This is a genomic window from Amorphus sp. MBR-141, assembly GCF_053628695.1.
The window spans coordinates 1-89,322 of the sequence record NZ_JBRJGW010000021.1 but is presented as its reverse complement, the minus strand read 5'-3'; the positions used below and the strand labels follow the sequence as shown (position 1 = coordinate 89,322).

General features: G+C 65.2%; 76 protein-coding genes, 1 tRNA gene and 8 pseudogenes. 48 read left to right on the top strand and 37 right to left on the bottom strand.

Annotation, left to right across the window (positions count from 1 at the left end; translation table 11 throughout):
* Positions 1-95 precede the first annotated feature (95 nt).
* Positions 96-536: a plasmid partitioning protein RepB C-terminal domain-containing protein gene (locus ACSSVZ_RS22775; RefSeq protein ID WP_453973084.1), complete on the bottom strand. Its 441-nt coding sequence runs from the start codon at positions 534-536 to the stop codon at positions 96-98.
* Between the two features lie 82 nt (positions 537-618).
* On the opposite strand from ACSSVZ_RS22775, the gene nusG reads away from it, so the two are divergent.
* A complete protein-coding gene (gene nusG / locus ACSSVZ_RS22770) occupies positions 619-1,161 on the top strand; it encodes a transcription termination/antitermination protein NusG (protein ID WP_453973082.1) in 543 nt (180 codons plus the stop codon).
* On the opposite strand, the gene ACSSVZ_RS22765 is transcribed toward nusG, so the two are convergent.
* On the bottom strand, positions 1,140-1,922 hold the full coding sequence (locus ACSSVZ_RS22765) for a YdcF family protein (RefSeq protein WP_453973080.1): 783 nt from the start codon (positions 1,920-1,922) through the stop codon (positions 1,140-1,142). The two genes, nusG and ACSSVZ_RS22765, sit on opposite strands and share 22 nt — an antisense overlap.
* 5 nt (positions 1,923-1,927) lie before the next feature.
* The gene (locus ACSSVZ_RS22760) at positions 1,928-3,049 is read right to left on the bottom strand and encodes a glycosyltransferase family 4 protein (RefSeq protein ID WP_453973079.1); all 1,122 of its coding nucleotides are present in this window, start codon (positions 3,047-3,049) and stop codon (positions 1,928-1,930) included.
* Positions 3,050-3,161: 112 nt separating this feature from the next.
* Here ACSSVZ_RS22760 and ACSSVZ_RS22755 point away from each other — a divergent pair.
* A pseudogene (locus ACSSVZ_RS22755) lies at positions 3,162-3,461 on the top strand (transposase domain-containing protein); the annotation flags it as partial.
* A complete protein-coding gene (locus ACSSVZ_RS22750) occupies positions 3,447-4,133 on the top strand; it encodes a UPF0149 family protein (protein ID WP_453973088.1) in 687 nt (228 codons plus the stop codon). The pseudogene ACSSVZ_RS22755 and the gene ACSSVZ_RS22750, both read left to right, overlap by 15 nt.
* Positions 4,134-4,418: 285 nt before the next feature.
* Here the strand turns inward: ACSSVZ_RS22750 and ACSSVZ_RS22745 are convergent.
* Positions 4,419-4,551, bottom strand: a pseudogene (locus tag ACSSVZ_RS22745) (IS110 family transposase); the annotation flags it as partial.
* On the opposite strand from ACSSVZ_RS22745, the pseudogene ACSSVZ_RS22740 reads away from it, so the two are divergent.
* Together ACSSVZ_RS22740 and ACSSVZ_RS22735 are read left to right on the top strand one after the other, a co-directional pair.
* A pseudogene (locus ACSSVZ_RS22740) lies at positions 4,520-4,976 on the top strand (ATP-binding protein). The pseudogenes ACSSVZ_RS22745 and ACSSVZ_RS22740 sit on opposite strands and share 32 nt — an antisense overlap.
* Before the next feature lie 351 nt (positions 4,977-5,327).
* Complete coding sequence (locus tag ACSSVZ_RS22735; protein ID WP_453973078.1) at positions 5,328-6,377, top strand: EpsG family protein; 1,050 nt, start codon at positions 5,328-5,330, stop codon at positions 6,375-6,377.
* Positions 6,378-6,396: 19 nt separating this feature from the next.
* Here the strand turns inward: ACSSVZ_RS22735 and rfbA (ACSSVZ_RS22730) are convergent.
* Positions 6,397-7,213 (bottom strand): annotated as a pseudogene (gene rfbA / locus ACSSVZ_RS22730) (glucose-1-phosphate thymidylyltransferase RfbA).
* Between the two features lie 38 nt (positions 7,214-7,251).
* A pseudogene (locus tag ACSSVZ_RS22725) lies at positions 7,252-7,507 on the bottom strand (IS630 family transposase); the annotation flags it as partial.
* Here ACSSVZ_RS22725 and ACSSVZ_RS22720 point away from each other — a divergent pair.
* Positions 7,498-7,890: a YdcF family protein gene (locus ACSSVZ_RS22720; protein WP_453973087.1), complete on the top strand. Its 393-nt coding sequence runs from the start codon at positions 7,498-7,500 to the stop codon at positions 7,888-7,890. The pseudogene ACSSVZ_RS22725 and the gene ACSSVZ_RS22720 overlap by 10 nt on opposite strands.
* Here ACSSVZ_RS22720 and ACSSVZ_RS22715 read toward each other — a convergent pair.
* From ACSSVZ_RS22715 to ACSSVZ_RS22695, 5 genes are all read right to left on the bottom strand, one after another.
* Positions 7,878-8,900 carry an NAD-dependent epimerase gene (locus ACSSVZ_RS22715; RefSeq protein WP_453973077.1) on the bottom strand — a complete coding sequence of 341 codons (1,023 nt, stop codon included), beginning with the start codon at positions 8,898-8,900 and terminating at the stop codon, positions 7,878-7,880. The genes ACSSVZ_RS22720 and ACSSVZ_RS22715 overlap by 13 nt on opposite strands.
* A 128-nt stretch (positions 8,901-9,028) precedes the next feature.
* The gene (locus tag ACSSVZ_RS22710) at positions 9,029-10,315 is read right to left on the bottom strand and encodes a nucleotide sugar dehydrogenase (protein WP_453973076.1); all 1,287 of its coding nucleotides are present in this window, start codon (positions 10,313-10,315) and stop codon (positions 9,029-9,031) included.
* 122 nt (positions 10,316-10,437) lie between these two features.
* Positions 10,438-10,623: a hypothetical protein gene (locus ACSSVZ_RS22705; protein ID WP_453973075.1), complete on the bottom strand. Its 186-nt coding sequence runs from the start codon at positions 10,621-10,623 to the stop codon at positions 10,438-10,440.
* Positions 10,624-10,710: 87 nt separating this feature from the next.
* Entirely contained in the window at positions 10,711-13,317 is a 2,607-nt protein-coding gene (locus ACSSVZ_RS22700; RefSeq protein ID WP_453973074.1) for a type IV secretory system conjugative DNA transfer family protein, read from the bottom strand.
* Positions 13,318-13,658: 341 nt separating this feature from the next.
* A complete protein-coding gene (locus ACSSVZ_RS22695; protein WP_453973073.1) occupies positions 13,659-14,243 on the bottom strand; it encodes a tyrosine-type recombinase/integrase in 585 nt (194 codons plus the stop codon).
* A gap of 342 nt (positions 14,244-14,585) precedes the next feature.
* On the opposite strand from ACSSVZ_RS22695, the gene ACSSVZ_RS22690 reads away from it, so the two are divergent.
* The 4 genes from ACSSVZ_RS22690 (at position 14,586) to ACSSVZ_RS22675 (ending at position 19,520) form a co-directional block, all read left to right on the top strand.
* Positions 14,586-14,975, top strand: coding sequence for a hypothetical protein (locus ACSSVZ_RS22690; protein ID WP_453973072.1), 390 nt, complete (start codon positions 14,586-14,588; stop codon positions 14,973-14,975).
* A gap of 70 nt (positions 14,976-15,045) precedes the next feature.
* Positions 15,046-15,513: a DUF2569 family protein gene (locus tag ACSSVZ_RS22685; RefSeq protein WP_453973071.1), complete on the top strand. Its 468-nt coding sequence runs from the start codon at positions 15,046-15,048 to the stop codon at positions 15,511-15,513.
* 329 nt (positions 15,514-15,842) lie between these two features.
* Positions 15,843-17,879 (top strand): inverse autotransporter beta domain-containing protein, encoded by a 2,037-nt coding sequence (locus ACSSVZ_RS22680; RefSeq protein WP_453973070.1) that lies wholly within the window; start codon positions 15,843-15,845, stop codon positions 17,877-17,879.
* A 681-nt stretch (positions 17,880-18,560) separates the two neighbouring features.
* Positions 18,561-19,520: an ArdC family protein gene (locus tag ACSSVZ_RS22675; protein ID WP_453973069.1), complete on the top strand. Its 960-nt coding sequence runs from the start codon at positions 18,561-18,563 to the stop codon at positions 19,518-19,520.
* 99 nt (positions 19,521-19,619) lie between these two features.
* On the opposite strand, the pseudogene ACSSVZ_RS22670 reads toward ACSSVZ_RS22675, so the two are convergent.
* From ACSSVZ_RS22670 to ACSSVZ_RS22660, 3 genes and pseudogenes are all read right to left on the bottom strand, one after another.
* Positions 19,620-20,000 (bottom strand): annotated as a pseudogene (locus tag ACSSVZ_RS22670) (nucleotidyl transferase AbiEii/AbiGii toxin family protein); the annotation flags it as partial.
* A 29-nt stretch (positions 20,001-20,029) separates the two neighbouring features.
* On the bottom strand, positions 20,030-20,212 hold the full coding sequence (locus ACSSVZ_RS22665; RefSeq protein WP_453973068.1) for a nucleotidyl transferase AbiEii/AbiGii toxin family protein: 183 nt from the start codon (positions 20,210-20,212) through the stop codon (positions 20,030-20,032).
* Complete coding sequence (locus tag ACSSVZ_RS22660) at positions 20,205-21,047, bottom strand: type IV toxin-antitoxin system AbiEi family antitoxin domain-containing protein (RefSeq protein WP_453973086.1); 843 nt, start codon at positions 21,045-21,047, stop codon at positions 20,205-20,207. The genes ACSSVZ_RS22665 and ACSSVZ_RS22660 overlap by 8 nt, the downstream gene beginning before the upstream one ends.
* A 665-nt stretch (positions 21,048-21,712) precedes the next feature.
* Between ACSSVZ_RS22660 and ACSSVZ_RS22655 the strand changes: the two genes are divergently transcribed.
* From ACSSVZ_RS22655 to ACSSVZ_RS22630, 6 genes are all read left to right on the top strand, one after another.
* Entirely contained in the window at positions 21,713-24,652 is a 2,940-nt protein-coding gene (locus tag ACSSVZ_RS22655) for a transporter substrate-binding domain-containing protein (RefSeq protein ID WP_453973067.1), read from the top strand.
* Positions 24,653-25,240: 588 nt separating this feature from the next.
* Positions 25,241-25,531, top strand: a complete 291-nt coding sequence (locus tag ACSSVZ_RS22650) for a DUF736 domain-containing protein (RefSeq protein WP_453973066.1) — start codon at positions 25,241-25,243, stop codon at positions 25,529-25,531.
* A gap of 326 nt (positions 25,532-25,857) precedes the next feature.
* Positions 25,858-27,048 (top strand): sensor domain-containing phosphodiesterase, encoded by a 1,191-nt coding sequence (locus ACSSVZ_RS22645; RefSeq protein ID WP_453973064.1) that lies wholly within the window; start codon positions 25,858-25,860, stop codon positions 27,046-27,048.
* Between the two features lie 456 nt (positions 27,049-27,504).
* Positions 27,505-28,176, top strand: a complete 672-nt coding sequence (locus tag ACSSVZ_RS22640) for a plasmid mobilization protein (RefSeq protein ID WP_453973063.1) — start codon at positions 27,505-27,507, stop codon at positions 28,174-28,176.
* A gap of 14 nt (positions 28,177-28,190) precedes the next feature.
* Positions 28,191-29,939 carry a relaxase/mobilization nuclease domain-containing protein gene (locus ACSSVZ_RS22635; RefSeq protein ID WP_453973062.1) on the top strand — a complete coding sequence of 583 codons (1,749 nt, stop codon included), beginning with the start codon at positions 28,191-28,193 and terminating at the stop codon, positions 29,937-29,939.
* 172 nt (positions 29,940-30,111) lie between these two features.
* Entirely contained in the window at positions 30,112-31,251 is a 1,140-nt protein-coding gene (locus ACSSVZ_RS22630) for a helix-turn-helix transcriptional regulator (protein ID WP_453973061.1), read from the top strand.
* 386 nt (positions 31,252-31,637) lie between these two features.
* Here ACSSVZ_RS22630 and ACSSVZ_RS22625 read toward each other — a convergent pair whose 3' ends face one another.
* The 3 genes from ACSSVZ_RS22625 to ACSSVZ_RS22615 form a co-directional block, all read right to left on the bottom strand.
* The gene (locus tag ACSSVZ_RS22625) at positions 31,638-32,015 is read right to left on the bottom strand and encodes a hypothetical protein (RefSeq protein ID WP_453973060.1); all 378 of its coding nucleotides are present in this window, start codon (positions 32,013-32,015) and stop codon (positions 31,638-31,640) included.
* Positions 32,016-32,027: 12 nt separating this feature from the next.
* A complete protein-coding gene (locus tag ACSSVZ_RS22620; protein ID WP_453973059.1) occupies positions 32,028-33,596 on the bottom strand; it encodes a type IV secretory system conjugative DNA transfer family protein in 1,569 nt (522 codons plus the stop codon).
* Between the two features lie 792 nt (positions 33,597-34,388).
* A complete protein-coding gene (locus tag ACSSVZ_RS22615) occupies positions 34,389-34,760 on the bottom strand; it encodes a hypothetical protein (RefSeq protein WP_453973058.1) in 372 nt (123 codons plus the stop codon).
* A gap of 1,202 nt (positions 34,761-35,962) precedes the next feature.
* On the opposite strand from ACSSVZ_RS22615, the gene ACSSVZ_RS22610 reads away from it, so the two are divergent.
* Genes ACSSVZ_RS22610 through ACSSVZ_RS22600 form a run of 3 tightly spaced genes read left to right on the top strand, consistent with a single transcriptional unit; the run spans position 35,963 to position 37,966 of the window.
* Positions 35,963-36,622: a nucleotide-binding protein gene (locus tag ACSSVZ_RS22610; RefSeq protein ID WP_453973056.1), complete on the top strand. Its 660-nt coding sequence runs from the start codon at positions 35,963-35,965 to the stop codon at positions 36,620-36,622.
* 2 nt (positions 36,623-36,624) lie between these two features.
* Positions 36,625-36,900, top strand: a complete 276-nt coding sequence (locus tag ACSSVZ_RS22605; RefSeq protein WP_453973055.1) for a hypothetical protein — start codon at positions 36,625-36,627, stop codon at positions 36,898-36,900.
* Positions 36,901-36,913: 13 nt separating this feature from the next.
* Complete coding sequence (locus ACSSVZ_RS22600) at positions 36,914-37,966, top strand: replication protein RepA (protein ID WP_453973054.1); 1,053 nt, start codon at positions 36,914-36,916, stop codon at positions 37,964-37,966.
* Positions 37,967-38,673: 707 nt separating this feature from the next.
* Here ACSSVZ_RS22600 and ACSSVZ_RS22595 read toward each other — a convergent pair.
* The 8 genes and pseudogenes from ACSSVZ_RS22595 to ACSSVZ_RS22560 all read right to left on the bottom strand — a co-directional run bounded on the left by ACSSVZ_RS22595 (position 38,674) and on the right by ACSSVZ_RS22560 (position 43,483).
* Entirely contained in the window at positions 38,674-38,898 is a 225-nt protein-coding gene (locus ACSSVZ_RS22595) for a hypothetical protein (RefSeq protein WP_453973053.1), read from the bottom strand.
* A gap of 594 nt (positions 38,899-39,492) precedes the next feature.
* A tRNA-Met gene (locus tag ACSSVZ_RS22590) sits at positions 39,493-39,567 on the bottom strand.
* A gap of 9 nt (positions 39,568-39,576) precedes the next feature.
* Positions 39,577-40,089 (bottom strand): hypothetical protein, encoded by a 513-nt coding sequence (locus ACSSVZ_RS22585; protein ID WP_453973052.1) that lies wholly within the window; start codon positions 40,087-40,089, stop codon positions 39,577-39,579.
* Between the two features lie 66 nt (positions 40,090-40,155).
* On the bottom strand, positions 40,156-41,124 hold the full coding sequence (locus ACSSVZ_RS22580; RefSeq protein ID WP_453973051.1) for a capsid protein: 969 nt from the start codon (positions 41,122-41,124) through the stop codon (positions 40,156-40,158).
* A 48-nt stretch (positions 41,125-41,172) separates the two neighbouring features.
* A complete protein-coding gene (locus ACSSVZ_RS22575; protein WP_453973050.1) occupies positions 41,173-41,568 on the bottom strand; it encodes a hypothetical protein in 396 nt (131 codons plus the stop codon).
* A 5-nt stretch (positions 41,569-41,573) separates the two neighbouring features.
* Positions 41,574-42,368, bottom strand: coding sequence for a phage protease (locus ACSSVZ_RS22570; protein WP_453973049.1), 795 nt, complete (start codon positions 42,366-42,368; stop codon positions 41,574-41,576).
* Positions 42,369-42,786: 418 nt separating this feature from the next.
* Positions 42,787-43,026, bottom strand: a pseudogene (locus ACSSVZ_RS22565) (ParB N-terminal domain-containing protein); the annotation flags it as partial.
* A 157-nt stretch (positions 43,027-43,183) separates the two neighbouring features.
* Positions 43,184-43,483, bottom strand: coding sequence for a helix-turn-helix domain-containing protein (locus ACSSVZ_RS22560; protein ID WP_453973048.1), 300 nt, complete (start codon positions 43,481-43,483; stop codon positions 43,184-43,186).
* A 67-nt stretch (positions 43,484-43,550) separates the two neighbouring features.
* Here ACSSVZ_RS22560 and ACSSVZ_RS22555 point away from each other — a divergent pair, with 67 nt between their 5' ends.
* From ACSSVZ_RS22555 to ACSSVZ_RS22540, 4 genes and pseudogenes are all read left to right on the top strand, one after another.
* A complete protein-coding gene (locus ACSSVZ_RS22555) occupies positions 43,551-44,114 on the top strand; it encodes a helix-turn-helix domain-containing protein (RefSeq protein ID WP_453973047.1) in 564 nt (187 codons plus the stop codon).
* A gap of 122 nt (positions 44,115-44,236) precedes the next feature.
* A complete protein-coding gene (locus ACSSVZ_RS22550; protein ID WP_453973046.1) occupies positions 44,237-44,467 on the top strand; it encodes a hypothetical protein in 231 nt (76 codons plus the stop codon).
* A gap of 53 nt (positions 44,468-44,520) precedes the next feature.
* Positions 44,521-45,191: pseudogene (locus ACSSVZ_RS22545) on the top strand (SOS response-associated peptidase).
* A 48-nt stretch (positions 45,192-45,239) separates the two neighbouring features.
* Entirely contained in the window at positions 45,240-47,747 is a 2,508-nt protein-coding gene (locus ACSSVZ_RS22540; RefSeq protein ID WP_453973045.1) for a hypothetical protein, read from the top strand.
* Positions 47,748-48,132: 385 nt separating this feature from the next.
* Here ACSSVZ_RS22540 and ACSSVZ_RS22535 read toward each other — a convergent pair whose 3' ends face one another.
* The 5 genes from ACSSVZ_RS22535 to ACSSVZ_RS22515 all read right to left on the bottom strand — a co-directional run bounded on the left by ACSSVZ_RS22535 (position 48,133) and on the right by ACSSVZ_RS22515 (position 53,827).
* Positions 48,133-49,659 carry a glycosyltransferase gene (locus ACSSVZ_RS22535; protein WP_453973044.1) on the bottom strand — a complete coding sequence of 509 codons (1,527 nt, stop codon included), beginning with the start codon at positions 49,657-49,659 and terminating at the stop codon, positions 48,133-48,135.
* A gap of 75 nt (positions 49,660-49,734) precedes the next feature.
* Positions 49,735-50,478, bottom strand: a complete 744-nt coding sequence (locus ACSSVZ_RS22530; RefSeq protein ID WP_453973042.1) for a carbonic anhydrase — start codon at positions 50,476-50,478, stop codon at positions 49,735-49,737.
* A gap of 256 nt (positions 50,479-50,734) precedes the next feature.
* Positions 50,735-52,171 carry a pyruvate kinase gene (gene pyk, locus ACSSVZ_RS22525; RefSeq protein WP_453973041.1) on the bottom strand — a complete coding sequence of 479 codons (1,437 nt, stop codon included), beginning with the start codon at positions 52,169-52,171 and terminating at the stop codon, positions 50,735-50,737.
* The gene (locus tag ACSSVZ_RS22520; RefSeq protein WP_453973040.1) at positions 52,168-52,623 is read right to left on the bottom strand and encodes a DUF1036 domain-containing protein; all 456 of its coding nucleotides are present in this window, start codon (positions 52,621-52,623) and stop codon (positions 52,168-52,170) included. The genes pyk and ACSSVZ_RS22520 overlap by 4 nt, the downstream gene beginning before the upstream one ends.
* Positions 52,624-52,891: 268 nt before the next feature.
* Positions 52,892-53,827 (bottom strand): DMT family transporter, encoded by a 936-nt coding sequence (locus tag ACSSVZ_RS22515; protein ID WP_453973039.1) that lies wholly within the window; start codon positions 53,825-53,827, stop codon positions 52,892-52,894.
* A 192-nt stretch (positions 53,828-54,019) separates the two neighbouring features.
* Between ACSSVZ_RS22515 and ACSSVZ_RS22510 the strand changes: the two genes are divergently transcribed.
* Both ACSSVZ_RS22510 and ACSSVZ_RS22505 read left to right on the top strand, forming a co-directional pair.
* Positions 54,020-54,325 (top strand): DUF1244 domain-containing protein, encoded by a 306-nt coding sequence (locus ACSSVZ_RS22510; RefSeq protein ID WP_453973038.1) that lies wholly within the window; start codon positions 54,020-54,022, stop codon positions 54,323-54,325.
* Positions 54,326-54,606: 281 nt separating this feature from the next.
* Positions 54,607-54,876: a DUF2312 domain-containing protein gene (locus ACSSVZ_RS22505; RefSeq protein ID WP_453973036.1), complete on the top strand. Its 270-nt coding sequence runs from the start codon at positions 54,607-54,609 to the stop codon at positions 54,874-54,876.
* A gap of 320 nt (positions 54,877-55,196) precedes the next feature.
* Here ACSSVZ_RS22505 and ACSSVZ_RS22500 read toward each other — a convergent pair whose 3' ends face one another.
* Both ACSSVZ_RS22500 and ACSSVZ_RS22495 read right to left on the bottom strand, forming a co-directional pair.
* Positions 55,197-56,930, bottom strand: coding sequence for a DUF882 domain-containing protein (locus ACSSVZ_RS22500; RefSeq protein ID WP_453973035.1), 1,734 nt, complete (start codon positions 56,928-56,930; stop codon positions 55,197-55,199).
* Positions 56,931-57,212: 282 nt separating this feature from the next.
* Complete coding sequence (locus ACSSVZ_RS22495; protein ID WP_453973034.1) at positions 57,213-58,862, bottom strand: L,D-transpeptidase family protein; 1,650 nt, start codon at positions 58,860-58,862, stop codon at positions 57,213-57,215.
* A gap of 215 nt (positions 58,863-59,077) precedes the next feature.
* On the opposite strand from ACSSVZ_RS22495, the gene ACSSVZ_RS22490 reads away from it, so the two are divergent.
* The 5 genes from ACSSVZ_RS22490 to pdeM all read left to right on the top strand — a co-directional run bounded on the left by ACSSVZ_RS22490 (position 59,078) and on the right by pdeM (position 66,028).
* On the top strand, positions 59,078-60,922 hold the full coding sequence (locus ACSSVZ_RS22490) for a M3 family oligoendopeptidase (RefSeq protein ID WP_453973033.1): 1,845 nt from the start codon (positions 59,078-59,080) through the stop codon (positions 60,920-60,922).
* A gap of 54 nt (positions 60,923-60,976) precedes the next feature.
* Entirely contained in the window at positions 60,977-61,138 is a 162-nt protein-coding gene (locus ACSSVZ_RS22485; protein ID WP_453973032.1) for a hypothetical protein, read from the top strand.
* Positions 61,139-61,286: 148 nt separating this feature from the next.
* Positions 61,287-62,678: an ABC1 kinase family protein gene (locus tag ACSSVZ_RS22480; protein ID WP_453973031.1), complete on the top strand. Its 1,392-nt coding sequence runs from the start codon at positions 61,287-61,289 to the stop codon at positions 62,676-62,678.
* 63 nt (positions 62,679-62,741) lie between these two features.
* Positions 62,742-65,315, top strand: a complete 2,574-nt coding sequence (locus tag ACSSVZ_RS22475; RefSeq protein WP_453973030.1) for a ligase-associated DNA damage response DEXH box helicase — start codon at positions 62,742-62,744, stop codon at positions 65,313-65,315.
* Complete coding sequence (pdeM, locus tag ACSSVZ_RS22470; RefSeq protein WP_453973029.1) at positions 65,312-66,028, top strand: ligase-associated DNA damage response endonuclease PdeM; 717 nt, start codon at positions 65,312-65,314, stop codon at positions 66,026-66,028. The genes ACSSVZ_RS22475 and pdeM overlap by 4 nt, the downstream gene beginning before the upstream one ends.
* Positions 66,029-66,058: 30 nt before the next feature.
* On the opposite strand, the gene ACSSVZ_RS22465 is transcribed toward pdeM, so the two are convergent.
* The 4 genes from ACSSVZ_RS22465 to nth form a co-directional block, all read right to left on the bottom strand.
* Positions 66,059-67,441 (bottom strand): alpha,alpha-trehalose-phosphate synthase (UDP-forming), encoded by a 1,383-nt coding sequence (locus ACSSVZ_RS22465; protein ID WP_453973028.1) that lies wholly within the window; start codon positions 67,439-67,441, stop codon positions 66,059-66,061.
* Between the two features lie 8 nt (positions 67,442-67,449).
* Positions 67,450-69,228, bottom strand: coding sequence for a glycoside hydrolase family 15 protein (locus ACSSVZ_RS22460; protein ID WP_453973027.1), 1,779 nt, complete (start codon positions 69,226-69,228; stop codon positions 67,450-67,452).
* The gene (otsB, locus tag ACSSVZ_RS22455) at positions 69,225-69,968 is read right to left on the bottom strand and encodes a trehalose-phosphatase (protein ID WP_453973025.1); all 744 of its coding nucleotides are present in this window, start codon (positions 69,966-69,968) and stop codon (positions 69,225-69,227) included. The genes ACSSVZ_RS22460 and otsB overlap by 4 nt, the downstream gene beginning before the upstream one ends.
* Before the next feature lie 217 nt (positions 69,969-70,185).
* On the bottom strand, positions 70,186-70,944 hold the full coding sequence (gene nth / locus ACSSVZ_RS22450) for an endonuclease III (RefSeq protein WP_453973023.1): 759 nt from the start codon (positions 70,942-70,944) through the stop codon (positions 70,186-70,188).
* A gap of 22 nt (positions 70,945-70,966) precedes the next feature.
* Between nth and ACSSVZ_RS22445 the strand changes: the two genes are divergently transcribed.
* The 4 genes from ACSSVZ_RS22445 (at position 70,967) to ACSSVZ_RS22430 (ending at position 75,166) form a co-directional block, all read left to right on the top strand.
* Positions 70,967-71,482, top strand: coding sequence for a DUF2244 domain-containing protein (locus tag ACSSVZ_RS22445; protein ID WP_453973021.1), 516 nt, complete (start codon positions 70,967-70,969; stop codon positions 71,480-71,482).
* Between the two features lie 77 nt (positions 71,483-71,559).
* Positions 71,560-72,462 (top strand): methylated-DNA--[protein]-cysteine S-methyltransferase, encoded by a 903-nt coding sequence (locus ACSSVZ_RS22440; RefSeq protein ID WP_453973019.1) that lies wholly within the window; start codon positions 71,560-71,562, stop codon positions 72,460-72,462.
* A 266-nt stretch (positions 72,463-72,728) separates the two neighbouring features.
* The gene (locus ACSSVZ_RS22435) at positions 72,729-74,015 is read left to right on the top strand and encodes a nucleotide sugar dehydrogenase (RefSeq protein WP_453973018.1); all 1,287 of its coding nucleotides are present in this window, start codon (positions 72,729-72,731) and stop codon (positions 74,013-74,015) included.
* Positions 74,016-74,143: 128 nt separating this feature from the next.
* Positions 74,144-75,166, top strand: a complete 1,023-nt coding sequence (locus ACSSVZ_RS22430; protein ID WP_453973017.1) for an NAD-dependent epimerase — start codon at positions 74,144-74,146, stop codon at positions 75,164-75,166.
* On the opposite strand, the gene ACSSVZ_RS22425 is transcribed toward ACSSVZ_RS22430, so the two are convergent.
* On the bottom strand, positions 75,154-75,972 hold the full coding sequence (locus tag ACSSVZ_RS22425) for a YdcF family protein (protein WP_453973016.1): 819 nt from the start codon (positions 75,970-75,972) through the stop codon (positions 75,154-75,156). The genes ACSSVZ_RS22430 and ACSSVZ_RS22425 overlap by 13 nt on opposite strands.
* 516 nt (positions 75,973-76,488) lie before the next feature.
* Between ACSSVZ_RS22425 and rfbB the strand changes: the two genes are divergently transcribed.
* The 14 genes from rfbB (at position 76,489) to ACSSVZ_RS22355 (ending at position 89,259) form a co-directional block, all read left to right on the top strand.
* The gene (gene rfbB, locus ACSSVZ_RS22420) at positions 76,489-77,577 is read left to right on the top strand and encodes a dTDP-glucose 4,6-dehydratase (protein WP_453973015.1); all 1,089 of its coding nucleotides are present in this window, start codon (positions 76,489-76,491) and stop codon (positions 77,575-77,577) included.
* Position 77,578: 1 nt separating this feature from the next.
* On the top strand, positions 77,579-78,133 hold the full coding sequence (rfbC, locus tag ACSSVZ_RS22415) for a dTDP-4-dehydrorhamnose 3,5-epimerase (RefSeq protein WP_453973014.1): 555 nt from the start codon (positions 77,579-77,581) through the stop codon (positions 78,131-78,133).
* A 14-nt stretch (positions 78,134-78,147) separates the two neighbouring features.
* A complete protein-coding gene (gene rfbD / locus ACSSVZ_RS22410; RefSeq protein WP_453973085.1) occupies positions 78,148-79,044 on the top strand; it encodes a dTDP-4-dehydrorhamnose reductase in 897 nt (298 codons plus the stop codon).
* The gene (gene rfbA / locus ACSSVZ_RS22405; RefSeq protein ID WP_453973013.1) at positions 79,041-79,910 is read left to right on the top strand and encodes a glucose-1-phosphate thymidylyltransferase RfbA; all 870 of its coding nucleotides are present in this window, start codon (positions 79,041-79,043) and stop codon (positions 79,908-79,910) included. Before rfbD ends, rfbA (ACSSVZ_RS22405) begins: the two co-directional genes overlap by 4 nt.
* Before the next feature lie 68 nt (positions 79,911-79,978).
* Positions 79,979-81,016 (top strand): UDP-glucuronic acid decarboxylase family protein, encoded by a 1,038-nt coding sequence (locus ACSSVZ_RS22400; protein WP_453973012.1) that lies wholly within the window; start codon positions 79,979-79,981, stop codon positions 81,014-81,016.
* 106 nt (positions 81,017-81,122) lie between these two features.
* Positions 81,123-81,794 carry a class I SAM-dependent methyltransferase gene (locus ACSSVZ_RS22395; protein ID WP_453973011.1) on the top strand — a complete coding sequence of 224 codons (672 nt, stop codon included), beginning with the start codon at positions 81,123-81,125 and terminating at the stop codon, positions 81,792-81,794.
* Positions 81,791-82,888: a glycosyltransferase family 4 protein gene (locus ACSSVZ_RS22390; RefSeq protein ID WP_453973010.1), complete on the top strand. Its 1,098-nt coding sequence runs from the start codon at positions 81,791-81,793 to the stop codon at positions 82,886-82,888. The genes ACSSVZ_RS22395 and ACSSVZ_RS22390 overlap by 4 nt, the downstream gene beginning before the upstream one ends.
* Positions 82,885-84,018 carry a DegT/DnrJ/EryC1/StrS family aminotransferase gene (locus ACSSVZ_RS22385; RefSeq protein WP_453973009.1) on the top strand — a complete coding sequence of 378 codons (1,134 nt, stop codon included), beginning with the start codon at positions 82,885-82,887 and terminating at the stop codon, positions 84,016-84,018. The genes ACSSVZ_RS22390 and ACSSVZ_RS22385 overlap by 4 nt, the downstream gene beginning before the upstream one ends.
* Positions 84,015-84,746: a dTDP-4-amino-4,6-dideoxyglucose formyltransferase gene (locus ACSSVZ_RS22380; RefSeq protein ID WP_453973008.1), complete on the top strand. Its 732-nt coding sequence runs from the start codon at positions 84,015-84,017 to the stop codon at positions 84,744-84,746. The genes ACSSVZ_RS22385 and ACSSVZ_RS22380 overlap by 4 nt, the downstream gene beginning before the upstream one ends.
* Positions 84,736-85,851, top strand: coding sequence for a glycosyltransferase family 4 protein (locus tag ACSSVZ_RS22375; RefSeq protein WP_453973007.1), 1,116 nt, complete (start codon positions 84,736-84,738; stop codon positions 85,849-85,851). The genes ACSSVZ_RS22380 and ACSSVZ_RS22375 overlap by 11 nt, the downstream gene beginning before the upstream one ends.
* On the top strand, positions 85,848-86,558 hold the full coding sequence (locus tag ACSSVZ_RS22370) for a class I SAM-dependent methyltransferase (protein ID WP_453973006.1): 711 nt from the start codon (positions 85,848-85,850) through the stop codon (positions 86,556-86,558). Before ACSSVZ_RS22375 ends, ACSSVZ_RS22370 begins: the two co-directional genes overlap by 4 nt.
* Positions 86,555-87,520, top strand: coding sequence for a glycosyltransferase family 2 protein (locus tag ACSSVZ_RS22365; RefSeq protein WP_453973005.1), 966 nt, complete (start codon positions 86,555-86,557; stop codon positions 87,518-87,520). The genes ACSSVZ_RS22370 and ACSSVZ_RS22365 overlap by 4 nt, the downstream gene beginning before the upstream one ends.
* The gene (locus ACSSVZ_RS22360; protein WP_453973004.1) at positions 87,520-88,584 is read left to right on the top strand and encodes a CgeB family protein; all 1,065 of its coding nucleotides are present in this window, start codon (positions 87,520-87,522) and stop codon (positions 88,582-88,584) included. The genes ACSSVZ_RS22365 and ACSSVZ_RS22360 overlap by 1 nt, the downstream gene beginning before the upstream one ends.
* A 9-nt stretch (positions 88,585-88,593) precedes the next feature.
* Positions 88,594-89,259, top strand: coding sequence for an SDR family oxidoreductase (locus ACSSVZ_RS22355; protein WP_453973003.1), 666 nt, complete (start codon positions 88,594-88,596; stop codon positions 89,257-89,259).
* Positions 89,260-89,322: the final 63 nt, after the last annotated feature.

Below are 89,322 nucleotides of genomic sequence, written 5' to 3'. Positions count from 1 at the left end.
TGGTCGGGCTACGCCCTCCCGACGTTCCCCGCTTGCAGCGTCAAGTGGCCTACTTTTGCGCCGCCCAATGGCCCGGTTTTGCTCCGCCGTTGACACTACTCAGCCGCCAGCCCGCCCGATGCCTCGTTCTGCGCCGCCGCCGGGTCCGCGGCCGCATCCGGCTCATCGATCCCGTCGCGCGCTTGCTCCTCCATTGCCTCTTCCATGCTGGTGGTGTTGATGACTAGCTCAAACTGTTCGAGGATCTCGGGCGTATTGCTGCCGAGCCAAGACCGGACTGCCTCATCGGCCACAAGCTTGGTCAGATAGCCCTTGGCGACAACGAGGTTGAGCAGTTCCGAGCCATGGCTTTCTTCGGCATCCTTGTACTTCTTCTGGAACTGGGTCATCTCGCGTTCGAGCTTGACGATCTGCTCCAGCGGATCGCCCTTGGGCTCTTCCGGCTTGGGCGGCTTGTAATCGGTGGGCTGCTCCGGCGGGGGCGCTTTCAGCAGGGCGTCGGCATGGGCGGCAGTGATGCTGTTCGCGGCAATCATCACATCACATCAGTCCGGCAAACCCGGCTTGCACGTGCTCGAATTTGAGCGATATATGGGGGGCGACGATAGAAGGGGCGCAATGACGGCACATGAGCGCGGCACAAGCTGGTTTCTGGCGCAGTTGAAACCGAACTGCGCCCGGATCGCGGACAAGCACCTCACGCGGCAGGGCTTCCAGACATTCCTGCCGCTCGAAGAGGAAACGCGGCAGCGTAACGGCAAGTTCGTCACCGCCGAGCGGCCGCTGTTTCCGGGCTATATCTTCGTCGCCTTCGACGCGGCTCGCGGCCTCTGGCGGAAGGTCAACTCGACCTACGGCATCACGCGGCTGGTCAGCTTCGGCAAAGAGCCAGCAGCGATCCCACTTGATCTGGTCTCGCAGATAATGCTGCGCTGTGACGCCGACGGCAAGCTGCTGCCCCCGAAGATGCTCAAGCCCGGCGATCAGGTCGCGCTGACCAAGGGGCCCTTCGCCAACTTCGTGGCCGAGGTCGAACAGATCGCGCCCGATCGCCGCGTCTGGGTCTTGATGGAGATCCTGGGCGGGCAGAAAAGGGTGGTCGTGAATGCCAGCCAATTGCGGACTGTAGAGCGGCGTGATCAGCGCCCGGTCAGACGGTAGGCAAGCTGTCCGACGTGCTCGCGGATCGCGGTGTTCAGGACAGACAGGTTTCCCGTGAGATTCCAGCCCATGCCGTCTGCAAAGCGTGATGTGCGATAATCGACCGGCCAGGCCACGATGCCGTCCCATCCTGCCGTCTCAAAGCTGCGCATGGCGCGCGGTATGTGGAAGGCGCTGGTGACCAGAACCCAGGTTTCATCCGGCTCAGGGTCGGCGAGGGCCAGGCTGAGACGGGCGTTTTCTGCGGTGTTGCGGGACTGCCCCTCGAGCAGCAAGCGATCTGTTGCCACGCCCTGCGCGTAAAAGAATTGCTCGGCCATGGAGGCTTCCGAAGTTGTGGCGCCGGCCAGGTCCCGGAGCGCGCCGCTGCCGCCAGTGAACAGCACCTGCGCTTCCGGAAACCGCCGCGCAAGCGCCAGCGTCTCCGTGAACCGCTCCCCGCCCTCCTTGAGCTGCATCTGGCCCCAATAGGCGCTGGCGCGCGCGTCCTCGCCACCGCCGAGCACGATTATGCCATCGACGGCCTCAAGGCTCGGGTTGGCTGGATAACGCCGCTCAATGGGCTGCAAGAGCAGATCGCCGAGGGGCAGGATGCTCAGCGCGACAAGCAGCGCCAATGTTAGGCTGCTGATCGCCAACGCGGTGCGCCGCCGCCCCGTGACAAGCGCCAGCACGATGCCAGCCAGCGCAATGACAATCCACGTGTCCGGGCGCAGCAGTGCACCGATGAGCTTGGACGCGATGAAGAAAACCGTATCCACTGAGACTACCTCTGCCCTTCGCCCACGACGGAGGCGAGCGCCGCACCATACGCTTTGACGATGAAGGCCTGATCATACTCACGCTCCATCTTCGCCCGCGCAGCCCGGCCCGTGGCCTCACGCTCTTTCGGTGTGAGGGCGAGAAAGCGCTCCATGGCCCGCGCCAGGCTGTCGGCACTGCGCACCTCGCAGAGAAAGCCGGAGACATCGCGATCAACCACCGCGCGGCAGCCGGGCACGTCGGTGGCAATGAGCGGTCGCGCCATGGCAGCCGCCTCGATCAGCGTGCGCGGCGCCCCCTCCCGGTAGGACGGCAACACTACGCAGGAGGAAGCGGCAATCGCCGGGCGCACGTCATCGGTGGTTCCGAGATACTCGACCACGCCCTCGGCCACCCAAGCCTCGACGGTCGCGCTGTCGATGGCGGTGCGGTTTTCTGAACCGGTTGCTCCCAGCAGCTGGAAACGTACGTTCGGCTGGGTGGCCTTGATCTGACGGGCCGCCTCGACGAATTCGACCACGCCCTTGTCGCGCAGAAGGCGTGCGATCATCAGAAACACAGGCGGCGCTTCAGGCGCAGGCATCTCTTTCGCCGCAAAGCGCGCCAGATCGATGCCGGAGCCTGGCAACAGGCGCGCTTGATCCGCGCGCACCAACTTGCGGTCGAGGAATAGATCCCGGTCGTCCTCGTTCTGGAAGAATACGATTGGCAGTTTGCCAAAGGCGCGTCGATAGAGCAGCTCGGCGATGGTCTGCAACAGCCCGCCCGAGAGAAAGGCCGTTCCCAGCCCTGTGACATTCGGAATGATGGGCACGCCGACCGCGCGCGCGGCACGGGCCCCGAAGATGTTGTTCTTGATCGTGTAGCTCAGGACGGCATAGGGCTCTTCCTCCCGGAAAATCCGCTTCAGCCTGCGCTGCAGCTGCAGGTCCTGGACCGGGTTCAGGCCCTTCACGCTCATCTCGAGTGGGCGAAAACGACAGCCGATCCGCTCGAGGTCGGGAACCGAGTCGTCGGGCGGTGCCAGCACAGTGACGCGATGCCCGTCAGTCAGGAGCGCCTCGACGACGGGTCGCCGAAAATTCCAGATGTTCCAGGCCGCGTTCACTGTCATCAGGATGTGCATGAAACTGCCATTGGCCACCTGGATCGCTTTTCGGCAACTGATACAGCAACGTTGCGGCAAAGGAAATTGCAGGCATGCAGCGGCAGCGCGCCCACCACGTAGCGGATCACATGCAGGTGCGATCCGCTACGTGGCCGGCGCTATGCGGCTACCTCCCGACGGCACGACCGAGATCGACAACAACGCGGCCGAGCGCGCCACCTGACCCGTATGCCTTGGAAGGAAGAACTGGCTGTTCGCAGGCTCCGACGCTGGCGGCGAGCGCGCTGCGGCAATCCTGTCGCTGATCGACACGGCGAGGCTGAACGGCCTCGATCGCGAGGCCTACTTGCGCGATGTTCTTGCACGCATCGCCGATCACCCCATCAACCGGATCTGCGAGCTTCTGCCCTGGAACATGGCCGATGCCGCAACTCCGCCGTACCCGAAGAAGCTCGATCAGCGCCTTGCCGCCCTGGCCGACGAGCATGAGGTCATGCTCCTGAGCGAGTTCGACGGCTTCCTTGCCGGGATCGTGGTCTGCCCCGACTTGGTGATGCCGGGCGAGTGGCTGCCGCTGATCTGGTGCGCCGACGACGAAGACGCAGAGCCCGTCTTCGACTCCATGGAAGACGTGGAGGAGACGGTCGGCCTGATCATGAAGTACTACAACGCCGTCTCGAACGACTTCCACCGTGGCAATGGCTATGGTCCCATCTTCGACGTCTACCGCCGCCATGACGAGGTGCTGTGGGAGCTCTGGTCGGAGGGTTTCGCCCAGGCCATGGCGGTTCGCCCCGATAGCTGGGGCATGATCCTCGAAGACGACGACGTGAACGCGCACACGGCTCTGTCGGCACTCGTCGCGCTCTCGGCGCTGGCACCTGGCGACGAGGAGGTGCCGGTCGAAGACCCCGACGCGCTCCAGGAGGTGGCGACCGAGCTGATCGCGCCCTGCGTCATCACGCTCAACATCTGGCGCCTCGAGAGCGGCCTCCGTGCGCCGATCACCGAACCCTCCATGAAGACGCACAAGGTTGGGCGAAACGAGCCGTGTCCCTGCGGATCCGGCAAGAAGTACAAGAAGTGCTGCGGTCTAAACTGATCAAGCCCCTATGGCCGGACGCGTGTGGACGCCCCCTCGAATGCAAGCATTTTTTGGGCCACGTTTGAGCTGCGGTCAGGTGCGGTCGTGTGTCCGGCCTCAATAATGCGGCTTTCAAACGCTGTGGGCCCGTATGGAGATATGCAGATCGGAACCATTTCGCTTGCCCGCGCTTGAAGGCGCTCGTCCGGAATGCCGGTTCGCCCGATCCGGTCTCGTGACCATTTGCCCTTACGCATCCTTTCGTCCTGCTTACATCTGCGACGGCAAACTGACGATTATGACCTATGCTGCCGCCATCGCCGGATCCCGATAATTATCGCCGTTACGCATCAACGCCCAGGCAATGCGCGCCATGCGGTTGGCCAAAGCCACTGCGTATCAGCATGCGAGGCGTTCGCTCCATCATCCGCGCCAAAGTCCAGCCCCAGGCCTGGGCCCTGGAACACGCAGAATGGCTGGCGCTCCTACTTGAGTCCGAGGCGACGCAACGCCGGCAAAAGCGCTTCGAAGCCCGGGCTTGGGCGGCCAGATTGCGTCACGACGCACAGGTCGAGGACACCGACTTCCGTGCCGTGCGCGGTCTCAACCGTGGCCTCTTTCTCCAGTTGGCCGGGTGCGACTTCATCCGCAAGCGGCAAGATCGTTGAGGACCGCTACGAGCGCCGGTCGACGATCGTCACCAGCCAGGTGCCGGTCGATCGCTGGTACGAGATCATCGGCAATCCGACCATCGCCGACGCCATTCTCGACCGGCTCGTCCACAACGCCTATCGCATCGAATTGTCCGGCGAGAGCCTGCGAAAACGATCTCCAAGGCCGACGGTCACGGCGGCATCTTGACCTGAACTCCGACACCGACCCATCATCGAAATCGACCCAGGATCATACCAGGAGATGGCCGGCTTCAAATCGGAACGGCGGCCGGAATGAAATCGGAACAGGTGGCAGGCTTCATTTTGGAATGCATGGCCGGTTTCGTCGGAATCCGTATAATGGCGCACTGGACTGCAAAAAGGGTGGCGTTCTCTTGCCCTGGAAGCGGTTCCAATCTACATGGGATACTGCAGTACTCCAAGCAAGGCATTTTGATCCTGCCGGTCGGCGCGCGCCCCTCTCCGGTGCAGGGTTTGTTCGTTAACCGCCTCTAGCCGGTGCTGATGTTTCTGGCATGGCACCGGAAATAGAACGACCATGCTTCCTTATTGGATCTTCTTTTTGGTGCCGGCAGCCTTAGCGATTGGAGAGCGTCCGACGGACTGGCGCACCCGCAGGCAGGGTTTCGGATGGCTGGTCTTTGGGCTATTTCTTTCGTCGATCATCGGACTCCGATTTCAAGTCGGCGGCGACTGGAACAGTTACTTGGCGCACCTCGAGCGCGCCTCCTACCAATCGCTATGGGAAGCTCTCGGCAGCAGCGATCCTGGCTATGTGCTCCTCAATTGGATTGCCGCTCAGCTTGGACTCGGTATTTCCTCTGTCAATTTCGTATGCGGCGTCCTCTTCGCCGTTGGCTTGATCGCTTTCGCCCGGAGACAGCCGCGACCTTGGCTCGCGATTACGGTCGCGATGCCCTATCTTGTCATCATCGTGGCCATGGGCTACACGCGGCAGGCGGTCGCGATCAGCTTCGTGATGGGCGGGTTGGTTTCCCTTTCCTCGGGCAGACTGCGTAGCTTCGTCATCTGGATGCTATTCGCTGCCATGTTTCACCGCACGGCAATCGTTCTCGTTCCGATCGGCGTCTTGGCGAGCAGTTCGCGCGGCAGAATCTGGAGCGCATTCTGGCTCGGCCTCGTGGGGGTAGGTTTGTTTTTTACCTTCCTTTCCGATGATGTCGATACACTTGTACAGGGATACATCGACGCTGAATACCAGTCGCAAGGAGCGTTCATCCGCTTGGCGATGAATATCCTTCCCGCCATAATCTTTCTTCTTCTCAGAAAAAGCTTCGTCGAAAATCTGGCGGAGCTTCGTCTCTGGACCTACCTCGCGCTGGCAGGTGTTCTTTTGTTTGCGTCATATTTCGTCGTGCCGTCTTCTACCGCGATAGATCGGATCGGGCTCTACGTTATTCCGATCCAAATGTTTGTGTTAAGCCGCCTGCCAGATATAATGAACGCCCATGTAAAAAGCCGAGTCTCGGTCGCGCTCATCGTCGTCTATTGCGGTCTGGTGCAGCTCGTCTGGCTCGTGTTTGCAAAGACAGCGTTTGCTTGGCTTCCCTATCGCATGAGTCTTTAGGGCTGACTGGGGCTGCCGTTCAGGAGCCAGCCAGGCCGGAGAGATAGTGGGCATAGTCGGTGGAGCCGAGGCGCGCGGCGAGCGCCTTAAGGGCGTCGCGTGAGATCCAGCCGTTGCCGTAGGCGATCTCCTCCGGACAGGCGATGCGCATGCCTTGGCGATGTTCCAGTGCGCGCACAAATTCCGCTGCCTCCATGAGCGCTTCTGGCGTCCCAGTGTCGAGCCAGGCATAGCCGCGCCTCATCAAGGCGACTGACAGGGCGCTGTCTTCCATGTAAGATCGGTTGACGTCCGTAATTTCGAACTCGCCGCGGGCTGAGGGGCGGATCTTTCGGGCAATGTACGGTCCGCGCCCGTCGAAGAGATAGAGGTGGTGACGGCCCAGTTCGAACGGGGATCCCCGGGCTTTTCCTCGATCGAGATCGGCCTGCCTACAGCATCGAGTTCGACCACCCCATAGCGTCTCGGATCACTCACATGGTATGCAAATATGGTGGCGCCTCGCAAATCGGCGATGGCGCCGCTCAGCAGCTCGGGAAGATCGTGACCGTAGAAGAGGTTGTCGCCGAGGATGAGGGCGCAAGGCCCTCCGTCGAGGAATCGTTTGCCAATTATCAGCGCCTGAGTGAGGCCGTTCGGTTTTGGTTGTTCAGCGTACTGAAGTTGGATGCCCCATTGTTCCCCGGTGCCGAGACGCTGCTCGAAACGTGGCAGGTCCTGGGGCGTCGAGATAATCAGGATCTCGCGCAAACCCGCCAGCATCAGGTGGTAAGCGGGTAGTAGATCATCGGCTTGTTGTAGACGGGGAGCAACTGCTTGGAGACCACCGATGTCATCGGATAGAGCTGCGTGCCGCTGCCGCTGGCCAGTATGATCCCCTTCGTCGTATTTCCCTTTCGCCCCAGCCATAGCGCGGCGCCATGTTGGTCTTGATCCAGGTCTCGTCGAGGAAGACGAGCCGCGTGGGATCGAGCGTGTGTTGACGAGAGCGCCATCGTCGCCGCCTGCCGGCGATGTCGGCACGGGCCTGTTCAAGCGCCAGAACCGTTTTTTTTGAAGCGCAGTCCCTCGCGCTGCAGGAACAGCCACACCGCGTTGTGCGACACCCTCACGCCGCGGGCTGCCAGCTCGGTCTAGCAGAAGAGGACGCTTCCCCGCACAACAGACAGCGAGGCGTTCTCCCGCTCTGACCTGGTACAACGCGCGCTTTGCGCACGACGCGCTCCGCCCGCAGCCGGGCCAGACCTGGCTGATCGTCACCTCGGCAATCCACATGCCGCGGACGATGGGGGCATTCCGTGCCAGCGGGTGGACCGGACTGGTTGCCTGGCCCGTCGACTATCGCAGCCGCGGAACCGAATGGCCGGGGATTATGCCGGACCTGTCGGCGGGACTCGGAAGACTTGATGACGCAGCCCACGAATGGGTCGGACTGATCGCCTACTACCTGCTTGGCCGGTCGACCTCGCTGTTCCCCGGACCAGAGCAGTCCAAGGCCGCTCAGGAGCCGTAGTAGTCGCGGTACCAGGCGACAAAGGCCGAGACCCCGTCCTTTACCGGCGTCGCCGGCCGATAGTCCACCGCCTTTTCCAGCTCGGACACGTCGGCGTAGGTATCGGGCACGTCGCCCGGCTGCAGCGGCAGCAAGTCCTTGATCGCCGTCTTGCCGACCGCTTCCTCGATCGCCTCGATGTAGGCGGAGAGCTTCACCGGCGCATTGTTGCCGATGTTGAAAATCCGGAACGGCGCGTTGGAGGAGCGCGGATCCGGATCCGCGGCATCCCAGGCCGGATCGGGCTCGGCCACCTGATCGCTCATCCGGATCACCCCCTCGACGATGTCGTCGACATAGGTGAAGTCGCGGGTGTGGTTGCCGTGATTGAAGACCGGGATCGGCTCCCCCGCGAGAATATTCTTCGTAAACATGAAGAGGGCCATGTCCGGGCGTCCCCACGGACCATAGACGGTGAAGAAGCGCAGCCCCGTCGTCGGCAACCGGTAGAGATGGCTGTAGGCATGCGCCATCAGCTCGTTGGCGCGCTTGGTGGCGGCATAGAACTGCAGCGGATGGTCGACGCCGTCGTGCTCGGAGAACGGCATCTTCGTGTTGGCGCCATAGACGCTGGAGGTCGACGCGTAGGTGAGGTGCGCCACCTCGGCGTGGCGGCAGGCCTCCAGGACGTTGGTGAAGGCGATCAGGTTCGATTCCACGTAGGCGTGCGGATTGACGAGGCTGTAGCGCACGCCGGCCTGGGCGGCGAGATGGATCACCCGGTCGAAACGATGCGTCTCGAAGCAGGCCTCCACGGCGGCGCGATCGGCGAGGTTTTCGCGCACGACGGCGTACTCGGCATGGGTCCGCGCGGCGGTTTCCGCCAGCACGGCCAGCCGCGCCTCCTTGATCGCCGGATCGTAGTAGTCGTTGACGACGTCGAACCCGACCACGCTGTCGCCGCGCTCCAGGAGCCGTTTGGCGGTGTGGAAGCCGACGAAGCCGGCGCTGCCAGTCACGAGTACCTTCATCGGATCCTGTCTGCTCGTGTGCGGGAGAAGCGTGCAGCGCGCAGCTGCGCTGCCGGCGCACCCACCGGGATCGACGACCCAGGCGGCGGTGTCAACGTTCTGTCACACAAAGCGGCGCGGGACGCCACTCATGGCCGCCAGAGGCGGACGCGGTCCGGCTTCGCCGCGCGGTCGAGACGCGCCTTGAGATCCATGATCACGCCGCCGTCTTCCGCCAGCAGACGCTCGACGAACGGCCAGCCGCGGTCGAGATAGGCCTCGTGCGGAACCGCCAGTATGACCGCGTCGGCGCGCCCGAGCGCAGCCTCCTCGACCAGCTCGAACCCGTATTCGTGACGGACTTCGGCTGCGTCGGCCATGCAGTCCGAGACGGTGACCTCCATCCCGAAGGCCTGCAGTTCGCGGATCACGTCGACGACCTTGGAATTGCGGATGTCCGGGACGTTCTCCTTGAACGTGATGCCGAGGACCGTGACGCGGCGGCCCGGCCGGCCGCCGCTGTTGATCAGCCGCACACCGGTGCGCGCGATGCGGGCGCCGACGTCGTCGTTGGTGCGGCGGCCGGCGAGGATCACCTCGGGATGCAGCCCGACCATCTGCGCCTTGTGGGTCAGATAGTAGGGATCGACGCTGATGCAGTGGCCGCCGACGAGGCCGGGCGTGAACCGCAGGAAATTCCACTTCGTGCCGGCCGCAGCCAGGACGTCGTAGGTGTCGATGTCCATCCGCCCGAAAATGTCGGACAGCTCGTTCATGAAGGCGATGTTCAGGTCGCGCTGGGCATTCTCGATGACCTTGGCCGCTTCGGCGACCCGGATCGACGGCGCGCGGTGGATGCCCGCCGTGACCACCGATCCATAGACGTCCGCGACGACATCGAGGGTGCGCGCATCCTGGCCCGCCACCACCTTCACGATGGTCTCCAGCCGGTGCTCGCGGTCGCCGGGGTTGATCCGTTCGGGGGAGTAGCCGACGGTGAAATCCGTCCCGCAGACGAGGCCCGATGCGCGTTCCAGAACGGGAACGCATTCCTCCTCGGTGGCGCCGGGATAGACGGTCGATTCGTAGACGACGATCGCACCGGGCGAGAGGGCCGCGCCGACGGTCGCACTGGCCGCCATGAGGGCCCCGATGTCGGGCCTGCGGGCGGCATCGATCGGTGTCGGCACGGTCACGATGAAGAAGTCGGCCCCCTTCAGCTCCTCCGGATCGCTGGAAAAGCGGATGCCGGCATCGATGAGAACGTGCTCGTCGACCTCCCGGGTATGGTCATGGCCGGAGCGGAGCTCCTCGACACGCCGCGCGCTGATGTCGAAGCCGACCACCGGAGCACCGGACTTCGCCAATGCAACCGCCACCGGCAGGCCCACATAGCCGAGGCCGATCACTCCGATCCGTCTGCTATGTTTTGTCATGCTTTCCCCCAAACCGGCGCTTCCTCAACGCGTACCACTCTTCTAAAGAAGCGGGTCTATCCAAGCTCGACCTTATTCAAATTCAGCGTCAGGTTCAGAAGACGGCGTCTTTGGCGATGAACTCAACGGCATTGTCGAAGGGCGAACATGACGATGTCGCCCGTATTGTGGACGTCCTCCCACTTGCGCCAGCGTAACCAATAGCCGATTCGGAGTTCGTTGCCTTTGTCCGTCGACGTGAGCCGGGCGATCGCCGCTTCGGTCTTCAATAGGTAAGGGTGGTAGGCGCGCCACGAGCCAGTCTTCATGCTTCTCGATTTAGTCCGAAACCAAGAGGTTTGGCCTGGCCAAATCTCAGTTGACAATCGCACCCAGGATTGTGAAACACGTAGCAGTCATTCGTCTTCGAGCGTGGATGCCTCCGGCCTTCTTCGGGGGCGGGGCTTCCGTCGCTTAGTGGTGGAGTTCCTCGCCGCGCTTTTGCCGTCGCGTTCAGGAGCTGTCAGCTGCTCTGTTTGGTCCTCTTGACTCGGCCCTGTTTGCTGGCATGCCGCCGAGGACGCCTCAGCGGAATCATGTGGCGCCTGAGGCGCTTTAGGCGGCTCGTCTGATACGGCGGACTGACCGAGGTTGGGTTTCAGTAGCTCATCATCAGATCCGCTCCTGTCCGACGCCGCCAATCCCCCGTTGCCGACATCAGTACTGTCGCTGGGCTCACGTGAGGTATCTGGTTGAGCTGGCTCGACGGGGTTGTCGATCTCGGCCTCCTGGTCGGAGGTGGCAAACTCGATTACCATCGTTCCTGACCCCGGGCCCTCCAATGGTGCAACCGGGTACTGCTCATGGAGATTGACGGCGATCTCCGCGAGTTGGCGCATGCGCTCGTCCTCATGGAACGCTTCAGGCAGGCGAACCTTGATAGGCGGGGTCGCCCGCGCGTAGACCATCGCGTGGTGCTTGAACGCCGGCCCCATCAGCTCGGCCGGCGGGACCAACGGCCTTGTTTCTTCGAAGACGGTCGTCTTATCGCCGGCGCGGCTCGAGACGTAGGTGGCCGTCTCCATGTCGTTGACCCCAAAAAAGATCTGCGTTCGGCAATTGCCGAGCATGCTTTCCCAGCGTGGATAGGTGACCTTCAGCTGAGGCAGGTCCTGGGCAATCAGCCACATGCGGATCTTGGCGCTTCGCGCGATCGCAATCTGATCTTCGATAAGGGGCATGTGGCCGAGCTGGGCCAACTCATCGAAAACGAAGAGGGCCGGGACCTGGTGGTCGACGCGCCAGTCGGGATGGTCTTCCTCGACCAAGTTTTCCGCTCTGGCCCAAGCGTTGAGGTGAACGCCCATGACGACCCTGAGGACGCTCGCGTAAGAGCGGATCCGGTCAGGTGGGACGACGAAGAACATACTCTTCGAAGGTCCGCGTTCGAGACGGTTGTATTCATCGTCCATGTAGAACACGTGATGATAGCCGAGGGGCCCGTAGCGTTCGCCGCGGGCGATCTGCGCCTCGCGTTCGCGGAGGTCCGACACGAACTGGTGGATGTCCCAGCCTGGGGACGTCGTGCTGGTCGCATTGGCGATCTGTTTGGAGCGCCAGGCATCGAGCTCCGCACGGGCGGACTGCAGGATGCTGTCGAACATGCGGTCGGCCATGACGTCGAACTGGTTGGCGAGCTCGACGAGCATCTCGTCATCGCTCTTGGCCAATTGCGTCCGCAACGCCTCGTGCTCCTCAGCGCTGGCATAGAGGAGGCGAACGACTTCCCGCATGGTGCGTCGTTCGGGCTCGAGTGTCCTGACGTACATGATGAGACCGCGCACGACGTCGCGCGCGGAATGGTCCCAGAAGCGCTTCTCGCCGCTGTCGGAGGGGGTGATCAGGAGATCGGCCACCACCCTTGCATCGTCCCAATCCTCGATGACGTCGAGGGGATTGAAGGCGTGGGTCTCGCCGTTGCGGTCGAAGGGCGCCCATTTGAACACGCCGCCCATGAGATCGCGCTGCAGGCCCGTGGCCCGGAAATTCTCGCCCTTGGGATCCAGACACAGGACCGGGCCGCCATAGGTCATCAGGGTCGGCAGGATGTAGCGCTGCCCCTTGCCGGCACCGGTCGAAGCGATCGTGAGAATGTGTCCTTCGCCTTGATGGAACAGAGGGACGGCAGGGGTGACGGCCGGCGGTTCTGCGATGCCGACTTCGATGGCATCGGGCGCACGCTTGCTTCCGACAAAAAGTCCTGCCGCCTCTAGGTCCATTCCCGCAGCGAACCGACTTCCGCCGCCCGCGTGCTGAATGCGCTCGTAGAGCTCGGGCGGACCGTGGGGAATGATGACGCGGCGGAGCATGTCTTCCGCATCCTCGATCCGGCCTTGCAGCAGGGCCCGTTCGTAGCCGCTGCCGAAATCGTATCCGCCCATCACGAATGTGCAGCCGAGATCATCGATCGCCTGGACGATATCGAGATGCGCCTGGGGTACGCCCGGCGCATCCAGCTGTGTCTCGGCGGCAGACGCAGTCAGCTGCCACCTGCTGTCCCCGATGCGAACGACGACGTAGGGATTGAAGATCGTGGTGGGGACCTCATTGCGCCTGGCCGCTTCTTTCCATGCCTCTTCAGCCAGTTGCGCTTCGGATTTCTCGGGGGCGGGCGCATTCGGCCGTCTTTTCTTGAGAAATTCGACGATGCGCCCGAACGCACGTCCAGCGACCCACCAGGCATCTCGCGCCTGGGGACTGCTCGTCGGCTCCTCGGCGCCATTCTCTTTGAGCGATTGCTTCCGAGCTATGCGCACGCGAAGGAGATACAGGCGGCGGGCCTGCAGCAGGGTCCAATAGGCGCCCGCCCAGGCGAGATAGAGGCCGATCGCCAGAAGCAGCACGGCGCCGAGGGAGTCCAAGTAGTCCGGGCGGACCACGGCGCCCAGAATGAAGAACACGAAAAGCGGCGCGATCGCCGCCCAATAGCGAAGCTTCCGTTTGATCGGCATGTCGACGACCACCCAATTACACCCTGCCGACCAGCTACGATGGCCGAGTCGAACCGCAACCACAAGGCGAGCCTGCCAATCGGGGGCGGCACGGCCGTGACCACGCGATGTCGATGCCAGCTGTGGCTGTCGCATGCCGAACGGCGGCTTCGATATTCCGGGGCGGCGGTGAGTAATCTATCCGGCAGCAATCACCTGCCCGAACATCAGCGTTGGCAATGTCCTGACTGTTCCAGCGGAACGCCGCTTCCCCGGCGTGTCGCAAACGCCGCTTTCTCTAACGATTTTACGGTGTTAAGAAGAGTGCGACCGAATGTTCAATTCTGTTGCAGCGGTCAACCCCTCTCAGCGCATTATTCGTCCCACATCTTGCGGGCCATCTTGCGTTCCTCCGCACCGACGGCATCGCCATAGATGGCCGTGGTCGAGAGCGACGCGTGACCCAGCCACTTCTGAAGTAGGTTGATCGGTACGCCGCGGCTGAGGGCGGCCACACCGAAGCCGTGGCGCAGGCCTTTGGCGGTCGCATGCGGGCCGACGATCCTTGCCTTCCGCATCACTGTCGTGACGTACCTGTGAGCCGTCGCCCGGTGCCACGGCCAGAGCCGCGCTTGTCGAAGCTCAGCGTCGCTTTGCAGGCTCTGGATGTCATGCACCCGCTGAAGGGCTGACAGAACCTTGGCTGACACGGGGACGGCCCGGTGGATGCCCTCCCGTCGCTTCTTGAGGCTACGGAAGATGATGATGCCGGCGGACATGTCGATGTGGTCCGGCGTCAGCTCCAGGGCTTCGGAAATCCGGCAGCCGGTCTCCTTCAGGACGAGACAGAAGGTGAAGACCGCACCGCCGTCGCGGGCTGCGGCCTTGATGAATGCCGCCCGCTCGCGGTCGCTCAGATATTTTCGGTGACCGGTCCCGTCATAGAGACTCCACTCCATATGGCCTCGCGCATAAACGAAGGCGCTACCCTCCCAAGCTGCTGTTCCCGTTGACTGAATCGTAGCAGCCCAAGCCGGGCGCGCGCGACCGAATTGAACATTCTGTCGCAGCTTTGGCGGGAGGGGGTGTGGCTGATGCGCCACGTTGGCCTTGGGACCCTGTCGGGATCGCTGCCTTCGGGGCCGGCAGAATGCTGCCGTCCCGCCAAGACAGACACCGACGGCTGTTCGCGCACAGGACGGCCATGCGGAAGAGGTGCGTCGGGCGCTCCGGAGGCTTGGGCTGCGGCCTGCTCTCCGTCCCGATCCTCGTCAGACGTTGCAAGCCTTTGGGGGAGCCGGATGACTGAAGCCACGAACACCGACGAGGCGGCCTACCTGACCTGGAAGACCCAGCAGGCCGGAACGCGGGTCGTCACCGGGGTGGCATCGGCACTCTGGGTCGCCGCCGTCTTCGGTTGGATCTTGCTCCTGCACAAGATCTCTCAAACCTCAGCCTTTGCGCTGCAGTACTCCGACCGGGTTCACCAACAGCTCGGCGAGTGGGGCGTTGCCGTGGGAGCGCTCACACTGATTGCGATCGTTGTGGGGATCATGGCCATTGCGGCCTTGGTGCGCTCCCGTCGGGCGAAGGACGCGCTCGTCGCGAGCCTGCGCAAGCGCCTGGCCGACCCTGCAGATGGGGCACAGCGGTCGACCATCGAGTCCCGACTGCGCGAGCTCGGCGCATGACGACCGACCGGACGTCCCGAACCGGGCCTCTGACGACGACGATCCATTCACCGACACCGTGGAGGAGCAAATGACCAACTGGAAACAGCTGAGCGAAGTCGACGCTAAGGCACACCGGCTTTATGGCGTGAAGGGATGGCTGCTGGTCATCCTGATCCTGATGGCGCTCGGCGCGCTGAACTCGCTGGTGACGCTGTTCACCTATTCGGAGATGCGCGCGCTCTACGGCGCCTATGCGCCGGTCTCCACGATCCTGAGCATCGTGTTCGGACTGATCTACGCATTGATCGCGCTCGCCGGCTTCCTGAAGGATAGCCGGTTTCCCGCCTACGTCAGCCAGATGCTCTACGTCACGATGGTGGTGGCCGTGATCAACTCGGTGGTCGCCGGCGTGCTGGCGCCGGTCCAGGCCGGCAAGATGAGTGCGATCGTCGGCGGCTTGATCGGGCTCGTCCAGGGCGGTTTGCTGATCTGGTACTTCAAGGCGTCCAAGCGGGTGAACGTCACCTACTTCCATCGCGTGCGGGCGGACGAGTAGCGGTCATTGTCCATTTGGTCAGATCACCGTGACCGACTAGCTGGCAGGGCGTCCGATTAGCAGGACGTCCTGCCTTGGCGATCGACCAAGCGGGGTTGGTCTGCTTTACTTGCGGCCCTCGATCGCAGTTGTCCACCTTTTCCCGAGCGCCGGTTTGTGGCCTGCGCCGGCCTTTCTTGCCACCTACCGTCTGGATGATCAGCAACCGGACCTGGTGAAAGCTCCCCCCCCCCCCAGATGAGGCGAGCCTGCTCTATTATCTTTGATTCAATGGTATGAATTATTTATTATTACTATAATCGCTAATAATTAAAAAGAATTAACTGCTATTGTTCATCCGTCAACGTCTCGCTTTCGGACTTCACAGCGCCCTGCTTCTGGCAATGCTGGGCGCCGTTCCGGCGATTGAGGCGACGGCGAGCGGGAGCGGCCGCAATGCGGGCTCCGGGAGCCTTGAGACCCTGCATCGCTCCGCAACGCAGGGCGAACAAGCGCGCGAATTCGGCGACTGGGAGCAGCGCCTTGCCCGCGAAGTGATCGCCACGGGGCAGATGCTGGAGGGGGATCCGCGTCTGGAAGATCTGGTGTCGCTCCTGGCCCAACGCGGCCGGGCGCTGTTTTCCCACGAAGGGCAGCTGACGCAGGAATGGGTGCGGCAGCAACTGCAGGAAGCGTTGCCGCAGATCGGCAACGATATGGCATCAGCGGCAATGAACGCCGCAACCCGTGAACTCGCCCGCGGCAGCGTTGGCCTCGCGAAGGGGTTCGCGCAGACCATGACCGGGCTGTCCGGCGACGGAAATCTCGACTCCGGTCTGAAGACGGCCGCCCTGCGCGGCGGCCTGGAAGGTCTCAAGGCGGGCGTTGCCGCAAGTGACGTGGTTGCACTGAACCGGATGGAGCTGGAATACAGCCTCAGCGAAGCCGGAGTTGACAGCTATTCCATCCTGACGATCCAGCCGATATGGAGCAGCCCCGATCTGCACCACAACGTCTTTGTTCAGGCCTCCTTTGCCAACAAGGACGTGGAAGACCTCGGGGCCAGTACAAGCGACCAACGCAACACGGCGAATGCCGGCGTGGCTTACCGCTACGTTACGCCGGACGAGCAGCATATGTTCGGTGCCAACGTGTTCTTCGACCACCAATGGCCCTATCATCACACCCGCATGTCGCTGGGCGTGGACTACAAGACCAGCTTCTACGGGGTGAGTTTCAACACATATTTTGGGCGGTCCGGCTGGCGCAGCCGGGGCGACGGCTACCAGGAAAAAGCGCTGGGCGGATCGGACATCGAAGTCTCCGGCCGCGTGCCGCAAATGCCGCAATGGGAGATCTTCGCAAAAGGCTATCACTCGAGCCAGGAAAAGACCGCCGTCATGAACCCCGACGGCGATGATATCTGGGGCTATCAGGTTGCGGCGGAATACGCGCCGATCAATGGGATAACGCTGCGCGCCTCGGCCACCAAAGACAATGAGATGTCGGATGTTGAAGGAGCGATCGCCCTGCGACTGACCTACCGATTCGGGCAAGGCTTCGAGGATTGGTGGGAGCAGCCCTCCTATAATCTCGCCACCGTCCTCGACCGGCGCTTCGACAAGGTGCGCCGGACCAACGAGATCCGCGTGCAGGTGCGCCAAGTCAGCGGCGCTTTGTCCGGCAACGTTCCGGCTGTCAGCATGCTCGGCCTGACGGGATGTCCCGAGGGAAATTTGTCCGTCCCCACAAACTCGGCTTGCGCCCGCCTCTTCGGCGATGATCCCACCGACATCAACGACGTCATGATCTATGCTGGGGATGTGCCGGGCACCACGACGGACTTCTTTGTCCGTAGATGCGATTTGGGTCAGGACTACGACCCCGTGGACGACCGCTGCGAAAGCGGAGGCGGGGATCCGAATACCAGAGACAAAATGCAATGGAAGGATAGCAATACAGTCTCTGACACGACGAATTTCGGAACGGGCACGGCCTGGACGAATGTGAATGCCACGGACGGACCGGGTAATACGGCAATGCTTGTGGCCGATGTTTCTGGTGCGCATCCAGCGGCGGAAGCCTGTAATACTTTGCCGGGCGGCGGCTGGTATCTTCCGGCGATTTCGGAGCTGGATGTGATCTATGCCAACTTGAATGCTACGGACGATCCTGACCATCCGCTGCCGACTGTGAATGGTGCAACAGATGATGACAACAGCGGCACAACTGGCCTATTGCGTAATAGCTTCGATATTAGCGGACAATATTACTGGTCATCCTCGGAGGGCACTAGCAGCGTCGCATGGCTGCAGAGATTCAGTGACGGTACCCAGAGCTATTACGGTAAGGCGACTAACCGCAACATTCGGTGTGCCCGCCGGTAAGCTATCCTCGTCGTCGCTAAGACTATTACGCAAGATGTGTGCTGTCATACAGCACCTTTCTCTCATTCCGCTTCACGCAGTTCGGCAAGGACCCCCCCTTTGGCCGCGTGCGCACGGCCAAGTGCCGTTCCTTTGAAGTGTCTTGGAATCGCGGCAAACGGGCAGGTCTCGTTGCAAAGCGCCCCAGCTTTCTTTTCCACCGCACGTCTAACCGGTTGTGATCCGGCGTTTGCGCGAAGCCATGGCGCCCAGGGAGATCCCGGGGTCCGCATTCCCGTTCGGGTCGGCGGATGATGTCCGCCACGCCGGTGACCCGTGATGCTTTATGGGCGGGGCCGAAAACGTCCCGGCTGCAATTCCTGACAGTCTCCTGACAGGGGGTCCGGCTGCGGGTGCGGCCGAATGGTCGGGGTGGCGTGTCAGGCACTCCGGCGGCGGATGTCTTTGTCTCCCCGGTCCGTCCTCCGTCTCTCCGGTCAAGACGCCCGCATGTCTTTCGGCCTTGCCCCCAGATGGCAGCTCTGACCGGGGCCGCCGCCCGGTCGCAACGGCTGCGCCGTCCTCCTCTCACGTTGCGGTCCTTCGGATGCGCCGGCCGGCTCTGAGGCCCCGGTTTGTACGAGGCCATCGCAAGGCCGTTCGAAAGGCGGGCGGCCAGAGAGACCCAAGGAGGACAGACCGATGACAAAGACGACCAAACCCCGCACCGACGTGCACGCCACCATCACCAACACGATCGTGGCCGCGATCGAAGCCGGAACCGAGGCCTGGCAGATGCCCTGGCATCGCGCAGGCGGAGCCCTCTCCCGTCCGGTGAACATCGCCACCGGGAAACCCTACCGCGGCATCAACATCCTCGCCCTGTGGGTGGCAGCCCAGACACGCGGCTTCTCCCGGCCCGAATGGGGCACCTACCGCCAGTGGACCGCCAAGGGCGCCCAGGTGCGCAAGGGTGAGAAAGGCACCACGACGGTGTTCTACAAGGACCTCACCGTCGAGCCCGACGATGCCGCCAACCAGCTTGACACCACATCCCCCGAGCGCCGATGCGTGGCCCGCGCCAACATCGTCTTCAACGCCGACCAGGTGGACGGATGGGAGCCGGCCCCGGCTGAAGTGCCCTCAGTTGAGACAAACTTCACGCCGGTCGCAGACGCCGAGGCCTTCGTCGCGGCCACCGGTGCCGACATCCGTCACGGAGGCGAGGCAGCCTTCTACCGGCCCGCGAGCGATCACATCCAGATGCCGCCGAAGGAGGCCTTCCGCGGCAGCCCGACCAGCACGCCCGCCGAGGCCTACTACTCCACCCTCTGTCACGAGCTGGTGCACTGGAGTGGTGTCCCCCACCGTCTGGACCGGATCCTCAAGACCCGCTTCGGCAGCGAAGCCTATGCCGCCGAGGAGCTCGTCGCCGAGCTCGGAGCCGCCTTTCTCTGCGCAGACCTCGAGATCAGTCTGGACCCCCGTCCCGATCACGCAGCCTACGTCGCCACCTGGCTCAAGGTCCTCAAGAACGACACCCGCGCCATCTTCACCGCAGCCTCCAAGGCCCAGCAGGCCGTGCAGTTCCTGCACGGCCTCGGGGAGGAGGACGACGCGTCGGGAGAGGCGGAGGCGGCCACCGAACAGGTGGCCGCGTAACTGAACCGCCGAGCGCTCTTCTTTGGTGATTGTCTCGCGCGTCATGCCGACGAACTCCTCACTATAGAGAGCTTCGTCGAATGGTGCTGTCGGGGCCAGCAACTCGTGCATCGGACGACCCGAGCTCTCCGCATAGACCAGGAACACGCGGAACAGATCGTGACTGATGCATTCGTTGTCGTACAGGAGTTTGACGTCGAAGAGGTAACGTGGGTGCTGGCGATCAAAAGTTGCGTGAAGCTTCCCGCCAAATAGATCCTCGAAGGCTCCTACGTTCATTTCAGCAAAACCGAACTGCTCTGTGACCGCGTTCGACGCCAGCATCGTCGTTGGCGTAAAGACCGTGCCCCGCATTACCGGCGAGGTCTCGATCTTGACCTGGGCGCGGCCGTCGCCAACCAGGATGCGGGTGTCGTTGTTGCCACCGCCGGCCACGCGTCTGGCCTGGATCCGCCGGTTGCGTTTGGTGATCGTCGCCATGATGCGATCGAGGGTGTCGTTGATGTCTGTCAGAGACGCCTTACGCGCGCCAATCGGCAGTAGGTGAGGTCAATGTCCACCGACAGTCGCGGCATCTCGCGATAGAACAGGTTGATGGCCGTGCCACCCTTCAGGGCGAACACGGCCTCTTTGGCGATGTCCGGCAATACGCTCAGAAGGAGCCGGACCTGATGCACATAGCGATCAAGCATCCGCGCCGGCCTCTGCATCCTTTGCAGGCACGAAGTCCCTCGGCACGGCGATCCGATAAGTCGGATGGAGCTTGCCGCCCGCGACCAGCGCCCGCGGTCCGGAGCCAAGATCGATTGTTTCGATGTCCAGGTGCTTGCGCCAGGCGTGCCGATGGCGGTCGGCAAAAACGAAGAACAGGCGCCGGACCTTCACGCTCCGGCAGGCTATGAGCAACGCCATCAGTTGCCTTGGTCGCAGCCCGGTCAGGCTCTCGAAGATCCTGTCCAGAGCCTCGAAACTGGCCTCGTCGATCACTTCGTCGAGGGCTTCGAGAATGGCCCGCTCCGGCGCCGATGTCGTCAGGGGCCAGCGCCAGACGTTCACCGCCGGGCTGTCTTCATGAGCATCCCGGTCGGCGTCGACCATGCCCGTCGGGTCATCGCCGAATAGGGTACGCCGATGCAGCACGATCTTTCCGTGGCACGGCAGCCGCGTCAGCCAGCTCGGCACATCACCATAGAGATGGAGGCGCGGCGTCCCGCCGAGAGAGAGGTAATGCGCATGGCCAGCCAGCTCGAGCGCGCTCACCCCGCCCAGGTGAATGTCATGTTTCATGATCTGTTGGAGGGACAGCAAGACAGTGTCCCAGGGAACCGTGGACTGCGGGCTGACACCGTCGGGCAAGGGGCGGCGGTAGACGCCCCGGACGACGCGCTGCAGCCAGCCGCGCGCGACGTAGTCGTGGATCGACTTGGCGTCGATCCCCTGGGCCCTGAGCCAGCGTGTGTCCACCAGGAATCCAGGCGGTACCTTGTCCAGAAGGGGCTTTAAGCGTGGCTGTCTTTGAGGGTGCATAGCCATCAAAATGGCATGCTTTCAAAGTCCCGTCATCAGACTATTTACTCTACATCGATTTTCATGGTTCTAAACCATGAAAATCGGAATAGCGGAAATTTTCCCGGCGTGTTCGAGCTCCGACTGATGCGCATGGCGCATGGCCGTGGACACGCCAGCCTCAATCCAGACGCCTTCAACACCGACAGGTTGCAATCGTCTGGCTATGGCCCATCAGGTAGCCTAGGTTTCTGATCACGCGCCGCCACCCCGCAACCGTGAACCCGAGTGTATTTCGACATCCAGAATTTCCGTGCCGATTCACAATCTGGATCAAACATTCAGATGTTGGCAGGTTCTCCAGCATCTGCACCGGCGCGCCAGCGAGTGTTGGCAGTCCTGGTATCAATTGGTCATTTCGCCGCGCACTTTCAAAGCGGGAACTCATCTTCGCTTCCCCGGCTTTCATTGCTGCAGCAACCGAGGGACGCGTCGGCCTTCTGCCCAACCCCCTCTAGGTGACAATTGCTCGTCGCGCCTGTCTTCAGGCGACGAAAGCTGTGCGGTGCGCCGGCATGTAACTGGCATGTCCACTTCTTTTGGCGAGACGGGAAGCAGGATTGAGGGCGTTGAAACGGTTGAGGTGTAGAGCAGGGCAGGATCTTTCGATCGTTTGCCAGGCCGGAGTGGGCCTGGCTCTTGCGGTCCTGACACTCTTTGCCAGTGCGAACGCGAGCCTCGCCGTTGAGTTGACTGAGGCTGAGCGGCAGTGGATTGCCGATCATCCCACCGCTACCGTGGGCGTGGTCGCGGACAACGAGCCGTATTCCTTTTTCCGCAACGGCAGCATGATGGGCTGGACGCTCGATGTCCTCGATCGCATCGAGGTCGAGACCGGCATCAACCTCGTGCCGCGCATGGGTGCCTGGCCCGAGATCTACGGTACGTTCCGCGCCGGCGCGCTCGACGTCATCGCGGACATTTCGTTGACGGACGCGCGGCAGCCCCTCATCGCCTTCACGGATGCCTATCACCAGCGCCGCACGGTGGTGTTCCAGAACGTCGACTACCCGCTGGCTCTCCCCGTAAGCGTGAAGGGCCTCACTGAAAAGCGCATCGGCATCGTCAAGGACATCTACTACGCCGGCGCTTTGCGTGAGGCGGGCATCGAGCCGGTGGAGTACGACACTTATCGTGACCTGATGGCCGCCCTCGCTTTCGGCTGGGTCGATGCCGTGATCGCAGCCGAGATGACTGGCAACTTCTTCGCGCGTGAGAATGGCTTCTCCAACGTCGCCTCGGTGGGCGCGGTTCCGGTGGCCGGAGTGTCGCTGGAAGACTTTCGCCTGGGTGTGCTCAAGGTCGATGGCGACCAGAACCGGGCGGTGCTCCATGCCATCCTCGCAAAGGCTGTGGCCGCACTGCCGACCGAGGAATTGGCAGCCATCACCGAGCGCTGGCTCAGCTATCGGAGCAGCAGAGCCCTGCCGGTCGGCGGTCCGCTCCGTCTCCTGCCGGAGGAGCAGGCGTTCGTCGCAAACACTCCGCCCCTGAAGGTCGGGTTCATCAGCGACTACGAGCCGTTCAGCTTCCTGGAGGACGGCAAGGGACAGGGACTGGCGGTCGATCTGGCCCACGTGATCTCTGCGTCCACCGGCCTCGCCATGATCCCGATCTACGACAACTGGTCGAACCTGTTAGACGCCTTTCGGGCCGGCGAGATCGATATCATCAGCAACATCTCCCGCACCAACCAGCGCGAGGTCTACACGCTGTTCTCGCGCGAATACCATCGCATTCCGAACGCGGTGTTCGTGCGCTCCGGTTTTGGACCCTATCGCGGACTGGAGTCGCTGGAAGGCCGGAGTGTGGGCATTGGCCGAGGCATCTACTATGCGGACGCGCTGGAGGCGCGGCTGAAGGAGGTGCGGGGCTATTCCACCCAGGAAGAGATCCTCGAGGCACTCGCGGATGGTGAGGTGGACGCAGCCATCATGGCGCTGTCGAACGGCAACGCGATCGTCCGACGCTTGGGGCTGATCAACATCGAGATCGGCGGGGAATTCCTGATGGAAGGCGTCGAGCGGGAGGACCTGAGATTCGGCGTGTCGCCCCGCTACCCGTACGCCCGCAGCATCATCGATCGGGCGATGAACGCGATGTCGACGGCCAGCTGGAACGAGCTCGAGACGCGGTGGCTTGGGCCCCCGCTCGCAGGCGTCGCGCGAAACCGCCCGGTGCTGACGACGGTAGAGCGCGACTATCTAGACGCCAAAGGGGTCCTCAAGGTCTGTGTCGAACCGCTTACCCCTCCCTATACGGCGGTCGACGAGGACGGCAATTTTACCGGGGTCGCAGCGGAAGTGATGGAGAGGCTGGCCAAGCAGGGCGGCTTCTCCTGGCAGGTCGTGCCGGTGCCGATCTGGAGCGCCGGCCTGCAGAAAGCGCAGGACTATGAGTGCGATGTGCTTCCCTTTGTCACCGACAGCATTGGCCAGGATGACCAGTGGACCTTCACGCTGCCCTATCTCGTTTTGCCGATGGCGGTGGCAAGCTCACTTGACGCACCGATCGTCGACCGAATGAGCGAACTCGCCGGCAAGCGGGTGGGCGTGGCGCCTGGCGAAAGTCCAATCCGGGTGCTGGAACGACGCTATCCCGACGTGATCCTCGTGGAAGTAACCAATGAGGCGGAAGCGCTCGACGGTGTGCGGACGGGAAAGATCGACGCCGCGCTCGGGACGTTGCCGAGCCTGGGCTACCTGCTCGCTTCGGAGCGTCTTTATGACGTCAAGATCGCCGGCCGGATCGCCGAAGACTGGCGAGCGTCGATTGCGACGCGGGCTGACGAGCCCATGCTCGCCGCCATCTTCTCAAAGCTCGTTGGCGGGCTCGACGCGGAGGATGTGCAGGCGATGCTGACCCAGCAGATGCTGGTCAGGATCGACGAGAGAGCCGACTATACGCGTCTCCTGGTACTTGGCGGAGCGGCCCTGCTGGTCCTGGCTCTCGTCGTCTACTGGAACCGCAAGCTGAAGCGTTTGAATATCGCCCTGGAGCGGGCCAATCAGAAGCTGCAGGACGTCAGCATCACTGACGCGTTGACCGGCCTCTACAACCGCCGCCAGTTCGACGCGCGGATCGCAGAGGAGTTCGGCCTGTGCCAGCGCAACGGCTGGCTATTTTCAGTGGCGATGGTCGACGTCGACCACTTCAAGCGGGTCAATGACGAGAGGGGGCATGTCTTCGGCGACCAGTGCCTGCGCCACATCGCCGAACTGGCGCGCACCGTTTTCGGACGCGAAGGCGACGTCCTGGGGCGCTACGGCGGAGAGGAATACATCGTCTTCACCCCCGGCGGTTCAAGCGAGGATTTCTTCGAACGCCTGGAGGAACTGCGCAGGCTCGTGGCGCAAAAATCATTCCAAAGCGCTGACCAGACGTGGCATTTGACGATCAGCGCCGGTGGTCATGCAGCGGTCCCCCGGCCCGATGAAACGCCAAGCGATTTTGTCCGCCGCGCCGACGCGCGGCTCTATGAGGCCAAACAGAGTGGCCGCAATCACGTCGTCGCAGCTGCGCGTCCCGAGGAAGAGACCGGAGAGGATCCGATGCCAGATGCGTGACGCCGTGAGAGGCGCCGGCGCTCGGATGGCAAGCTTGCATCCTGCGTGGTGGCAGCCCGCCCTGTCGCGGCTCCACTGGCGAGACCAGCGTCGTTGCGCTCGTGCGGTTGCGAACAGGCCCGCGGCAGGGGCCGGATGCAGCATTGTCTGAGTTCCTCTGGCCGCTGCTCGTCAGGTTGCTTAGGGGGGCCCCAGATTCCGTCCGCCACCCTCGTGGGCGGAGCAGGTTCGCATTTCTGAATGTTTGCCACCTGGGCCAAACGGTTACTTGCCGGATGTCGCCACAGCCACTGGCCAGGTGAACAAGGGCCCGGTTGCCATGGCTCCTTTCGCCAGGCGCATTGTCGCTCCCTGCGCCCTTTCCTTTGCATGGCGGACCTGACCCCGGCGCCGTGCCCGGCAACGGCGTGCTTCGACTTTTCTCCCCTGACCTCCGGTCATTCCGCGCGGAACAGATAAGTCGGCGCGTGCCGTCGTCCGCTTCGCTTCCGCCCTTCCGGTGCAGGGCCCGGCCTCAACCGGGGCCGACGGTAAGCCATGGAAAGGTCGCGAGGAGCGCGGCCTCAAACACACCGAAAGGAGAAAGACATGGCAACCATTGGAACCTTCACCAAGACCGAGCGCGGCTACACCGGCGACATCCAGACCCTGACCTTCAAGGCGAAGGTGGCGCTGACGCCCACCAAGAGCGGCGGCGAGACCGCTCCGGACTTCCGGGTGACGGCGGGCCCCGCCGAGATCGGCGCGGCCTGGACCCGCACCAGCGAGGCGGGCAACAGCTACCTCGCCGTGAAGCTGGACGACCCGAGCTTTCCGGCACCAGTCTACGCCAACCTCATCGAGCGAAACGGCAAGCAGCTCCTGATCTGGACCCGCTGACGACAATCGGCCCCGCCCTCACGGCGGGGTCGGCTGCTGTCTCAAAACGCGGAAGGTCAAGCGCCGGCAAGAATGAGCAGCGGGAGACCGCAGCGCACGATGGGCTCGCTTTATGAGGTCGGCGTACCGATCGCCGACGTCGGCGGTCGGTACGTTTGTTGAAAACGGAATGCCGTGCGCTAATCTCGTTTGCCTGCGTGCTTCGTCATGGCGCCACAGCGGTGGCGAAGATAGTTTTGAGACGCGGTCGTCGCAGCGGCCTGCCGCAACCCCGAGGGACGAAAGTGGCAAATGCCGCAGCACGCACGAAAATGCCCGAAAGAGGCATGACCGACCTCCTCATTCCAAGGGCGGAGGAATTCCGGGCGGAGGATATCGTCACGCGTGCTCTCGAAGTGATCCGCAAACACCTCGCGATGGATATCGCCTACGTCTCGGAGTTCGTAGGCGACAGATCGGTGTTCCGAAAGGTCGACGCGCCCGGACTGGACGACTTGATCAAGGTCGGCGATTCGCAGTCCCTCGACGATGTCTATTGCCGACACATTCTGGCAGGCACTTTGCCCGAGCTCATTCCGGACACGTCCGCCAACGCGTTCGCGCGCCAATTGCCCATCACCCAGGCGGTTCCCATCGGTGCGCACCTGAGCGTCCCGATCCGTCTGTCTGACGGCACCTGCTACGGCATGTTCTGTTGCCTAAGCTTCGCGCCAGACCGGTCCCTCAACGAACGCGACCACCGGACGGTGAGCGCCTTTGCCGAGCTGGCTGCTTTCGAGATCGGTCGGGACGCAGAAGCGAAGCGGCAGGCGCAGGAGAAGCGCGCCCGGATCGAGACCGTGCTCGAAGAGGGTCTGTTCGAGATGGTCTACCAGCCCGTGGTGGACATCCACACTGAACGAACAGTTGGCTTCGAGGCGCTGTGCCGGATTCGCGCCGAGCCGCTTCGAACGCCCGATCTGTGGTTCGCCGAGGCCGACGCGGTGAACCTCCGCGAGGCCTTCGAGCTTGCCGCGATCCGCAAGGCCACATCCGAGCTTTCCACGCTCCCCGACGATGCGTTCCTCGCTGTCAACGTATCGCCGGCGACGGTGTTGGCGCCTGACCTGGAAGCCGCGCTGCGCGGGCTGCGCCACGAACGGATCGTCCTTGAGCTCACCGAGCAGACGCTGATCGCGGACTACGATGCTATCCGGGGTGCGTTGGCACCGCTGCGCGCGCTGGGGGTGCGCATAGCCATCGACGACGCAGGCGCCGGCTATTCGAGCCTTCGGCACATCTTCCAGCTGGAGCCGAACTTGATCAAGTTCGACCTAAGTCTGACCCGCGGGATCGACACCGATCCGGTCCGACAGGCCATGATCGCAGCGCTCGTCGGCTTCGCGAAGGAGACGGGGAGCTCGATCATCGCGGAGGGCGTGGAAACCGGCGCCGAACTCGACTGCCTACGCAGGCTGCGTGTTGGCTTCGCCCAAGGATACCATCTCGGCCGCCCCGCGCCGTTGGAACGAGCCTAGGCGCTTCCCTTCCACCCGTTCTCGGACGGGTCCGCAAACCGCTTCGTTGGGGCAACCCCGTCTCCCAGACATCCGAGCTGCGGGAGCCGTTCGGCTTGGGCGAACGACGGGTTCCACCAGCATCTGGGCGCTGCCTTGCCATTCGTTTTGTTGACCCGCGTTGGCCATTGTGGGGACGGTACTGGACATTGTTGTCTGTATTCGTTAAGTATTGAATAAACTATTCGCGCCCGTATTGCGGTTTTTGTCCTGAGTTACCATAACAGGTTCAGGATAAACATCAGACGTATGCGGGAGGCAAGATGTACGTTGTCCCACATTTATTCGCATCACCTCGCCAGGAACTGGCTTCGGTGACGGCTCACAAACGGGCCAACCTGTTCGGCATTCGCCCCCTGACGGGGGCTCAAGCCGGGACAGGTCTTGCGGACCCTTGCGGTGTCCGGGAAGTGCGTCATGGGGCGTAGGGCGCTCGCCGCGGAGGCACGCCAGGCCGCCATCCTGGACGTGCGGCTGCCGGGTCCTCAGCGCGCCTTCATCGCGGAGTGCGCCGAGCGCGGCGGCATGGCGGTCGCGGACTATGTCCGCGCGGTCCTGGCCGGCGCGCGGCGCCGGCCATACCGGCGGCGGTTCGAGCGGCTGAAGACCGACGCGAAGATCCGGGTGCGGATGACGGCGGCTGAGCTGGACCGGCTTCGTGCGCTTGCGCGGGATCGCGGCATGAGCCTCGGTCGCTATGTGCGCCTGGTGCTGTCCGGTGCCCGGCCGCGGGGTCGGTCGGCAGCACCGCAGGCACTGAAGCAGGTCGTCTACGAGCTTCAGTCCATGGGGGCGAACTTCCGCCAGCTCGGGGCGAGCTTGGGTGATCCCGACTATCTGGAATGGCGCACCCATGTGGCGGTGATCCTCGTTCGTGATTGCGTTCGGGCGGTGGACCGAGCCGAGGCCATGGGTGTGCTGCTGGGTCCGATCAACCATGCCGGTCACCTGCTCAATGCGCTCGCCTACCGCGCCAATGCCGGCCATGCCGTGACCGAGGCCGAAGAGGCCGACGTGCTCGAGGCCGTGGCTACTGCTCTCAAGCCGCTCGAGGACTGCGTGTGGGCGACACCGTCATCTGAGCGCTGAGGCGGAGAGCTGTCATGCGGTTCAAGGTTGGCAAGCAACAGCCGGCGAGCTTCCGGGCGGCCGCCCTCTATCTGGCGGGCCAGACCCGCAAGCATCGCGAGGCCGAGCGGGCGCGCCAGTCGGAGCGCGGTGCGGGACGTTCGGGCGGACGGGGCGACGACGGTCGCCTTGGCGAGACGTCGAGCCCGGAAGCGCGTGGCGAGCGGGTGCTTTGGGTCGAGGAGCGTGGGCTCGGCACCACCGACCCGGACGAGGCTGCCCGTATCATGGCGATCACCGCCGAGCGGTCCCAGCGGGTGCGCCAGCCGGCGCTCCACTTCATCGTGGCGTTCGACCCGAAGGACGCCCGCCGTGGTCGCGTCGATGAGGACTCCATGCGGGAGATCGCCGGCGAACTCACCGAGAAACTCGGGCTGAACGACCATCAGATGCTGATCTACGCCCATGGCGACCGCAAGCATCCCCATCTCCACTTCCTGGTGAACCGGGTCCATCCCGAGACCGGCCGGGCCTGGAGCCAGCGCGACATCGGGCGCAGGCTCACCACGCTGTGCCGCGAGATCGCCGAGGCGCGCGGCCTCAATGCGCTCAAGGAGCGCAGCCGGGACCAGGAGCGCGGGAGAGACACCGACCGCACCGGACCCGTCTCCGATGGCGAATACCGCACCGCGCAGCGCGAGGGCCGGGAGCCGAAAGCGCCGTTCGACCGGGACGCGCTCGCGGACCTCAAGACCAGCCTCGCCCCTGCCTTCCGCGACGAGACGAGTTGGGCAAGCCTGAGTGGCCGGCTGGCCGCCCAGGGCCTTTATCTGCGCGCCAAGGGCCAGGGGCTGATCGTCACCGACGGCCGCGCCTATGCCAAGCTCTCTGAGCTCGGCAAGACCATCCGCCTGAAAGAGCTGGAGGCGCGCTTTGGCGAACGCTTCGCCGACTACTATGCGCGCGAGGCAAGAGGCCTGGTTGCCGAGCGCGAACGGGACCGATCGAATGCCGAACGGAGACCAGAGGATCGCTCGCACCAAGCCCGCACGGATCGTGACCACGTCGGGAGCGGGTCGACGGGCAACGTGCGCGGCGACCTCGACAGCCTCCACCGTGTTGAGGCCGCCGACTTCGAATACCGACGCTGGGCGCTCCTCGACGAGACGCTGGCGGCTTCGGAGCGCCAGATCCAACGGGCGGACCGCACGACGCGCAAGCGATCCTTCGAACTCGATCGCAATCGTGGCCGCGAAGTCGTGACCTACGACCGGATGCTCGTTCACATGAAGAGGCTCTTCGCCGACCCGGCCAAGGCCCACGCGCGCTGGACGGCGCTGGAGCGGGAGCTCGGCGTTGGTGACGCGGCCGAGCTGGTCGGCAAGAGGCCTGGTCTTCTCGGCAACCTGAGCCGGGACACGAAGGTGGGCCGCTCAGCCCGCCCCACGGCCAAGAGCTGGGAGGCCCTACAGAAGGCTCGGACCCGCTGGCGCGACGCCCAGGCGGAGCTGGAGGACACACGGTACAAGATGCAGCTGGCCCGCCACGCCGCCGACCGGGTGCGCTCGAACTTCCGCCACCTCCAGGCCCAGGTCGGCGAGCGCGCGCAGGTGAAGCGCTACCTCCGACGCTCGATCCGTCTGCGCGCCCGCGCCCTCGACCGGGTCAATCATCGCATGTTCGAGAAGAGCCGCCTTGCCGACGAACGCATCGAACAGCTCCATCGGGCGTGGACACGCCACCACGAGCAGGAGAGGAAACGCGAGCGCGAGAGGGGACGGTGAGCGTCAAACGCACCTCTATTCTTCAGGGCGTGTCTGATGATGTGACGAACAGGCTCCGGACTGGTATCTAAACCGATGGTTGCCAGCTCCCTGCCCGTGGTTGCGGACCTGCACTACCGCATGCTGTCGCGCGCTGGACGAGCTGTCTGGAAATCAACATGCGGGGGCATGCATGAACCAGTCCGAGATGGAAGCCATCCTGAAGCTCTATGAGGCGCATTTCGATCCAGCGGCCTACCAGGGCGCTGTCGATCGCTTCGGCAGTCGCTTTCAAGACGTTCGGCTTGGGCTACAGATCGAGGAAACCGCTCCCCGCCGGTTCTGCCTCGACAGCGTTTTCGCCAACAACGACGAGCGGGCATTTTCCGACTACATCGATGTGGCGCACCTCAATCCGATGGTCACGCCGGCGACCGTCGATCTGATGCGGTCTGGCCGGCTCTTCAGGAGTGAGCCGACCATCTCCCGCGCAGAGATCAAGAAAAGTGAGTTTTTCGACGTCTATCTGCGACCCCGCAATCGAATGGATTCGGCAATCGGATTCAATGTTTTTACCGGGCGAGGTACGACCGCCATGTTCACGGCCACGATCCCTGAAGCTCTCAGTGAAGCCGATCGGTCCGATCTTGCCGCCTCTATCGATCGCGTCCGTCCGTTTGTTCAGCGGTCGTTTCGCATGGTCCGCGACCTGATGCAGCGTACCGCCGTCGCACAGACCGATGATATCATCGATCGGGTTGGTACGCCGGTGGCGGTGTTCGATTCGGCACACAAGCTCATCGCCCAGAACGCGAAGGCCGAGGCCATGTTCCGCAGCGGCGGCGAGCTGTCGGTTTCAAGGCGCGGAGCCCTGGTCGCCCGGGAGAAGAGTTCGTCAGACCATCTTTATGCGGCGGCGGGCAGGGTCATGTCGCACTCACTACCTGTCGGTCCCGTTCGCATAGCGCGTCCAGCCCAGGTTCCGTTGATCCTCTACTTCGTGCCGACCGGCGGCGTTGGCCGCCTCAATCCGATGATTGAGCCCTTCAAGGAAGGGTTTCCAGCCTATCTTCTCTACGTCCTCGATCCGGAGGACGTGGATCCTGCTCCGATGGACATTCTGACCTCGGCACTTGGGCTGACGCCGGCCGAAGCACGGTTGGCGGAATCCCTCCACGGAGGCAGCACAGTCAGGGAGGCGGCGGAGCAATCGTCAACCGCCTATGCCACGGCACGCAATCAGCTGACGGCCATCACCCGCAAGCTCAACCTGAGCCGACAGTCGGAGCTGACAGGACTCCTCGCCCGCATTATGGCGCGGGTGCCGCGATAGACCGGCGACCAGCCGCCAACAGCAGTGGCAGGATTAAAAAAGATCGACCACATTGGTGAGATCGAGAACGATCAGCACGCCGCCGGCGAAGGCGGCGAACTCGATGCACATCCGGATCGTCACGATCACCCGGGTGATGTTGTCCATTGTCTGACGCCGAATGTGTTGTGGCCGAAAATGGGCGAACCCTCACTACTCTTGGGGGATGCTGCCGCGTGCGCATGATGCAAATGCTCTATCCGCCGGACGGTTTCGGTCAGTTTCCGGCTTTGGAAGGGCAATCGGCCGGGTAAGTTGCGCTCTTCCCTCCGCCTTGTCGCAAAGAGCCAATCAGCTTGAGGCGGCTGCACTCATGCGGCGTCTGCTGCGCACCCGGCGAAGTGCCCCTATCTCGCGTTTTGATCCGCCGGCCTGCCCCAGAACGCGACCTGCTCGGCCCGGTCCGTCCAGCCGACAACGAAGCGCAGGGTCCGCTCGCCCTGATTGGTGATCGCGATCGCCGTGCAGTGGCGGAGCTCGGTGCCATTGGCGATGCTCGATACCTCCCTGATGGAATGGAGGCCGAAGACTTCGAGATCGTCGTTCTCGGCAGCGTAGCCGGTCTGGACGATGCGCCGGCCCGCGTCGGCGTTGCAGGCCGGCAGCTTCGGTGGCGGTTTGGCCGTGGCCAGTCCGATCGTTACGCCGAAGACGGCGGCCGCAACCGCGATCATCGTGAACAGCTGCCAGGTGGCGGCGGTGTTTGGGTTGGTGTTCGGGTCCATGGCGGTCTCTCCCTATCTTGCTTTCTGGTTTTCTAGTTGCCGTGCTTTCGTCCGCCGCTCGGCGAGCGCCTCGCGGGCGCGGAACGGCTCCTCGGCGAACCAGCGGATCTTGCGCGACCGGATCGGCGGGCAGGCCTGGACGAAGAGAAGCTGGTGCGTGATCGGCATGGCCATGACCTCGTCCGGGGTCATCAGCTTGCGCGCCTGCAGTCCTTCGCTCGTCGAAAAGTGGTTGGGCAACAGCGACAGCGGTCCGGCTGTCGCCCGACTGATGCTGGGAGCGACCACCGTGCGCGTGCCGAGCATGTTGGAGAGCTCGGCAGCGGTCGCGTAGTCGGTGACGTTGAAGGCCTGGCGCACCGCGCAGTTGGCGATCATGGAGCGCCAGCGCGGGTAGATCTGCATCAGTTGGTCGAGATCCTGGAAGAACAGCCACAGGCTGGCGCCGTAGCCGGCCAGCCAACCGATGCCGGCCTCGATCGGCTCCATCCGGCCAAGGGCCGCTGTCTCGTCCAGGAAGAAGACGACGGGCTCGCGCCGGGCTGTCCGGGCGCGGGTGGTAGCGACCAGTGCCAATCCCACGAACAGACGCACGAAGGGGCGATAGGTCTCCAGGAGCTCCGGCGGCAGGATCAGATAGAGGCTCGTGGGTCTCCGTTTCAGATCCTCCATCATGAAGTCGGAGGCTTCGGTCGCCCGGGCAAGCAGCGGGCTCTTCCAGATCTTCATGTGGGTCTGGGCCGTGGAGATCACGGCGGAGCGTTCCCGGATCTCCTTCTGGGAGAAGCCCCGTGCCATGGCGACAATCCGGGCATGATCAAACGCGAGGATCTCCTCAAGAAGGTCCTCGAACCCATCCTGGTCGCGCATGAGAAGCGTCCAGACGTGGCTGAGCGTCCGCTCCACCCCGGTGCGGGCGTGAGCCACGTAGAGGAGCAGGCAGGTGATCAGCGCCTTGGCTTCGCTGTCCCAGAAGGTCTCTGGGCCGCTGGAGGTCACCAGCATCTCTGTGATGAGGGTGGCGTCGTCGATCTCTTCCGCCTCGCCGACCCGGATGAAGTCGACCGGATTGAACCGGGACGTCTCCACCTGCCGATCAAAAGGGGCGACGGCATGCACGCGGCCAATGCTCTCTCGAAAGGCAGCGCTCGCCGCATGGTTCTCGCCCTTCGGATCGATGACGAACACCGATCCCGGATGGTCGAGCAGGTTGGGAATGATGGATCCCGCGCCCTTGCCGGAACGGGTAGGCGCAAAGGTCAGCAAATGCCCCGGTCGGTCGAAGCGCAGGAACGTCCGCCCCAGCCGGCCGAGAATGAGGCCGCGGCGGCTGCGGAGGCCATGGACATCCAAGTCGCGCGTTGTGGCAAAGCGGGCCGAGCCATGGAGGGTGGCCCATTGTCGGTGTCTGCGAATTCGCAGCCACAGCCCGACAGCGACGACAAGGCCGATCAGAACCACCACCGGCACGAGGCCCCAGGCAAACACCAGGGCCAGGCCTGCGAGAGCCAGCAGGGTGCGGCCGAGAAGCCGCGCGGGGGCTCGCACAAGCAAAGCCCAGAGGAAGGCCAGAGCGCGCATCGGCGACGCCTCCTTCGTTTATTGCAACCACCTGCTTATGGGTGGCGGCACGAATGGAGGCGGCTTTTGCTTGCGGAAATGAGAGAACTGCGAGAGGCTTGAAGATGTTGCCAGCCGAATACAGGCGTCGCGTTCCCGGCGTTTATTGCAACCCGAGCGGCTGGCAACACCTGTTTATGGCTCGGTAAGCACCACAAGAAACTGACATCTCCCGAAAGAGAGCATGCGCCTTACCCCGTTTGAGGGAGGCGTGTCTGCGCGGACTTGCGGCAGTCCGCCGGGCAGAGCAATCGGCGTGTTTTCGGGCTCGCGGGCTCGGGCGAAAGAACGAGGGCGCGGCTGGCCAACGGCGTTCCCCGCAAGTGTGATCGGCAAGCGGCGAGAAAGCCGAACGGCCTGGAACTCGCTGTCGGTCTCCGTTAGTTTGTCGGGGAATGGGGCGGAGCAAAACCAGACCACCGACGACGCTATCGGCCCGGAAACCGGCGAGATCTCCACGACCTGAACGCCAAGCCACGTCGCCGACACCACACCGCACCGCCGTGGCCGGCTTTTGCTCCACCCATGGCCGACAATTGCTCCGTCGTTGACACCCAGAGCACTGCGATCCGAACCGCCTGTGATGCGATCCTTGCCGAGGACCCGATCCCGGCCGACTTCGCAGACGATGCGTGGTGGAGCTGAACGTCGCGGCTCAATGCTGCATTGTTGACATCAAGAAGCGCGGCCGATGTCTACTCGTTGCGAGGAAGAGTTTGAACGTGACGCGACAAACGTCAGAATTCCAGAATATCACTGAAGATTCGATGACGGCGACGGAGGGCTCATATCTCGCTGCCAATTTCGTAAGGCTTCGAGCACCGATTCAGTAGGCGAGTAAACAGGCTGATGAGATGCTGCAGCCGCGGCTCCGGTCACGGCCTTATCTAGAGCGGAAATCAGTGCGTGGCGATCAAGCCCGCCTTCCTGGATCAGATTGCAAATAACAGTAAATATTAGTACCGATATATCGGCATCTGTTCGCAGTGTTTCCTGCCGCGCGAAATTGTTAGACTCCTCAACTGCAGAGGCGAGGTTGGATATACTGAGCGCAAGCTTTCTCTGTGAGGCGGCGAGCGTTTTAATTTGCGTTTCAAGCCTGTTGAGGCGGTCAGTGTGTTCCACGATTCTTAGATCCCTTCTGCTGTAGGTTGATTGTGGCTAGAGGTTGTAACTATGCGGCAGCGCATCTCAACCGGTCAAATCTACAGTTCGCGATCCAATGTCTATAATGCTCGGGACGGATGCCATCAGACTGGCTAGAGCAACGTTCGGTCGCGCCTTTCCCGCTCGGAATATCTTAGCCAAATGAAGTACCAGCCCGCGAAGCGACGCACAGGAACCTGTCGATCCCGTTCATAGTCGCGGAGCCAACGGCGGGTCTTCACCTTCAGAAGCCCATAAGGAAGGTAGAGGTGGAAATGGGGCATCGCCAAATCTCCCGCAGAGATAGCAGGTCTGAGCACCTTAGCTGAGAGGCTTGGATTTTAGTAGACCCGACCGTATGCTGCATCGTAAGCATCTGCGTGGATACGGTTGGCTAGAGAAGGGGCGACGGATTATGGCTTTCATCGTTTTTTCGACGAATTCTAAAGGAGAGTCTCTTGTAGAACGAGTCAAGACGGCAGATGAGGCTTTGCGCATATCGAAAAATTTTAAGTCGGAGCATTCCCGTTCGCCGACGATCATCTCACCGGATGGGGAGGTGCATTTGTTTGACGGATTCGAAGCTGTCTGGAAGAGGCAAAAGACGAGTCGAAATTCGAAACAGAGAGTCGTGAAAACATATCGATAAGAAAGGCAATAATCAACTTTAGGTCGCGTATCCGACAGGGTTGTCGATGCTGATTCTTTGGAGCTGGTGTGCGAACCTCAAGTGTCTGCAGCCAAGGATACCGGCTGTTGATGACAGTTTTCTGTTGGATTTTGGCTGCGGAGTAGGCGGCTGAACTGCATATCGGACGGTGAGGCCATCGCCCCCGTTGCCGATTGACGTACCGAAGCCACGGCAAGAGCGGGGCTTTTTGATTCCAGGAGATCCATCATGAGCATGGCAATACCCATTTGACACCATCATCGGCAGTTCGATCTGGCGATTGTCCGCTTCAGAAAATGAGGCAATCTGTTTTGCACAGCCTATTTGGGCGCGATTCTGACGTCCCTTCGGGAGCCTGCGCGATTGGCGGCTAGAACAAGCTTACTCACCAACACTACATTTGGCGATTCCTTCTGAATAAAAATCTAATTTAATTCAATATATATTTCTATTGTGCTATCGTTACTTCACGATAAGCAATAAAGCACGAAAACAAGAAGGGGATCAGTTAATGACCCGAAGACTTGGACTGGTGTCGCAGAAGGGTGGGGTCGGCAAGAGCACGCTCGCCCGACTGATGGCCCGAGAGTTTGCAGAGTGCGGCTGGCGGGTCGCGATTGCCGATCTCGACACCGCACAGATCACAAGCACCGAATGGGCGTCGCGGCGGACCGAGGCGGGACGCCTGCCAGCAATCTCCGTCGCACCCGCGCGTACTGCCAGGGAGGTGCTGGCGAGGGCGGGCGAGACGGATCTGCTGATCTTCGATGCCCCACCCCATTCCATGCAGGGGACCAAGGCGATTGCCCAGGCGTCGGACCTGGTGGTGCTGCCGACGGGGCTCTCTCTCGACGACCTTCGGCCGACGGTCCTGCTTGCCCATGAGCTGGTTGGCGCCGGTATTGCCGTTGAGCGGATCGCCATTGCGCTCTGCCGGGTCGGTGATCGACCCAGGGAGATCGAGGAGGCCCGAGAGTACGTTGCCGATGCCGGCTATCTGGTGTTGTCGGGCTCGCTGCCCGAACGCACCGCCTATCGTCGCATCGCCGACCAGGGAGGTGCGCTGACGGAGGTTCTGTTTCCGACCTTGCGGGAACGGGCCGAAGAGCTTGCCGCGGCGATCGCCGCTCGGCTCATGGCCGTCACGACGAGCGAGATGGAGGTGGCCTGACGATGGCGCTCGATCTCCCTCCGCCAAGGATGAAGACGCCTGCGAATGCAGCTGACGGGGCCGCCAGGGCTGGTCTCCCCGGCAAGGGTCGGCCGCCGGGGCGTGAGGCCGTCCGCGAGACGCTCCGGCGCCCGGACCCGGCCGAGACCGTCGCCCTGAACTTCAAGGTGCCGGCCGGCTTCAAGCGCGACTTCAAGCAGGCCGCCCTCGACTACGGGGTCACCCAATCAGCCCTTCTGCAGGAGCTTCTGGCCGAGTTCCGCGCCCGGCGCGGTTGAGGGGGCTCGGCTGATGCAGGAGCTTGTCCGCACCCAGATCGACGGTGTCGCGCTCGATCCGGATCTTGCGCAGCGTCTCGAGGCCTTGGCGCCCGGGCGGATGCGGGACATTCTCGCGCGCTCGCTTGTCGAGGAACAGCGGGAGCGCAACGCAAGTGCGGCCCGCCAGGCGGCGATGAGCCCGGTCGCCCGTCGGATCGATCGGACCCGCGAGGCGATCGCAGCCCGTCCCCTGGCCGATGCCGACCGCCACCACATCCACAGCGTGATTGCGCTTTGTGGCCTGCCCTATCGGCGCCCGAAGGACGACCACCAGGACGTGGTGCGGGAGTATGGCCGCAGCTCGCTCATCGTCCAGCCGGGCTACCTGAAGGATCCCTATACCGGCGCCATGGTGCGTCAGGGTGTTCCGTACGGCCCCAAGGCCCGGCTGCTGATGCTCCACATCTGCACGATGGCGGTGCGCCAGAACACGCCGACGATCGACCTCGGCGATTCCATGAGCGCCTTCATTCGCGATCTCGGCTTTGCCGTGACCGGTGGGCGTCGGGGCACGATCACTCAGTTCAAGGAGCAGCTCAACCGGATCGCCGCCTCGCGGATCCAGCTTGGCCTGTGGAGCGGCACCGAGGCGCGCACCCTCAACAGCCAACCGATCAGCTCGTTCGACCTTTGGCTTCCACGGTCGCCGGACCAGCGCATGCTATGGAACTCGACGCTCACCCTTGATGATAGCTTCTTCCAGTCGTTGAAGGCGCATGCGCTCCCCGTCGATATCCGGGCCCTCAGAGCCTTTGCCCACTCGGCGCGCCAGATCGACATCATCCTGTGGCTCTCCTACAGGCTCCCCACCGTCAAACGCCCCTATCGGCTTGCCTGGCGGCCGCTTGCCGATCAGTTCGGCCGTGACGTGAAGACGTTCCGGCGGTTCAAGCGGGACTTTGCCGAGGACGTCGCCCAGATCCGCGCTGCCTTCCCAAGGCTGCGCATTCGCCTGGACGAGCGGGGCCTCCTCATGACGCCCAGCCGCACCGACCAGCTGTTCGTGCCGCCGAAGGGGAAGTAGCCGACAAGGCTCGTTTGCTGAGAAGGACGATGGCGGCGGGGAGCGGTGGTCAGGAGACGGGCTTTCGTTAAAGCCCGAAAGCAAGAGGTCGTGCTGGCACGACAGCACGCTTCGAGATCCGAGATGCAGCGGGTCCCCCATCGCGCCCCACGATGGTTGCCCAGCGTGACTGGCCGACATGCGAGCAGGTGGCGGTAAGTGGTTGGCGACGGGTCTTCTTGTCGGCGCGCCAAGTCGACCTTGCTGACAGGGGCCATGAATACGTAGTCGAGCGCGGCCTTAGCCGGCGACCCAGGCAGCGTGTTTTGGCAGAGCGTCGCCCCAATGCCGAGGCCCCGTCGCCTCAGAAACCCCCCACGCAGACTACGGTACACTGACGCCAAATCGCAGGTACGGAAATCCGGCGGATTCGGGGACGCCAACGCAGACTTCGGTACGCCCTTACGCAGACCACGGTACGATTCTGCCCAGAGCTACGCAGACCAAGGTACGCGGTCGCGCAGACAACGGTACGGTCATCACGCAGACCAGGGTACGCCGACGAGGCGGAATTCGTTGATGAGCGCGGCCTCTGGCAGGCCGCATATAGTTAGAACAGATATCTTATACCTATAAGACAACAGATAAGCTCACATATGCGACAGATGTTTGATTTTAAGATTTGACAAGAAAAAGGGCCCGCTTTGCAGCGGGCCCCGGATTTTGGATCAGGCGGCGCTCGATTTGTCAGCAAGCCAAGCCTGAAAACCGTCAACGTGGATGTAGATGCGTCCTCCAACACGAACAATGGCACCAGACTGATCAAGGCCGTTGGCGTCCCGGTGGAAGAGCCACCACCGCATCTTGCCTTCTGTCATCCAGGGTGCCTCAGCGACAATCTGTTTGACCGTCCGCAGCTTCGTGTGGTCGACGCGACCATCTCCCTCGTTCATCGGTCCCTCGTAAGGTCTGGGAAAGAGAAGAAGAAAGAAAGGGCCGCGAGGCCAGCGACGACAGCACGCGTCGCCACTGAAACGTATAGTCGAAACCGCCCTGAAAGTAAAGGTTGTTCCAGTATGGCGCTGGACAGCCACCCTGCGATGGTCCGCCAGACGCAGAACTCACCTTCAGCTATCGGCGCACGTCCGCGGCTTCTCCCTTGCTCTGGTGGGCTTGTCGTCGAATCGCTCACCTGCCTTGGCGATCAGCCTGCGATCGAACCGCATTCCTGATTGGCCAGACTTGTCGCCTGCCACCAACAGGATGCCTTTTCTGTGCGGCTCGAACGCAAATGCGAGGTGCCAGACATGGCCGCTTGCATCGAAATGTCGCCAACAGCGCTGTGTGGTTTTCCGGCTTCCGAGAGCGCCTCGTTTTCTTTGGCGAGCGAATCGCCGGGCGGCACCACCGAGGGGCGGGCTGAAAACCGTTGAGCGCAGTGGCCCTGCGTTGTCCCTGAGTGTGCCAAAAGTGTGCCAAAAACGCTGAAAGCCCCGTTCTCGGTGAACGGGGCTTTCAGAGAAAGTCTTTGTTTTCAGAGGCTTGGTTGGTTGCGGGGGTAGGATTTGAACCTACGACCTTCAGGTTATGAGCCCGGCGCGCTGCCGCTGCGCCACTCCGCTTGAAGGGCCTCAGTCGGCCTCGGCGCCGTCCATGAAGAGCGGCTCGGCGACGGCGCCGGCGCGGCGCTTCGCCGCAAACTCGCGGAAGGTGAGCGGCACGGGAGCGCCGACCTCGTAGAGGACGCCGTCACGCAGAATGCGGCTCGCTGCCGTGAACGTACGGACCAGAGGATCGTCGCCGGGAACGGCGTCCTCGACGGTCTTGCCGCCTGGCAGGACGCGGGTGCGCGGACGACGCGTCCCGCCGCGAAGAAGATTGGCCGCGGCGCGAAGCTCCTGAAGGGGGCGTGAGACGTCCGCGACGACCGTCACCTCTTCGGTGGCGGCCGTAGCCTTCTCCGCCGGCACCTCAACCTTCGGCGCTTCGGCGGCGGGCGCGGCCTCGGCCGGAGCGGGCTTCGACACCGTCTTGGTCTCGGCGGTCTCCGCCGGCGCGTCGGCCTTCGGAGCCTCCGCCGCGGGCTCGGCCTGGTCCGGCTTCTTGCTGGCGGCCGGAGTGGTGTTCGTCGGCGCTTTGGCCATGTCTCAAAGTCCCTTTCAAGAGGCGCGGAGCGGCATTGCCGGACCGGGATCAGGCGGCTCCAGCGGTTAGGCGGTGATCGCGTCCTGCAGCAGGAACGAGACGCCCGGCGCGCAGATCAGCTCGCGCACCCGCTCGCCGGAGCGCACAACCTTGCCGCCCTCCAGGCCGACGTTCTGGTCGACCATCGAGCCGGCGATCTTGGAGCCGTAGACGGCGGTGAAGCCGTGGGTCACGGACCCCTGCTCGGGGAGCGTGTTCGGGTTGATGAACTGGAACAGGATGTCGGCGCCCCAGACACGCTGGACGTCGGCGGCCTGGCCGAACTTGGCGGCATCCATGTAGGCGGTGCCAACGTTCAGCTTGCGCAGCTCGAAGAGGTCGATGAACTGCTGCTTGGTGATCATGCCCTCGCTGGTCAGGTTGCCCTTCACGGCGTTGACCAGCTTCGGGTGCGAGGAGAGCTTCGACCAGGTCGCCTGGCCCATGGTCACCTGGTTCGGGCGGAAGACCAGCGTGGACTCCAGGCACTCCTTGATCACCCCGATCGGATCGGAGTTGTCGTAGTCGGAGAACTGGTCGGTGCCTGAGAGCGCGAGCTTCTGGCTCGACGGGTAGTTCGCCGGATCCTGAACCATCCGCGCGACGCGGATCTCGCGGTTCGTCTGGTTGTAGTCCTCGATGCCGGTGATTGCGCGCTGCTCCGGATCGAAGTTGCCGAGGCCCTGGGCGCGCATCCGCTCCGCTTCGTTGATGTCGGAGATCGGCACGGGCGCTTCCAGGCCGTAGTCGTGGACCGCACTTTCCTCGCGGCTGCCCGAGAACTCGACCCGCGGCACACGGCCGGTCCGGCCGACGCGGTTGTCGACGACCCGGAAGCCTTCCTCCAGCGGGTACTTGGTCCAGGAAAAGCGCTCGCCGAACACCTGGACGCGGGGCAGGACGTCGTCGGCGATGAAGGCGTAGGCCGGATTGCGGTAGCCGATCGCCAGCGCGGTCAGCACCGGATCGACGGGGAACGGGCGGTTGGGAGCCATGGGCTTCGGGACCTCGGTTCGAAAGAGCGGTGCGGGCGGCGCCGGCGACTAGGCCGCCGCCGGCGTGACGATGAGCGACGGCGCCACGTGGATCGGCAGGACGTCGCCGGTGGTGCCCTCGGCGCGGATGAAGCCGACGACGAAGACGGTCTCGCCTTCGACGGCCACGGCCTTGACGGCGCGGCCGTTGGCGTCGGCGGTGACCGGATCGTTGAAATCGAGGTCTCCGCCGGCGACGACCTCGGTGAGGCCGGCGACGGTGACGTCGAGCATCTCGCCGGCCGGGCCGCCGACGCGCTCGGAGACGCCGAGGTTCTTGTCGGTCGCGGCCGCGCCGGCGGCGACCTTCCCGGCGGTGCCGCTGGCCGCCACGATCAGGCGGCCGCCGACGGCTGATGCCGCCTCGAAGGAGCGGATGTCCCGGTTGAGGGAGTAGCTCGACATGGGCCTCAGCCTTTCTTCGTCTTGGTCGCCCGCACCTGGGCGAAGGCGTCGAGGTAGGTGATCGGGTTGCCGGCGTCGTTCTGGGCCTTCTGGAAGGCGGTGACCTCGGCGGCGAGGGTCGCGGGCGTGACCTCGTCGGCCGCGCCGGTCTCCGGCGTCTTGCCATCGAGGCCGGAGGCGCCGAGACCTTCCGGCGTGGCGGCGAGCAGCGCGGTGACTTGCTTGAGGCCGTCATCGGTGGCGCAGAGCGCCGCGAAGGTCTCGCGCTGGGCCGGGACGATCTTCTTGGCCTTCAGCGCGGCCTCCAGGAGGCCGTCGACGGTGCCCTTGCGGATCGACGCCTTCAGCTCGGCGAGCTCGTCCTTGGTGGCCGAGAGCGTAGAGAGGGTCTGGCCGTGGACCTCGGCCGACACGGTGCCGGACTTGAGGGTGGTGATCGCCGACAGGCAGGCCTGCTCGTCCGCGGTGTCGGCGAGCCCAAGGGCCGCCGCGATGGTCTTGCTCATCGAAGTCTCCGGTTTCTGGGAAGCGTCGTGCCGGGCATCGGCGAGCGCCGGCATGTTCGCGAGATCGGGCGCGGTCACCAGCGCGACGGAATGGATCCAGGTCGCGTTGCCCTGCTCGTCGTGGGGGAAGCTCGGCGAGATGTAGCGGTGGGTGCGCGCGGTCAGCGCGGCCTTGCCGGCATCGAGCCACTCGACGCGGCCGTAGATGCCCATCGTGGTCAGGCACTGCTGAGCGGTCAGCACGGCGCACCGGAGCGCCAGGGCGTGCTCTTGGAAATGGGGCTCGGCTTCCATCCGGCACGTCACCTTGCGGAGGCCATACCTTCTTCTGCATCGCCGGTTCGAGATCCGAGAGCGTCTTGAGGTTCGCCTGATGATCGGCGAGATCGGTGCCGGGAAGCCGCTTCCGGCTGTCCGGTGAGAGACCCGTCCAGATCTCCACGGCGCGCCTAATGGAACGATCAGAAAGGCCCACCTTTTCGGCCACTTCAGATCGAATGGCCAAGATGGCCATTTGATTTTCATCCGCGTTCTGAACGGCTTGGCTCTTCCGATCGCCGCCGTGCCGGATCTCCGGGTGGAGTTCTTCATAGACAGCAATCAACTCGGAAAGGTTTGCCGCGCGGTCGAGCTTGGTGAGCTCGTTGCGGGCGACGTTCTCAAGGATCTCGGTGAGCCGGCGCTCCTGATCCTTGATCCAGGCCGCTGGCGTCACGCGTGCGTCGATCGCATCCCAGCCGAGCGAGACGGCAGCAGCGAGCCGATGCGCGCCAGCCATAAGCGAATAGCGTTCGCTGTTCTCGTGAACGACCGAGATCGGCTGGAGAAGGCCCTGTGTCTTCATCAACGCGGCAAGCGCCTCGACCCAGGCCGGATCGGTTTGCCGCAGCCGCTGTCCGACGTCGATCGATGCGACGGGGATCGTCTCGTAGGTGACGCGCACCCCGCTCATTGGGCCGCGACCTCGATCACCGCCTGGATCGCCGGTGCGACGGTCCAGGCGATCGCCAGCAGGAGGCAGGCGCCGACGATGAGTGTCGCAAGCGGCTCACTCGCGCGCCGCGATGTGAACCTGTCAGCGCTCTTTCCAAACCCGGACAGTTTCGTCTTCATGCGGCACGCCTCTTGTCTGTGGCCGTGGCGGCTTTCGGACTCGCGGAGCGGGCCTTGGTGGGGGTAGGCTCCCCTTGCGACGAGAACGGATAGCGATCGGGCCAGAGGCTCGCGGGTGACACGCCGAGAAAGTCGGCGATCGCCTGCTCTCCGGCGCGGTGGCGCCTGACAAGTGCGACACGGCAAGACGATTCCGCGAGCCCATTGGCGAGAGCGATCCCGGTAAGGGTCTGCCCACTCCGGTGGATCGCGGCTCGTATGTCGTGCTGGTCGAGGCGCTGTGCGGCCTTCGTCATCGTCGTCTCCGAGGGGCCGGTCTGGCAGGGCCGGCTTTTTTCGGTGGGCAAATCACGAACGTGACGAATGATGCGTGAACATTCACGCATCGTCAACGGTGGATGCGTGAATGTTCACGATGGGTCGATGACGTCCGGTGTGTCTGGTTTCGCGGACCGACTAAAGCGACTGCAAGGACAGCAGAGCGCGCGAGCATTTGCGCGGTCGATCGGGATCGCGGAGGGCACGTTACGAACGCTGCTGGGTGGAGGGAGGCCGAGCCTGGAAACCCTGGTCGCTATCGCCAAAACGGAAGGGGTCCGAATTGCCTGGCTCGCGGCTGGCGAAGGTCCGATGCGGCCACCACAGACCGCCGAAGGGCTGCGCTCCACCGTTCCTCGTCTCGACGAGGAACTGTTCCGACAAGTCTCCGCTGTAGTCTCCGATGCGCACGACGCTGAAGGAGTGAGGCTTCCGTCTAGCGGTTTGGTCAGCGAGACGGCCGCTGCCTACAACGAGCTACTGGCCCGTGCGGAGGATCCGGCGGATTCAGATGAACTCGAATCGCTGCTTCCCTGGCTGGAGGCTCGCCTCCGAAAGCGGTTGAGGTCAGCCCGCGAAGAACCCGGAACCGGTAAACGCTTGGCTTGATGTTGGTCAGCCCCGCAACCTGAAATTCTCCGTTTCGCGGTTCAATCCGCAATATCCAGGGGGAGGCCGTAGTTAACGCCCAACGGTTGGAAATCCTTCTTTACACACCTTACAATTGTGAGATGATCGCCGATCAACCACCGGCCGGGGGCGGCGAGATGGGAAGCAAGAAGCGTGCAGCGTCGGCGGCGGAAGTCGCAAACTATGTTGGCTCGATCACGTGCGAGCTCCGAGACATGTCACGGGATGCCGACCTGACGTTCCTCTCCTATCTTCTCGGGATGGCGCACCTGGTCGCAAATGAGCACCCGGAGCGCGCTCCCGAAGCGAAGGCGACTACGCAGGTGCAGTGAAGGTCTCCAGCTGCGACAGTTGCGCGGCACACGTCCGCCGGACAAACTGGGGAATGTGCAACCTTTACAGCATCACGAAGGGCCAACAGGCGATCGTCCAGTTCACGCGTGCGATGCGTGATCGGGCGGGAAATCTGCCTCCGCTCCCGGCGGTATTCCCGGACATGCTGCCCCCGTCGTTCGCGCCGGCGACGACGGTGAGCGGGAACTCGCCATGCTGCGCTGGGGAATGCCGACCCCGCCGCGTTACCTCAAGGGTCCGGTCGACCGAGGTGTCACCAACATCCGCAACGTCGCCTCGCCGCACTGGCGGCGCTGGACGGGGCCGGAATCGCGCTGCCTGGTGATGGCGACCTCCTTTTGCGAGCCGAGCGACGCGCCCGGCCCGGACGGACGCAAGGTGTGGACCCGGTTCGCCCTGTCGGAAGACCGTCCGCTCTTTGCTTTCGCAGGGATTTGGTGCCGCTGGCAGGGCGCCCGCGGCACACAGAAGGCTCCCGAGGAAGGTGAGCACGAGCTATTCGGCCTCCTCACCACGGAGCCGAACGGAGTGGTGTGCCCGGTCCACTCCAAGGCGATGCCGGTGATCCTCACCACCGCCGAAGAGATGGACGACTGGATGTCGGCGCCGATGAAAGAGGCGTTGAAGCTTCAGCGGCCGCTGCCAGATGAGATGTTGGAGGTTGTCGGGACGGGCAAGCGCGTAGATGGCGTCGAACATTGACTCTTTAATGTCTCCCGCCGAACCTTCCGCAAGCTAAGGAAGGAAGCGATGCACGCACCATTCGAATTGGCCGAAGGACGGGCGCGGCTACAGCGCATAATCGATGAGTTCCCTCCCGATAGCCCTCATTGGAACGAGGCACAAAATCGATTCCAATTCATCGACCGGCTACTGACCGAATGCCTAGGTTGGGAACGCCCCAATCTCACTGTCGAGGAAACTGACGAAGCTGGCGGCAGAGCCGATTACGTTCTCGGACACCCTCCCAAGGCAGTTCTAGAGGCAAAAAAAGAAGCACGTCATTTTGGCTCCCTTCCATCAGGAAAGCCCACAGTTGTAAAGAATCTCGCATCCCTCCTCGCGGTTTCCAAAATTTTATCTGCCGCCGCAACTCAAGTTCTAGGTTACTGCGTTATAAAGGGCGCCCCGGTAGCTATTGTCTGCAATGGTCCACAGCTTGTGGTCTTTCAAGCTCTGACGCCTGGTCAGTACCCGCTCGAGGGAGAGTGCTATTGCTTTGATGGATTTGCCGATTACATATCACATTTTGGAATATTATGGTCAATTCTGTCACCAGAAGGAATTACGGAAAATCGAGCAAGCCGTGAGTTGACACAGTACCGCAATCCCCGCATTCCACCTAAGGCCTCAGAATTTATCCCGGAGCCCACGAAGCACAGATATCGAAGCCAATTTCAGGAAAATCTAAGAGAGCTATCCTCTCTATTACTAGAAGCAATCGAAGATAATGAGGACGTAAAAACAAAGTTCTATGAGGAGTGCTACGTCTCTCTTGAAGCCAACAATCGCCACCTGCTGCTTAGTAAGAGCATCATTTCAAGCCGGTATCGCCGGGTAAGCGGGGATGGAGTTGCTCCTTCGGCCTTTGACGCCGTAGCAGGAACCAACCAGGTCGGGGAGTTAACATTCGATGGAGCCGCGTCTGAAGGCGTCGCTGGGTCACGCCCGATTGTTGTAATCGGCGATGTTGGCGTAGGAAAAACCTCGTTTTTCGAAAACCTATACGAGCAAATGGACCAATCAGAAAAGTCAAATACCTATTTTATTCATATAAATTTGGGCGTAAAAGCCAATCTCAGTACTGACGTTAAGACTTATGTGATATACGAAATACCATCCGTTTTGAGGCGTCAATATAATGTCGACATAGATAGCATGGATTTTGTGAAATCCATCTATCATAACGAAATGCGGACCTTTGACGATGGTGTTAAAGGCTCTCTCAAGGAGGTTGACCCTAAAGAATACCAGAAGGAACGTGTGTCGTTTTTATCCTCTCTTGTCGACAGAAGGGATAATCATCTTCATGCAGCGCTTGGGCATCTGCGTAGAGGGCGAAATAAACAGATAATCCTAGTTATGGACAATGCGGACCAGCGCAATTTGAACGTGCAGCAGGAAGCTTTTCTGATATCGCAAGAGCTTGCTGCAACTCGAAATGTAGTCGTTTTTGTTGCACTGAGGCCTAGCACATTTTTCTCGTCGAAGACGACGGGTGCGCTCGCGGGATACCAAAATAAAATTCTTACAATCTCACCCCCACCTGCCGATGAGGTAGTCCAGAGGCGGCTGGCTTTCGCTGTTCGAGTGGCTGAAGGCAAGGTGGCACCCGCAGCCCTTTCAAATATTCGCCTCCAACTAGGTAGCGTCGTATCATTTTTTACTGCGACCTTGCGTTCCATTCGAACCAACGAGGCAATTCGCCAATTCCTGAGCAATATAACGGGTGGAAACACCCGCGCTGTGATTGAGCTGATCACCTCGTTTGTCGGCAGTCCTAATGTGGACTCCCAGAAAATCGTTCGGATTGAGGAGGAAGAGGGTGATTACCGAGTCCCCCTGCATGAATTTACAAAACATGCCCTCTTGGGAGAGTATGCTTACTTCAATTCGCAATCATCACTTGTCGCTTGCAATATTTTTGACATTAGCACCGCGGATCCGAGGGAGCATTTTCTTCTTAGTTTAATCATATCATATTTAAGCTCGAATATAGGTGTTCGAGACAGTGATGGATTTTTCAGCGGTGCAGCAGTCTTGGCCGAGATGTCACAACAAGGCTTTTTGGAGCATCAAGTTAGGCATGCGTTGCGGAGAGGCGCCGAGAAGCGCCTGATTGAAACGCCACATGCACATTATCGGGAAATTCCGGTTTCAGAAGACGAGTTGCCGGAACAATTTTACTTTAGAGCGACATCTGTTGGAGTGTATCATGTAAAATTCTGGACAGGTGCCTTTGCGTTTCTCGATGCGACCTCGATCGATACACCGATTTTTGTCGAGTCAGTTCGCGACGAGATTGCTAAACATGCGGCTTCATTCGAGATTAGTGAAAGGCATCGGCGCGCCACTCTGTTCAAGGAGTACCTCTTTGACCAATGGCATTTGGCGAACATCGGCGCTTCGTACTACGATTTTGGCACCTTGCTTTCGGCTCAGGTGGAATCGTTCGACCAAGTGAAGAGATTTATAGACCGGGGCCATAGCTATGGTCGGAAGAAGCGCCGTCCGGCGAGACGACCGCATCGGGCCTAGGTCCGAAATTCGGCCTATAGTTCGGGCGGCATCCAAGACTACGCTTCCTAGCTGTGCCGAGTTCCCGCTTTCGCGACCTCAAACGGTCCGAGATCGCCCTAAAAGTTCTCGATTTGGCAAATGCTTGGACGCTGGTCGCCAGGATCATAGGTCCGGCTTGCACGCTTCCCACTTTTGGGACCTTCGGCTGTTGTTCTCCAATAACTTAGTAAGGCTCTCGATTTGCGCCACTGGCCGACAAGAAAAGGGATGCGCAAGTTTGGATGGCATTCCCGACAGCCTGGACAGGGAACTGCCGCTGCACTTCAATTCCGGTTATACCTCTGAGAATGCGCGGGTTTTCGCGTGATCCCGCCTAATCCCGGAGAATCCCGCTTAACCCCGCCTATGCCAACCGAAGTTGCGCGTTACACATGCGGGTGATCCAGGTGTCGCGGGCATGATCGATGGCGAGGCGCGCCTGCAGGCAGGCGAGGCGCTCGCCGCCGGCGGCGAAGGTCTCCGCGGCGAGCCGCAGCTGGCCGCGATCCGGCCGGTCCTCCGCGTCGAAGATCGTCACCAGCTCGCCGCTCGCCAGCCCGAGGCCGACATTCAGGGCCTTGGGCTTGGTGCGTGGCCCTTCCGGCGGCACCACCACCACCCGGTGGCCGGGCGGCAGGAAGACGGCGTCGAAGGCGGCCCGGGTTTCGGCGTCGTCGCTCTCCAGCAGGTAGAGGACGTCGAGCCGGTCGCGGGGGTAGTCGAGGCGGCGCAGGCTGGCGATCAGGGGCCCGATCGAGGCGGCCTCGCGGTAGAGCGGGACCAGGATGGAATAGGTGGGCAGGGCCTGGTCACCGAGCGGGCGGAGCGGCCGCGGCTGGTCGGGCACCATGGCGGTGCTCGCCACACCGCGCACCGCCGCCAAGCCGAGCAGCACGAGGCCGGTGAAGAGGCTCGCCGCGAGCGCCACCGCTGCCGGTGCCGCGACGGCTCCTGCGGCCGCGGAGATGACGATGGGCGGCATCATGGTGCGCTGGACCGGGGAGAGGACCGCCCGGGCCGACAGCGCCGCCGGCAGTCCGTGATCCCAGCGGAGGTGGGTGGGCGCGCTGACCGGCGTGCGGCGGCGGCGCGCCTTGCGGATGGCGGCCGGGTCGGTGAACACGAGGGCCGACGCGGCAGCCGTGCGTTCGCAGGCCGCCGCGCACAGACCGGGCACCTGGGAATAGCCGGGGGCGAGCGCAAGCAGCGGCGCGGTGTCGCCTTCGATGGCGCAGACGCGATCCGGCATCTCGCGCACCGCGCGCGCGAACCGATCGGTCTCGCACGGCGACAGCACCCGCGCGAACGGCAGCCCGAGCCATGCGGCGAGATCCGCGCTCTGTTGCGCGGACAGGCCGTCGCCGAAGGGTGGCTCGGTGCTTGCCCGGCCTGCTGCCGTCACCTGCCGATCGCCACGGCAGGCAAAGCGTTCGGCTGCAGCAAGAAGGTGATCGGGCGGGAGCGTCCGCACCCGGAGGGCAACGGCCTGCCGTATGTCGCGCTCGCGCGTCAGGATCAATCGGCTGCGGGCCTGGCGGACGAGCCGGCGCAGCCGGTCGGCCGGGATCTGCCGAGCGGTCTCGACGGTCAGGGCGACGATGGGGCCGGCACCGGTGCTGCCGATCCGCACGGGGGCGACGCGCGCCCGGGCAATCTGTGGGACGAGGTCGACGGCATCGGCCGGGTCGAGATCGAGATCGCCGACGGTCGCCGCGCGCAGCCCGAACCTCGCGGCAACAGCGAACAGATCGGAAGCCGGTGGCCGATCATTGCCCCCGACCACCATTCCCCGTCGGCGGACGGCCTCCGGGAAGGGCGGCGGACGGCCGCGGGGGAAGGCGGAATCCGGGGGCCGGACGTGCCGGATCTCGAACTCCGCCTCTTGCTCCATCGCCCGCCCCTTGATCTTCAATCAGAGATTGATACAGGGTGCGGGCGAAAGCAAGCCACCGTGTGCGCGCCCGGGCTACTCGCTGACGAGGATAAAGCGCCGGTTCAGGGCCTGAACCGGGCGGTTGTTGACCGGGTAGAGATCGGCAAAGGCCTGGATCTGCTGCTTCGACGCGGTGATCGGCTGCGTGAAGACGACCCAGTTGACGATCTCGCTGCACGGTGGGGTAGTGAGGGAGCCCGCATAGCGGAAGTGGGTGCCGGCCGGGATCATCTTGGCGAAGTCGGCTTCCGCCTTCGCCTGGGCCTTGGCGTTCGCCGCTGGGACGACCTCCCAGATCGTCTGGATCTCGGCGCTGGCCGGACCCTCTTCGATCATCACGCCGAGCACCAGAAGCGCGCCGTCGGCCGCCTTGTGGACGAAGTGGGCCTCGAGCGGGCTGTGCTTGCCGTCGATCGTGTGCTCGCTCTGGTGATGAAAGTGGACCTGCAGGAGCTCGTACGCCTTGCCGTCGACAATGGTGACGTTGCCGGCCGGCGCGTTCGCCTGGATGGTGTGGCCGTTGTTCAGGACGAGCGGACTGAACGGATGCCAGTTGCGATCGATGGTTTCAGCCGCGGCGGAACGGCCGGCGGCGAGGTCGACGGGCGACTGCTGCTCGCCGGCGCAGGCCGCATAGGTCTCGTGGAGCCCGGCCCAATGGTCGGGGGCCTCGTGGCCGGCGTAGCCCCAGTGGGGCGTGTCGCCGCTCGCCTGTGCGGCGGGCGCGGCGAGGATGCCGACGGACAGAAGTGCTGCGAAGGCGGGGATGAAACGCAACGTCATGTCTCCTTGCGCACCGCCGCGATCCCGCACGTGGGGGAACGGACGGGAGGAGCGGACGCTTTGCGGGTGGGATGGGGCATGTGACGCGCGTAGGGCCGATCGCGCCACGCCGGAAACCTAGCGGGCGCAGCCTTGCGCGAAACTTGCCCCACGCAACGTCCCGTCGGACGGAGGGGATAGGGACAAGGAGGTCGATGGGGAGAGACGGTCGTGCCGGTCGGCCGCAGGCCGGCGCTCGGCGCAGCGCGTGTCAGGTGCCGCCGCGGCCGTCGTCGTTCACGTAGGCGACGCGCAGCAGGTTCGTCGCGCCGGGGGTGCCGAACGGGATGCCGGCGAGCGTGATCAGGCGCTGGCCGGGCCGCGAGAACTTTTCCTGGTAGGCGACGGTGCACGCGCGGTCGACCATGTCGTCGACGTCTTTCGCATCGGGGCTGACGACGCAGTGCAGGCCCCAGGCCAGCGCCAGGCGGCGGGCAGTGGCGCGCACCGGGCTGACGACCACCAGCGGCGCCGACGGCCGCTCGCGCGCGACGCGCAGCGCGGTGGCGCCCGACGAGGTGTAGCAAACGATGGCGGAGAGGTTCAGCGTCTCGGCGATCTGGCGCGCGGCGGCGGCGATCGCGTCGGCGCCCGTCGGCTCCGGCTCGGTGCGCTGGGCGGCGATGATCGTCGCGTAGTTCTCGTCGCGCTGCACCTCGCAGGCGATCTGGTCCATCGTCCTGACCGCCTCGATCGGGTGCTGGCCGGCTGCCGATTCCGCCGACAGCATCACCGCATCGGCGCCCTCGAACACGGCCGTGGCGACGTCGGACACCTCGGCGCGGGTGGGCGTCGGCGAGGAGATCATGCTTTCCAGCATCTGGGTCGCGACGACCACAGGCTTGCCGGCGCGGCGCGCGGCGCGGACGATCCGCTTCTGCAGGCCGGGCACCTTCTCCAGCGGCATTTCCACGCCGAGATCGCCGCGGGCGACCATCAGCGCATCGGACAACTCGATGATGTCGTCGAGGCGTTCGATCGCCTGCGGCTTCTCGATCTTCGCCATCACCCCGACGCGGCCGCGGGTGATCTTGCGCACCTCGGCCAGATCGTCGGGGCGCTGGATGAAGGACAGCGCGACCCAGTCGACCTGGGCCTCGACGACGGCGTCGAGGTCGCGCCGGTCCTTCTCGGTCATGGCGCTGAGGGCGAGCGTCGTGTCGGGAACGCTGACGCCCTTGCGATTGGAGACGGTGCCGGCGACCTCGACCCGGGCGTCGACGCCTTCGACACTGACCGTCTCGACCACCAGCTTGACCTTGCCGTCGTCGATGAGCAGCCGGTGGCCGGGCTCGAGCGCCTCCAGGATTTCCGGGTGGGGGAGCTGAACGCGGGTCTCGTCGCCGGGGGTGTCGTCGGAATCCAGCCGGAACGTCGCCCCCTCTTCGAGCGCGACCTTGTCGTCGGCGAACATGCCGAGGCGCAGCTTCGGTCCCTGCAGGTCGGCAAGGATGCCGATCGGGCGGCCGACCGTTTCCTCGACGGAGCGGATGGCGGCCACGAGACCCCGCATCGCGGCGTGGTCGGTGTGGCTCATGTTGATGCGGAAGACGTCGGCACCGGCCTTGAACAGCGCAAGAATGGTGGCCTCGTCGGACGAGGACGGGCCGAGGGTTGCGAGGATCTTGGTACAGCGTGACCGCTTCATCGCCCACCCATTCCGGAACGTGACCGCTCGGTTAGGTGCACCGTCCAGGAAGACTGTTCACCGGTATCGATCTCGACGAAGCCGGTTCGCTCATAGCCGCGCGCCAGGCAGTCCTCGATGCCGGTGATGGTGAATTCCTTTTCGCGGGTGCACATGAAGGCCGATCCGGCCCATTCGCCACCCTGCACATAATCGAGGGCATAGAGATAGTAGAAACGCGCGCTGAGCGGCCCCTCGAGCAGGACCTCGCAACTCTGCGCCGGCAGATTCCACCAGCCCTCGCTGATCCAGTTCTCCGCGTTCTTGTAGCCCACGGCGACCCCGACCTGATCGTCGGTCTTGTTGCACAACCGAAGATCGGCCGCAGCCGGGGCGGCCAGGCTCACGGACGCCGCAACCAGGACGCAGATCGAGCCCAGAGCGGTGAGGAGATGTCGTGGAAGGCGTTGCATGCTGCGTTCGCCGGACCCCAAAGCCTCTTGTCGCAACGCGTGGCCGCTCGCGGGCCGCCGCCTGTTCTTGAGGGCTGAACCCGCAATTGTCAACGCGACGAATCCTTGTCTGCGGCCTACGACGGAGCATCCGGCGCAGGGCCGAAAATCCGTCGAATCCTGCGATGCATCGTTGGTCAGTAATCGCCCCTGGATGGTTAACGATCCCTTTCTTCCGAGTGCGGCCATATTTTGGCGGGCTTGCCCGAAGCCCGCATTTCCCTGCGGATTATCCGCCTAAAGCCCCTGTGGTCTGTCGCGGGCGGCGCGGACGGGCGACCCAGATTCCGGCCAGAATGGCGGCGCCGCCGATCGCCTGGGCAGGCGAAACGGCCTCGCCGAGAACGGCCCAGCCGGCCACCGCGGCCGTCAGCGCCTCCAGGAAGATCACCAGCGAGGAGAACGCCGCGGTCAGGTGTCCCAGCGCATAGGACAGGAGGCCCTGTCCGCCGGCGTGGGAGACGAGGGCCAGGGCGAGCAGGGTGGCGACCCCGCTCCAGCCGGCCGGCAGCAGCCGGTCCTCGGTGGCGAGGGCGACGACCAGCAGCACGGCGGCGGTGACCAGCCCGCCGCGGAACATCAGGAGCCCCGGCGGTACGGTGCGCCGTGCCACCCGCATCGCCAGGAAATAGGCACCGAAGAACATCGACGTGACGACGCCGTAGACGTCGCCGTCGAGGCGGCCGGGGGCGAACGAGTAGCTGAGCCCGATGAGCAGTGCCGCGCCGACGACGCAGAGACCGAGGCCGAAGACGGCGTCCCGGCCGACGGGCTCACGGATGACCAGACCGGAGGCGAGGATCACCCAGACCGGCGCCATCGTTGCCAGGAAGGTGGCGTTGGCGACCGTGGTGTGGACGATCGCCAGATGCCAGAACACCAGGTCGCCGGCGAAGAACAGGCCGGAGAGGACGACGGCACGGCTCCATTTCGGGCGCGTCCCGCCGGATCGGCCGTCTGCCTCGAGCCGCTCCCACAGCCAGAGCGCGGGCAAGGCAAGCGCGACGCGCCAGAAGGCGCTGGTCATCGGTCCGACATCGGCGAAGCGGACGAACAGCGGCGACACCCCCATCGCCATGGCTCCCGCCACCAGGCACAGCATCGCCGCGGCGACGCGCGATGGGTCGGCCGGAACCTCGGGCGCGGGCTGGACGGGAAGGCTCAAGAGGACTCCGCGGCGGCGTGACTGCACGTCAGTGGTAGCTGGATCGCAGGCGCCCGCACAAGACGCTCCGGGGAGGAATGGGGCCGATCGTCCGGGCGTCTCCCGTTTGGGAGGCTCAGTCCCTATGTTGGAGGGAGCAACCCCCAATGCCGCGAGTCCCGCCCGGGGCCGCGCGCCGAACCGGAGGCAACCATGGCCGAGATCGACGACGCCACCCGGACCGAACTCGAGGCCGCCGTGTTCCGGCGCCTCGTCGACCATCTGCGCACGCGCACCGACGTGCAGAACATCGACCTGATGAACCTCGCCGGCTTCTGCCGCAACTGCCTGTCGAACTGGTATCAGGACGCCGCCGCCGAGAAGGGGCTCGATATCGAACGGGCCGAGGCGCGCGAGCGCGTCTACGGCATGCCGTACGAGGACTGGAAGGCGCTCCACCAGACGCCGGCGACCGACGCGCAGGCGGCGGGGTTCCAGGCGGCCGCCAAGCACGATTGAGGCGGTCGGGCCGCCTGGGCGGCGGGGCGACGCCCGCTGCCCCTTGACCGCGTCCCGTCGCTGGGGCACGACACCGGGCCCGATCGACCCGCGAAGCCGGACGTTTGCGGACGTGATCGGCGCCGGCGCGACTTCGAAGCGATTTCTTATCTTTCGGGCGGTTAGACCAGTCCGGCAATCGCAGCGGCCGTGCCGAACGGACGGTCGTCTTCGCCGGGTCCCCCTCTCTGTCGACCGGAGGAGCGATCCTCCTCCCACGCGCCTTGGAAAGGAAAGTCATCATGAGCCAGCCGGGTGGTGTTGCCGCGGATCAGCTCCGTGCCATCGTCGAGCGTATCGAGAAGCTCGAGGAAGAGAAGCAGACGATCGCCGACGACATCAAGGATGTCTACGCGGAGGCCAAGGCGAACGGCTACGATACCAAGATCATCCGCACGGTGGTGCGGCTGAGGAAGCAGGATTCGGCCGAACGCCAGGAGCAGGAAGCGCTCCTCGACCTCTACATGCACGCGCTTGGCATGGTGCTCGCGGACACCAGCGAAGCCTCGTGAGGCCTTTCTCGACCCGGTGAAGCGGCCGGGTCGGCGACTGCCGGCATGGCGCGCGGCCCGGCGGGGCCCGCGCCATTTTTCGTTTCAGCGGAGGGAGTTGGACAGCCGAGGTCCCTTAGTCTCAGGGCGTGCGCTGGGGCGGCGCCGGCGTGTCATCACGAGGGCGAGGGGCGAACCGGATCGCCGCTGAACCATGACCGCTGCCGGGGCGCGAGGTCGGATGCCGGTCGGAGACCCGCTCGGGCCTTGCCTGGCGCCAGCCTTAATTGCTTGAGCAGTTCCTTCCCGTTCAGCTCGTCTCGATCTGAACGGGAGATGCGCTAGCGGGGCGCAGAGGCCTGGGTGATGTAGACCTGCGGGATGCCCTCGAAGCGATCGGTGCGCAGGCCGCCGGTGCCGTCGGACAGTGCCCCCGAGCCGCCCATCGGGGCGTGCATCGCCGTCACGATGCCGATCTCGCCCTGATGCGGATGCGACAGCCAGGCGAACTGCATCGTCCGCATCGAATTGTCGCCGATCAGGAAGCGCGAATCGTCGCGATCGGGGGCTCCGAAGAAGGTCGCCGTCGGGTCGGTGCCGCTCGCCATCGCGCTGGAGATGTCGGCGGTGACGGTGGGTGTCATCGTCCGGGCCGCGGCGGTCTCCGGTCCGACCACCATGGCGGCGGTCGCACTCAGCACGTTGTCGCTGCCCGAGCCGGCGCCGTCGGCGGCGCTGGCATACCCGAAGACCGGCACGTCGGTGGTGTCGTCGAGGCGCTCGCGCAGGCTGGCGACGGCGGCCTCCTGGCTGGCGCTCTCCGACAGCGGGGCGCTGTGCGCCGGCCGCGGCTTGGGCAGGGCGGCGACGAGGACGGCTTCCGGAGTGGGCGCTTCCGCCGGCGCGATCTCGGGCGCGGGCGTCGGGATCGCCGGGGCGACCGCGGGGGTCCCGTTGTCCGGGCTGACGGCGACCGGGCGCACCGTGGGAACCGGCGGCGGAGCGCTCGGCGTCTCGGCGACGGGCGGCGCGCTCTCCTGGGCGGCAGGGGCGGCGGCGGGCGCGGGAACCGGTGTCGTGTTGATGCGGTTCGCGATCTCGTCGTCGGGGGCCGTCAGGTTGACGCCCGGCAGCGACGAGGACGAGGCCGGAGAGGACGACGCGGTGGACTGCGGCTCGGGGGCCGACCTGGAGCGGGTCGCGGACGCCGTGAGGATCGGCCGGGAACGTTCCTCGGCGGTGACTTCGCGCTCGACGGTGTCCTCGACGTCGTCGTTGTCGCGGCCGAGCAGCGAGGCGATGATGTTCTTGCCGTTGCCGCTCTCGGGCCGGACCAGGCTGTCGCGGCGGCTGTCGCCTCCTCCGAAGAAGCTGCCCAGTCCGCCTCCGCTCGACGCCGAGGCGACCTCGGTGCGGGCGCCGCGGTCACGGGCGGCGAGCTCGGCCTTGGCGAGTTCGTAGCCCTTCAGCGGCTTGCCGTCGTCCGGCAGGTGCACGGTCTTGCCGTCGGGGAAGACGGCCAGCAGCTGCGAACGGGTCATCCGCGGCCACGAGCGCACGCTGCCGGTGTCGAGATGGACGAACGGGGTGCGCGAGGTCGGATAGAAGCCGACGCCGCCGACCTGGAGCTTGAAGGCGGCCTTGCGGATTTCGGCGGTGGAAACGCCCGGAATGTAGAAGTCGCAGGCCTTGCCGGCCATGTGCTGGCTGAACTTGGCGACGCCGCGCGACCGCGAGCGGAGCATGTTGTTGGTGGCCGGCGAACGGTAGGCGGAGACCACATGGATGGTCCGGCCCTGGCCGACGCCCTGCTGGATCTGCCAGAGGAGATCGAAGAGTTCCGGATCGACCTTGGTGGATTCGTTGCGGCGCCAGTCGCGCAGGAACCGGTTGAGCTCGGTGAGGGCGGACGGGATGAACCGGCCGTTGCGCTTGTAGGTGATCTTCAGCTTCTCGCCCGTGTGGGTGAAGAAGAGATCAAGCGTCCGGTCGCGCGCCGCCTGTGCAGGTGCGCCGGCGAGCAGAAGGCTGAGGGCAACGATCAGGGCCGTCGCCGCATTGCGGACTTTGCGCATGATGGAGAAACGACCATTCCCGTTCGATAGCTGGTCCAAGACGCAGTCCTTGGCTCGAAAGCGACAGCTTTATCCCGAACCCTAGGCAATAGGGCGGAACGGGTTAACGAGGATTTACCGTATTGCGAGCGTGATGAAAAGCCGCAGGCATCGGGTATGTGCAGCGGGCCGCACGGCCGACCGCTTTTTTGCCGCCGCCATCCACCGATAACTTGTTTCCTGCGATGGGGGCTGTTTTGTGACCCGGCCGCCGGCGGCCCGTCCCCGGCGGCGAACCGGGCCTCAATCGGCCTTCAGGAGCTTCGCGAGCCGGCGGTCGTGACCGTAGATGTCGGAATAGTGGACCAGCGTCCCGTCGGCATCGACCCACTCGGTGAAGTAGGCGAGATGCACGGGAATGTGATGCTCGAGGGAGAGGTAGCGCTCGCTGCCGCCGATCAGCTTCTTGATCTGCGCGGCGTTCCAGTGCGCCTCCTCGGCGAGCAGGGCGTCGGCGAACTCGAGCGGATCGTCGACCCGGACGCAGCCGTGGCTGAACGCGCGCACCGGCTTGGCGAACAGGCTGCGGCTCGGCGTGTCGTGCAGATAGACCGCGTGCTCGTTCGGGAACATGAACTTGATGTGGCCGAGCGCATTGCTGTCGCCGGGCTTCTGGCGGATGCGGACGTTGCGCAGCGCCGCCGGGCTCCAGTCGATCGAGGATGGATTGACCACCCGACCCTTGTAGACGGCCTCGTAGCCGCGCGTGGAGAAGTAGCCGTCCGGGTTCTTCCGGATCGAGGAGAGCATCTCCTTGGAAGCGATCGAGTACGGCACGTTCCAGTAGGGATTGACGACGAGGTGCTCGATCTCGTCGGAAAAGACCGGCGTCGGATTGGTCGGTTTGCCGACGATGACGCGGCCTTCGTAGGCGGTGGTGCCGTCGCGTCGGATGGCGACCGTGAAGGCCGGAATGTTGACGAACACGTAGGTCTTGCCAAGGTCGCGCGGCATCCAGCGCCAGCGTTCCATGTTGACCAGGATGTCGGTCTCCGGATCGCCGCCGAGACCGCGGTTCATGACGGCGAGCGTGTTGGGGCCGAGGATCCCGTCCGGCCGCAGCCCGTGCTCGCCCTGAAAGGCCTTCACGGCCTCCACGACGGCGTCGTCGTAGACCGTGACGTCGCTGCCCCGCTGGACGAGAACGCCGAGGCGCTGGCGCAAGAGGCCGACGCGCGGATCGCTGTCGCCCGGGCGCAGGTTGCGGCCCGCCGGCACCGGCAGCGGCTGCACGCGTGACGTGGTGCGGCTTTCGTGGAGCGCCTTCTTCAGGGCTTGAAACTGGAGGTGCGACGGATTGAACGCGTCGAGGGCTGCGGCCGGGTCGGAGGCGGACGCGACGCGCTTCAGCGACACCAGCGGATCCGGCACCGGCGGGATCTGGGTGTTCACGCTGGAGACCGTGCGCGGGTTGACGCGGCCGGCCTGGGCGTCGCGGGCAAACGCCATGGTGGCGCGCGACAGGCTGAGCTCGGAGGCGACGAGGTCCGGGCCGGCCGGATGCGGGCCGGTGTCGAGCATGCGCTCGGTCACGACATAGTCGGCCGGATCGAGCCCGTCGGCGGCGGCTTCGCCGAGACGGGCGATGGCGGCGCGCGCCGCCGGCGACAGCGCGCCGTCGGCGATCCAGACGGGCTGGAAGTCGCGGTCCTCGTAGAAGGCGATGAGGGCTTCGCGGAAGCGATCCTTGTCGGCGATCAGCGGGTCCGGACCCAGCAGTCCGCCCCGGATCGCGCCATGCAGCGGATCGATCGGCCGCGCGGTCGGCTTCGGGGTGCGGGCGATGTCGTCGGTCAGGACGGCCGGCGTGGTCGGGCCGGAGGGAAGGGCGGCCACGGCGGTCGGCAGCAGGACGGCCGCGGCCACAACGCCGGCGAAAACCTTCAAACGCATTGACCGCTCCTCAAGCCCCGTCGATTCGGACATTGATTTAGGCCCAAGGAGTGAACAAGTAGCAACCGCCACCTCGCGACCCCACCGCGGTTCGGTTCGATCCGGCCGCGGATGTGTCCGTCGCGCCACTTGAGCCGGGGCGTTTCGGCCCGGGCCTTTCCCGTCCCGCCGTGCTATCGGCTTGATGACACGCCCGTCTGGAGCAGGATCCCCCGATGACGCCCTTCCGTCCCAGCCGCACCTTTTCTTCGGACGCCGCGACCGCCACCCCGGCAGGCCCGGCCGTCGCGCTTCCCGAATGGGACCTGACCGACCTCTACCCCGCGATGGACGGAGCCGAGGTGACGGACGACCTCGCGGCGGCCCTGTCGGAGTGCGCGACCTTCGAGGAGGCCCACAAGGGCCGGCTGGCGGAGCTGACCGTCGGGCCGAACGGCGGCGCGTCGCTGGCCGCGGTGATCGCCTCGTACGAGGCCATCGACGAGAAGCTCGGGCGGCTGGTCTCCTATGCGGGCCTCGTCTACGCCGGCGACACCACCGATGCGAAGCGCTCCAAGTTCTACGGTGACGTCCAGGACAAGCTGACCGCGGCGACGGTGCATCTCCTGTTCTTCACCCTGGAGCTCAACCACATCGACGATGCCGCCATGGAGGCGGCGCTGGCCGATCCGGCGCTTGCGCGCTACCGCCCGTGGATCGAGGACGTGCGCAAGGAGCGGCCGTATCAGCTCGACGACCGGCTGGAGCGGCTGTTCCACGAGAAGTCGGTGACCTCGCACGGCGCCTTCAACCGCCTGTTCGACGAGACCATGGCGGCGATGATCGTCCCCGTCGGCGACGAGACGCTGACGCTCGAGGAAGCGCTCAACAAGCTGCAGGATTCGTCCGGCGAGGTGCGCCGGCAGGCGGCCGAGGCGCTCGCGGCGGTGTTCGGCAAGAACATCCGCACGTTCACGCTGATCACCAACACGCTCGCCAAGGACAAGGAGATCAGCGACCGCTGGCGCGGCTTCGAGGACGTGGCCGATTCCCGCCATCTCGCCAATCGGGTCGAGCGCGAGGTCGTGGATGCGCTGGTCGATGCCGTCCACCAGGCCTATCCGCGCCTGTCGCATCGCTACTACGCGATGAAGGCGCGCTGGCTCGGCAAGGAGGCGCTGGACTACTGGGACCGCAACGCCCCGCTGCCCGACACCGACGACCGGCTCATTCCCTGGGACGAAGCGCGCGAGAAGGTGCTGTCTGCCTATGGCCGCTTCTCGCCCGACATGGCGGCGCTCGCCGAGCGGTTCTTCGAGAACGGCTGGATCGACGCGCCGCCGCGGCCGGGCAAGGCGCCCGGTGCTTTCGCCCATCCGACGATCCCGAGCGTGCACCCGTACGTGCTGCTGAACTACCAGGGCCGGACGCGGGACGTGATGACGCTCGCCCACGAGCTCGGCCACGGCGTGCACCAGTTGCTGGCCGCGCCGAACGGCTCGCTGATGGCGCCGACGCCGCTGACCCTTGCCGAGACGGCGAGCGTGTTCGGCGAGATGCTGACCTTCCAGAGCCTGCTGGCCACCGCCGAGACGCCCGAGCAGCGGCGTACCATGCTGGCCTCCAAGGTCGAGGACATGCTGAACACCGTGGTCAGGCAGATCGCGTTCTACACCTTCGAGCGGCGCATCCACCTGGAGCGGCGCGAAGGCGAGCTGACCTCCGAGCGCATCGGCGAGATCTGGCTGGACGTGCAGCGCGAGAGCCTCGGTCCGGCGGTGCGCCTGTCGGAGGGCTATGAGACCTACTGGTGCTACGTTCCCCACTTCATCCACTCGCCGTTCTACGTGTACGCCTACGCGTTCGGCGACTGTCTCGTGAATTCGCTCTATGCGGTCTATGAAAAGGCCGAGACGGGATTCCAGGAGCGCTATTTCGACATGCTGCGTGCCGGCGGCACCAAGCATCACTCGGAACTGCTGGAGCCGTTCGGCCTCGATGCGCGCGACCCGGCCTTCTGGCAGAAGGGGCTCGGCGTGATCGAGCGCATGATCGACGAACTGGAAGCCGAGGGGGCCTGACGGCGGGCGGCACGAGAGGCGCTGCCGGCGGGGCCGAAGAGGAGAGAGCTTAAGATGCCGCTGATTTTCTTCCTGATCCTGATCATCCTGATCGCCACCGTCGGCTTCTGGAAGACGCTGGGCGCCATCGTCGGCGCCGCCGCGATGGTGGTCGTGCTCATCTTCCTCGCCGTGCTCGCCATCATCATCGGTGGACTGCTGATGCTGCGGCGCTAGTTCAACCGTCGCTGTCGGCCGGATCGATCCGCCCGGCAGCGCGTTGGCGCTTCCACGAGCCGCGCCCGCCGGCCGCGACGCGTGCCGGCTGGCCGAGCGCGCTCCGGCGACCGGATTGAGTGCGGGATACCCAGACAGGACAAGGCGCATGGCTTCCGATCAGAGCGGCGACAGCGAACGCAACCGGTTCACCGGCCGGGCGGCGCGCTATGCCCGGGTCGGCACCGGCATGTCCGGCGTCGCCGCCAAGATGATCGGCGCCCGCTTCTTCGGCATGGAGCTGCAGCGCGACGCCCACGCCGGCGAACTCGCCGCGGCGCTCGGCAATCTCAAGGGGCCCCTGATGAAGGTGGCCCAGCTGCTCTCCACCATCCCCGATGCGCTGCCGCCGGAATACGCGGCCGAGCTCGCCACCCTTCAGTCGGATGCGCCGCCGATGGGCTGGGCGTTCGTCAAGCGGCGGATGGCGGCCGAGCTCGGGGCGGACTGGCAGGGCAAGTTCGCCTCGTTCGAGCACGAGCCGGCGGCCGCGGCCTCGCTTGGCCAAGTCCACCGCGCGGTCGGACACGACGGCCTGCGGCTCGCCTGCAAGCTCCAGTATCCGAACATGGATTCCGCCGTGGAGGCGGACCTGAAGCAGCTGTCCTGGATCTTCTCCATCCATCGCCGCATGAGCCCGGCCCTGGATACCAGCCAGATCGCCCGGGAGATCGGCGAGCGGCTGCGCGAGGAGCTCGACTACAAGCGCGAGGCCCGCGCTGCCCGGCTCTACAAGTCCGTGTTGTCGGAAGAGCAGGGCATCGTGGTGCCCGACGTGCACGAGGTGCTGTCCACGCGCCGGCTCCTGACGATGACCTGGCTCGACGGGCGCCGGCTGCTGGATTTCCGCGACCATCCGCTCGAGGACCGCAACCGTCTCGCCGAGACCATGTTCCGGGCCTGGTGGCGGCCGTTTGCTCGGGTCGGCGTCATCCACGGCGATCCGCACCTGGGCAACTACACCGTCTACGAGGAAGACGGCCGCCCGGCCGGCATCAACCTCCTCGACTACGGCTGCATCCGGATCTTCCCGCCCGGCTTCATCAACGGCGTGCTGGAGCTCTACCAGGGGCTTGCCACCGACGACCGCGACCGGATCGTCGCGGCCTACGAGACATGGGGCTTCAAGGGGCTGTCGAACGATCTGATCGACGTCCTCAACATCTGGGCGCGCTTCATCTACGGGCCACTGCTCGACGACCGCGTGCGCACCATCGCCGACGGCACCAAGCCCGGCGAGTACGGCCGCCGCGAGGCCTTTTCGGTGCATCAGGCGCTGAAGGAGAAGGGGCCGGTGACGGTGCCCCGGGAGTTCGTGTTCATGGACCGGGCGGCGATCGGCCTCGGCGCGGTGTTCCTGCACCTGAACGCCGAGCTGAATTTCTACGAGCTGTTCCAGTCGGCCATCGAAGGCGTCGACGAGGCGGGTATCGCCCGGCGCCAGAAGGCGGCGCTGGCCGAAGCCGGGCTGCCCGAGCCGGACTGGGACGTGGCCGCCTGAGCCGGACGATCCGGCAGGGTGCGGCGCGCGTGCCCTTGCGCTCGCGCGCAAAGCGGGGTTGGAATGGGGCGATGTTCCAGTTTCGTTCCGCCATGGCCCGTTGATCGCCCCGTGACCGCGCCGACCCCCGAGCCCCAGATCGCCGACGCCGCGCTGCTGCCCGAGCCGTTCTCGGGCTGGTTTCTGTCGCGCGGCTGGACGCCGCGGCCGCATCAGCTCGATCTGCTGGCGCACGCGCGGGCGGGCCGGTCGGCGCTGCTGATTGCGCCGACCGGGGCCGGCAAGACGCTCGCCGGCTTCCTGCCGAGCCTGATCGATCTCGCCGGCGAGAAGAAGCGCCGCAACGCGCTCACGCGCGAGGGCCCGCACACCCTCTACATCTCGCCGCTGAAGGCGCTGGCCGTCGACATCGCCCGAAACCTCGAGGCGCCGGTCGCCGAGATGGGGCTGCCGATCACCGTGGAGACGCGCACCGGTGACACGCCGGTCAACCGGCGCCAGCGCCAGAAGCGCATGCCCCCCGACATCCTGCTGACGACGCCGGAGCAGGTGGCGCTGCTTCTGGCCGACCGCCAGGCCGACCGGCTGTTCTCCGAGCTGGAGGTGGTCGTTCTCGACGAACTCCATGCCCTCGTGACCTCGAAGCGCGGCGACCTCCTGTCGCTCGGCATCGCCGGGCTCAGGCGCCACGCCCCGAACCTCAGGACGGTCGGCCTTTCGGCGACGGTGGCCGATCCGGAGGGTCTGCGGGCTTGGCTGGTGCCGCAGACCGATCCGGACGTTCCGGCGATGGCCGAGGTGGTCGAGGTGTCCGGCGGGGCACGGCCGGACATCCGCATCATCGACGCGGCCGACCGGATCCCCTGGGCCGGGCATTCGGCCCGCTGGGCGCTGCCGGCGGTCTACGAGGCGATCAAGGCGCACAAGACGACGCTGGTGTTCGTCAACACCCGCAGCCAGGCCGAGATGCTGTTCCACGAGCTGTGGCGCATCAACGAGGACACGCTGGCGATCGCGCTGCATCACGGCTCGCTCGACCGGACCCAGCGCCGCAAGGTCGAGGCGGCGATGGCGGACAACCGGCTGCGGGCGGTGGTCTGCACCTCGACGCTGGACCTCGGCATCGACTGGGGCGACGTGGACCTGGTCATCCACGTCGGCGCGCCGAAGGGGGCGAGCCGGCTTGCCCAGCGGATCGGCCGCGCCAACCACCGCTTCGACGAGCCGTCGCGGGCGCTGCTGGTGCCGGCGAACCGGTTCGAGGTGCTGGAGTGCCGGGCCGCGCTCGACGCCAACTACATCGGCGCCCAGGACACGCCGCCGATCCGCGAAGGCGCCCTCGACGTGCTGGCCCAGCACGTGCTGGGCGTTGCCTGCGCCGCGCCGTTCGACGCCGCCGACCTGCACCGGGAGGTGACGACCGCCTATCCCTACCGGGCCCTCGACCGGGCGACCTTCGACAGCGTCGTCGATTTCGTCGCGACCGGCGGCTACGCGCTGAAGGCCTACGAGCGCTTCGCCAAGATCCGCCGGATGCCGGACGGCCGCTTTCGCCTCACCCATCCGAGCGTCGGCCAGCGCTACCGTCTCAACGTCGGCACCATCGTCGAGGCGCCGCTGGTGAAGATCCGCATGGTCGGGCGCGGCAAGGCGGGGCTTTTGACCGGGCGCGGACGGATGCTGGGGGAGATCGAGGAGTATTTCATCGAGACCCTGTCGCCGGGCGACAGCTTCATGTTCGCCGGCCAGGTGCTGCGCTTCGAGGCAATGCGCGAGCAGGAGGTGCTGGTCACCAAGGCGCGCGACGACACGCCGAAGATCCCGGTCTATGCCGGCGGCAAGTTTCCGCTGTCGACCTATCTGGCCGACGGCGTGCGAGGCCTTCTCGCCGACGAGACGAGCTGGGACCGGCTGCCGGCGCAGGTGCGCGAGTGGCTCAGCGTCCAGCGCCTGCGCTCGGTGCTGCCGACGCGCGGCGAACTGCTCGTCGAGACGTTCCCGCGCGCCAACCGGCACTACATGGTCGCCTACCCGTTCGAGGGGCGGCTGGCCCACCAGACGCTGGGCATGCTTCTGACCCGACGGCTGGAGCGCTTCGGCGCCAAGCCGATGGGCTTCGTGGCGTCGGACTATGCTCTCGGGATCTGGGCGCTGGAGGACATGGGCGGCCTGTTCGCCCGGGGGCGGCCCACGGTGGGAAACCTGTTCGAGGAGGACCTGCTCGGCGACGACCTCGAGGCGTGGCTCGCCGAGAGCTATCTCCTCAAGCGCACCTTCCGCGCCTGCGCCGTCATCTCCGGCCTCATCGAACGGCGCCACCCGGGCAAGGAGAAGACCGGGCGCCAGGTGACGGTCTCCACCGACCTCATCTACGACGTGCTGCGCCAGCACGAGCCGGACCACCTGCTGATGCGCGCCACCTGGGCCGATGCGGCCTCGGGGCTGCTCGACATCGTGCGGCTCGGCGAGATGCTCTCGCGCATCAAGGGCCGAATCGTCCATAAGCGGCTGGATCGGGTGTCGCCGCTGGCGGTCCCGATCCTGCTCGACATCGGCAGGGAAGCGGTTGGCGGCGAGGCCGACGAGGCGATCCTGGCGGGGGCGGGCGAGGCGCTGATCGAGGAAGCGATGGCATGACGGTGCGTCCTGCGCACACGACGGAGCGGAGCTACCGCACGGTGGCGATCGGCGGCATGTCGGCGGCCCTCGATCCCTCCGGCGCGCTCTACTGGGCCGACGCGGCGACGCTGATCGTCGCCGACCTGCACCTGGAGAAGGGCAGCTCCTACGCCCGCTCGCGCACCTTCCTGCCGCCCTACGACAGCGATGTCACGCTGGCGCGGCTGGCGGAGGTGGTGGCCCGGTTCGCGCCGCGCCGGATCGTCGCGCTGGGCGATTCCTTTCACGACAGCGCTGCCGGCGACCGCCTCTCCGCCGCCTCGCGCCAAACGGTGCGCCGGCTGACCGATGCGGCGGACTTCATCTGGATATCCGGCAACCACGATCCGCAGCCGCCGGTCGACTGGGGCGGCACGGTTGCCGAGACGATGACGATCGGGGGCGTGACCTTCCGCCACGAGCCGTCGCAGGGTGCGGTGGAGGCGCCCGAGGTCGCCGGCCACCTGCATCCGGTCGCGCGGGTCTCCGGGCGGGGGAAATCCTTGCGCCGGCGCTGCTTTCTCGGCTGCGGGGCCCGCATGGTGCTGCCGGCATTCGGCGCCTACACCGGAGGGCTCGACATCCGCGATGCCGCATTCCGGGGCCTGTGGCCGCACCGCGCCGACGTGCGCGCCTTCCTGCTCGGCCGCGACCAGGTCTATGCGGTGGGGAGCGTTCCGGCGTTCGCCTGAGAACCCTGCGCTCATCGAACCGGCGACGATCTACGTCCGCCGTGCAGCCTCGGTCAGGCGCTCCACGAAGGTGTGGGACCATTGGGACGCGGTCGTCGTGGTGATGCGGTCATAGAGCCGCTCCCATCGGTCCTTGCGCTCGTCCAGCGGCATCCGGATGCCGGTCTGCAGCGCCTCCGCGATGGCATCGATGGAATACGGATTGATGATCAGCGCCTCGCGCAATTCCTCGGCCGCACCGGCAAAGCGTGACAGGACGAGGACGCCGGGGTCTTCCGGATCCTGGGCGGCAATGTATTCCTTGGCGACGAGGTTCATGCCGTCGCGCAGGGGCGTGACGAGGCCGACCAGGCTCGCCCGGTAGATGCCGGCCAGCGACCGGCGTGGCAGCGACTGGGTCAGGAACGAGATCGGCGTCCAGTCGATGTCGGAGAAGCGGCCGTTGATGCGTCCGGTCAGGCCTTCGAGCGTGCGCTGGATGTCGGAATAGGCGCGGACCTCGGAGCGCGACGGCGGCGCAACCTGCATGTAGGAGACGCGGCCGCGGTTCTCCGGATAATCCTCCAACAGCCGCTCGACCGCCCGGAAGCGCTCCGGCAGACCCTTGGAGTAGTCGATGCGGTCCACGCCGACGATCTGGACCTGACCGTTGAGCAGGGTCTTGAGGCGGCGGAAATTCCGCTGGCCCTCGCCGGCGACGGCATATTCGGCGAAGGTCTCGGCATCGATGCCGATCGGGAACGCACCGAGCTGAACCGTCCGGCCGAGCACCGACATGGCGCCGTCCGCGCCCTCGGAGGCGCCTGCCTCCTCGACGAGGTAGCGCTTCAGCGCCAGCGAATCGCGCTCGGTCTGGAAGCCGATCAGGTCGTAGGCGAGCATCGACCGCACGAGCCCGGCGTGGTTCGGAAGGGCCGTCAGCACCTCCGGCACGGGAAACGGGATGTGCAGGAAGAAGCCGATCGGATTGTTGACGCCCATGGCGCGCAATTGCGCGCCCAAGAGCATGAAATGGTAGTCGTGGACCCAGATGATGTCGTCGGGTTCGAGCATCGCCTTCAGTCGGACGGCGAACCGCTCGTTGACCCGGCGGTAGCCTTCGTCGAAACGGCGGTCGAAGTCGGTCAGGTCGAGCCGATAGTGCATGGTCGGCCACAGGCAGCGATTTGCATAGCCGGCGTAGTATTCGTCGTAATCGGCCTGGGTGAGATCGATGGTGGCGATCTTGACCGGACCGGAGCTCTGCTCGCGCAGCTCGGAGAAGGTGCCTTCTTCGCTGATCTTTCCGGACCAGCCGAACCAGACGCCGCCTTTATCCCTCAACACGTCCACGAGCGCCACGGCCAGGCCCCCGGCGCGTCCGGTGTCCTTCAGCGGGCCAACGCGATTCGAAACGACTACCAGGCGTCCCATGTCCCTCCTCAGACCATCTTGTCCCAGCGCCGGCTGAGCCGCATCGCGCCGTTTATGATACCGACCATCGAGTAGGTCTGGGGGAAGTTTCCCCACAGTTCGCCGGTCGCCGGATCGACGTCTTCCGACAGCAGGCCGAGGTGGTTGCGGCACGAAAGCATGGACTCGTAGATCTCCCGGGCTTCCTCCACACGCTCGATCCGCGCCAGCGCGTCTATGTACCAGAACGTACAAATGTTGAATGCGGTTTCAGGCCGGCCGAAATCATCTGCCGCGGCGTAGCGGTAGAGGTGGTTCCCGTGGCGCAGCTTCGCGCCGATCTTCTCCACCGTGGCGACGAAGCGCGGATCGTTCGGGGAGACCAGTCCGACCTCGGCCGCCAGCAGCAGGCCGGCGTCCAGGTCGGTGCCCTCGAAACTCTCGGCGAACGCACCGAGATCCTCGTTCCAGGCGCGCCTGAGGATGGTGTCCTTCACCTCGTCGGCGCGCGACCGCCACTTCTTCGGATCCAGCCCCAGGCGGTAGGCGATCTTGGCCAGCCGATCGAGGGCCGCCCAGCACATCAGGCTCGACGAGGTGTGAACGCGGGCCCGGGTGCGCAGTTCCCACATGCCGGCGTCGGGCTTGTCGTAGAGTTCGTAGGCCTTCTCGCCGATGGCCTCCAGCTGGCGGAAGTCCTCGATGCCGGACGGCCGGAACAGGCGCTGGTCGAAGAACGCCTGGGCGGCACCCAGGACGATGTTGCCGTAGACGTCGTGCTGGAAGTGCTCGTAGGCCTGGTTGCCGACGCGCACCGGCCCCATGCCCTGGTAGCCCGGCAGGTCCACGGTCTCCTCGATCAGGGCGCGCTCGAGACCGATGCCGTAGACCGGCTGCACGTGCTCGCCGTTGGTCATGGCGATGATGTTGTTGATGTAGCGGAGATAGTTTTCCATCGTCTCGAGATCCGACAGCCCGTTGAGGGCGCGCACCACGAAGAAGGCATCCCGCAGCCAGCAGTAGCGGTAGTCCCAGTTGCGGCCGGAGTTCGCCGCCTCCGGGATCGAGGTGGTGATGGCGGCGACGATGGCGCCGGTCTCCTCGAAGGTGCACATCTTGAGGGTGATGGCGGCGCGGATGACCGCGTCCTGCCATTCCAGCGGCAGCCCGAGCCGGCGCGACCAGCCGCGCCAGTAGGTCTCGGTGTTCTCCACGAAGGTGTGGGCGATCTTGACGGGATGGTCGGTGAGCGTCTCGTCCGGACCGAGGAACAGCGCCAGCTCGCGGTCGAGCTGGAACCAGGTCTCGTCGCGGATGTAGGTCACCGGCGCGTTGGTCGTCATGCGCAGTGCGATGCCGTCGCCGACATAGCGGATGTGGTTGGATCCGGAGGTGATCTCGGGCGCTGACCGCGCCCAGCCGAAGACCGGGCGGATCTTGATGCGGATCCGCGGCCGGCCGACGAGCGGCCGCACCTGGCGCACGAACTGGGCGGGGCGGAACGTCCGGCCGCGGGCCTCGAAGCGGGGGGCGTGGTCGATGATCTCGATCGCCGTTCCGTCTTCGGCATAGATGCGCGTCGACAGGATGGCCGTGTTGGTGACGTAGCTCTGCTCGGTGCGGACCTGGCCCTCGATCTCCACCGTGAACGCGCCGTCTGCCGGGTCGCCCGAGCGGCTGCCGAGCAGGGCGTGGAACACCGGGTCGCCGTCGTAGCGGGGCAGGCACCACCAGACGATGCGGGCCTGCTTGTCGATCAGAACGGAGATCGAGCAGTTGCCGATCAGGCCGAGTTCGAGCGTGCTCATGACGCGAGCGACCTTTCGGGGCGCGTCAGCCGATCGAGCCATTCCATCACATCGATGCTGCCGTCGAGGCGATACGGGGCGCTGGTGGCGCCGTCGCCGACCTTGATGGCGACGCCCCCCATTCCGCTGACGATCCGGAAGCCGTCTTCGTCGGTGACGTCGTCGCCGAGAAAGACGGGCGTGCGGCCCTCGAAGGGAGGGATCTCCATGAAGGCGCCGATCGCGGTGCCCTTGTTGACGTCGCCGCGCTTGGCTTCGACGACCATCTTGCCCTCGATCAGGTGCAATTCCTCCAGATCGGCGGTGGCATCCCGCAGGGCGGCCTTCACCTCCGCCTCGGCCTCCGGGGCCTGGCGGTAATGAACGGCGATGCCGCTGCCCTTGTCCTCGAGGCTGACCCCGTTCTGCAGCAGGCGCGAACGTTCCAGCCGGTCGCGCAGGATGTGGACCTGCCCGGATTTGGGCAGCTCGACGACCGCGGCATCTTCCGCGCTGCGGCGCTCGATCCCGTGCAACCCCGCCGTCGGCAGGACGAGCGGCGACAAATAGCGGTCGATCTCGGCGATCCGGCGGCCGGTGACGACGGCCACCGCACCGCCGGCGTGGCTGCGCACGCGGCCGAGCAGATCGACCAGATCGGAGGACACGACGATCGCGTCGGGCGTTTCCGCGATGTCCACCAGCGTGCCGTCGAAATCGAGAAAGACGGCGGGTCGGAGGGGTATCGGAGGATGCGTCATGCCGTTCCTTGTAAACGAGGCGCGGGAATGGGTCGATGATCGAGGCGCCGGCCGGACCCGGCTCCGGTCGGTCGCGGGCGGCCGACCGTGGGGGATGCGCGTGCTTCAGGCCGCCAGACCCCGAGGAAGTCAGAGCTGATCGACCTGAAACCGCAGGCCGTGACCGATTGTAATATCCTGGAGCGGAAAGCCGGCATCCACCTTTCCCCATCCCGCTCTACGCGGCCAGCGTCTTCTCCGGGCTCTTGCACAGATCGGCGATCAGGCAGGCGGTGCACTCCGGCTTGCGCGCCTTGCACACATAGCGTCCGTGCAGGATCAGCCAGTGGTGGGCATGCTGCTTGAAGCGAGCGGGGATCACCTTCTCAAGGTGGGCCTCGACGGCGTCGGGCGTCCTGCCGGGCGCCAGTCCGATGCGGTTGGCGATCCGGAAGATATGGGTGTCGACGGCGATCGTCGGTTCGCCGAACGCGATGTTCAGGACCACGTTGGCGGTCTTTCGCCCGACGCCCGGCAGCGCCTGCAGGGCCTCGCGGTCGCGCGGCACCTCGCCGCCGTGATCGGCGATCAGCGCGCGGGAGAGGGCGACGACGTTCTTGGCCTTGTTGCGGTAGAGCCCGATCGTGCGGATGTGTTCGCGCACCCGGTCCTCGCCGAGCGCCACCATCGCCTCCGGCGTCGTCGCGGCGGCAAACAGCCCCCGGGTGGCCTTGTTGACGCCGACGTCGGTGGCCTGGGCCGACAGCACCACGGCGACCAGCAGCGTATAGGGATTGACGTACAGCAGCTCGCCGCGTGGCTCCGGATCGCGGGCCTCGAAGCGCGCGAAGATCGCCGCGATCTCGGCCTTCGTATAGGCGCTGCGCGTCTTCGAAAGGCTCTTCCGGCGTGCCGGCTGCCCCGCCAGTCCGCTGCGCGGCGTGGATTTTTCGCCTTGCGGCGACGTTGAGCGCGTCGGGGACTTCGATTCGGCCATTTCGGTTCTATAATTGTGTTCCATGACCCAGAGCAACACGACATGGGACCAGGAAGCCGTGGCACCGTTCTTCTCGGCGGTGCTGACCCCGCATCGATCGCTGGGGCGGCGCGGCTTTCGCGTCATGATGGGCATCGCGACGCTGATCGCGGTGTGGTCGGGCCTGCGCTTCTACTTCATCGGCGCGTGGCCGGTGGCGCTGTTCATGATCGCCGACGTCGGCCTGCTGTTCTTCGCGTTTCGCCAGAATTACCGGGCGGCGCGCGCCTTCGAGGAGGTGCAGGTGTCGACCACGGAGATCCTGGTGCGGCAGGTGGGGGCGAACGGCCGGACCCGGGAGTTCCGGTTCAATCCGGCGTGGGCCCGTCTGGCCATCACCCGCCTGGCCGACGAGGGGGTGACGAACCTGACGCTGACCTCGCATGGACGCAGCCTCGTCGTCGGCGGATTTCTCAACCCGGATGACCGGGAGAGTTTTGCTGCGGCCTTCGACGGGGCGCTTGCCGATGCCAAGCGCGGCGGACCGCGCGTCGCCTGAGCTGTTCGGAAACGGGTCGCGGTGAGGCGCGGATCGGGGTTCATTCCAGCATGACAGGCAACAGGGAGCCCCAGGCGATGCTTGGATCCGCAATCGACACACTGCCGGCACCGACGGAAGAAAGGGACCTGGTCCCGCCCCGGACGGCAGGGGACTACGACATCGTCCGGCGCGCGCTCGCCCATATTTCCAGCCGCTTCCAGGATCAGCCGAGCGTGCCGGACGTCGCCCGCGCCGTCGGCGTCACTCCGGTGCAACTGACCCGCACCTTCGATCGCTGGGCGGGGCTCACGCCGAAGCAGTTCCTGCAGGCGGTGACCCTCGACCATACGCTCCAGCTCCTGGAGAACCGTGCGAGCGTGCTGGATGCCACCTTCGAGGCCGGCCTGTCCGGCCCCGGCCGGCTGCACGACCTCTTCGTGACGCATGTGGCGATGCCGCCCGGGGTCTACCGCGAGCGCGGCCGCGGCATCGAGATCCGCTGGGGCTGGCACGACAGCCCGTTCGGGCGGGCGCTGCTGATGGTCACCGACTACGGGCTCGCGGGGCTCGCCTTCGCCGATCCGGGCGAAGAGGAAGCGGCCTTCGCCGACATGGCGCGGCGCTGGCCGAATGCCGACTACCGCGAGGATGCCATCGCCACCGCCGCAACGGCGGCACGGGTCTTCGAGCCGGAGGCATGGACCCGCGACCAGCCGGTGCGGGTGGTGCTGATCGGCTCGGACTTCGAGGTGAAGGTCTGGCAGACGCTGCTGAAGGTGAAGCCCGGCCGCGCGACCACCTATTCCGATGTCGCCAGCCACATCGGCAAGCCGACGGCGGCGCGGGCGGTGGGCAGCGCCGTTGGCCGCAACCCGATCTCGTTCGTGGTCCCGTGCCACCGAGTGCTGGGGAAGGGCGGCAGCCTGTGCGGCTACCATTGGGGCCTGACCCGCAAGCGGGCGATCCTCGGCTGGGAAGCCGGCCGCTTCGCGGCGTGAAGTCGGGCCGGCAGACGGGGCCTGTGCCCCGATCCATCCGGCCCCGGCGCGCGTGCCGCGTATCCGGTCCCGTGCCGTCTTCCTTCGCGCTGCGGAATGATCTAGAGCCTCTTCCGATCAGGCGGAAATACCTGATCGACAAGAAATGGCTCCAGACTCAATACCTTGGGCAATCCCAGTTCGCTCAGGTCGCTTCGATCTGAGCGGGAAATGCTCCAGGGATCACGCCGCTCGCGCCCCCACGTCGGGCCGGGGAAGGGGAACGAATGACGCAGCACGGCCGGAAGATCGCGGTGATCGGCCTCGGCTACGTGGGGCTGCCGGTGGCGGTGGCCCTGGCGAAGTCCGGTGCGCCCGTGATCGGCTTCGACATCAGCGCGCGCCGTGTCGAGGAGCTTCGCTCGGGCCACGACCACACCCGGGAGGTCGACGCGCGCGATCTCATCGATGCCGGCATCCGCTTTTCCAGCGATCCGCAGGAGCTGAAGGGGGCCGACTTCTTCATCGTCACCGTGCCGACGCCGATCGATGCCGCCCGCAGGCCCGACATGGGGGCCGTCATGGCCGCCAGCGCGACCGTCGGCGGCGCGCTCTCGGCCGGCGCGATCGTCGTCTACGAATCAACCGTCTATCCCGGTGCCACGGAGGAGGAGTGCGTTCCCGTGCTGGAACGCGCCTCCGGCCTCGTCGGCGGCACCGATTTCACGGTCGGCTATTCTCCCGAACGCATCAATCCCGGCGACAGGGAGCATCGGCTGGAGACCATCGTGAAGGTGGTGGCAGGCCAGGATGAGCGCACCCTCGACGTCGTCGCGGAGGTCTATGGGTCGGTGGTGACCGCTGGCATCCACCGCGCCCCCTCGATCCGGGTCGCCGAAGCCGCCAAGGTCATCGAGAACGCCCAGCGCGACCTGAACATCGCCTTCATGAACGAACTGTCGGACATCTTCGGGCGGATGGACATCGACACCTACGACGTGTTGGCCGCGGCCGGCACGAAGTGGAACTTCCTGCGCTTCACGCCCGGCCTGGTCGGCGGCCACTGCATCAGCGTCGATCCCTATTACCTGACCCACAAGGCGCAGATGGTGGGGCTGCATCCCGAGGTGATCCTCGCCGGCCGCCGCACCAACGACGACGTCGGCGCCCGCATCGCGCGCACCGGCGTGCGGCTGATCAACAGCGGCGGCCGGCCGGGCCGCCGGGTCACGGTCCTCGGCATCACGTTCAAGGAGAACGTGCCAGACATCCGCAATTCCAAGGTCGTCGACGTGATCCGCGAACTGCAGGCCTTCGGGATGGAGGTCACCGTCTCGGACTGCATGGCCGACGCAGCCGAAGTCCGTCACGAATACGGGTTCGAGCTGGTCGAGGAGGCCGCGCTCGGGCGCGCCGACGCGGTCATCCTGGCGGTTCCGCACGAGGCCTATCTCGACCGCGGCTGGCCGTTCGTCGAGGGTCTGCTGGCGGAAGAGGGCGGCGTGGTCATGGATCTCAAGGCGCGTCTCGACCGCGCCGCGAAGCCGGACCGCGTCCGCCTCTGGCGGCCATGAGTGGCGTCCCGCGCCGCTTTGTGTGACAGAACGTTGACACCGCCGCCTGGGTCGTCGATCCCGGTGGGTGCGCCGGCAGCGCCGCTGCGCGCTGTACGCTTCTCCCGCACACGAGCAGACAGGATCCGATGAAGGTACTCGTGACTGGCAGCGCCGGCTTCGTCGGCTTCCACACCGCCAAACGGCTCCTGGAGCGCGGCGACAGCGTGGTCGGGTTCGACGTCGTCAACGACTACTACGATCCGGCGATCAAGGAAGCGCGGCTGACCGTGCTGGCGGAAACCGCCGCGCGGACCAATGCCGAGTACGCCGTCGTGCGCGAAAACCTCGCCGATCGCGCCGCCGTGGAGGCCTGTTTCGAGACGCATCGTTTCGACAGGGTGATCCACCTGGCCGCCCAGGCCGGCGTGCGCTACAGCCTCGTCAATCCGCACGCCTACGTGGAATCGAACCTGATCGCCTTCACCAACGTCCTGGAGGCCTGCCGCCACGCCGAGGTGGCGCACCTCACCTACGCGTCGACCTCCAGCGTCTACGGCGCCAACACCAAGATGCCGTTCTCCGAGCACGACGGCGTCGACCATCCGCTGCAGTTCTACGCCGCCACCAAGCGCGCCAACGAGCTGATGGCGCATGCCTACAGCCATCTCTACCGGATGCCGACCACGGGGCTGCGCTTCTTCACCGTCTACGGCCCGTGGGGCCGTCCGGACATGGCGCTGTTCATGTTCACCAGGAACATCCTCGCCGGCGAGCCGATCCCCGTCTTCAATCACGGCAACCACACCCGCGACTTCACCTATGTCGACGACATCGTCGAAGGGGTGATCCGGGTGAGCGATCAGGTGGCCGAGCCCGACCCGGACTGGGACGCCGCGGACCCGGACCCGCGCTCCTCGAACGCGCCGTTCCGGATCTTCAACATCGGCAACAACGCGCCGGTGAAGCTCTCCGCCTACATCGAGGCGATCGAGGAAGCGGTTGGCAAGACGGCGATCAAGGACCTGCTGCCCCTGCAGCCGGGCGACGTGCCCGACACCTACGCCGACGTATCCGAGCTGGAGAAGGCGGTCGACTACCGGCCGGCGACGCCGGTGAAGGAGGGTGTTGCGGCGTTCGTTGCCTGGTATCGGGACTATTACGGGTCCTGACGTCGGGGTTGCTCCGGCCCGGGAAGCAGCGACGGCGACCGGCCGCGCAGGTAGTAGGCGGCCAGCCCGACCCATTCGTGGGCCGCCTCGTCGATGTTGCCGAGTCCCGCCGACAGTTTCAGCGTGAACCCCGGCCACTCGGTTCCGCGGCTGCGATAGTCGACGGGCCAGGCAACCAGTCCGGTCCACCCGCTGGCACGGAATGCCCCCATCGTCCGCGGCATGTGGATTGCCGAGGTGACGATCAGCCACATCTGACTGGGCTGAGGGCGCAGCACGTCGTAGGCAAAGCGTGCGTTGTCCCAGGTGTCGACCGAGCGGTCGTCGCCGGTGATGCGGTCCCGGGCAACGCCGAAGCTTGCCAGCAGCTCGGTGCCGAGCGTCAGTTCGGTGGCGTCCGGACGTCCGGGCGGCGCTCCGCCGCTGGCGATGAAGATGACCGCGTCCGGAAACCTGGCGGCGAGCTCGGCCGCGGCCGTGAAGCGGTCCCCCGCCTCGTTCAGGGGGATCGGGCGGCCATCCCTGCTGAGCGAGGCGTCGATCGCGCCGCCGAGAATGATGATGCCGGTCGGGGGCGTGCTCACCTCCGGGCCTGGCGGAAAGCGGAGCTCCAGCGGGTGCTGAAGGGCGATGCCCAGGGTCGTGTAGCCGCAGACCAGGAGAAGCCCGGTTGCGAGCGCGGTCGCAACGCCTCCCGGCCGACGCAATCCCGCCAGAAGCCCGATCACCCCGAGCACCAGAAGGGTTGCCAGGAGGTTTGAGGGGACGGTGAAGAACCGAAGCGTCACGTCGAGAAGGGCGGGCATCGAGACGTCCTTCGGCGCGGAGGAAAGGCATGCCGGTGCTTTCGATGGCGCCGCGATGGCAGCATTTGCAGATCGCGCATCCCGCTTCAATCCACCCTGTCCCGTCCTGTCGGGGCGGGACGAAGAAAAGTGGAAGCCTTCTTTCCGTTCGCGACCGCGGCTGCGGCACTATCCGTGCAGTAAGTCCGGACCCATCGTCTGTCTGTTGTGCAGGGCAGCATGCTCTGCTAGAGCAAACTCCGTTCAGATTGACGCGATCTGCCCGAAAGCGAATCGCTCGGCGTCAGGTGGCGACGCCATTTCCCGCCGATCAGGTGGAACCCATCCGATCGGAAATGGCACCCGAGCCCAGCCCGCTCGCGTCGAATCGCCACGAGCATCGCGCGGCCTCCAAGTATCTGTGTATGCGGCGACCCTCGTTCAGGCGGGTGTCATCTGACCGAAGGTTGGCGTGCGCGCACGCAGTTCGCAGTTGATCCTGCAGGGGCAGGTGCGGGCGAATGAAAAGGGACGCGTATGGCGAGACGGTTCCTGGTGACGGGCGGGGCGGGCTTCATCGGCTCCGCCGTCGTGCGCCATCTCCTGTCCGGCGGCGACAACGACGTGCTTGTCCTCGACAAGCTCACCTATGCCGGAACGCTGTCGTCTCTGTCTCCCGTCCGCGATGCGCCAGGCTATCGGTTCGTGCAGGCCGACATCGGCGATGGTCCTCGGGTCCGGGCCATCCTGGCGGACTTTCACCCCGACATCGTCCTCAATCTCGCAGCCGAGACCCATGTCGACCGGTCGATCGACGGCCCGGCCGCCTTCGTGGATACCAATGTCGTGGGAACCTTCGTGCTGCTGCAGGAGGTGCTGCGTCACTGGCGCGGCCTCGACCCCGCGGCGCAGGCCCGCTTCCGCTTCCACCATGTCTCGACGGATGAGGTATTCGGATCGCTCGGGGCAGAAGGCCACTTCACCGAAGACAGCGCCTACAACCCCAATTCGCCCTATTCCGCCTCCAAGGCGTCGGCCGACCATTTCGTCCGCGCCTGGCGGGAGACCTACGGGCTGCCGGCGATCATCACCAACTGCTCCAACAACTACGGCCCCTACCAGTTTCCGGAAAAACTGATTCCGCTGATGATCCTCAACGCGCTCGAGGAAAAGGCGCTGCCCGTCTATGGCGCCGGGGAGAACGTGCGCGACTGGCTGTTCGTCGACGATCACGCCAGGGCGCTGGCGCTCGTCGCGGCGGAAGGAGCGGCGGGGGACGTCTACACGATCGGCGGCGGCAACGAGGTCCGCAACATCGACGTGGTGCGCATGGTCTGCGAGCTGGTCGACCGGATGGCTCCGCGCAACGCCGGCGGCAGCCGAGCCGAGCTGATCAGCTTCGTTCCGGACCGGCCGGGCCACGACCTGCGCTATGCGATCGATGCCTCCAGGATCGGCGCATCGCTGGGGTGGGTGCCGTCGGAAAGCTTCGAGAGCGGGCTCGCCAAAACCGTCCGCTGGTATCTCGACAACCGCGCCTGGTGGGCGCCGCTGAGGGGCGTCTACCGGGGAGAGCGTCTTGGGGCAGCCCCTGCCGATGCAACCGTCCCGGTGGGGGGCGCGTAGGGTGGAGATCGTCGCGACCGAGATTGCGGACGTGAAGCTCGTGCGTCCGCGGCGCCACGGCGATGATCGGGGGTTCTTCTCCGAGGTCTACCGGACTGACGTGTTCCGGGAGGCCGGCCTCCCGGTCCACTGGGTGCAGGACAACCACTCGCTGTCGGGGACGCCCGGGACCGTCCGCGGCCTGCATTTCCAGACGCCGCCGTTCGCTCAGGACAAGCTGGTGCGCGTGGTGCGCGGGGCGGTGCTGGACATCGCCGTCGACCTGCGACGCTCGTCGCCCACCTACGGGCGCTTCGTCAGCCAGGAACTGTCGGCGGAGAACTGGCTGCAGCTCTTCGTGCCGAAGGGCTTCGCCCACGGTTTCTGTACGCTGACGTCCGATGCCGAGGTCCTCTACAAGGTGACGGAGTATTACGCACCCGAGCACGACGGCGGCGTTGCCTGGGACGATCCCGAGCTGGCGATCGCCTGGCCGGTGGCCCCGGAGCAGGCGATCCTGTCCGGCAAGGACCGCAACCTTCCGCGCCTCGCGGATCTCGAGGCACCGTTCGAATGAGCGCGCACCCGGGCATGCGGATCGCGGTGACGGGACGGACCGGGCAGCTCGCGCGTGCGCTTCGCGAGCGGGCGGCCGCGGCCGGCGCCGACGTCGTCTGCGTCAGCCGGCCGGAGATGGAACTCGCGGAGCCGGGCGTGCTGGCGGGGCTCTTCCGGACGGTCGGGCCCGACGCGATCGTCAATGCCGCCGCCTACACCGCCGTCGACAAGGCCGAGAGCGAGCCGGACGTCGCCCGCGCGATCAACGCCGCAGGCGCACGCACGGTGGCGGAGGCGGCGCGCGACCTTGGCGTGCCGCTCGTGCAGATGTCGACGGACTATGTGTTCGCGGGAACGCGTGACCGGCGCTACCGGGAAGACGATCGAACGGGGCCGCGCAGCGTCTACGGGGCGACGAAGCTGGAGGGGGAGGAGGCCGTGGCCGCCGCCACCCCGGACCACATGATCGTCCGCACCTCCTGGGTCTACAGCCCGTTCGGCGTGAACTTCGTGCGCACCATGCTGCGTCTCGGCGCCGAGCGTGACGAGGTGGCGGTGGTCGACGACCAGGTCGGCGCGCCGACCTCGGCGCTGGATCTCGCCGACGGGATCCTCGCGGCGTGCGCCAACCTCGTGGCGCGGCCGGACGAAGCGGCGTTGCGCGGCATCTTCCACATGACGGCCGCCGGCGAGGCCTCCTGGGCGGATGTCGCCGAGGCGACGTTCGCCGCTGCCGCCGCGCGCGGCGGGCCCACCGCGCGCGTCCGCCGCATCGCCACCGCCGACAATCCGAGGCCGGCCGAACGGCCGGCAAACTCGCGTCTCGACACGGCGAAGGTGGCTGCGGTTCACGGGATCCGGCTCCCCGACTGGCACGCGCCGCTCGACGCGTGCGTGGCGCGGATCCTGGCCGAAGGGGACATCCGATGAAGGGCATCATTCTGGCCGGCGGCAGCGGCACGCGGCTCTATCCGATGACGCGGGTCGTCTCCAAGCAGCTCCTCCCCGTCTACAACAAGCCGATGATCTACTATCCGCTCACGACCCTGATGCTGGCCGGGCTGCGCGAGATCCTGGTCATTTCGACGCCCGAGGACCTGCCGCGCTTCGAGCAACTGCTCGGCACCGGCGAACAATGGGGTATCCGCCTCGCATACGCCGTGCAGCCCCGCCCCGACGGTCTCGCCCAGGCGCTGACCATCGGCGAGGACTTCCTCGAGGGCGGGCCGTGCGCCCTGGTGCTCGGCGACAACATCTTCCATGGCCATGGCCTCCCGGAATTCCTGTCCGGCGCCATTGCCGACCTCTCCGGCGGGACGATCTTCGCCTATCATGTGAGCGATCCGAGCCGGTACGGCGTGGTGGAACTGGCGAAGGACGGCACGGCGATCTCGATCGAGGAGAAGCCGGCGAGGCCGCGCACCAGCTGGGCGGTGACCGGGCTGTATTTCTACGACGAGGATGCGCCCTCCATCGCGCGGGGCCTCGTGCCGTCGGCGCGGGGAGAGCTCGAGATCACCGACGTCAACCGGACCTATCTCGAGCGCGGCGATCTGTCCGTGAAACTGATGGGACGGGGCTTCGCCTGGCTGGACACCGGAACGCCGGAGGCGCTGATGGAAGCGTCGGAGTTCTTCCGCGCGCTGGAGCATCGCCAGGGCATGCGCATTGCCTGCCCGGAGGAGATCGCCTTCGGGTCCGGCTGGATCTCGGCCGACCAACTGGCCGAACTGGCAGCGGGCGTCCGCAACAGCGAATATGGCCGATACCTTCTGGGCATCCTGAACGCCGGGTAGGCGGCGACGAGACGAGGCATCCTTTTTCAGACGGCGGGCTCCGGACCGCCAAATCCAAGAAACGAGCAATGGCACCATACACTTCGCCGGTTCGCACGAATGCCTTCTCCTCCCGCAGCTCGCTGGGCGTGCGCAAGCGCGTTCTCGTCACCGGTGGTGCCGGCTTCCTCGGCTCGCACCTGTGCGAGCGGCTGATCGCCGAGGGCGACGAGGTGCTCTGTGTCGACAACTTCTTCACCAGTGGGCGGCAGAACATCGAGCATCTGATCGGCCACAAGCGCTTCGAGCTGATGCGGCACGACGTGACGTTCCCGCTCTATGTCGAGGTCGACCAGATCTACAACCTCGCCTGCCCGGCTTCGCCGATCCACTATCAGCACGATCCGGTGCAGACGACGAAGACCTCCGTCCATGGCGCCATCAACATGCTGGGGCTGGCCAAGCGGCTGCGCTGCCCGATCATGCAGGCCTCGACGAGCGAGGTGTACGGCGATCCGCGCGTGCATCCGCAGACCGAGGACTACTGGGGCAACGTCAACCCGATCGGACCGCGCTCCTGCTACGACGAGGGCAAGCGCTGCGCCGAGACGCTGTTCTTCGACTATCGCCGCCAGCATGGGATGCCGGTGAAGGTGGCCCGCATCTTCAACACCTACGGTCCCCGGATGCATCCGAACGACGGGCGCGTGGTGTCCAACTTCATCGTGCAGGCCCTGCGCGGCGAGGACATCACCATCTATGGCGACGGCGATCAGACGCGATCGTTCTGCTACGTCGACGACCTGGTGGAGGGCTTCCTGCGGCTGATGGGAACCGGCGACGATTTCACCGGACCCGTCAACATCGGCAATCCGAGAGAATTCACGATCAGGCAACTGGCGGAACTGGTGGTCGAGATGGTCGGCTCGCGCTCGAAGCTGATCGGCAGGCCGCTGCCCGCGGACGATCCGATGCAGCGCCAGCCGGACATCACGCTGGCGAAGCAGGTGCTGGGCTGGGAGCCCGTCACGCCGCTGGAAGACGGCCTCAAGAAGACCATCGCCTATTTCGATGCGCTGCTGAGCGGCGCGAAGACGCAGGACGACGTCGGGCAGACGGTGCAATGACCCGGACCGCCGCCCCGCTTCCCGGCGCGGTCCGCGGATGTCTTGGAATGACGTTCAATCGTGGTCCAGCCGCAACGCCGGCAACGGACGACAGCACGAGGCGGACATGACGGACCAGGCGCATAACCTCTACGTGCAGTACGGATGCGGGCTTTCCGTCGGGCAGGGCTGGCTCAACTACGACAACTCGCCGACGCTGCGCCTGTCCCGCGTGCCGGGGCTCGCCCCGCTGGTCCGGCGTGCGGGAGGCGTCCGGTTCCCTGACGAGGTGCTCTACGGCGACATCTGCAACGGGCCGCTGACGGCACCGGGCGCCTGCGCGGGCATCTACGCGTCGCACGTGCTGGAGCATCTCACCCTGGAAGACTTCAGGGCCGTGCTCGGGCACACCTACACCATGCTGAAACCCGGCGGGGTGTTCCGGCTGGTCGTGCCGGACCTCGAAGTGATCGCGCGGCGTTACACCGACATGCTGGGACAGGGTGTCGACGAGGCCAACAGCGACTTCATGCGCTCCGCCTGCCTCGGCGAGGAGCTCCGCCCGAAAGGGGTGGTCGGACGGCTGCGCAGCGTGTTCGGCAACGCCAAGCATCGCTGGATGTGGGACGAGCCGTCCATGACGCGGGCCCTGGCGGCCGTCGGGTTCGTCGATATCCGCCGCTGCGCGTTCAACGACTGCGCCGATCCGATGTTCAAGGCGGTGGAGGATGCCGGTCGTTTCGTCGACGAGGGGAGCGGGATGACGTCTCTCGCGATCGAATGCAGGCGCCCGGTTTGATCGGCGATCAGGGACTGGCCCTCCGGCACGGCGCCACGGCGGATGATGGTCCGGCCGGTGGCGGGGCCGCCGCAGGCGCCGTTGCGCCCCGACGACCGGCGGAGGCGCGGCGGCTGAAGGTGGTGCTGATCTACCGGCAGCGCCGGGCGGAGGCATTCAGCATCGAGGAGCTGTTCCACGCGATCGCCGCGGAACTCGCCCCTCATGCGGAGGTCGTCGAGTACGAGGCCGGCCCCCGCTGGCAGGCCGTTGCCGATGCCGTGCGGTTGCGGCGGCTCGACGCCGACGTCTACCATGTGACGGGCGACATCACCTATCTCGCCCTGCTGCTGCCGCGGCGGAAGACCGTCGTCACCATCCACGATATCGGCAACTTCCTGTTCGGCCTCGGCGGCCTCAAGCGCTGGATCTACAAGTGGGTGTGGATGGTGCTGCCGATCCGCTATGCGGCGGCCGCCACCGCCGTCTCGCAGGAAACGCGCACCAACCTCGAGCGGCATCTCGGCATCCCGCCGGAGCGCGTGCGCGTCGTGGAAAATTGCCACCGGCCGATCTTCAGGCCCGCCGCGAAGCCGTTCGACAGCGCTTGCCCGGTGGTGCTTCAGGTCGGCACGCAGCCCTACAAGAACGTCCCGCGCCTGATCGAGGCGCTTGCGGGGCTCGATGTCCGGCTAGTGCTGGTCGGCCAGCTCGATCAAGCCATCGAGACCGCCCTGCAGGAACACGGGACCGCGGTCGAGACCCATGCCGGCATCACCAACGAGGCTCTCTATGCCCTTTATGCCGATTGCGACATCGTCTCCTTCGTGTCGATCGGCGAAGGATTTGGCCTGCCGGTCATCGAGGGCCAGGCCGTCGGCCGGCCGGTGATCACCGCCAACATTCCGCCGATGTCGGACGTGGCGGGAGAGGGGGCTTGCCTGGTCGATCCGCTCGACGTCCAATCGATGCGCGCCGGATTCGAGCGGGTGCTGGCCGATCCCGATTATCGCCGCCGCCTCGTCGAAGCGGGACTGCGCAACGTCGTCCGGTTCTCACCTGAGCGGATCGGTGCCCGGTATCTCGCGCTCTACCAGGAGGTCGCGCGCCCGTGACCGACAAGCCGATCTACGTCACCGAACCGTTCCTGCCGCCGCTGGAGGATTTCGTTCCCTATCTGGAGAAGATCTGGGAGCGGAAATGGCTCACCAACAACGGCGCCTTCCACCAGCAGCTGGAAGCGGCGCTGTGCGGCTATCTCGGCGTCGATCAGGTGTCGCTGTTCACCAACGGCACGATCGCGCTGGTGACCGCGTTGCAGGCGCTGGGCGTGAAAGGGGAGGTCATCACCACCCCCTATTCGTTCGTTGCCACCGCGCATTCGCTGGTCTGGAACGACCTGACGCCGGTGTTCGTCGACATCGACCCGCAAACGATGAACCTCGACCCGGGGAACATCGAAGCGGCCATCACACCGCAAACGACCGCCATCCTGGCCGTGCACTGCTACGGCGTTCCCTGCGACGTCGTCCGCATCCGCGAGATCGCCGCGACCCATGGGCTGAAGGTCATCTACGACGCCGCACACGCGTTCGGCGTCCGGCTGCGCGGCGAGGGCCTGATGCGGCACGGCGACCTTTCGGTGCTGAGCTTCCACGCGACGAAGGTGTTCAATACGTTCGAGGGCGGCGCCATCGTCTCCCCCGACGCGGAGGCGAAGCAGCACATCGACTACCTGAAGAATTTCGGCTTTGCCGACGAGGTGACGGTGGTCGAGGCCGGCATCAACGGCAAGATGAACGAGGTGCAGGCCGCCATGGGCCTGCTGCAACTGCAGCACGTGGATGGCGCGATCGCTCGGCGGCGCGAGATCCATCGCCGCTACTGCGAGGGGCTGCGCGGCATCGCGGGCATTGCGACCCGCCCCGCGCCGGCCGAGACCGACTACAACTACGCCTATTTCCCGATCCTGGTCGGGCCGGACTACGCGCTCGCGCGGGATGCGCTCTACGAGCGTCTGAAGGAGGCCGGCATTTTCGGCCGACGTTATTTCTTCCCGCTGATCAGCACCATGCCGATGTATCGCGACCTTGCCTCCGCCGCAGCCGACAACCTGCCGGTGGCCACCCGCATCGCCAACGAAGTGATCTGCCTGCCGATCTATCCGGCCCTCCGCGACGTGGATCAGGACAGGGTGATCGCGGTGATCCGGGCATCTTCTTCGCAAGAAGGGGGCGACCAGTGAAGATCTTCGTTCTGACGGACAACAAATTCATTCACGATTCTTTTCGGCCCCTGTTCCGCACCGTCTCTGCGGCAAAGGTAGAGTTCTTCTGCAGCCCTTCGTCCGAACCGCTTTTCAGAGACGAGGTGGTCGGCAGTACGGTTACGCCGGTCTCGCTCAAGCGGGACGCCACTCGGTTTCTCGACTATGATCTTGGTTTCTCATGCCATTCCAAACAGCTCTTTCCTGCTGCCCTGGTGCAGGCTGTGCGCTGCCTCAACATTCACCCCGGGTTCAACCCTTACAATCGCGGCTGGTACCCTCAGGTGTTCTCGATCCTGAACCAGTTGCCGGTCGGCGCGACCATTCACGAGATGGACGAGCAGATCGACCACGGCCCCATCATATGCCAGAGCGAAGTCCAGGTGCATCCCTGGGATACATCGCGTGACGTCTATTTGCGGCTCCTCCAGGAGGAAGTCGCGCTGTTCAGGGCATGGCTGCCGCGCCTCATCGCCGGTGACTACGATGCGGTGCCACCGGCCATCGAGGGCAACTACAACGGCAAGGACGATTTCGCCGCCCTTTGTGAGCTTGATCCAGACCGTGTCGGCACCTTCCGCGAGTTTGTCGATCAGCTGCGGGCGTTGAGCCATCCTCCTTTCTCCAACGCGTGGATGACCCTGGGTGGGCGCAAGGTCCACCTGCGTCTCGAGCTTGAACCGTCCGACGATGTCCATGACGGGTAGACGGCTTCTGTTCCTCAGTTCGGTCGCCGTGCCGCACCAGATCAGGCTGTGCGAGGCGCTGCAGCCCTATTTCGACGCCGAGTTCTGGTTCTACGAGCCGCCGGATCGCACGCGGGGAAGCTGGTGGCGGGTGGATCTTGGGGACCACTGCCGGATCCTCGACGACGTGCGGTTCTTCACGTCCGGGCCGCTGGCGGAGAAGTATCTGGCGGCTGGGCTGACGGAGAAGCTCGAGGCCTTCGATCCGGATGTGGTGATGCTTGGCGGGTTCTCGATCCCCGCCAATTATCTGGCCTACCGTTGGGCGCGCAAGAACGGTCGGAAGACCGTGGTGCTGACCGAGCGGTCGCGGGACGGCGGCGGCAGGCTGCGCACACGGGGACTGAGCTGGCGGGTGTTGCAGCATCTCTATCGCGACGTGGACATGGTGATGACCACGGCCGACGACATCGTCGACCAGTTCCGCACCGAATTCCGGTTCGGCGACAAGGTCGTGGCGGGCCGCTATGCGGTGGACATCGACGATTATGCGAGCCATGCCCCGCGGACGGCCAGGTCCGCCTACACCTACCTCTTCGCCAACCGGATGACGGAGATCTACAATCCGGTCGGTGCGATCGATATCTTCGCCGCCATCCTGCAGCGGCATCCGGGTTCCCGGTTGCTGATGAACGCGGCGGGAGAGCTCGGAGGGCAGTGCCGTCAGAAGATCGCCGAACTGGACCTCGGCGATGCCGTGGAGTTCCTGACCGATATCGCGACCTGGGACGACCTCCCGAAGGTCTACGAGCGCTCTGACGTCCTGCTGCTGCCGGCCAGTTTCAGCAACGGCAACTTCACCATTCTGGAAGCGATGGCGTCGGGCATGGGGATCGTGATCAGCAACCGGGTGCTCGGAATTGGCAAACTGATCGAGGATGGGGTGAACGGCTTCAACTGCGACCCGACGACCGAGGCGTTCGTCGAACGGCTCGAGCGCTACATCGCCGACCCCTCGTTGTTCGAGCGGCATGCGGCCCTCAACAGGGCGATCGTCGCCCCGCTCGGCGCGGCCGGCACGGCGCGTCTGTACTCCGACCTTTTCCGGGAGCATCTGGCGATATGATGCCCCTTGAGCCGAACGAGCTGACCACATTGGCCGAGCCGGATCGCATCTACCGGAACAACGGCAACCTTCCCCTCCTTGCGCTGATGTCGGGCGCGCATCGCCGGGTGCTCGACGTGGGCTGCGGTGCCGGCGACAACGCGGTGCTCATCCGGCGCGAACATCCGGGCTGCACGGTCGAGGGCATCACCTACGCACACGCGGAGGCCGAGATTGCCGGCGCGCACGTGGACCGCTGCTGGGTGTTCGACATCGAGCGCGACTTTCCGGCCGAGTTCGCGGACCGCACGTTCGACACGATGATCTTCTCGCACGTGCTGGAGCACATGCGCGAGCCGGCCGAGGTGCTCGCCCGCTTCACGCGGCAACTCGCCCCCGGCGGGGTCGTGCTGATCGCCGTGCCCAACATCGTGGTCTGGCGACAGCGTCTGAAATTCCTGCGCGGCAGCTTCGACTACGAGCCGGTCGGGCTGATGGACGAGACGCACCTGCGCTTCATCACCTACCGGACGGCCGAGCGCGTGCTGCTGTCGCGAACGCCGGATCTGACGGTCGTCGACAAATCGGTGCAGGGGAGCGTGCCGCTGTGGATCCTCAGGCGCCACATCCTGCCGAAGTCCTGGTCGGCGGCGATCGACGGCTGGGGGGAGCGGCGCTGGCCGAACCTGTTCGGCGGGCAGATTCTCATCAAGGCGCAGAAGGCATGAGCGCGCTCTCCGGCGAGAAAATCTCCGTCTGCCTCCTCACCTACAATCACGAGGCGGTCATCCGGTCGACGCTGGCGACGGTGCTCGACCAGACCCTCGACGGCTACGAGGTCATCGTCAGCGACGACTGCTCGACGGACGGGACCTATGCCCGCATCCTGCAGATGGCCGAGACGGACCCGCGCATCCGCCCCGTGCAGACGCCGCACAACATGGGCATGCCGGGCAACGCCAACTTCGCGGTGTCGCTGTCGGAGCGTCCCTACATCGCGCTGCTGCACCACGACGACCTCTACCGGCGTGATCTCCTGGAGAAATGGCTGGAGCTTGCCGAGGCGCATCCCGACGCGACGTTCGTCTTCAATCCCTACGGCGTCGATGGCAGCGACTTCGTCCATTCCGCCGCGATACCGCCGGGGCGAGTCGATGGGCGCTGGCTGCTCGACACGTTCCTGCTGCCGCAATGGGGCTGTCCCGTGCGCGGCACGGCGATGATCCGGCGGTCCGACTGGGAAGCGGTCGGCGGCATGCGCGAGCGGTTCGGCCTGCTGTCCGACGTCGACCTATGGATGCGGCTGGCGATGCGGGGCGCCGTCGGCTATGTGGACGAGCCGATCATCATTGTGCGCCATGAGCGGCCGGACGATTATCCGGACACCTACAAGGGCAATGCCTTGTGGGCCTTCTGGAAGCGCCAGCGCTTTCTCTATGAGATCCACGCGGCGAACCGGCTTGCCTACTACGACCTCGGCACGATCCATGGGCGGCTGTCCTGGTGGCGATTCCGGATGCGACTGAGCGTCGAGACGGCCAAATGGCTCGCCTACGCCGTGGTGCGCCGCAAGCCCGTGCTGATTTCCACGAGCGCCGAGAGCGCAACGGCCTACGACCTTCCGCCGTTGCGGCTGATCCGGGCGCTGCTTCGGGCGCTCGTCGGTCGCAGCGAAGCGGGGAGGGCCTGATGGGCGTCACGCATCTGTTCCGCAGTCCGGAGGCGCACACCACCGCGCGCTATTTCGAGGGCGTCGCCCGCGCCGATCCATCGACGGAGCTGCGGGTCTGGACCGGGCGCCCGGCCCTCGACGAGATCGGTCCCGACGATCTCGTCGTGTTCGTCGACCCGGGACCGGAGTGGCCGCTCGGTCTCGAAGCGCTGGCCTGTCCCGCCGTGGCCTATTTCATCGACGTGCACCAGAACCTGCCCATCCGGCTCGACATGTCGCGCTTCTTCGACGCGGTTTTCATCGCCCAGAAGGACTACGTGCCGGCATTCGAGGCGATCGGTCACCGCCACGCCCACTGGCTGCCGCTCGCCTGCGATCCGGACACGCACCACGTCCCCGCTTCCGCGCGCGACATCGACGTCGGCTTCGTCGGCAAGCTCGGGCTGACGGGTACGGAGCGGCACGCGACGCTGACCGGCGTGCTGCCGCGCTATGCCACCAACGACTACCGGCGCTTCTACCCGCCCGAAGAAATGGGACGGCTCTACGGGCGCTCGAAGATCGTCTTCAACGCCGCGATCAATGGCGACGTCAACATGCGGGTCTTCGAGGCATGGGCCGCCGGCGCCCTGCTGGTGACCGACCGCGTCGACAACGGCTTTGCCGAGATCTTCGAGGACGGCGTCAATTGCGTCTGCTACGCGGGCGCCGACGATGCGATCGCGAAGATCGACCACTTTCTTGCCCACGACGCCGAGCGGGAGGCGATCGCCGGCGCGGGCCAGCACGCCGCGCTGTCGCGGCACACCTATCGGCACCGGTGGGAGACGATGATGGCAGGCGTCCGGCCTGCTATGGGGTGCGCCCCGGCGCGCGGTTACAGCCGCCGCGAACTCGGCGAGACCTACGCGCGCATCTTCTCGGCGACGCGCATGCCGTGGCGCATCCCGCAGGCGATCACGCGCTACGGCGCCAGCCGGGCGGCGTTCGTCGAGTTGGGAATTGCCGGCGGGCGGTGGGCCAACTCGAAGGTGCCGATGACCCCGAATGCGTTCTCATACAAACGCCGCTCGCGACGATAGGCCGACGCCATGCTTCCTCGTCGACACGTCCTCATCCTTGGAGCGTCCGCCAGCATCGGAGGGGCAGTCGTGGATCGGTTCCTTGAGCGGGGCGATCACGTGGCGGCGACCTACAATCGCACGCCGCTCGCCGCGCGCGACGGGCTGGTACCGATCCAGGCCGACCTGACGTCGGCTCTCGATCGAGCCCGCCTGAGGGGGGATCCCGCCCTGGATGCTCCCATCGACGTGCTCGTCTCGCTGGTTGGTCTCCTGCCGGGAAAGCCGCTTCGTGACTATGACGATGCGCTCGTCGATCACGTCATGGACGTGAACTTTTCTGCCGTGGCGAAAACCGTGCGCGATTTCCTGCCGAAGATGGCCGACAGGTCGGTCATTCTTCTTCTCGGCTCGGTGTCTGGCGAGCGCGGCAGCTTCGACCCTATCTACGCCGCCGGAAAGGGCGCGATAGTGGCGTTCGCGAAATCGCTTGCCGCCTGGACCGATGGGCGGGTGCGGGTCAACGTCGTCAGTCCGTCGTTGATCGAGAACAGCACGATGTATGGAGACATGTCCCCGGAGCGGCAGGCCTTTCATGCGCGCTCAAATCCGGGCGGCGAACTCGTGCAATCCACGGATCTGGCGGTGATCGTTGTCGACCTCATGGCCTGCCCCATCGAGGTGGCCGGGGCGTAGAGTTAGAGTCCGGCGGTTAGGGCCGGCGGATGTGCCGACACGGCGCCAGGGTAAGGTGACCAT

Excerpts from the sequence above, each read along its gene's own strand:
- ACSSVZ_RS22440 (WP_453973019.1), top strand. The coding sequence starts at position 71,560 with ATGCTTGGATCCGCAATCGACACACTGCCGGCACCGACGGAAGAAAGG.
- ACSSVZ_RS22660 (WP_453973086.1), bottom strand. The coding sequence starts at position 21,047 with ATGCACCCTCAAAGACAGCCACGCTTAAAGCCCCTTCTGGACAAGGTA.
- pdeM (WP_453973029.1), top strand. The coding sequence starts at position 65,312 with ATGACGGTGCGTCCTGCGCACACGACGGAGCGGAGCTACCGCACGGTG.
- nth (WP_453973023.1), bottom strand. The coding sequence starts at position 70,944 with ATGGCCGAATCGAAGTCCCCGACGCGCTCAACGTCGCCGCAAGGCGAA.
- ACSSVZ_RS22695 (WP_453973073.1), bottom strand. The coding sequence starts at position 14,243 with ATGGAGTGGAGTCTCTATGACGGGACCGGTCACCGAAAATATCTGAGC.
- ACSSVZ_RS22685 (WP_453973071.1), top strand. The coding sequence starts at position 15,046 with ATGACCAACTGGAAACAGCTGAGCGAAGTCGACGCTAAGGCACACCGG.
- ACSSVZ_RS22520 (WP_453973040.1), bottom strand. The coding sequence starts at position 52,623 with ATGCAACGCCTTCCACGACATCTCCTCACCGCTCTGGGCTCGATCTGC.
- ACSSVZ_RS22750 (WP_453973088.1), top strand. The coding sequence starts at position 3,447 with ATGGCCGATGCCGCAACTCCGCCGTACCCGAAGAAGCTCGATCAGCGC.
- ACSSVZ_RS22580 (WP_453973051.1), bottom strand. The coding sequence starts at position 41,124 with ATGGCTCCCAACCGCCCGTTCCCCGTCGATCCGGTGCTGACCGCGCTG.
- rfbD (WP_453973085.1), top strand. The coding sequence starts at position 78,148 with ATGCGGATCGCGGTGACGGGACGGACCGGGCAGCTCGCGCGTGCGCTT.
- ACSSVZ_RS22400 (WP_453973012.1), top strand. The coding sequence starts at position 79,979 with ATGGCACCATACACTTCGCCGGTTCGCACGAATGCCTTCTCCTCCCGC.
- ACSSVZ_RS22370 (WP_453973006.1), top strand. The coding sequence starts at position 85,848 with ATGATGCCCCTTGAGCCGAACGAGCTGACCACATTGGCCGAGCCGGAT.
- ACSSVZ_RS22575 (WP_453973050.1), bottom strand. The coding sequence starts at position 41,568 with ATGTCGAGCTACTCCCTCAACCGGGACATCCGCTCCTTCGAGGCGGCA.
- otsB (WP_453973025.1), bottom strand. The coding sequence starts at position 69,968 with ATGACGCATCCTCCGATACCCCTCCGACCCGCCGTCTTTCTCGATTTC.
- ACSSVZ_RS22425 (WP_453973016.1), bottom strand. The coding sequence starts at position 75,972 with ATGCCCGCCCTTCTCGACGTGACGCTTCGGTTCTTCACCGTCCCCTCA.
- ACSSVZ_RS22650 (WP_453973066.1), top strand. The coding sequence starts at position 25,241 with ATGGCAACCATTGGAACCTTCACCAAGACCGAGCGCGGCTACACCGGC.
- ACSSVZ_RS22555 (WP_453973047.1), top strand. The coding sequence starts at position 43,551 with ATGATGCGTGAACATTCACGCATCGTCAACGGTGGATGCGTGAATGTT.
- ACSSVZ_RS22635 (WP_453973062.1), top strand. The coding sequence starts at position 28,191 with ATGCGGTTCAAGGTTGGCAAGCAACAGCCGGCGAGCTTCCGGGCGGCC.
- ACSSVZ_RS22495 (WP_453973034.1), bottom strand. The coding sequence starts at position 58,862 with ATGCGTTTGAAGGTTTTCGCCGGCGTTGTGGCCGCGGCCGTCCTGCTG.
- ACSSVZ_RS22395 (WP_453973011.1), top strand. The coding sequence starts at position 81,123 with ATGACGGACCAGGCGCATAACCTCTACGTGCAGTACGGATGCGGGCTT.
- ACSSVZ_RS22570 (WP_453973049.1), bottom strand. The coding sequence starts at position 42,368 with ATGGAAGCCGAGCCCCATTTCCAAGAGCACGCCCTGGCGCTCCGGTGC.
- ACSSVZ_RS22430 (WP_453973017.1), top strand. The coding sequence starts at position 74,144 with ATGAAGGTACTCGTGACTGGCAGCGCCGGCTTCGTCGGCTTCCACACC.
- ACSSVZ_RS22585 (WP_453973052.1), bottom strand. The coding sequence starts at position 40,089 with ATGGCCAAAGCGCCGACGAACACCACTCCGGCCGCCAGCAAGAAGCCG.
- ACSSVZ_RS22665 (WP_453973068.1), bottom strand. The coding sequence starts at position 20,212 with ATGCTTGATCGCTATGTGCATCAGGTCCGGCTCCTTCTGAGCGTATTG.
- pyk (WP_453973041.1), bottom strand. The coding sequence starts at position 52,171 with ATGAAGCGGTCACGCTGTACCAAGATCCTCGCAACCCTCGGCCCGTCC.
- ACSSVZ_RS22505 (WP_453973036.1), top strand. The coding sequence starts at position 54,607 with ATGAGCCAGCCGGGTGGTGTTGCCGCGGATCAGCTCCGTGCCATCGTC.
- ACSSVZ_RS22355 (WP_453973003.1), top strand. The coding sequence starts at position 88,594 with ATGCTTCCTCGTCGACACGTCCTCATCCTTGGAGCGTCCGCCAGCATC.
- ACSSVZ_RS22435 (WP_453973018.1), top strand. The coding sequence starts at position 72,729 with ATGACGCAGCACGGCCGGAAGATCGCGGTGATCGGCCTCGGCTACGTG.
- ACSSVZ_RS22675 (WP_453973069.1), top strand. The coding sequence starts at position 18,561 with ATGACAAAGACGACCAAACCCCGCACCGACGTGCACGCCACCATCACC.
- ACSSVZ_RS22550 (WP_453973046.1), top strand. The coding sequence starts at position 44,237 with ATGATCGCCGATCAACCACCGGCCGGGGGCGGCGAGATGGGAAGCAAG.
- ACSSVZ_RS22540 (WP_453973045.1), top strand. The coding sequence starts at position 45,240 with ATGCACGCACCATTCGAATTGGCCGAAGGACGGGCGCGGCTACAGCGC.
- ACSSVZ_RS22600 (WP_453973054.1), top strand. The coding sequence starts at position 36,914 with ATGCAGGAGCTTGTCCGCACCCAGATCGACGGTGTCGCGCTCGATCCG.
- ACSSVZ_RS22625 (WP_453973060.1), bottom strand. The coding sequence starts at position 32,015 with ATGGACCCGAACACCAACCCAAACACCGCCGCCACCTGGCAGCTGTTC.
- ACSSVZ_RS22705 (WP_453973075.1), bottom strand. The coding sequence starts at position 10,623 with ATGAAGACTGGCTCGTGGCGCGCCTACCACCCTTACCTATTGAAGACC.
- ACSSVZ_RS22480 (WP_453973031.1), top strand. The coding sequence starts at position 61,287 with ATGGCTTCCGATCAGAGCGGCGACAGCGAACGCAACCGGTTCACCGGC.
- ACSSVZ_RS22645 (WP_453973064.1), top strand. The coding sequence starts at position 25,858 with ATGACCGACCTCCTCATTCCAAGGGCGGAGGAATTCCGGGCGGAGGAT.
- ACSSVZ_RS22620 (WP_453973059.1), bottom strand. The coding sequence starts at position 33,596 with ATGCGCGCTCTGGCCTTCCTCTGGGCTTTGCTTGTGCGAGCCCCCGCG.
- ACSSVZ_RS22460 (WP_453973027.1), bottom strand. The coding sequence starts at position 69,228 with ATGAGCACGCTCGAACTCGGCCTGATCGGCAACTGCTCGATCTCCGTT.
- ACSSVZ_RS22560 (WP_453973048.1), bottom strand. The coding sequence starts at position 43,483 with ATGACGAAGGCCGCACAGCGCCTCGACCAGCACGACATACGAGCCGCG.
- ACSSVZ_RS22365 (WP_453973005.1), top strand. The coding sequence starts at position 86,555 with ATGAGCGCGCTCTCCGGCGAGAAAATCTCCGTCTGCCTCCTCACCTAC.
- ACSSVZ_RS22375 (WP_453973007.1), top strand. The coding sequence starts at position 84,736 with ATGACGGGTAGACGGCTTCTGTTCCTCAGTTCGGTCGCCGTGCCGCAC.
- ACSSVZ_RS22500 (WP_453973035.1), bottom strand. The coding sequence starts at position 56,930 with ATGCGCAAAGTCCGCAATGCGGCGACGGCCCTGATCGTTGCCCTCAGC.
- rfbA (WP_453973013.1), top strand. The coding sequence starts at position 79,041 with ATGAAGGGCATCATTCTGGCCGGCGGCAGCGGCACGCGGCTCTATCCG.
- ACSSVZ_RS22640 (WP_453973063.1), top strand. The coding sequence starts at position 27,505 with ATGGGGCGTAGGGCGCTCGCCGCGGAGGCACGCCAGGCCGCCATCCTG.
- ACSSVZ_RS22715 (WP_453973077.1), bottom strand. The coding sequence starts at position 8,900 with ATGAAGGTACTCGTGACTGGCAGCGCCGGCTTCGTCGGCTTCCACACC.
- ACSSVZ_RS22710 (WP_453973076.1), bottom strand. The coding sequence starts at position 10,315 with ATGACAAAACATAGCAGACGGATCGGAGTGATCGGCCTCGGCTATGTG.
- ACSSVZ_RS22760 (WP_453973079.1), bottom strand. The coding sequence starts at position 3,049 with ATGCACATCCTGATGACAGTGAACGCGGCCTGGAACATCTGGAATTTT.
- ACSSVZ_RS22360 (WP_453973004.1), top strand. The coding sequence starts at position 87,520 with ATGGGCGTCACGCATCTGTTCCGCAGTCCGGAGGCGCACACCACCGCG.
- ACSSVZ_RS22475 (WP_453973030.1), top strand. The coding sequence starts at position 62,742 with ATGGGGCGATGTTCCAGTTTCGTTCCGCCATGGCCCGTTGATCGCCCC.
- nusG (WP_453973082.1), top strand. The coding sequence starts at position 619 with ATGACGGCACATGAGCGCGGCACAAGCTGGTTTCTGGCGCAGTTGAAA.
- ACSSVZ_RS22535 (WP_453973044.1), bottom strand. The coding sequence starts at position 49,659 with ATGGAGCAAGAGGCGGAGTTCGAGATCCGGCACGTCCGGCCCCCGGAT.
- ACSSVZ_RS22775 (WP_453973084.1), bottom strand. The coding sequence starts at position 536 with ATGATTGCCGCGAACAGCATCACTGCCGCCCATGCCGACGCCCTGCTG.
- ACSSVZ_RS22445 (WP_453973021.1), top strand. The coding sequence starts at position 70,967 with ATGACCCAGAGCAACACGACATGGGACCAGGAAGCCGTGGCACCGTTC.
- ACSSVZ_RS22630 (WP_453973061.1), top strand. The coding sequence starts at position 30,112 with ATGAACCAGTCCGAGATGGAAGCCATCCTGAAGCTCTATGAGGCGCAT.
- ACSSVZ_RS22510 (WP_453973038.1), top strand. The coding sequence starts at position 54,020 with ATGGCCGAGATCGACGACGCCACCCGGACCGAACTCGAGGCCGCCGTG.
- rfbB (WP_453973015.1), top strand. The coding sequence starts at position 76,489 with ATGGCGAGACGGTTCCTGGTGACGGGCGGGGCGGGCTTCATCGGCTCC.
- ACSSVZ_RS22465 (WP_453973028.1), bottom strand. The coding sequence starts at position 67,441 with ATGGGACGCCTGGTAGTCGTTTCGAATCGCGTTGGCCCGCTGAAGGAC.
- ACSSVZ_RS22610 (WP_453973056.1), top strand. The coding sequence starts at position 35,963 with ATGACCCGAAGACTTGGACTGGTGTCGCAGAAGGGTGGGGTCGGCAAG.
- ACSSVZ_RS22605 (WP_453973055.1), top strand. The coding sequence starts at position 36,625 with ATGGCGCTCGATCTCCCTCCGCCAAGGATGAAGACGCCTGCGAATGCA.
- ACSSVZ_RS22690 (WP_453973072.1), top strand. The coding sequence starts at position 14,586 with ATGACTGAAGCCACGAACACCGACGAGGCGGCCTACCTGACCTGGAAG.
- ACSSVZ_RS22485 (WP_453973032.1), top strand. The coding sequence starts at position 60,977 with ATGCCGCTGATTTTCTTCCTGATCCTGATCATCCTGATCGCCACCGTC.
- ACSSVZ_RS22490 (WP_453973033.1), top strand. The coding sequence starts at position 59,078 with ATGACGCCCTTCCGTCCCAGCCGCACCTTTTCTTCGGACGCCGCGACC.
- ACSSVZ_RS22735 (WP_453973078.1), top strand. The coding sequence starts at position 5,328 with ATGCTTCCTTATTGGATCTTCTTTTTGGTGCCGGCAGCCTTAGCGATT.
- ACSSVZ_RS22595 (WP_453973053.1), bottom strand. The coding sequence starts at position 38,898 with ATGAACGAGGGAGATGGTCGCGTCGACCACACGAAGCTGCGGACGGTC.